Genomic DNA, 113831 nt, shown 5'->3' on the forward strand with positions numbered 1-113831 from the left:
TCAAACCTGTTACTGTTTTTCGGGCTCTTTCGAACCCGGTCGCTCACTCAACGTACTGACGAATGATCATCCTGCCGCCGTGTTTCCACCCCAGCAGGAAAACCTTCCTTTAATACTAGTGTGAGACTTGATACTTTCGCTTTTGCAGCAGGCCCCGAAGGACCCACCGCCGCGTCGCGCATCAAGCGCCCACACTTATCGGCTGTTAATTTTTAAAGATCGATTTCGCATTCACTACCAAAAACCGCACCGCGTGTCGTCAACCTCACAACCACCCGGCACCGCTTCGTTCTGCGTCGCTGCATCTGCAGCAGAGAAACGAGATTATGAAGAACTTTCGCTACGCCGTCAACAGGTTTTTCCAACTTTCTCAACCCGCCCACTTCGCGCAAAGCCTTGCCACTGCTGGCTCTCCCGTCTCCCGCGCCCCGTTGTCCGGAGCACGAAAGAGCGAGATTCTAGCGAGCCCAACCACGCCTTGCAAGCAGTATCTGGAATTTATTTCAAGGCGCCTTTTCTATCCGGCCCGGATCATCATCAACCGGCGCTTGCACGGCGGGGGCCGAAGCGCGCGCCGCCGGGGCACCAATCGTCCAGTCGTGTAGCACGGTATAGGCAACCGCCAGCAAAGTCGGACCGATGAAAACACCAAGGAAGCCGAAAGCAAACGCGCCGCCCAGGATACCCAGCATCACAAGGATTAGCGGCATGTCACTACTTTTGCCGATCAGGATCGGCTTGATGACATTGTCGGACATGCCGACGACCAACACGCCCCACACGACCAGAAAGATTGCCCAACCAGTTGCACCGCCGTGATACAGCCAGATCGCCGCGGGCAACCAGACGACAACTGGACCGCCCGGTATCACCGACAGGAAGAATGTCGCCAACCCAAGCAACGCCGGTGCCGGGACGCCTGCAATCCAGCAACCGAAGCCAGCGAGAATGCCTTGCACAAGCGCCGTGCCGAGAATCCCGTAGACCACGCCCTTTACCGTGCTGCCCGCCAGCGCCAGCAAATAATCGGCGCGTTCACCGGCGATGCGCCGCATGCCCGCCCTCAGCCAGGCCGCTGCGCCCTCCCCTCCGGTATAAAAGAAGAACGCGAGCACGATGCTCAGCGCCAACAAACCCAAACCATGCGTAACGGCAATCGCAGCAGCCAGAATCCACTTGCCTGCCGGTGCCGCAAGTGCACGCATTTGTGCAATCAACTCAGAGTTGCTGCTCGTTACACTCGCCCAAAACGTCTCGATGTTCGAGCCAACTAACGGGATTCGCCCAACCCACGGCGGCAAATCCGGCAAGCCAGCCTCAAAGAGCCTTTGTACCAACGCGACGATGTCATGAACGTGCGCACCGAAAGCAAAGCCCGCGTAGACGAACGGACCAAGCACCACAACCAGAATGATGAACACGATCAACGTCGCAGCCAGCTTCCGCCGCCCCCCGACTGCCGTAGTGAGCCGCCGGTACAAGCCCCACGAGCTATAACTGAGAATGGCGCCCCATAACAGCGCGGTCGTAAAAGGCGCAAGCACCAGCAGAGAGCCGCCCACCAATATGATCAACGCGAACACGGCGGCGAGACGCTCAATCAGTTGGTCCGATTTCACTATGAATCTCCTGTTGTGCCAGACCACAGCGACGAATAGACATACGCTTGCGAAGCACCCACTGAAGGCAGTCAGTATAGAAGCGAGTCACGCCTCCGGGCCTGTCTTATATCATCTGGCCAGGACGCCGCGCAATGCATCTGGCAGCACCGGCAACAGGTGTTATTTTGAATGCCGAAACGTCCCAATCCATCCGGCATAGTCAGCCAAATAATATGGCGGCATAGAAAAGACTAGAATATAAGGTTCTGTGCCCCCAAATTCCTGGATTTATGCGCTCGCGAATCGCCAAACGTCTCCCCCCCGATGCCGACAAGCTCGTCGGTCTCTCGCTCGCGCTTTTCGCGTCGGGCAGCCGCACCGAAGACCGCTTCTGGGAAGCAAAGCTCGATGCGCTGCTGGCCAAGATCGTCCGCAACGCCAACCAGACTACGCTGGACGCCGCGCTCGATCATCTGCAGCAGAATCATCCTGATGCTTACGGCGCGCTCGCCGACATGGCGGAAACGCATAGCGAGTCGTTCATCATCGAACATGAAGGCGTTCCTTATGAAGCGCTGCTGATTGCCGCACCTGTGCTGGCCTGGACTCGCTACATGATTCCTTCCGGCCCGCTCAAACCGGACGCAGCCGACGCGCTGCGCGCGCACCTGCAGGCGCATGTGCTCGCGGCCAATACGCGTGTCGCCATGGTGCCGTTCCTGTACAGCATCGATCAACTGCCGCGTCACCACGTCGAAACCTGGCGCATTGCCCAGCAACTCGCTCAAGCAGCGATGGCTGGCGCCAACGCCAAACTCAATTTTGGCGAACTGCCGGAAACCTCGCCAATCCTGGCCGACCCACGCTTTCTGCTGGCTGTGGTCGCGGCGCCGGTGGGCGAGCCGGCGTTTCGCTGGCAGGAAGAAGAAAATGGCACTCGGATCGAGCGTGGCCAATGCCTCGAGCAATGGGCAACGCAAGGCGGCGCCAATCTGTCGCTGGCACTGCCCGGATGTGAATTCGAGTGTCTGTTGCCGGATGCCTATTATTCGGCCTGCCGCGACGCCGACGAACGCGTGCGCCCTCACACGGTACGTACCGCCGTGCGCTATCTGTTCGACACAATCGGCGCGGCGCCCCAGGAGTTGCGCGCGGTTGTCGCGGGCTTCGGCGAGCGCCGTATCGACGAATACCGGGTCGGCTTTACGCGCCGGGGCAGCAATGACGTGATCTACGGCGTCGTGTGGCCACTTTATGGCCGCGAGAACGGCGAACCCGGCATCGATGAAGAACCGCAAGAAACCGCTGCGTCAGACGACCCGCTCGAAGAAATCGTCGCATTGCTCAAGGAAACCGGTGTGACAGACGTGCGCCGCCACTCAGGCCGCTTCGAGCCGGAATATTGCGATGACTGCGGTGTTCCGCTCTATGCGGACCCGCTCGGCGAAATCGTCCACGCCGAAATGCCGGAAGACGCGGAGCCCGCGCAACCGCATTTCCACTGACCCACCGGCGCGGTGTCATTGCGCCGCACCGTCCGACATCAGGAAACCCCCGCCGAGCGCGGGGGTTTTTTTATGTCATTCCTCCTATGCCTTTTGGACAGGCCGTCAAAACGGAAGGAATTTGTCATGATAGTGCCAGTGGTGCATCGTAATGCGCCCGGCACCTTCGCCGGCACGCATGCATCGCGCCACCACGCCCGATTTATCTGGAGACATGGCATGCGATTCTCAATACTAAAACGGGAACGCCACCACGTACCACCACGCGCCACCCGCAAAGCCTTGTAAACGCTGGGTTTTACCTTTCAAGCCACCACGTGCCACCACCGACCACCACCGGGAATCGTGGCAAATTCGTGGCAAAAACGGGCGTAAAATCAGGCAAGGAGTGCCAGCATGAAAACCGACAAGGGCAACAAACAGCTCACTGACGCGCTGGTGGCGGGCTTCAAACCCGGACCCAAGCCGCGCAAGTACGGCGACTACAACCGTCTGTATATCCACGTCAGCACGGCAGGTAGCAAGGTCTGGAAATGGGCGTACACGTTCGACGGCAAGGAGCGCGTGTACAACGATATCGGGGCCTTCCCTGCCGTGACCGTCGAACAGGCACGTACACGTCGTCAGGAACTGGAAAAGCTGCTGGCCGATGGTGTTGATCCTATCGAGTATGACCGCGCCAAGGCCGCTGCCGCACAACAGAAGCTGCTCGAACAGCAGGAAGGACACGGAACCCTCTGGCCGGTCGTACAGGAATGGCTCGTTCTCACGGCCAAAAAGAAAAAATGGAGCGACTACTACCGCTTGCAGGCTGAACGGTTTCTGACCAAGTACGTGCGGGACGGCCTAGGCTCAATGCCAGTGCATGAGATTGAAGTCGATCACGTGTACAAACTGCTCACCTCCGTAGCCAGTCGCGATGGTGCCAATGAGGACATTGGCGAGGTGAAGGCCGATGGTGCGCCGCATATCGCCATCCGGCTTCGCGGTCATCTGGCGGGTGTGTTTCAGCATGCGGTGCTGACCAAGCAGGCGAAATTCAACCCGGTCACGGCGTTCAAGAGCGGTGCGGCAATCACACGCCCGCCGACCCGTAACAACGTGGCACTCGATCCCCCCGATCTGGCGGTGCTGCTGCGTCGCATCGATGCGGGTGGCGGCTCGCGCATGACCCGTATCGGGTTGCTGCTGATCCTGTTGACGTTCGTTCGCACCGTCGAACTACGCAAGGCCACGTGGTCTGAATTCGACTTCGATAACGCCGTCTGGCATATCCCGGCTGGCAGGATGAAGATGCGCAAGCCCCACACCGTGCCACTCAGCCAGCAGGCGATTGCGCTGCTGCGAGAACTGCGCGGTATCTGCCCGCCGACCAAATCAGGCTGGCTGTTCCCGAACACCAAGGGCGACAAGGCGAAGGCAGTCGTAAAGAGCGGTGGCAAGATTGCGGACACCTGTATGGATGCCAACACGTTTAACAGGGCGCTGGCGCGGCTGGGGTTCGCCGGGAAAGACAGCTTGGGCTTTACCTGTCACGGCGCACGCGGAACCGCTAACTCGTTGCTCAGTGAAATGGGCTTCTCCGACAAGGCTATCGACCGTCAACTCGCCCATCAAGAGCGCAATGCCGTGCGTCGGGCGTATGACCGATCCAAGCATCTGCGCGACCGGACGGACATGATGCAGCGCTGGGCCGACGCGCTAGACGAACTACGGGAAAACACCTAGACACCACCATATTGCACCACAAAGCGCATAGGCGTACGCTATCGATAGCAGTAAATCACTAACCACCGAATGGAGTCGGGCCTTAGTAAAGGACGCTCCATGTCTGTGCAGTTCGTAGCCCCTGTAGACGCCCCCAGCGCGTCCGTTGCCTCTGCCGATTCGAAGCCAAAGAGAGAACCCCGCCACCACCACGGCGGGGCGAAGCCATTGCCAGTTGGCCTGATCGACTTGGACAAGAAAGGTATCTTGCGCGTCGGCCATATGTTGACGCTGCTCTCCCTCAACAGCACCAAGTTTTACAGCAGGCTCAACGCCGGGTTGATCCCGCCGCCGTGCGGAAACGATGGTAGACCGTTCTGGACTACGCGGGTCGTGAGCGACTACCTCGACACCCTCGCCGGGGGTGGGCAATGAACGCCTTACAGTTGATCGCGCTGTGGTGCGCGCTGTTGCCGCTGTCGTACGCGGTGGTGTGCTGGCTGGCGCGGGCGCGGGTGCGTCTTACTGGTAGTCGAAGCATCAACCGTTGATCATGCTTTCCAGTACCTGATGTGCAAGTTGCGCCCGCTCGGAGATGGAAGCGCCGCTTTCCAGCCACAAGCCCGCCAGACCAATGCCGTAGCTCGTGGCCTCGTCGTGATGAGAAGTTGCGCTTTTACTCATCATCTTGGCCTGTTCAAACACGTTCTTTCCTACGGCGGTCTGCTGCTCTGCGTTCCATTGCGGGCGCTGCTCCAACATTTGAGCGCGCCGGGCCAGAAAGACGGCAAAGACCGCTTCCCGCATATCCTGCGAACCCGCAGACAGGTTATTCATGATCGTCTGTATCTCGTCGGCCACCCGGTCACCCCGCGCTGTCGCCGTGCCGGTGGTGATTGCCGAACGCATATTCTTTAACAGGCCCATTTTGTAGTTCTCTCAGAGTTGGCCGGTCTTGCGCCGGTCATGTTGGTCACGCTGAGATTTTACTTACGAGAAGTCCAGCTTGCGCAATTGATTGCGTGGCCCTGCGGTGCGTGGCCCTGCGCCCGCACGCTAACCGATTACGTTCAGTACGCGCTTGCGCGCCCGGTACAGCGAGTCTAACGACCGCTGCATTGATTCGAGAACACGCTGGTTGTTGGCATTTCGCGGGTCACCCTGCACGTACCGACTGACGTACTCAGCCTGCCGGGTCATCGCCAATTCAGCCTGCACGATGCCCTGCTCCAACCGCGTGAGAAATTCAGCGTTAGCAGCGGTGTTCATACATGCCCTTGAGCGTCGGAATGGCCTACCCGCATGCTACTCCGGTCAGACCGCCTGCTCCCGCTATTCGGCGTCAGCGGGCGCGGTGGCGTCGCGTACCCGCATGATGACTTGTCGGCTGGTGTGCAGTGCCTTGGCTACCGCGCTCATCGCTAAAGCCAACTACAGAACGCATCAGGAGAACGCCAGCATTAAACGCGTTCGGTGCGGTCGAGCGAACGCGCCAGCATGCTCAGAAAACTCAGATATTCAATCGCACGTTCAGGGTGATCGTGTGTGATTCCGTGGGCGCGCGGGTTGCGAAGCGCCAGCATCGCCCCTTCAAACAAGTGCATCATGCCTTCCTGCTCACTTTTCTCTGATTCGGTCTGTTGATCATTGAACTTGAGAATCGGGGCCTTGGGGCTGAACACCGAGCGCATTAACGGCGTGCCGGTCGAATCGTTCTTCAGGCTTCGCCGCTGCACCAGCATATCCAGTACCTTGCAGGCAGTCTCAACCGCCTGTGAATAGTGGCCGTCTTCAAAAAGCTTGGTGCATTCCTGCGCGATATCAGGATGTAAGTCGAGGTCGCCAAATGCGCGGCGGGCACGATCTGCTGGGTCGTCCTGCACATGGGCAAGCTTTTCCTCAAACAATTCGATGATCGTCGTTAGATTGCTTCGCTCACGATACACGCCGTTATGAAGCTCATCATGTAGCTTGGTACTCGAAAGACGCTCCCGACCTAATACCATCACAGCAGGCAAGAGAGCACGCGGCCTGAATCTTTCCCAATCGTTGCCGCTCATGCCAAAGATTTCGGCAAGCGTATCTTGCAACTTCGCTTCTAGCGCCGTGATACGCGGGTCAGTGACGTTGTAGATACTTGCGGCGGGGAAGTTTGCCAAGTCTTCGAGCCTGAGCTTAAGACGCGATATTGCTGTGCGCATCTGGGCGGGAGTAAGCATTCCCGTTTTTGTCATGGTCTACCTCTAGTATTTATTCCCGCCATCATAACGGCAGACGGTCAGGTCTTTCCACGAGTGGAGTCTGCGCAATTGTGTGAACGCGGCCAGCGTTGAGCGTTCAGGCGTCAGCAGTGGTCGCGTTGTCACGTACGCGCCGGATGCTGCGGCGGTCCACGTCGAATTCCTGAGCCAGCCCGTACACCGTCGCACCCTCGGCCAGCTTGCGCAGTACTTCGGCCTGCTGTTCGTCGGACAGTGCTGATGGACGGCCCAGCTTGCGGCCCTCGGCCTTCACGCGGGCTAACCCGCTGTTGGTGCGCTCAATGAGCAAGTCGCGTTCGAACTCGGCTACCGCGCACAGTACCTGCATGGTCATCTTGCCCGCGCTGCTCGTCAGGTCCACGCCCCCCAGTGCCAGACAGTGCACACGCACGCCCGCGCCTGCTAGCGCCTCTACGGTGGTCCGCACGTCCATCGCATTACGGCCCAGCCGGTCGAGCTTGGTCACCACCAGTACGTCCTGCGCTTCGATCTTTTGCAGCAACAGCGCGAACTGCGGACGCTCACGTGCGGGTGTGCTGCCGCTGATATGTTCGGTGACCACGCGCGAGGGCTTGATATCGAACCCAGCGGCCTTGATTTCCTGTACTTGGTTCTCCGGGTGCTGGTCGGCGGTGCTAACCCGGCAATAGGCGAATACGCGGCTCATGATGGACTCCGGTCAATGCAATTGATTGCGTGGCGGCTCAGGGTGTGGAGGGCGTGTCTGCCGCTGGCTGTGCTACTGGGCTAATACGAGTACATAGTATAGCCCATGGGCGAAATTGTTCAAGGCTATTTTTCGCCCTCATTTTTCGGGCCTTTCAGCGTGAGGGCTTATAGATTCGTTTTCGCCCACCTAGTCGGAACTGGCTCGCATACGAATTGGTGCTAGGATGATCGCCGCCCCTGAGGCGGGCGTGTTTCCGGCGACCTAGGTTGGTCGAACTACCAGAAGGACATACCCTCTACCGCTTGGGTTTGATTAAGAGGTGAACGAGAATGGAGACAATCCATCAGTTCGTTAAGGCAGTCGGCGATTACGCCGGGGTTGTCAGCACGGTTTGTATGCTGATCAACCTAGCACTGTCCTTTCTGACGAAGTAAGTACAGGCCCGCTTCGGCGGGCTTTTTTTATTTTGCGGTGGACCCGCTGAAAATTTCCCGGCTCGGCCACGCGTGGGTGGTCGTGTTATCCGGCAATATCGTACGCGCTCATGCGCGTGAACTACGCTGTCCATATGAGGCAGACAGCAGGTATTGAGCGGTATCTGCTGGCGAAATGCCATGGATGGATTGCAGACGGACAGGCTTTCTGTATTTGCACCGTCCTGCTGTCTGGACTGTGTTTGCACCGCATTAAGCGCTCTTTAGCTGCCTGTACTTCGAACTTCAAAACCCGCTTCGCGCCCGCAAATTTTTTACTGATTTACTGGAAAAAATGGGCTGTTTTGGCGCTATGTGAGAACGTGCTATCTGTGTAACTTCAACCCAAAGTCAAAATCCAATGCCCCCGCCGCCGCCAAAAAGTTGTGCAATTGATTGCGCAATTGCGCGGGGGCTGCGTTCGCGGGCGCTGGCGCTGTGGGCGTTGATGCTCATCCCGGTTGTCGGCGCGTGGTTGCTTCTCAACACGCTATTGATCTGACTGTGGGTCATGACCTTGCTGTGTGATCGGCCTTTCTCCGGCTTGCGCTGCTGTTCGGGCGTGCTGAATTCATAACCGGCCATGCGCCGCCCCCAATCAAGAATATGCAACCTCTGCGGCTCTGCCGCTGGCGCTGCTGATGCAATCAATTGCATTGGCGCTGGCGCTGGTGCTGTGCGCTCGTCCGACATGCTGCCTTTGATACGTTTTGCCGTTGTGATTGACACACCAGTGTTACGTCCCGCTATATTTGGGTTCCAGCGGAGGTGTTTATCTCGGTATCAAATAGGATGAAGTTTGGAACTTAACCCTGAACATCATGAGATGAGACGGACGTAAAGAAGGCCAGTACTGCTCTGTTATCGTGGGAAGTTACGAAGCCCCACACGAACAACAAAGTAGACCGGCCTATGCATCGAATTGTATTCGCGTTTCCTGTTCTTGAACAACATCTCAATGCGGTCGATCGCACGCCGCAAGTGTATCGACCTGTCGCTTGCGTACATTGCGGCTGCTCGGGTGTGTGGTGTCACGGTCGTTACCATCGCAAGGCCGACCGCAGCGCCGCTGGCGCTCTCAATCCGATTCCCGTTTTGCGCTTTCGCTGTCGAACCTGCAGCCGCACGTGTTCGCGCCTGCCGCTGTGCATAGCTCCCCACCGTTGGTACAACTGGGCGGACCAACAGCGTGTCTTACTCCTTCTGTTGGCCGGCTGCTCGCAGCGCCGCGCCAGTGCGATCTTCGCGCTCGGCAGACATACGGTACGGCGCTGGTGGCAGCGGCTTGGCGAGCGTAGCCTCTCGTTCGAATTTCATTTGCGAAGCCGTTTCGCCGAACTCGGGCGATCAGTCGATATCACTGAATTCTGGCTGCGCTGCCTGCAGCGCATGCCGTTGTGCGAAGCCATGGCCTGGCTCGACGGCGACGGCGTTTGCGTCCCGTGATCCGTTTATCCTGATTGGGTACGCGACGACGTAATTTTCGTCATTCCGGGCTCTCCACACACTTTGCCCACTCGCGCCGAATTCGGTTCGCGGTTCTCATGGCACTCCCTTTTTAACCATAGGAGTGAGCATGAAGGACATCGACCCGAAGGCCCTGTTTCGCCTGTCCGTACTCGGACCACTTGTCAGTCGCGAACGGCTTGATCGCGGCGACTTGCAGCAGATCATCCGCCAACTGGCTCAGCAGGAGTACGCAATTCCCGGTTCTCGTCGTCGCCATATCGGCGAGAAGACGCTTCAGTCCTGGTATTACGCCTGGAAACAGCACGGGCTGGAGGGCCTGTGCAGCAAGCCCCGTATGGATCGCGGGCAATCGAAGCTGCCATCGGCCGTGCAAGCTGCGATCCTTGCAGCTAAGCGCGAGAATCCGCGACGCTCGATCCGCCAGATCCGTTTGCTGCTCGAATCTGCGGGTATCGTGGCGCACGACACACTCTCGCGCTGCGCCGTTCATCGGCTGCTGCAAGCCCACGGGCTCTCGCGCATCGTTGGCTCGGCCAGCTTGCCCGAGGAGAAACGCAGCTTCGTGGCCGAACACGCCGGCTCCATCTGGTACGGCGATGTCCTGCATGGCCCGCACTTGTCGCTTGGCCGGGGGCGCCGCAAGACCTACCTGGTCTCGTTGATGGACGACGCCTCGCGGCTCATCGCCCATAGCGCGTTCTGCTTCTCGGAGAGCGCGATCGACATCGAGGGCGTACTCAAGCAGGCCTTGCTCAAACGCGGTGTGCCCAAGATGTTGATCGTCGATAACGGCGCCGCTTATCGGGCGGCGACATTGCAGGGCATTTGTGCACGGCTGTCGATCAGGCTGGTTTATTGTAGACCGTATGCTCCCGAGGGCAAGGGCAAGTTGGAGCGCTGGCATCGCAGCTTACGGGCTCAATTCCTGAGCGAGCTCGACACCACGCACATCCATGATCTGGCGGACCTCAACGCGCGCCTGTGGGCTTGGGTCGAACAGATTTACCATCGCACCGAACACAGCGGCCTGTGTAACCAGACGCCGCTCGCTCGCTATCAGCAGGACCTACCCCGTATCGGCACACTCGGCGCACGCGCCGCACAACTGGACGAACTGTTCCTGCACCGTATCGAGCGCTACGTGCGCCGCGACGGCACCGTGTCATTTCAGGGCAAGCGCTTCGAAGTGCCATACGAGCTGGTCGGCAAGACCGTGTTGCTCGTGGTGGATCCCCATACGGGAACCGTCAAGGGCGTAGAAAGTGAGGCGGGCGAGCCCTTGGGCGCCGCAACCCTGCTCGACGCTGTCGGCAATCGCACACGCAAGCGGCGCAAATCTCAGCCTGAGACCGTCGAGCCGGCCGTGACAGGACACGACGCGCCGATCGAGAACGCGGCGCACGGTCCCAATCTTATCGAGCTTGCCTATCAACGTCACTACGCCCGGGAGCTGTGACATGTATCGACAACACTTCGGTCTACGTTGCGCGCCGCTTTCCAAAGAACATAGTGAGTTGTGGGACGACGGCGCCTTGGCGCAATTCAACGAGCGCTTCCAGTGGCTACTGCATAGTCCCGGTATTGGCTTGCTCACGGGCGAGCCCGGTGTGGGCAAGACTGCCGCGTTACGCCACGCAGCACTGGCCTTGAATCCCCATCGCTACCAGGTCATCTATCTGGCTGAAACCGAGTTCGGGCGCATCGATCTGTACCGCAGCCTAGCTCGGGCGCTGGGTCTGGAGCCCGCCTATCGGCGTGCCGACCTGTGGCGGGATCTGAAGCTGCGCATCCTGGAGCTCGTCGAGAGCAAACAGTTGTTGCCCGTGTGGATTATCGACGAAGCGCAGAACCTGCCCCTCGAATTCTTCCGCGACTTCCCGGCCTTCCTGAACTTCGCCTTCGATTCGCGCGACCTGCTCACTGTCTGGCTCGCAGGCCATCCGAGTCTGGGCCAAACGCTCGAGCGTGCGCCGTACGCAGCTTTATATGGACGTATCCAGGCACGCGTTCAACTCAAACCCGTGATCGAACGCGAGCGCTTCGCCCTGTTCATCCAACACGCATTGAAGAGCGCCGGCTGCAGTCATACGTTGCTGGCCGAATCTGGCCTGGAGTTACTTCGCCAGGCCTCTCGCGGCTTGCCCCGGCAAGCGGGGCGGATTCTGCGCACCGCTATGCAGATGGCCGTGCCCAAAGGACTGAACCATCTACCCGACGAACTGCTACAACAGGCGATCGAGGAGTTGAAATGACGCCCGAGTTTGACACGCTATTCCCCGACGGTATCCCTGATTCTTGTGCTCGTGCTCTGACCGACTTCCTCTACCGCCTCGCCCTTGTATGCGAACAACGATACGAGCACGAACTGCGTCGCGACTCCGACAAACGCTATCGCGAGACAATGGATCCCGATCAACCTTGGCGCCGTAAAACCGACCCTCCAATCTAGCGCCGCCGTCGCGCACTAAACGAGGCCCATTCCATTCCTCATTTAGTGCGCGACGCCCCTCGCAATCTCACGCCACATAGCTCGCGACGACAACCCTAATTTAGGCCGGGACGTAACACACCAGCACGACGACCGATCTCCGTCAGAGACAACCCCTCGGCCACCAGCAAACGGATAGCTGCTTTCGCTTCGTCGGTCAACGTCCGGCCATTGGAGGCGCGACCCTCACCGGGCTGGCGCTCAGGCTTCTGCGGTCTGCTGGTCAGTGTCGGCGGCGGGAGTGATTCATGACTCGCATAAAACGTATGTGCACGGCCCTCATACACGGTACGGGCTTGCCGCTGCCGCTGATCGAGTAGGCCGTATCGTGGGGCTTCCATGCCTAGGCCTTGCGGGCTGACCGTGCGGCCTGTAGGGCCTGCCTGAAGTCGTATTCAGACGACTCCTTCCGGTTGACTGTCCAACATAGGTCAAGTGCGTGTTTGCTGGCTGTCGAGACTTCCACGACCAGACCCGGTGCATGAAAGTACGCGCGGCCATCCCGGCGAGCCAGCGTCACCAACGCCCACGCCGTGTCATCAACAGATAGCAAGGCCGGTGCTACGTCGTGATCAAACGGACCTAGCAGGCGTGGTTGTACGCGGTCGCGGTGGCGGATTTCATCTTGACGCACTGCACGTTGTTCGTGCTGCTGATGCTGGCGCTGCTCATCCCGTCGATTCCAGAACTCATCCCGGCTTTCTTCCCGCACGCGCGGGCGCGGGTGCTGGGTCATCTGATGTTCATAGCTATTCATTTTGCAGGCTCTCCAGAATCCAGCTAACGCGGCTGGCTGGGCACGGGAAGTCGTCCACGTGCCATTGAAACGTGTCTGTGGGCACGTGGTAGGTGCAACGTAGTCGCGTGTTCTGCTGTCCCAGCACGACGACCACCGAACCGGTACGGCGTGCCGCAGTCGCCAGACTAAGAATTGATTCTTTGGCTCTACGCATTCGCGCCTCCTGCCGTCTGCATGTCAAGGCGTGCGTACTCGGCCATAAAGCGCTCGGCTACGTCGAATAGCGCGGCCTCTGCGGCGTCTGCCCTTTCGGCCAGCATCTGCGGTGGCAAGACCCCGCCTCCACGGTCAAGCATGCCGACAATCCGCTCGTATCCCTCGGGACCGGTGTACAGCGTCAACCATGCTTCATTTAACCGGCAAATGGTTTCGTACCGCTCGCGCCCCTCGGTCTGCACGTGCGCGCTGATGACCGGCATTTGTGCTGCTCGATACCGGTCGAATTTTTTGAGCGCTTCGCACGTACTGATTTCCTTGGGGCGCGGCGGCGGTCTGCCCTCATCCAGAAACGTCCCTGCCTGCTGCTCGGTCACGAACTGCCCGCTGACGATCCATAAGAATGAATCCGTCGGGCTGTCGTACAGACAGGTGACCGGCACGGACTCCACCACCACGGCCACGCCGCGCACACGCTGCGTGGCCTCCATTGCATCGCACAACACCGTGCAGGTATAACGCCGGGCTTTCTGCTTCAGCCCTTCCAGTGAATGAAGTTTCATCCTGCCCCCCCTACTTCACGGCGCTGCGTTCATCGGCCTTACCGGGCGTGCCATTCCCCACCGCGCCATTGGGATGCCGGTTGGTGACAGGGGCACTGCGCTCTGCCTTGGGTGCCCGGTGATGCTGCTCGGCGGCGGTGCCCGTGTGGTGCTTCGCTGAATCGGAACCGCTGTTGAGGTCGTCGCGACCAGATGCTTTATCACTCATTTCACTCTCCATGTAGCACTACTAAACGATCGAATCAAAAAAGTAAGGGCGATTCGCCTTCAAAGCAAATCAGCACAGAATAGGTAAAACAGTCCGCGAGGTCGTCCGCGCGCTTGTACGCCAGTTTGTCACCAATGGCGAATGACGTTACCTGACTGACCAAGTGATTTCTGGTGATGCCCTTGTAATCGCTTACCTTGTCGTACGCGAATGCAGACAGCTTCAAACGTCCCTGATGAACCGGACCACTCGCCATGCTCGCGCGCCCGCTTTTGCCTGCCGCAGTGAGCGCACCGTCGATAGCACATGTCGGCCAGCCTGAACGCTCACCGTGTTGCAGCAACATGCTGCCGCTCTGCTTGTCTTCAATGAACGTACCCAGCACGCCGTATCGCGCGCGGCACTGCCTCGCCAGCACTTCGAGTCGCTGAAAGATGGACGGCAACCAGCCTATTTGAAGGTCCGACGTGATCTGTTGAATATCCCAATCGAGAATCACACACGGCGCACCGAAGTGCTTACTGACGGCAACAAAAATTACACCCGTTCCATCATTGGTTTGGCCGTCCTTCACTGCGGTGTCCACCACGGCATACACACCATCGCAAATCGTCGGATAGGGCACGCCGTGGCCGTCCTGCAACAGCGAAGGGAGTTTGAATAACGACTCACCACTCCATGACACAAAATTCGCCATGTACTCCTGTTCGAAGACCAGCGGCGGGTACTGGCTCTTAAGCGCCGCGACGGCTTGCGCATTGAGCATCGGATTCGCGGCGGTCGGCAAGTGATACTCTTTCCACACCACCGGCCATTTCGGACTTGCCTGCTTGATCGTGCAGGCTTTGTAGAAAAAAGCGGTGTCGTCAGCGCCCAGCGGCGTGCCCGCGATGTACGCATGGCCGTTGCGATCCAGCAAGGTCGGCGCGATGCTCAGATTGAAAATGCTTTCGAGGTCGGCGACTAACGATGCTTCGTCAATCAGTACCCGGTGATACCAACGGGACCGGCCCGCGTTTTCATCCTGCAACGTCCAGAATTCGATTAGGCCGCCACCGCGCAGCGTAATCAGCATTTCGGTTTTTGACGCGCTGATGATCGCCGGTTTAAGCGTGCTGGCGATGCTCTGAAACATCGGGAGCAACCGGGTGTAATCGGGGCTAAAAATCCCGATGCGCTCGCCCTTCAAGGCGCAGATTTCAGCGATGATTTCGAGTGCCATGCTCTTGCCCCAGCGCCTGCCGCACCGTAATACAGTGCGTGGTGCCAGCCCGGCCACTACCGCACGTTGTGAAGCATGCAGAGGCGATAGCACGATATCAGCCATCGCTGCCGCCAATGATCTTTAACAACGGCGTGGGCACAATCGCTGCTGGTGCGTCAGCAGGCTGATTCACGGACGGGATATCGGGGGCGTTCGTGATGTTGAGAACTACCGTGCCGCCCTCACCATCGCCTGCGTACTCATTCAACAGGCGTTGTGCAAGCCACTTGACGTTATCGCTCTTGAGTTTCGCCGCCTGCAACTTCTCGGCGCGGGTCGGTTCGCCCTTACCCTCAAGTGCTTTATCAGCCAAATCCGGCAGGTCGTCAGTCAGCGCATGAATCTTGATGCGCAACGCCTTGAGGTACTGATCGTTTAACAGGTCGTCCGTTTGAAACCTGCGACGCGCCGTCCAGACTGTCGGCATGCCGGGTGCCGAGCACGCTTCGGCCAGCGTCGCACCGTTGGCAATGGCCTGAAACAGCCGCTCGAACGTCTTGGCCGCGTAACCGCGCTTGGTCGGATTGCGTTTCCTGACCGCCTGAGGCTTGGCTTTAGCCGGTTCTGCTTTCTTCGGCTTTACTGCAAGCGTCTTTCCATTCAATTTCACAGCCACGGCACACCCCTACATTTTGGTGCCCTCCATGGCTGAATTGATAGATATGCTGCTGCGTGTTAGTCCTTATGGCTCCGACAGCGCGTCTAGGTCCGCCGCTGTTGCTCTAAGCCAGCCTGCCGCACAACTGATGTTTGAGTCAGAATCACCCGCACGTGCGCGCTCAATGAGTTTGATACATCCAACGAGCGTCCCCTCAACAGTTCGCAAATTCTCATCGCGTGTTCTTTCGCGCCCTTCAAAAGTTACATCATGAATCTTGTTCATTGTGGAAGACCTCCAGTTGTAACCACGGTGCTGTTCCGTTACATACCAAGATAGATTTCAGCGGGCAGGTCATTTACTGCAATTGCATGTTCGCCCTTGAACGGGCGCTTACGACCATCCACATAATCAGCAGGCCGTTTGTATCGCCGTGCATGATTCGCTACTACTTTTTCGGGGTTAGCCGCTGCCCATGCACGACTAGCTTCGTTGCAGCATGCTTTACAGCGGGGACAGTAGCCGCTTTTTCTTGAACGGTCGCTCGGGAAGTCTTCCACCGGCTTGGTGTTGCAGCACGTCGAACATTGTTTGTAGGTCGCCATGGCTGTCTCTCAATGCTTCGTTGCGGTTGCGGCTTCTGCGACCAGTGCCGCTTGCCGAATCCGGTCTAGGCGTCGCGCCACCACCGCGCTGGCGGCAAAGGTTTTCTTCAATAGCGGTGCAAAGAAGTCCCGGTCAGCCGTGCCGACCACCAGCAAATCGGCCTTCAGCAACAGCGCTTCGGATTGGTGAAGTAAATCCAGCATCGCGGCGCATGCAACCGCGTCATCCGGGGATGAACGGTCAGCCAATAGACCTACCGCACTATCGACAATGGTCAGCCGGTCGAGTACTTCAGCTAGTTCGTTCATTTGTTGCTCCGCTTTTTCGTCCCTTGCGCTTCAAGCTCAATTGCCCGCTGCGGATTGATTCGATACAACGTTGTTTGCTCAAGTGGTGGATCAACACGACGTTGCCGCACTCGCCCACATGGAATACTGACAGGCCAACGGGTGCGCGTGGTCATGACGAACTCCCTTGCCTTGCGGCCTTGCGTCTGGCGTACTGCTCGGCGTTGCGCTTGCTGATGACTTTCCTGAATTCCGGGTCTGTCGCATACCTTGCACGCTTTCTATCTGTATCTGCCATGCGCACCAAGTGTGCATTTTCCTGCTTCCACTTTTCGATTCGTTGGGTCCGTTCGTCGCGGTGCTTCTCGTACCACTCGCGATTCATCTCGTTACGACATGCCGCGCAATACACTGATAGCCCGTCCGCCGTGCTGGCGTCCCGGTGGAACTCAGACGAATCCGTTTTGCAGCGGGGGCAGTGTTTAAGAGCGCTCATGGTCGTTACACCCGTTGCGGCTGTCCGTTGATGTAGATCGTACCCAGCATCGTCGGACCTTCGAAATGCTGCATCCAAGATTTCTTGCTGCCAACAAACTCGCGTACTTCGCGTCCGCTGCGGTCAACGATCACGATCTCGGCAAGTCGGCCTTCACGTCGAGGTGAATCGAGTGCATCGCCAACAATCTTCTGTGTGTACTCCGCCAACGAGCGATCTGGAATGCTCCACGTGGCGAGGCGCTTGTGTTGCTCGGTGTGCTTCGCCAGCACGCCCAGCACGGCCTTTGTATAGGCTTCTGGTGACTTGTGCCCAATTTGCGGCTGGTAGACGTTCTCACCGGTTGCCTGTAGTGCGCGGTCAACGTGACCACGGATAGCTTCGAACCGCTGGCGCTCACCGGGTCCGTATGATTCGCGCGGGCTGGGTCCGGGACTGTCGGCGGCGATGCCCTTCAGCACTACCGGCATGACCTTGAAGTCAGAGTAATCGGCGTCGCTCATTTCACGCCCCATTCAGTAAGACGCTGGGCGTGGATGTAACGATTCCACGCCGGGTCATGCGACATGACCGTCATGAGGTGACGCGGTGCCTTGTAGGCGTCCATCCAGATAGATTTGTCGCCGGTCCACGTTCTGATTTCGCGGCCCGCATCATCGTGTTCGGTGTGTCGCACCAGCTTGCCCGGTTGGTTGCTGTGGGAAGCTTGTCCGTCATTGAATAGCCGGTCGAGGTCTTGCGCGCGTTCATCGTTGTTCATGGTCGCTGCTCCTTCAAACGTGATCGAGATTACGACGGCGTGCGATGCTCTGCTGTAGCGCCACGGTGTAACGTGCTGATAGCTGCGGGTCGGATGTACACCACCGCCACCAGCTTGCACGCGATGGATAACCCGGCGTCGCACAAATAGCCGTTAGCGCCTCACCCTTGGCCGTCCGCTCGATCACTGCATCAATGACGGTGTTCGGGTAGAAAGCACTAGTCGTGTTGTCGGGGTCGCGCACTTCGTCTCTCCTAAGTCCATGGTTTCAAGTTTACGCTTGGGGCTTCTAACGAGGAACACCAACAGGCTGCCGGTGTTGGGTAGCTCGCAAATCTTTTTTGCCCGCATCCGCCGTCGCCGTTCAATGCAATTGATTGCATAGAAATTCGCAGTCCTTAAAACGACCGCTGGCGCCGCTGCCACCCTCTCCCGCCACAACCACACCGACCACTGCCCGCCATCGCCACCACGCGGCCAGATTCAAGCCGCTGCGGCCTGCGCGTGCTTGGTCTTGGCTGCTATCTTGTCTTGAACCAACTTTTGAAAAGTCGACAACTCAACTGGCTTCACTGGTGCAGGCGGTGCCTTGATTGCAGGGGGCGGCGGTTGCCAGCCAATCATGCTCAGGCCTTCTCCCAGTTCCCACTGCCGATACTGCGCGTACAGCGCTTCATGCCTACGTAGGAAAAAATCCACATGGGGAACGTGCGTTGCCGGATTGTGCCTATCCGACTTATCAACCTTGGTTCCGTCCAGTACGGCCTGACGGTACTTCCCCCAATCTGCGTAATGTCCAAGGACATGGGTATTCAGCAATGCCTTCAGGAAGGGCGCAAAGGGCTTCCCTGCCCGTTCGTATCGGTCGCCCATGGCAACCAGCCGGCCCCGCTCATGGGCGGTCACTGCGGCCCCTGTGGCGCTGAACATCTCCACCCAGTCATTGGGTGTGTACGTGCTGGGCAAAATTTCGAAAATTTTCTTCTCAACAGCATTCGGGGTAGGTGTTGAAGGTGAATCTGTTTTTGAATTTTCTTCTCCTGTCGCCTTTGCCTGATCGCATTGATTTGCATCAAGGGTTTCAGGCAAGGCCTGAGAATCTGAATTTAAAGCTTTTGACTTTAAAGGTTCTTCTAAAGGTGTATATGTTTTAATCTCCCACTTTTCGGAAATAGCTGTGTCCTGATTTTCGGAAATAGCTAAGGACTCTGTAAGGCACTCGGCAAAGGTCGGCCAGCCGTTCAGGAATGCACTGCCCTGCGCAATGTTCAACCGGAATAGCGAGTGTTTGACGCCCTTAACCTTGGCCCCGTTCTTCCGGGTTAGCACGATGCCCCACTCAACCAGTTTACTGATTGCGTAGTCAATCTGTTTAGGATTCAGGTCAGCTTCGTCGGCTAGGTCATCGCGTTTGAATGCCCACCAGTGAAGCCAGTCACGTACTAGCAACTTGTCTGATTCATGGCCTGACAGATAGCGCGTAACCAGTTTCCCCAGCACGCGGGCAATCCGTTCATTTTTATGGCAGACACGCCGATAGGGTTCTTTCCAGTGGTGATTGGGTAATACAGGAACAACCCAGATTCGTTCAGGCAGTGGTCTAACGGGCGGGAGTACGTACATCCAGCCGGTTTGCAGTCTGGCGCAATCAGCCGCTTCGTCAAAGGTCGTGCAATTGTTTGCATCGACTACAGCTTGGGTTTCAGCTTTCGAGTTATTCATTTCAGACTCCTGTTCACGGGTTTGTAAAGTGCGTGAACAGGGTCTATAATCAGGATTCCTGTTCACCCTGTGTTGACGCACAGGACAAATTCAGCCCGGACCCTGAAATGGAATCCGGGCTTTTCTTTGCCGCCAGTTTTGCCGTGTCTGTATTCAGCGCCCTTTTCGGGCTGCTCTTTAAATCTGCCGTGTTGCTACTATTTGCCGCCCCAATCGAGTGGGGTCGTGCTGCTGCTTTTACGCTGCTTCCGTCTCGGCTTTCTGTTGCTGATGGGCCGTCAGTTCTTGTTCAGGGTTGCTGTTGCCCTGTTTCGATAGGAACTCATCCAAAGCCATGCGGATAGTTGAGGTAACGCTCATGCCCGTCCGTTCGTGATACTCGGCAAACGCGGTCTGCTGCTCGTCCGTCAACCCAAAGCGTTTTCCGACACTCTTGGCCTTGGCCCCGTACTTTCTGGCATAGGCCACTGAATAGGCTGTCGCACACTGTCTGCACTTGTATGAAAAACCACTGGGATTGCGAGCGTTCGGATAGAACTGGTCGCGTGGTTTCACTTCCTTGCAGGCGCTGCAAAGCAGTCCTGAAGGAATAGCTGGTTCCGGTTTTGTGAACATGATGGTCACGATGGCTCCCTCCTATGAGTACGTCATCCATCGTAATCAATATTTCAAGGTCCGTTTTTCGAGCAAATCCGCAGAATCACGAATTCGGCCAAAAAGTGACCTTTTTCGAAAAGCTCTTAGGAATACGAAGTTGTAACAGTTCGTTACCTCCACTCGATATGCCTACGTGCCCAACACGTGATTCCGCAATTCCACAATTCCAAAGGCACACACGGACAGGTGTGGGAATCACGGAATTACGGAACTCCGACACTCATTCGACCAGCCGGTAATACCGTTCGAACGCCGCGCCTGCACTTCCCAAACGCTTCACGTCCACAATCGCCACCACACCAATACCAACAAGATACGTAATAGCCGATTCCAGTTCGGCGCTAGATAGGCGACTGGCTTTCAATAGCGCGGCCCGTCCGGTCAAACGGCTGTCAGCGGCGATATCGTTGTAACGGTCGTGCGCGGCGGTCTTGAATGGTCGCCGCCCCGCCACGGCTTCCCGGATGATCTGCTCCACCTTGTGGGCGTTGCGAACCACGGGTGAGTCGGTCATGTCGTCCACGAATCGCAGAAGGCACGACTGGCAGAAGGCAACAAAGTGTGCCGCCCACTCCATGTGTTCGGGCGTCACGACCTGTATGTCGTTCCACACCGCGAGCACCAGCGCCACACGCTTGATGTGTTCAATGGTACGCATCGCCAGCGTGCGCCGTACGCCGTCCGCAAGTCGTGCCTGCTGATCAAGTTCGTGGCTCAACTGGCGTTCGCACTCCCTCGCCCCCTCGGTCATCGGAACGATGCCGCCGCTGTGTGCCACAGCATGGGCCAAGGGTCCGATGGTCTGCTCAAGATCGCCGCGCAGACTGCCGTGCAGCGCATCAACGAGCGAGGGCAGGTCAAGGCCCGCCACCACCAGACACCGGCCCATCAATCCGTTATCAACGAGACCCGGACTCACGCGGCCCATGCTGGCAAAGGTCGTCGTACCGAACAGCGTAAGGTGCGGATTCGGGATACGCATCGGTGGACGTTTCGCCAGCGCGCGCGTGGTTATGAACGAACTGCCCGCGCTGTAGCCTTCAAGTAGCATCTTCTCAGCATAGTTCGTATGCGCCGCTGCGCCCTTGCCGAACCCGGCTATCAGGTGCCCCACTTCATCCACCACCAGCGACGCCCGCGCGTGCGTACTCCGCAGTAGCGAATCCTCCATGCCCTGCCCGGAACCGACATTGGATATCACGTCGCCGCTGACGCCCGCCACGTCCAGCACGTTCTTCACCAGCTTGAGCGGGCCGTCCTTTCCCGCGCCGGTTTCGGCCAGTCCAACTATATACAGGTTGCCGCGAAGCTCGTCTGAAAGCGCCCACTGTCCGTTCATGCATGCGCTCATTGCCGCGAGTGCAGCGGCCACCGTCAATTCAGGTTGGCGGCGGTTCTGATACCGCAGCGATAGACCGACCATCTGCGCCATGGGGCCGCGAAAGGGCTCAGGGCATCCGTGCGGCGCGTCTGTGTGTCGGTATTCAGGATGCCCCGCTTCGTCGGCCTCGGCGCGGTGGCCTGATTCGGCGTCGTCCGCCGATACGATATTGCTCATCATCACTCCGTTGATTCTGCGGCGTCGCCGCGTTGGTCGGTCGGAGTGCATGAGGCGCAAAAGCAAATGGAGTTGCACGACCTGTCCCAGTGGGAAGGCCCTCATGCAACTCCATTTGCAGTATGAAATGACGAACGGCATCTGTTTCTGCCGCTCCGAAATCCATTATAGGACAGACTATAGGTTTGTCAAATACGATAGGTCCACGCCCCGACTGGGTTATAGCGGGACAATCGGCTGAAAATATTAAAGTGAACGCTCACTCACATTAAATCGTGGCAAATTTCGTGGCAAATTACACCTACAGTTAAACTATAATTACCTTAAACCCAGCGTTTACGGGCGTTGTTCATATTACGTGCTAGTTCCAATACTCAACTCAGACGCGGAACGACGCGATGGACTCAAAGCACTGCTGCGGCAAATCGACCGGCTAGCGCGCTTTAACGAAGCACAGGATTGGCGTCAGGTTGAACGTACGCTCAAGCGCCTGCCGCCCGACCTGCTTGTGATTGATTGGCAGGACTGGATGTCGGTTGACGATACCCGTCGCCTGCTCAGCCATTACCCGGACTTGCGCATTGCAGTGCTGACCGACGAAGTCTCGCCGACTGCGGTGCGGGACCTCATGGACGAGGGCGTGCTCGGCGTGGTCCCCCGCGAAACCGATCCGTGCCTGATCGTGCGCGCTTTCGAGATGGTCCTGCTCGGTGGTCACTATGTGCCGGCCGGCGCGCTGGCGCTCAATCCTCCGCTACCGCCGGATGCCGCCATCCGGCCGTTCGATGAAAAGAGCCCGCCGCCACGTCGGACCAAACTTTCTAACGGCCTGTCGCCCCGCCAGGAGCAGATCATGCGCTGCGTTCACATGGGCAGCACTAACAAGATGATCGCGCGCACGCTCGGCATCAGTGAAGGCACGGTCAAGATCCATCTGACGAGCATATTCCAGCAACTCGGAGCGCCCAACCGTGCCGCCGCGGTCGCGCTCTACAACGGCTGGCTGTCGGCTCATTTGCAAGTACTGCGCAACGATGGCGAACAACCGGTTCGTCCGGTAATGGGACAAGCCGGCGTGGTGCCGTTGCGGCACCGCACGCTGCGGCGCTTCCAGTATCCGTTGCCCGCGAACGACACGGCCGACACGCTGCCCATGGCAGCCGAACCGAGCACGCCTTACGGCGATGCGCCCGCCGGGCCAGCGACGGAGCAGGTCACGCAAGGTTCGGCATAACGTCAGCCGGCGCTCTCGCCAGAATCGGAACGCGCATTTTCTGGCGGCGCTCGCGCCGGCTGGCATGGAATCCGCTCACACCTTTTCTCGTCCAACGAGTAATATGAGATACATGGGTTTCCTCTACACACCGCTTCCGTTCTGGGTCGCTGTCGGTGGCTGGATCGCCACTGCGATAGTGGTCGCGCTCGCGCTGTGGAAAAATCCTTTCAAACGACTTCAGGACGGCACACTCCAGCATGTCTGGCTCGCGATTATTGTCGCGGTGTCGGTCCTGTGGGCGAGCAACGCATGGCTCGACGACGGCACTGTCATGCATCTGCTCGGCGCCACGCTAGTCGTCACATTATTCGATTGGGCGCTGGCGCTGATCGCCATGGCGATAGTCACCGGTCTCGCCGCTGTCGTCTTCGACGCCCCCTGGCAGGGCATTGCGCTGACGTTCATCGTGTTCGGCGCGCTGCCTGTCGGCATCTCTACCTTGATCCAGCGTGCCAGCATCGCCTGGTTGCCACGCAATCTCTTTATGTTTATCCTGGGCCAGGGTTTTGTCTCACCCGCCATTGCGGTGTCGCTCACGGCGGCTGCAGCGCTCGGCGTTCACATTACGCTCGCCGACGGTTCCATGACCGTGGTGCCGGTCGGCTACGCGTTCAGCGTGCTTCTGCTAGCCACCGGCGAGGCCTGGTTCACGGGCATGTCAACGGCATTGATCGCGGTCTACCGCCCGGCGTGGGTCACGACTTATGATGTGCGTCGATACCGATTGGGCGGGCCACGTACCTGACACGGGCTCGGCATCGAGCACGCATCTACGGCTATCTGCTGTCTCGCATACAAAGCGCCCGAGTGCACGCACCACGACAGGACAAAATATTTGTGTCAGGATTGAACTCCTCCCTCCCGCCGTGCATCTTACGTGCCTCACGTCTCATTAGCGTCTAACGAACTAGATGGATAGCACCAACGTACCGCGCCGATTGCTGCGGTTGGTCGGCCGGTTAGCAACATTTGCAGCGGGTCTCTCGCTCATATGCACTGCTCCCGCATACGCCGATCAACTCGAACAGCACAACGATCTCGTCAACAAATTTGTCAATGACATGCACGCAGACCCGCTGGTCGCGGACTGTGCTGCTCACGGCAACTTTGTTGCAAGCACATCAACCGCCTTCGACCATGTCGAATTTCCACCCAGCTCTTTCGACAGCGCGCATGCGTCGGTCACCCCCTGGAACGATTCGTTCGACGACGGCAAGCAGCGCGTCAAGGTGGACAACATCGTTACCGTCGAGGGGCTCGGAATCCGCCAGAGCGGCGGCGGAGATCCAGCCGATCTCAAGTTCCGCTGCGGCTATGTGGGCGCCCAGATGCTGGCGTTCAGCTGGAACGATCCGGTGCCGCCAGCCCGTGCGCATAGTTCCGGATCTACTGGATCACGAGCGTCTTCGGGCAAGCATAAGAGTGTGAAGGGCAAGCACTCCGCTAGCGGTAAAACCACGAAGAAAGCGACGGGCAAGTCCTCAAAGGCAAGTTCGGGGAAATCTTCGCGAACGACTTCCAGCAAGTCTTCGGGCAAATCGACCGCGAAAAAATCCCCGGCGAAAAAGACTCAATAACGGGCAAGACCCGCGGCCGTTTTCACTCACCCGCGCCGCAAGTCATGTCGGCACTAAAAAACGGGGCGCACACTTCTAAAGTGTGCGCCCCGTTTTTTATACAGCGTCCGGTCAGGCGAACGTCTCCACGTGCCGCAAAATCGCCTGCAGCATGGCGGCGCCCAGCGATGCGCTACGTTCGCCGTTCCAACCCACCCGCTCGTCCGGCAGATTGGCGTTGTCCTTGAACGGCATCTCCAGCGTCAACGACAGACAGCCGAATTCGTTGCCGATGTACTTCGAAGCCAGCTTGAGCGCGTCCTCGCGATACTTGCTCGCGGCATAGCCGTACTTGTCCTGGAAGTCCGGGCTCGCATGCTTGAAGGCTTCGATGAATGCCTTCTGTTCCTCTCCCTGCCGCTCGGTGAAACCCGGCAGCATTTCGGAGCCGGCTACGAACACGTACGGCAGCGCCTCGTCACCGTGGATATCGAAAAAGAGGTCGCAGCCAGTCGCGTGAATTGCGTCGCGCACCACCAGCACCTCAGGACTGCGCGCGGCGTCCGGCTCCATCCATTCGCGGTTCAGGTTCGCGCCCGTCGCGTTAGTACGCAGATTGCCATGCACACTGCCGTCCGGATTCATGTTCGGCACGATGTAGAACACCGCGTGATCGTAGAGCTTGCGCGCCACCGGATCGCCCGCCCAATCGCCCCAACCCGCGAGACGCTTTACGAGACCTTCGATAAACCATTCGGCCATCGTCTCGCCAGGATGCTGGCGCGCGATCAGCCAGATCTTTTTCCTGGGCGTGTCACCGGTTTGCGGCGTGCCCAGCGTCAGCAGCGACATCGGCCGGCCTTCGACCGTCTTGCCCAACTCAGTGAGCGTGGCCTGCGGCATCTGCTGGACCGCACCGAGAAACTCCGAGTGACGTTCCTCGCTATACGGTTCGAAATACGCGTAGTAAATGCGGTCGAAATCCGGCGTGTGGTGGATCGTCAGTACGCGGCCGTCATAGGTAGTCGGCACACGGAACCAGTTCACCCGGTCATAGCTTGCCACTGCCTGATAGTCGCGCCAGCCTTCGGCGAAAGCGCATGCCGCGGCGTTTTCGAAGGTCATCACACAGCGCTCGCCGGCCGCGCCGGACAACCTGAAATAGAACCACTGCGCGAACTCGGCGTGGCTGTCGGGCCGCACGCGCAGACGGATGTTGCCGGCGTCTTCGCAGGCCAGCACTTCGATCGCGCCTGCGTCGAAGTTGCTCGTAATCGATAACGTCATAATAATCTTCCCTGCCTGTGTGCGCGGCAATCGCTTAGTCGGCGATACGGCGGCGGAATACGTAAGTGGAATCGTTCGAGGCTTCAGCGTCGAATGCGTAGCCTTCAGCGTCGAAGTCTCTCAACTGCTCGGGCTTGTCGAGACGGTTTTCGACCGCGTAGCGCGCCATCAAACCGCGCGCGCGTTTGGCGTGGAAACTGATGATCTTGTAGCGGCCGCCCTTCCAGTCTTCGAACACCGGGGTGACGATCGGCGCGTCGAGCAGCTTGGGCTTGACCGATTTGAAGTACTCACCCGAAGCGCAGTTGACCAGCACGCGCGAGGCGGTAGCGCGCTTCTTCAATTGCGCGTTCAAAGCCTGCGTGATCCGTTCGCCCCAGAACGCGTACAGATCCTTGCCGCGCGTATTGGCAAAGCGCGTACCCATTTCGAGCCGGTACGGTTGCAGCAGATCGAGCGGGCGCAGCAATCCGTACAGGCCGGAAAGCACGCGCACGTGATTCTGCGCGTAATCCAGATCGGCCGACGACAACGTCCGGGCGCTGAAACCCTCATACACGTCGCCGTTGAACGCGAGTACCGCCTGCTTGGCGTTGTGCGTGCCGAAGCTGGGTGACCATTCCGCGTAACGCTGAAAGTTGAGATGCGCAAGCTGATCGGAAATACTCATCAGCGAGCCGATCTGCTGCGGCGACAAAAGGCGCAATCCGCCGATCAATTCGGCCGCATCGTCGACGAAATCGGGGATCGTGTGCTTTTTGACGTGCGGGGGGGTTTCGTAGTCAAGCGATTTCGCCGGCGACAGAACGATTATCATAGAGGCTTGCAGGCACGCCGTGCCTGACGGTCAAAGACGAAAGCCAGATTGTAACGAATGCCCGGTTCCCATGCCTCACACGGCGCTTTGCGCGTCGTCCTCGATTCCAATGTGTGGATCGATATTCTCGTGTTCGACGATCCGCACACGCGGCCGATCCGCGCCGCGCTCGAAAGTGGCGCGCTCGCCGCGCTGATCGACGCGCGTTGCCTCGCTGAACTCACCTACGTACTCGACTATCCGCAATTCGTGCATCGCAATGTCGACAAGGCGGCGGCGCTTGCCGTCGTCGCACGCCTGGCGCAGTTGGTCGAACCCGCAGTACCCGCGGAAGATGCCAGACCGTTGCCCAAATGCAAAGACCGCGACGACCAGAAATTCCTCGAGCTCGCGCACGCCGCGCAGGCCGACTGGCTGGTGTCGAAAGATCGCGCAGTGTTGAAACTCGCCAAACGGATTGCGCGTGATTTCGGTTTCCAGATTGCACAGCCAGCTCCGTTCGTCAGCGCCTGCATGACAATCGCGAACGAACCCGCACCAGTATGAACCCTGGCCGGATGGCCAACGTCGGGTCGACTGCGCGCACACAGCGCGGCGATTCCCTACAATCGGGCTTCGTCCTTTTCGAACGACGCCCCCTGTCAATTTCGCCAATTCACTCGACCACGCTCCGGACAGCGCCATGAATGCACCGCACGACACGCCTATGAGTCCCTCGTTTCCGTCCCGCCTGCCGGACGTCGGCACGACGATTTTCACTGTAATGAGTGCGCTCGCCGCCGAAAAAGGCGCGGTGAACCTCGGCCAGGGCTTTCCCGACTTCGGCTGCGATCCCCGCATTGTCGACGCGGTCGCGAACGCCATGCGCGACGGCCACAATCAATACCCGCCGATGGCCGGCGCTGCGCCGCTGCGCCAGGCAATCTCAGACAAGATCGCGAACCTGTACGGCCGCCGCTACGACGCCACCAGCGAGATCACGGTGACGGCGGGCGCCACGCAGGCGCTGCTGACCGCGATTCTCTGCACTGTGCATCCGGGCGACGAAGTGATCGTGGTCGAACCGACCTACGACAGCTATCTGCCGTCGATCGAGCTGGCCGGCGGCAAGCCGGTATTCGTCACGCTCGAGGCACCCGACTACACCATCCCGTTCGACAAGCTCGCTGCTGCGATCACGCCGAAAACGCGGCTTCTGCTGATCAACACACCGCACAATCCGACCGGTACGGTCTGGCGCGCGGAAGACATGCGTAAGCTCGAAGAAATCGTGCGCGGTACCAATGTGCTGATTCTGTCGGACGAAGTCTATGAACACATGGTGTACGACGGAGCGCCGCACGAAAGCGTTGCGCGTTATCCGGAGCTGGCGCAGCGCAGTTTCGTGGTGTCGAGCTTCGGCAAGACCTATCACGTCACAGGCTGGAAGATCGGGTACGTAGCCGCACCCGCGGCACTCACGGCTGAATTCCGTAAAGTGCACCAGTTCAACGTGTTCACGGTCAATACGCCGATGCAAGTGGGTCTCGCGGACTACATGAAGGATCCAGCACCATATCTGGATCTCCCCGCGTTTTATCAGAAGAAACGCGACTTCTTCCGTGCCGGCCTCGCGAATTCACGCTTCAAGCTCCTGCCTTGCACGGGCACATACTTTCAGTGCGTCGACTATTCGGCGATCAGCGACCTGCCCGAAGCCGAATTTGCCCAATGGCTGACCGGCGAGATCGGCGTCGCGGCGATTCCGGTGTCGGCGTTCTATCACGAAGCCCATGAATCAGGCGTGGTGCGCTTCTGCTTCGCCAAGCAGGAGACCACCCTCGCCACCGCGCTCGACCGGCTGGCGCGGCTCTAGGACGCCCCGCGCGATGCTGCGAACGAACCCACGTTCCTCGCCATCGCGCGCAGCCGCCCATGCGTGCGTTGCACGCCCGAGTTCATTTCACTTGCAAACCTGCCGCACGTCAGGCCGGCCGCGAGGCCGCGATATGCGCCTTACGATCTTCGGTCACGCGTTGCGCGGCCGGCCGGGCGTTGATTGTCTTCACATAGCTTTTCCAGTCCACGCCGGCGTCGAGCAGGAAATCGCGGCCGTAGATGGTCTGCGTCGTCATGCCCACCAGCGGCAAGCTCACATAACCTGCTGTGTCGGCGACACTGAAACGCTCGCCGCTCAAATACGGTCCGAACTTCGCGATCCGCTTGAAGCCAGCAATGTGATGCGCAAGCAGCTTCTCGACGCGCCCCTTGGTCGCGTCAGTCACGGTGCCGCCGAAGAACGCTTCCTTGTAGAGATTGCGGGCGGTCAGTTCGAGATGCACGTCCACGAACGTGATCAACTCACGCTCCTTGGCTGCTTCCCACGGGTCGGCGGAAAAAATCGCCTTGTCGGGAAATCGCGCGGCCAGATACTCGACGATGCTTTGCGATTCGCACAGATCGCCGTGTTCGGTCTGGATATAGGGCACCTTGCCGAGCGGAGAATGCTCGAGCATGGTTTCTTCCTGGCTCGGCATCACGAGCACTTCCTCGAACGGAATGCCGTGTTCGAGAAGCACAAACTTCACCTTGTTGTAATAGTTAGAGAGCGCGAAACCGCACAGCTTGATCATCGGGTGTCTCCTTTCTTCGGGTTGTTTGAGACCGCTCGTCAAAATCAAAGCAGCGGTCTTCGATCAATCATCCATTAAATTGCACGATCGTGCTATTCTAAAATAACCATGGAGTCGAGCATCACAATGATCTCTCGCAATTTCAGCATCGAGACTATCGGCATTGTCGGAACCGGTGCAATGGGCCGTGGCATCGCCCAGATTGCCGCGCTGGCGGGCCTCACCGTGCGTCTCTACGACACGAATCCCGCCGCGATCGGCGCCGCGCGCGACTACCTTGCCGAGACTTTCGCCAAATTGACCGCCAAAGGCAAGCTCGACCAGACCCGCTCGCTCGCCGCGCTGGCGAATGTGAGCGGCGCGCAGGTCATCGGCGATCTGGCCGATTGTGATCTGGTCCTTGAAGCGATCGTCGAAAAGCTCGATGTGAAGCAAGCGCTCTTTCGCGAACTCGAAACGGTGGTAAGCGGCCGTTGCGTACTGGCGTCGAACACGTCGTCGTTGTCGATTACGGCGATTGCAGCGGGCTGCACGAATCCGTCGCGAGTGGCCGGTTATCACTTCTTCAACCCGGTTCCGTTGATGAAGGTCGTCGAAGTGATCGACGGCCTGCGCAGCGATCCCGCCATCGGCGACGCGCTGATGGAACTCGCGCGCCGCATGGGCCACACGCCGGTGCGTGCGAAAGACATGCCCGGCTTCATTGTCAATCATGCCGGCCGCGGCATGAATACAGAAGGCCTGCGTGTAGCCGGCGAAGGCGTTGCCAGCTTCGCCGACATCGACCGCATCATGCGCGAGCAGGCGGGCTTTCGCCTAGGGCCGTTCGAACTGCTCGATCTAACGGCGCTCGACGTATCGCATCCGGTGATGGAGTCGATCTATCACCAATTCTACGAAGAACCGCGCTTCACGCCGTCGCCGATCACGGGCACGCGGCTCGCGGGCGGATTGATCGGCCGCAAAACCGGCGAAGGTTTTTATCGCTACGAAGACGGCAAGCAGCAGGTGCCCGCAGAAGCGCCCGCGCCGACTGAACTGCCCAAAGGCGTATGGGTCAGCAAGCGCTATCCGCAAGCGCATGAAGCCGTCGTGCAACTCATCGCCAAGGCCGGTGTAAAACTCGACGAAGGCGCCACGCCCGCAGCGGACTCGCTGATCGTCGTGACACCGTTTGGTCATGACGCGACCACCGCCGCCGTCGACGAAGCACTCGATGCGACTCGCGTTGTCGCTATCGATACCCTGTTCCCGCTGGCCGTCGTGCCGCGTCGCACACTGATGACGACACCCGCCACCAGCCGCGCCGCCCGCGAGACCGCGCACGCACTATTTGCCGCTGACGGCGTTCCCGTCACGGTGATCCGCGACTCGACCGGCTTCGTCGCACAACGCGTCGTGGCGACCATCGTCAACATTGGCTGCGACATCGCGCAAAAGCAGATCGCGACGCCAGACGATATCGACCTCGCCGTGACGCTAGGCCTCGGCTACCCACGCGGGCCGCTCGCACTCGGCGATGCGCTCGGCGCGAAAACGATCCTCACCATCTTGCGCAATATCTTCAGCGTGCTCGGCGATCCGCGCTACCGTCCGTCACCCTGGCTTGCAAGGCGAGCGCAACTTGGTCTGTCGCTGACACAACGCGACGCTGCCGACATTCAAACGGAGACGCAACAATGAGCGCCGAACTGCTGACCTCGCGCCCGACCGAAAGCGAATCGACGCTGGTCCTCACGCTGTCGAACCCCGGCGCACGCAATGCGCTGCATCCGGACATGTATGCCGCGGGCATCGAAGCGCTCGAATCGATAGAGCGCGATCCTTCCATACGCGCCGTCGTGATTACCGGCGCGGACAACTTCTTTTGTGCCGGCGGCAATCTGAATCGCCTGCTGGAGAATCGCGCGAAAGATTCGTCAGTGCAAGCAGAGAGCATCGATCTGCTTGGCGAATGGATTTCGGCGCTGCGTCTGTCGTCGAAGCCGGTGATCGCCGCCGTTGACGGTGCCGCCGCCGGCGCGGGGTTTTCGCTCGCGCTCGCGTGCGATCTGATCGTCGCCGCGGAAGACGCCAAGTTCGTGATGTCGTATGCGCGTGTTGGCCTCACGCCCGACGGCGGCGGTTCGTGGTTTCTCGCGCAAGCCTTGCCACGTCAGTTGGCGACCGAAGTACTGATCGAGGGTAAACCGATCGGCGCCACGCGTCTGCACGATCTCGGTGTCGTCAACAAACTGGCGAAAACCGGCACAGTGCGCGACACCGCTGTCGCCTGGGCCGACGAGCTCGGCAAGATTTCGCCGAACTCGGTCGCACGCATCAAAGGGCTCATCAGCGCGGCCGGCACACAGCCGCTCGCTGAGCATCTGGTTGCCGAACGCGACGGTTTCGTCGCATCCCTGCATCATCGCGACGGCCTCGAAGGGATTTCCGCGTTCCTCGAAAAACGCGCGCCAATCTACAAGTGAACATAAGCGAACCAAGGGACGATGCCTGAATATCAACTCCCCAAGCGCCGCCGCATCTTCCTGATGCGTCACGGCGACGTAACCTACTTCGACGATAGCGGCCGCGCGATCGATCCCGAAACCGTGCCGCTGAACACCAATGGCCGCGAGCAGGCAAGCGCAGCAGGCCGCGTGTTCGCCGAACAGCAAGTCCGGTTCGATCGGGTGATCGTGAGCGGTTTGCCGCGCACGGTCGAAACCGCGCAACGCGTATTGGCCGAGACCGGTCAGCAGATCACGCTCGAAATCGAGCCCGCCTGGCAGGAAATTCGCGGCGGCAAACTCAGCAACATTCCGCTGCAGGATATCGAAGCGGCATTTCTCGGCGTATTCGACGGCATCGTGCCGGAAAGCATGCGCTTTCTCGACGGCGAAACCATCGGCGCGTTGTTCGACCGCGTGTTGCCCGCAGTGGCGGCATTACGCGAGGACACGTCGTGGGACACCGTACTGCTGGTGCTGCACGGCGGCGTGAATCGCGCGATTCTGTCGCACGCGCTTACCGCCGGCGGCCGCACTTTCTTCGGCCACCTAGCGCAGGCCACCGGTTGCATCAACGCGCTCGACGTCGGCGCCGAGCCGCGCGACTGGGTGCTGCGCACGATCAACTATTCACCGCCGTCGCCGCTACATCGCGACGTTCGCAATACCACGATGGAAATGCTCTACGCACAATTTATTCAATACAAGCGTAGCTGACCCCGAACTGGAGGACACATGGTGCAAGCCACACAGACCGGCGAACCAGAACACAAACCGGATTATTCGGCCTTTGAGGGCACACGTCCGGTCAACGAGCGGCAACGCTTCGACAGTGACGCGCTCGCCGCGTGGCTAGCCCAGCATGTCGACGGATTTTCCGGACCGCTCACGTTGGAGCAATTCGCTGGCGGCCAGTCCAATCCCACCTTCAAACTGGTCACACCGTCGCGCTCGTATGTGATGCGAGCGAAGCCCGGACCGGCTGCGAAGCTGCTGCCCTCGGCGCATGCTGTCGAACGCGAATACCGCGTGATGCATGCGCTGGCTGACACCGACGTGCCGGTCGCGAACATGCTCGCCTTGTGCGAAGACGAGAGTGTGATCGGCCGGGCGTTCTACGTGATGGAGTTCGTCGAAGGCCGCGTGCTGTGGGACCAGTCTTTGCCTGGCATGGCGCCCGTGCAGCGCACGGCGATTTACGACGAAATGAATCGCGTGATCGCCGCGCTGCATAGCGTCGATGTCACATCAATCGGTCTTGCCGACTACGGCAAACCGGGCAACTATTTTGCACGCCAGATCGGCCGCTGGAGCAAGCAGTACATCGCGTCCGAAACCGAACCGATCGACGCGATGCAGCGCCTGATTGAATGGCTGCCGCATCATATGCCGGCGGAAACGAGCGAGCGCGCCTCGGTCGTGCATGGCGACTACCGGCTCGACAATCTGATCTTCCATCCCACCGAGCCGCGCGTACTTGCCGTACTCGACTGGGAGTTGTCCACGCTCGGCGATCCGCTCGCCGACTTCGCCTATCACTGCATGGCGTGGCACGTCGATCCGGCGCAATTCCGTGGCATTGCGGGTCTGGACTGGGCGGCCCTCGGCATTCCGGACGAGGCGCAATACGTCGAGCGCTATTGCAAGCGCACCGGCTTCGAGATCCACGGCGACTGGAATTTCTATCTGGCGTACAACATGTTCCGCATCGCCGCGATCCTGCAAGGGATCATGAAACGCGTGGTCGACGGCACCGCGGCCAGCGCTCAGGCGCTCGACGCCGGCCGTCGTGCGAAGCCGATGGCTGAACTCGCCTGGCGCTACGCGCAGAAGGTGCGCTAAGCGAATCGACGCACCAGGTTGCGCTCCAGAATAAACGTCATCCGTCATCCGCGAGGTCATACATGAATTTCGATTACACCCCGAAGGTTCAGGCGCTGCGCGAGAAACTGCTCGCCTTCTTCGACGAGCACATCTATCCGAACGAGCAGGCGTTCTATGCCGAGATCGCGCGCAATCGCCAGAACGGCAACGCGTGGCTCCCGACCGAACTGATCGAACAACTGAAACAGAAAGCGCGCGACGCGGGCTTGTGGAACCTGTTCCTGCCTGAATCGGTACGCGGCGCCGGTCTGACGAATCTTGAATACGCGCCGCTGTGCGAAATCATGGGCCGCGTGCCCTGGGCTCCGGAAGTGTTCAACTGCAACGCGCCTGACACTGGCAATATGGAAACGATCGAGCGCTACGGCAGCGACGACAACAAACGTGAATGGCTCGAACCGCTGCTGCAAGGGCACATCCGTTCGGCGTTTCTGATGACCGAGCCGGAAGTGGCGTCGTCGGACGCGACCAATATTCAGACGAGCATCGTGCGCGATGGCGACTACTACGTGATCAACGGCCACAAGTGGTGGTCGTCCGGTGCGGGGGACCCGCGCTGCAAGGTCTACATCGTGATGGGCAAGACCGATCCTGAGGCGCCACGTCATGCACAGCAGTCGATGATTCTGATCCCCGCCGATGCCACCGGCATCACCGTGCACCGCCCTCTCACCGTATTCGGCTACGACGACGCACCGCACGGCCACATGGAAATCACGCTCGAAAACGTACGTGTACCGGCCGCCAACATGCTGCTCGGCGAGGGACGCGGCTTCGAAATCGCCCAAGGCCGCCTCGGACCGGGACGCATCCATCACTGCATGCGTTTGATCGGCCTCGCCGAGCGTGCGCTCGAACTCATGGCTAAACGCTCCATGCAACGCGTCGCTTTCGGTAAGCCAGTCGCCGCGCAAGGCGTCACACAGGAGCGCATGGCCGAAGCGCGTTGCATGATCGAACAGGCGCGTCTGCTGACGCTGAAGACCGCCTACATGATGGACACGGTCGGCAACAAGGGCGCACGCGGCGAGATCGCCATGATCAAGGTGGTTGCGCCGAATATGGCATGCCAGGTGATCGACTGGGCGATCCAGGCGCACGGCGGCGGCGGCGTCAGTGACGATTTCCCGCTGGCGTATGCGTATGCATCCGCACGGACCTTGCGCTTCGCCGATGGCCCCGACGAAGTGCACCGCAACGCGATCGCCAAGCTCGAACTGGCGCGCTATATGGATGCGGGTGCCGCCGCTCGCGTGGAGACGCCGATTACACGGGTTTGAGCGTTTGATCGTCTGAACGCGTGGTCCAGGTTAGCTTTCGCGGCGGTGGATTGCGCCGCGAAGTCGAAACCGGTTCATGGTGGCACGGCCAGCAGCATCGTCCGATCTGTGCTCTAATTTTCGTCAACTGCGGCGTCCTTTGTGGCGCCGCTTTCACGAAATGAAGGAGCCAGGATGATCGACGTCTATAGCTGGGCAACCCCGAACGGCCATAAGGTTCACATCATGCTCGAGGAGACGGGCCTCGCGTACACCGCGCATGCCGTGGATATCGGCGCGGGGGACCAGTTCAAACCCGAATTCCTCGCTATCAGCCCGAACAACAAGATTCCGGCGATCGTCGATTCCGAGGGCCTCAAGGGCGCCGACGGCACGCCGTTTGCGCTGTTCGAATCGGGTGCGATTCTGATTTATCTCGCCGAGAAAACCGGCAAGTTCCTGCCGACCGATCCGGCAGCACGTTACGCCACACTGCAGTGGCTCATGTTCCAGATGGGTGGCTTGGGGCCGATGCTCGGGCAAACGCATCACTTTCGCATCTACGCGCCGGAGCCGATCGAATACGCGATCAATCGCTACACGAACGAAACACGGCGCCTCTATGGCGTGATGGATACCCAGCTCGGCAAGACACAGTATCTGGCCGGCAACGACTACACGATCGCTGACATCGCCGCGTTTCCGTGGACCCGTTCGTGGCAAAACCAGGGGATCGAACTCGACGCGCTTCCAAATGTGAAGCGCTGGCATGAGGAGATTGCCGCACGTCCGGCGGTGGTGCGCGGTGTCGACGTGCTGGCGTCAGCCCGCAAACCACTCATGGACGACAAGGCTAAGGAAATGCTGTTCGGCGCGACACAGTACGCGAAGCGCTAATATCGGCGCTATGTCGTTGTTCACGTTGTTCGCGTTGATCGTGGCGATGACATCGCGTTCGCAAAAACGTCTACATAAAAAAGCGCGAGCCGGCCGTAGTGCCGCTCGCGCTTTTTTGCCAACATGCATGCACTGAAACGCTAGAAGTAGTGCCGCGTGATGAACTCCGCGACACATACCGGCCGCTCGCTGCCCAGCCGCTCCAGCGTCACATTCCACTCAACCTGCACGCCGGCGTTGTCAACGTCGGTGACGGATTTCACCGCAAACCGGGCACGCAACTGTGAGCCGACCAACACCGGCGAAGTGAACCGCACGCGATTCAATCCGTAATTGACGCCCATGCGCTGCTCGATCGCCACCGTCTTGCCGAGCAGCGCCGGAATCAACGACAGCGTCATAAACCCATGCGCGACCGGACCACCGAACGGCGACTCACGCCGCGCCCGTTCAGGGTCGACGTGAATCCATTGATGATCACCGGTAGCTTCGGCAAAACGATCGACGCTCGCCTGATCGATCGTCAGCCATTCGCTAACGAGCGGTTCAGCGCCAACCAGCGCACGCAACGCCGTTGCATCGCCAAAGCTTGCGGCAGACACCGCGCTGCTGCCCGTCATGACGCGCCCCCCGGATTGCGCAGTCCGAACAACCCTTTGGAGCGCACCGTGATCACTGTTTCGCCGTGCTGGTTGATGCCTTCCCATTGCGTCGAAACGATGCCGCGGTCCGGTTTACTCTCCGAAACGCGTTTGTCGAGTACGGCGTTCATCATCGTGATCGTGTCACCAACGCGCACCGGCTTCAACCAGCGGATCTCGTCGATACCAGGCGAGCCCATCGAAGTGGAACCCGCGATCGTGTTGCGCACCAGCATGCCCATCATGACCGAACAGGTGTGCCAGCCACTCGCGACCAGTCCGCGAAACGGCGACTCGGCCGCTGCAGCCTCGTCCAGGTGGAACGGCTGCGGATCGAACTTCTGCGCGAACTCGACAATCTCTTCACGCGTGAAAGTATGCTTACCGACTTCAGTAGCCGTGCCGACTACCATGTCCTCGAAACTCAGACCCATCGTCACACCTCTTTCTTATCCGATTCGACCGGCTGATCAAGCTTCGGCAGAGACAAAACCGGGCAGCGCGGCGAACCGCGCGAGATGGTGATCGACATCGCCCAATGTGGTTTCGATGATAGCAAGACGTTTGAAAAGATGCGCCGCCGCGACTTCGTTCGTGACACCCATGCCGCCGTGCAATTGGACCGCCTGCTGACCAACGAAACGCGCGGCCTGACCGACCCGCACCTTCGCCGCCGAGACCGCGCGGCGACGTTCGTCAGCGTCCACGCTGGCGTAACGCATGGCCGCCAGATAAGTGACCGAACGCGCCTGCTCGGCATGAATCAACATTTCGACCATGCGATGCTGTAACGCCTGAAAACGCGCGATCGGCTGGCCGAACTGCTGGCGCGTTTTCGTGTACTCGACCGTGGCGTGGTTCAGTGCGTCAAGCGCGCCGACCGCTTCCGCACACAGCAATACCGTGCCGTAGTCTGCGATGTGCTCGAGCGCTGCCGCGCCGGCGTGTTTGCCGGCGAGCTGACGTGCCGGCGTGCTATCGAACTTGAGTGTCGCGGCGCGCTGGCCGTCGATTGTGCGGTAGTCAGTGACCTTGACGCCGGCCGCATCGCGGGCGACGATAAAGAGCGCGATCTCGCCATTCAACCGTGCCGGCACGATCCAGTAATCCGCTTGCGCGCCGTGCAGCACCACCGACTTCGTGCCGCTCAATGTCTGCTGTTCGCGCTGCCCGCTCGCAGCTGTCTCGACCTCGAACAGATCGTAGCGTGCGTGCGGTTCGTGAAATGCCACTGCGAGCCTGATTTCGCCCTGAGCCGCGCGTTCAAGCAGCGACGCGTCTTCGCCCTGCCCCTTGCCCGCAAGCCGTAGCGCTTCGATACCCACCGCGGTCGCCCAATACGGCTCGACCACCAAAGCACGGCCAAGCTCCTGCATGACCACCAGCATGTCGATCGGGCTGCCGTTGAAGCCACCCTGCGCTTCGGGCACCGGTAAGGCGGTCAGACCCAGTTCGGTGAAGGCTGCCCAGTGCACATCCGACACACCGGATTCCGTTTGCACGATCGCCTGGCGCGCTTCAAACCCGTAGCTCTTGTCCAGATAGCGGCGCAGTGCGTCAGCGAATTGCTGTTGTTCGTCGTTGAAAGTGAAGTCCATGCGCCGCTCCTCAGAGTCCGAGAATCATCTGCGCGATGATGTTCTTTTGAATTTCGTTCGAGCCGCCGTAAATCGACGTCTTGCGGAAGTTGAAGTAGTACGCGGCCAGCGGCGCGGCGTCATCGTCACCGGCGAGACTATGTTCGCGTTCGCCTTCAAGGAATGGCACGTCGAACGGTGCGGCGAGCGGTCCGATTGCCTCGAACATCAGTTCGGTCAGCGCTTGCTGCACTTCCGTGCCCTTGATCTTGAGCATCGAGGCTTCCGGCCCCGGCCCACGTCCGCCCGTTTCATTGGCGACCACGCGTTGCACGGTGACTTCGAGTGCCATCAATTCGATCTCAAGGCTCGCGACTTTCGCGGCGAACACCGGATCTTGCAGCAATGGTTTGCCGTTCTTGCGCTGATCCAGCGCGAGGCGCTTCAGAAATACGAGTTCGCGCTTCGATTGCCCGACACGCGCGATGCCGGTGCGCTCGTGCCCGAGCAGGTACTTTGCATAGGTCCAGCCACGATTCTCTTCGCCGACCAGATTTTCGACCGGCACATTCACGTCCTCGAAGAACACTTCGTTGACTTCGTGGTCTTCGTCGAGCGTGATGATCGGACGCACAGTGATACCTGGCGTTTTCATATCGATCAGCAGGAACGAGATGCCCTCCTGCTTTTTCGCGCCGCTGTCGGTACGCACGAGGCAGAACATCATGTCGGCGTACTGGCCAAGCGTGGTCCAGGTTTTCTGACCGTTGACCACATAGTGATCGCCAGCGCGCTCGGCACGCGTGCGCAGCGAGGCCAGGTCGGAACCGGAGCCAGGTTCGGAATAGCCCTGACACCACCAGTCTGTACCGTCGAGAATGCGCGGCAGATAGTGGTGCTTCTGCGCCTCATTGCCGTACTTCATCAACACAGGCGCCACCATCGCGACGCCGAACGGCAACACGGACGGCGCACCGATACGGGCGCACTCTTCGTCCCAGATATGCCGTTGGGTCGCGTCCCAGCCAGGGCCACCGTATTCTTTCGGCCACGCGATGACAGACCAGCCGCGCGTGCCGAGCAGCTTGTGCCAGCCCGCGAAGTCTTCGCGGTTCAGACGCTTGTGGTTGAGTACTTTTTCGCTCAGCTCGCGAGGCAGATTTGCTTCGAGCCAGGCGCGGATGTCGGCGCGGAACGCGTCGTCAGCGGGGGAATAGTCCAGATTCATGCGTCGTGTCTCCTGGCCGCAGCCGCCCGCTGCCAGTGAGCCACTGCGCTATTGCAGCGGTTCCTTCAAGGCAGCCGGGACCGGCAGCGGCATCACTTCGATGCCTTCTTCGACCAAGGCTTGCGCGTCTTCTGGTGTCGTGACACCGCGAATATTGCGTGCAGGCGCTTCGTTGTAGTGAATGCGCCGTGCCTCCTCAGCGAAGCGGTCGCCCACGTTCTCGGTCTTTTCCAGTACCTCGCGCAATGCGCGCATCACACGCGCCTGCATGTCCCCCATGCTTGCAGGGACTTTCGTAGCAGTCACGCCCGACAGATTCAGTCGGGGCGCCGACGGCAAACGGCTCACTTCGTTCGCACCGCAGATCGGACATTCGACGAGCTTGCGGGACTGCTGCGACTCGAATTCATCAGCCGAAGCGAACCAGCCTTCGAACCGATGGCCATGCGGGCACTGTAAATCGAGGACCTTCATGTGGAATCAGGGCTTGCGTGCCAGTTTAGCGCAAAATGGAAATTTGTGAACGGTCGTTCGTAAATTTTTACGGACGGCGCGTTGACACCAAGCGTTGCCGACAAATCGAACGCGGTGGGCGATTTTAACGCTTTGCGCAACGGACTGCCGAAGATAGCCCAACTAACAACGGCACACCGAATCCACAGATGAAAGGGTGCGCCGATTGGATGCAGTTCAAGGATTGACGCGCTTGCCGTCGCGCCCCTTTTATGCCACAAGGAATTCGAGTCGGCGGTTAAGCCGCGGCTCGAGTTTGAGCGCCTCTTTGGCAAGGTTGATCTGCTTGGCCGATTTCGCGACGTCGAATACGTCCGCCTTGATGTCATACCCGCCACGCTCAGTCAGCCAGTCAAGGATGTCCGACAGATGCCACACGGACGCACTACCCTCGTGAACCGGCGGCGGAAAGTCGATTGCGTGGCTCAGCATCAGCTTGCGCATGTTTTGCCGCGACACGCCCGCTACCTCTGCGACATCCGTGAGGCCGACGAAATCCGGCCCCGCCTCGACAAGACGCGCAGACGGCACGGCTTGCTTGATATCTTTGAGTGCGCTGACAAGCGCCTCGAACGCCGACGCTGCTTCGCGAGCAAAAACCAGCGCAATGCGCCCCGGCTGCCCCACACCGATCGTGGCATCGTCGCATCCGGCTTCGCCCAGGCGCTCGACAATCTCGTCAAGATCGCAATCTTCCGCAGCGAGGCGGTACTTCAGGGTGAACACATATTCCATAAGCTACTCCTACCTTCATTCAGCTCCGGCCTGTTTGCCCTTCAAACACTTTTACTGCCGGCGTGTCGTGCAGTTGTCGACGATGCGCCTCAGGTGCTTGGCGTGATTACCGGGATTCTTCGGCGTACTCCACACACTCGAGATGCAGAACTCGCCGCACCGACATTCCGTGTCGTTGTAAGGACAGTACATCTTTCCCCAAGCGTGGCCTTTACCGCCGGCCTGGACACGCCAGCCGTTTCTTTCCGCATAAGCCAGCGCGGCCTCGACCTCTTTCTTGGAATGGATTCCTCGAACCATCTATATCCTCCAATTTAGTACGAGCACGCGAGGTTGTCAAGTGACAACCTCGCGTGCTCGCAGCCGCAATCGAATTCATCTCATACCCTTCGTTATCCAAAATAAACGAGATAACAAAACTCTGCTGCCAGACGTCGATACTAGATCGGCAACAGCCATAGGGCGAGACTGTCAGATGGCATAGGACGGGAATCCATTTTCCAGACATCGGAGAGTCCATTGAATCGATATCGTGCCCGCAATGACAAAGCCCCCGCCGGTCGTCGACCAACAGGGACTTTTTGCAAACTTCCCAGCTCATGCGCGAGCCGCGCACACACTGCGTTCCGAACGAAGCGCGTTATTGCGGCTCAGCCATTGGCCAGGCACCCGACAACACTTTCTCCAGCCAGAACGTGCCGATAACGGTTTTCACGTCGGTGATCTTGCCGGTGCGCACCCACTCGGATACATCGGCAACAGACGCCGTGAACAGTTCGAGAAATTCGCCGTCGTCGAGCTTACGCTCGCCGGCAGTCAGCCCGCGCGCCAGGTAAATATCGATGAATTCTGTCGAATAGGAAATGATCGGATGAATGCGCGTCAGATAAACATATTCACGCGCCGTATAGCCGGTCTCTTCCTGCAGCTCACGTTTCGCGCAAGCCAGCGCGCCTTCGTTCGGATCGAGCTTGCCCGCCGGATACTCGACCATGACCTTGCCCATCGGATAGCGGTACTGGCTTTCCAGCAACACGCGGCCGTCGTCGAATAGCGGAATCACCATCACGGCGCCCGGATGCTGAACGTACTCGCGAGTGGCCTGCTTACCGTCGGGCAAGCGGACGGTATCGCACTTGAGCGTCAGGAACGGCCCTTGATGGATCGTTTTGCTCTCGAGACAGGTCTCGGTGAGCGCGGCATCGTGATCGGGAAGTTCAGCCATATGCGACCTCAGGACAGCGTGGTGCGCGACGGCGAGGCGCCGTCAGCGACGTTTGACGAGATACTGGAAGGTAAAGCCGGGGAATGAAAACACGATGAACAAGGCGAACGTGATCGCGTAAAACTGCCACCCTTGTTCGAAGCGGTTACCCGCGCGTGCTTCCAGCAGAAAACCGAACGCGCCGACCACAAAGTACAGCACGATCAATTCGGCTATCCGGATCCAGGCGCTCTTCTTCACCGCTTTCAACGGCACAGCGGCGAAGAGACGCTGATTCAGGAACGGCAGGTTGGCGCCGACCAGCGCCAACAACACGATAAACCAACCCGCAGCCGACATCAGAGCAGCAGCGTGTGCTGGATAGCCTGCAGGCAGGCCTTCAACAGCGGATCCGGCACGATACCGAGCACCAGCACGGCAACCCCATTGAGCGCGAGCAAGGCACGCGTGCTCGTGTCGGCGAGGATCGGCGACTTGTCTTGCGGTTCGTCGAAGTACATCAGCTTGACGATACGCAGGTAGTAGAACGCACCGAACAGCGACGTGATCACAGCCAGCACAGTCAGCCAGGTCAAACCGGCATTCATGGTTGCCTGCAGCACCGCGAGCTTGGCGTAGAAGCCGACCGCGGGCGGGATGCCGGCGAGCGAGAACATCATCACCATCATGACGAAGGCGAACACCGGGCTGCGTTGATTCAGGCCCTTGAAATCTTCGAGCGTATCAGCTTCAAAATCGCGGCGAGCCAACAGCATGATGACGCCGAAGGTGCCCATCGTTGTAATCAGGTAGACGATGCTGTAGTACATCGCCGAGCCGTACGCGTTGGCAGCTCCCGTGGTCTTGTGGTCGACCACGCCGGACAGCAGACCGAGCAGCACGAAGCCCATGTTCGAGATTGCCGAATATGCGAGCATCCGCTTGACGTTGCGTTGCACGATACCGGTGATGTTGCCGACAATCAGCGACAGCGCCGCCAGGATCACCAGCATTTCCTGCCATTCGACCGCCAGCGGCAGCAGACCCATCACGAGGAAACGCAGGCCCCACGCAAATGCCGCCACCTTCGGGCCGCCGCCGACCATCAGCGTCATGGCCGTCGGAGCGCCCTGATACACGTCAGGCACCCACATGTGGAACGGCACCGCGCCCATCTTGAACGCCACGCCTGCTACGATGAAGATCACGCCGAACAGCAACACGCTCGGATCGTAGTGGCTCGTGCCGATCGCCTTGAACACTTCGTTCAGGTCGAGCGAACCGGTTGCACCATACAGCATCGAAATGCCGTACAGCAGGAAGCCGGAAGCCAGCGCCCCAAGCACGTAGTACTTCATTGCCGCTTCATTCGACGGCGCTGCGTCACGACGCAGTGCGATCGCAGCGTACAACGACAGCGACATCAGTTCCAGACCGAGATACAGCGTCAGGAAGTTGTTGCCGGAGATCATCACGAGCTGACCGAGCAACGAGAACATGCCCAACAGGAAGAATTCACCGCGGAACAGCCCGCGATCCTCGAGGTACCGGCGCGAATAAACGATCGACACGGCATAGCCGAGCGTCACCACCGCTTTCATCACACTGGCGAACGAATCCACCACATACATGTGACCGAAGAAGTAGTGCACCTGAGGATCGAACGCGTTCACCGCGAACCAGATGCCGGCAATCAGCGTCGAGAAGAACGCGATGAAATACGTGGTACGGCGACCGGCCTGGCCGACGAACGTGTCGTTGAGCCACGCGAGCACAACGGCGAGCATCAGCAGTGCGTCGGGTAACAGAACAGTCATAGGGGCGTTTTGCATGATCTTTAAATTCCTCCGCTCTGCATTACTGTGGCAACGGCAGCTTGGACTGCGCGACGTGGGAGAGGAGGTTTTCCACGGATACGTGCATCACATCGGTAAAGGGCTTCGGATACAGGCCCATGAACAGCGTCAGTGCAGCGAGCACTGCCAGCATGAAAAACTCGCGACGGTTGATGTCCACGAGGCTCTTCACGTGATCGTTGGCGATCGCGCCGAAGTACACCCGCTTATACATCCACAGCGTGTAGGCCGCACCGAGAATCAGCGTGACTGCCGCGCCGCCTGCGATCCAGAAGTTGTACTGGACAGCAGCCAGAATCACCATGAACTCGCCGACAAAACCGGAAGTACCCGGCAAGCCGCAATTGGCCATCGAAAACAGCATCACGAACGCCGCGAACTTCGGCATCACGTTGACGACGCCACCGTAATCGGCGATCTGACGCGAGTGCATACGGTCATACAGTACGCCGATGCTCAGGAACATCGCGCCCGACACGAAGCCGTGCGAGATCATTTGCACGATCGCGCCTTCCATGCCGAGCTGGTTGAAGATGAAGAAGCCGAGGGTCACAAAACCCATGTGCGCGATCGACGAATACGCGACCAGCTTCTTCATGTCGGCCTGCACCATCGCAACCAGGCCGATGTAGATCACTGCGATCAGCGAGAGCGTGATGACAACAGGCGCCAGGAAATGGCTCGCGTCCGGCGCGATCGGCAGCGAGAAGCGCACGAAACCATAGGCGCCCAGCTTCAGCATGATCGCGGCCAGCACGACCGAGCCGCCGGTTGGCGCTTCCACGTGCGCGTCAGGCAACCACGTGTGAACCGGCCACATCGGTACCTTCACGGCGAAGGCCATGAAGAACGCTATAAATATCAATATCTGCGGCGTCATGCCAATCTGCGCGTTCTGCCATGTAGCCAGATCGAACGTGCCGGTCTGAATGTACAGGTAAAGCAGCGCGACCAGCATCAGCAGCGAGCCCATCAGCGTGTACAGGAAGAACTTGAACGCCGCATACACGCGGTTCGCCCCACCCCACACCCCGATGATGATGTACATCGGAATCAGCGTCGCTTCGAAGAACACGTAGAACAGCATGCCGTCCGCCGCGCTGAACACGCCGACCATGATGCCGGACAGGATCAGGAACGAAGCGAGGTACTGCGCCACGTTCTTCGTGATGACTTCCCACGCGGCGATCACGACGATCACCGTAATCAATGCGGTCAACACGACGAACCACATCGAGATACCGTCGACACCCAGGTGATACGTGATGTTGAAACGCTCGATCCAGTTCGCCTTTTCGACGAACTGCAGATCGGCGGTGCTCGAATCAAAACCAGTAATCAGCGGGATCGTCACGAGGAAGCTGACGACCGAGCCGATCAGCGCAATCCAGCGCGCCGGAGCCGGGTTCCGGTCGGAACCGATAGCGAGGACCAGGAGACCTACGAGGATCGGTAACCAGATCGCAATACTGAGAATCGGATAAGCGTGCATTAGTGTCCCTCGCCTTATTTGCCGCCGAGCGTTACAAACAGGGTCAGGAGCCCCAACATGCCGATAATCATGGCAAACGCGTAGTGGTAGATGTAACCGGATTGGAGGAAGCGGATCACGCCGGCAAACCAGCCGATAAAGCGCGCGCTACCGTTGACGATACCGTCGATGACCACGACGTCGCCTTCCTTCCAGAGACCACGGCCAATTGCCACGGCGCCCCGCGCGAACACGACTTCGTTGATCTTGTCCATGTAGTACTTGTTGTCGAGCAGCGTGTAGATCGGACCGAACGCGCGCTTGATGACAGCCGGCAGATCAGGACGAACCAGGTACAGGAACCACGCGACCACGACACCTGCGAGCGCCAGCCACACCGGCAGACCTGAGACCGAGTGCAGACCCATCGACGCCCAGCCGTGGAATTCTTCAGTCATCTCCTGCACCGCAGGATGGTTTGCGCCGATGAAGATCACCTTGTCGAACGCCACGCCATGCTGGAAGAAATCACCGAACAGCATCGGGCCGACACCGATCGCACCGATCACCACCGACGGGATCGCCAGCAGCACCAGCGGCAGCCACACCACCCACGGCGTTTCATGCGGCTCGTGTGCGTGGTCGTCGTGCCCGTGACCATGGCCGTGCGCGTCATGGCCGTGACCGTCATGCGCGTGCGCGGCCGCTTCGATGCCCATCGGCGATTCCGGATGCTTCGGATCGCGGAAACGTTCCTTGCCGTGGAACACCAGGAAGTACATACGGAACGAGTACAGCGCAGTGACGAACACGCTCGCCACCACCGCGAAGTACGCGAAACCCGAACCCGGCAGATGCGACAGCTTCACTGCGTCGATGATCGAGTCTTTCGAGTAAAAGCCGGAGAAGAACGGCGTACCGATCAACGCCAGCGAACCGACCAGCGACGTGATCCAGGTAATCGGCATGTACTTGCGCAGGCCGCCCATGTTGCGGATGTCCTGATCGTGGTGCATGCCGATAATCACGGAACCCGCGCCAAGGAACAGCAACGCCTTGAAGAACGCGTGCGTCATCAGGTGGAACACGGCGACCGAGTAGGCCGATGCACCGAGTGCGACCGTCATGTAACCGAGCTGCGACAGTGTCGAGTAAGCCACCACGCGCTTGATGTCGTTCTGGATAATCCCGAGGAAACCCATGAACAGCGCCGTGATCGCACCGATCACCATCACGAACGACAACGCCGTGTCCGACAGTTCGAACAGCGGCGACATGCGCGTCACCATGAAGATACCGGCCGTCACCATGGTTGCCGCGTGAATCAGTGCGGAGATCGGTGTCGGGCCTTCCATCGAATCCGGCAGCCAGACGTGGAGCGGGAACTGCGCCGACTTACCCATCGCGCCGATGAAGAGGCAAATACAGGCAACCGTCAGCAGACCCCAGTCCGTGCCCGGGAAGCTCAATGCGGCGAGTTCGGTGCGTTTCGCGAACACATCGCCGTAGTTCATCGATCCGGCGAACGCGAACAGCAGGCCGATACCGAGCAGGAAACCAAAGTCCCCGATGCGGTTCACGATAAACGCCTTCATGTTCGCGTAAATCGCCGTCGGACGCGTGAAATAGAAACCGATCAGCAGGTACGACACCAGGCCCACCGCTTCCCAACCGAAGAACAGTTGCAGGAAGTTGTTGCTCATCACGAGCATCAACATCGAGAACGTGAACAGCGAGATGTACGAGAAGAAGCGCTGGTAGCCGTCGTCGTCGGCCATATAGCCGATCGTGTAGATGTGCACCATGAGCGACACGAAGGTCACCACACACATCATCATCGCCGTCAGCGAGTCGACCAGGAAGCCGACCTCGAACTTCGTCTGGCCGATTTGCATCCAGTTATAAACAGTGGCGTTGAAGCTCGCACCGTCCATCACCTGGAAGAAGACGATGGCCGAGAGGATGAACGAGATCGCGACGCCGAGGATCGTAACCGAGTGCGCACCGGCTCGCCCTACCGCTTTTCCGAACAGCCCCGCAATCAGCGAGCCGGCCAGCGGTGCCAGCGGGATCGCCAGCAGCAGGTTTTCATTGAGTATCGTTGACATAACCGCTTTACCTGAAATTAACCTTTGAGCTGATCGAGGTCCTCGACATTGATCGTGTCGAGGCTACGGAACAGGGTCACCAGAATTGCGAGTCCGATCGCGGCTTCAGCTGCTGCAACCGTCAGCACGAAGAAGACGAAGATCTGACCGTGCACGTCGCCGAGGTAATGCGAGAACGCGACGAAATTGGTGTTCACCGCCAGCAGCATCAGTTCGATCGCCATCAGGATGATGATGACGTTGCGACGGTTCAGGAAAATGCCGACGATGCTGATCGCAAACAGGATCGCGCCGAGGACAAGGTAATGAGCAAGGGTCAACATGATTTCTATCTCCTGTCCGCTCAGCTGTTCTTGGCGGGTGCCGAGTCGGCCGCTGCCGCTGCTGCGGCTTCTTCCGCCGCGACAGTTGCCGCGGTCTTTTCAGATGCCATCTTCACGATACGCACGCGGTCCTGAGCACGCACCTTGACCTGGTCGCCGATGTTCTGGCGCTTGCTGTCTTTCTTGTGGCTCGTGGTCAGCGCAATCGCCGCGATGATCGCCACCAGCAGCACAAGGCCGGCGACTTCGAACGCGAAGATGTAGTCGGTGTAGATGACCTTGCCGATCAGGCGGGTGTTCGACCAGTCGGCCATACCGTTCGCGGCAGCCGTGGTGTCGCGCAGCGCCGTGGCAGTCGCGCCGTAGCCGTGCCACAGGATCAGCGCGGTCTCGATCACGATGATCGCGCCCACCAGCGTGGCCATTGGCACGAAGCGTTTGAAGTCTTTGCGCAGCACGTCGATGTTGATGTCCAGCATCATCACGACGAACAGGAACAGCACCATCACCGCGCCGACATACACCAGCACCAGCAGGATCGCGAGGAACTCGGCCTGCAGCAGCATCCAGATCGCGGCTGCGTTGAAGAACGCCAGCACCAGAAACAGTGCGGACGAAACCGGGTTGCGCGAGGTGATCACCTTCAGCCCTGAAACCACCAGGAGCAGTGCGAAGATGTAGAACAGTACGGTCGTGAATTCCATGATTACCGGTTCATCGTTAGGCCATCGTCAGGCATTGTTCTTTGGCACGTGCGTCTGGCAAAACGGCCAGAACAACTGCACAGGTGCGCCGTGCCGCGGCGGTCAGACCGCGGCGCTCGGCCCGACAACAGGCCGTGTTACTGCTTCATTTACTGCCGCATTTACTGCTTCAACAGAAGCGCTTCAACGATACGGTGCGTCGGCTGCCTTGCTCGCAGCGATCTCCGCTTCGTAGCGATCGCCCACGGCCAGCAGCATGTCCTTCGTGAAGTACAGGTCGCCGCGCTTTTCGCCGTGATATTCGAGAATATGCGTCTCGACGATCGAATCGACCGGGCAGCTTTCTTCGCAGAAACCGCAGAAGATGCACTTGGTCAGGTCGATGTCGTAACGCGTCGTGCGGCGCGTGTTGTCCGCACGGGTTTCCGATTCGATCGTGATGGCGAGCGCCGGGCACACCGCTTCGCACAGCTTGCAGGCGATGCAGCGTTCTTCGCCGTTTTCATAGCGTCGCAGCGCATGCAGGCCGCGGAAACGCGGCGAAATCGGAGTCTTCTCTTCCGGGAACTGCACCGTCACCTTGCGCTTGAACGTGTAACGTCCGGTCAACGCGAGGCCTTTGAGCAGCTCCGTCAGGAAGAAGGTCTTGAAAAAGTTTTGGATTGCGGTCATGGGTTCATCCGCCCTTTATTTCCAGATATTCAACGGCGACATGATCCAGAAACCGACCACGATGAGCCACACCACGCAAACCGGAATGAAAATCTTCCAGCCCAGACGCATGATCTGGTCATAGCGATAGCGCGGGAACGTAGCACGCGCCCAGATGAATACCGACAACAGGAAGAAAACCTTCAGCACCAGCCAGAAGATGCCCGGGATAAACGACAGGAAACCGAACGGTGCGCTCCAGCCGCCGAGGAACAATGTTGCAGCCAATGCCGAGATCACGATCATGTTGATGTACTCGGCGAGGAAGAACAGCGCGAACGCCATCCCCGAGTAATCAATCATGTGACCCGCGACGATTTCCGACTCCCCTTCCACCACGTCGAACGGGTGACGGTTCGTTTCGGCGATGCCCGAGATGAAGTACACGACGAACATGGGCAGCAGCGGTAGCCAGTTCCACGAGAGGAAGTTCAGGCCGTAACTGGCGAAAATACCGCGCTCCTGCGAACCGACGATGTCCGACAGATTCAGGCTGCCCGAGGTCATCAGCACGACGACGAGGGCGAAACCCATCGAAATTTCGTACGAGACCATTTGGGCGGCCGCGCGCATGGCGCCGAGGAACGCGTATTTCGAGTTCGACGCCCAGCCCGCCAGAATCACGCCGTACACACCGATGGACGAGATCGCCATCGCGTAAAGCAGACCGGCGTTAATGTCGCCGAGGACCGCGCCAGCCTGGAACGGAATCACCGCCCAGACCGCAAAGGCCGGCACCACCACCATGATCGGCGCGATCAGGTAGATCCAGCGGCTGGCCTGCGCCGGCTGAATCACTTCTTTCAGCAACAGCTTCAGCACGTCGGCGATTGGCTGCAGCAAACCTGCGGGGCCAACGCGATTAGGACCGAGACGCACGTGCATCCAGCCGATCAGCTTACGCTCCCACAGAATCAGGTAAGCCACGCACAGCAGGATCACGACGGCCACCACCAGGATGCGCACCAGTGCCCACACCGTGGGCCATGCCACACCGAGAAGCTGGGTGCCGCCCGAGTTGATCGTATCGAACAAGCTCATTTACGCCTTCTCCACCACCAGTTCACCGAACAGGCTGCCCAGCGCTGCACCGGCAGGCGTAGCCGCCGATACGCGGACGACCGTCTCCGCAAGATTTGCGTCGCGCACGGCCGGCAACTGCACCGATTGCTCGCCCTGGCGCACGCGCACTGCGTCGCCTTCCTTCAAATCCAGTTTGTCGAACAGTGCAGCCGGCAGACCGACCGAATTCGCTGCGCGCGCCGCTGCCGTCAGATGCAGAGATTCAGCACGACGCACCAGCGCGTCGGCGTGATAAATCGGCACGTTGGCGATACGCTCGAACTTGCCTTCCGCTGCCTTCACCGCCTTGCCGCGCGCAACCGCAACGCCCGTCCTGTTCGACAGACGCGAGACCAGATCGCCATCGCCAAGAGCCGCCGTGCGCACTTCTTCCGACGTGTCGAATTCGAAGCCAGGCACGCCCAGCAGGCTGCCCAATACACGCAAAACCTTCCATGCCGGACGTGTATCGCCAAGCGGACGCACGACGCCGTTGAATGTCTGCACGGTACCTTCGGCGTTGACAAACGTGCCAGCCGTTTCCGTGAACGGTGCGATCGGCAGCAGCACGTCTGCATAATCGGCGCCTGTCTGGAACGGCGACATCACAACAACCATTTCAGCCTGCTTCAGCGCGGCCAAAGCCTGCACCGGATTGGCCGTGTCGAACTCAGGTTCGACGTTCAGCAGCACATAACCCTTGCGCGGTTGCTCGAACACTTCGCGAGCATTCAAACCGCCCTCGCCCGGCAATGCGTTCACGAGATGCGCGCCGACCGTGTTGGCGGCTTCGGTGAGGAAGCCCAACGTTGCGCCCGTCGCGTCTGCGATCCATTGCGCCGTGGCGTGAATCGCAGCGAAGTCCGGATGACGGACCGCGCCGTTGCCGAGCAACACCACACGGCGTTCGCCGGTGGCAAGCGACTTCGCGACCTGTTTGTTGGCGTCCGTCGGTTGCGTGCCGGCGAAGGCTTCCGGCAGTGCCACACCGTTTGCTTCCGAGACCGCGCCAGCGATGCCGGCCAGTGCGTCGAGCCATGCCGACGGCGCGGCAACGACACGCTGCGCTTGCGGAATCAGCGCGTCGTCGTTTGTAGCTTGCACGAGCGTGAGCTTCGTACCGCTCTTGGCAGCTTGACGCAGACGCGCGGCGAAGAGCGGATGATCGCGACGCAGATCCGAACCGATTACCAGTGCGGCGTCGACGTTCGAGAGGTCGGCAATCGTGGTACCGAGCCACGGTGCACCGTTGACGGGTGCGGAGAAATCCGACTGACGCAGACGGAAGTCGACGTTCGGCGTACCGACCGCTTGCGCGAGCTGCTTCAGCAGGAATAGTTCTTCGACGGTGCTGTGGGCGCTGCCGAGCGCAGCCAGCGCGTTCGCGCCGTGGTCGCCCTTGATGCCCTTCAAACCCTTGACCACATATTCAAGCGCGGTTTGCCAGTCGGTCTCGACCCACTTGCCGCCCTGCTTGAGCATCGGCTGCGTGAGACGTTCCGGGCTGTTCAAACCTTCGTACGAGAAGCGATCCTTGTCCGAAATCCAGCATTCATTGATGGCTTCGTTTTCGAACGGCAGAACACGCATCACGCGGTTGTTCTTCACTTGCACCACGAGGTTCGCGCCGACGGAGTCGTGCGGACTCACCGACTTGCGGCGCGACAGTTCCCACGTGCGGGCGCTGTAACGGAACGGCTTGCTGGTCAATGCGCCGACCGGGCACAGATCGATCATGTTGCCCGACAGTTCGGAGTCGACCGTCTTGCCCACGAACGACGTGATTTCCGAATGTTCACCGCGGCCCAGCATGCCGAGTTCCATCACGCCGGCCACTTCCTGGCCGAAACGGACGCAACGCGTGCAATGGATGCAGCGCGACATTTCTTCCATCGAAATCAGCGGGCCGACGTTCTTGTGGAACACCACACGCTTTTCTTCGCTATAGCGCGATGCCGACTTGCCGTAGCCCACGGCCAGATCCTGCAACTGACACTCACCGCCCTGATCGCAGATCGGGCAATCCAGCGGGTGATTGATCAGCAGGAATTCCATCACGGCTTGCTGGCCCTTCACCGCCTTCTCGGACTTGGTGCGCACGATCATGCCCGCCGACACCGGCGTGGCGCATGCGGGCACGGCCTTCGGCATTTTTTCGACATCGACCAGACACATCCGGCAGTTGGCCGCAATCGACAGCTTCTTGTGATAGCAGAAGTGAGGAATGTACGTGTCGACCTTATGCGCAGCCTGGATCACCATGCTGCCTTCAGGCACCTCTACTTTCTTGCCGTCTATTTCAAGTTCAACCATGATGGTCAATCTTCCTTAACCTGTTACCGCTCAATCGTTCGCCGTTCTCATCGCCTGTTTCAGGCGATGAATCCCGCGGATGACGTGTTCTGGTGCGCTATCTGGCGTACTTAGGCAGCCACTGTTTCAGACGCCGCTGCCGCACCGGCGTGACCGCCGACGAGGCACTGCTTGTGGGCGACGTGATATTCGAATTCGTCCCAGTAATGCTTGAGCATGCCGCGAACCGGCATAGCCGCTGCATCGCCGAGCGCGCAAATCGTACGGCCCATGATGTTCTCAGCAACCGAGTTCAGCAGATCCAGATCTTCCGGACGGCCAAGCCCGTGTTCGATACGATGCACAACGCGATACAGCCAGCCGGTGCCTTCGCGGCACGGCGTGCACTGACCGCACGACTCTTCATAATAGAAATACGACAGACGCAGCAACGAGCGCACCATGCAACGCGTCTCGTCCATCACGATGACCGCGCCGGAACCGAGCATCGAACCCGCCTTGGCGATCGAGTCGTAGTCCATGTCCGTCTGCATCATCATTTCGCCCGGAATCACCGGTGCCGACGAGCCGCCAGGAATCACAGCCTTGATCTTCTTGCCGCCGCGCATGCCGCCGGCCAGTTCCATCAGCGTCGCGAACGGGGTACCGAGCGGAATTTCATAGTTGCCCGGACGTTCGACGTCGCCTGCGATCGAGAAAATCTTCGTGCCGCCGTTGTTCGGCTTGCCGATTTCGAGGTAATTCTGCGGACCGATTGCGAGCAGGAACGGCACCGCAGCGAACGTCTCGGTGTTGTTGATCGTGGTCGGCTTGCCATAGACGCCGAAGCTCGCCGGGAACGGCGGCTTGAAGCGTGGCTGGCCCTTCTTGCCTTCGAGCGATTCGAGCAGCGCGGTTTCTTCGCCGCAAATGTAGGCGCCGTAACCGTGGTGCGCATGCAGTTCGAACGAGAAGCCCGAACCCATGATGTTGTCGCCGAGGAACCCGGCGCGACGGGCTTCGTCCAACGCTTCTTCAAAGCGCTTGTAGACTTCCCAGATTTCGCCGTGAATATAGTTGTAACCGACCGTGATGCCCATTGCGTACGCGCCAATGGCCATGCCTTCAATCAGCGAATGCGGATTGAAACGCAGGATGTCGCGGTCTTTGAACGTGCCCGGTTCGCCTTCGTCCGAATTGCAGACGAGGTACTTCTGGCCCGGGAACTGACGTGGCATGAAGCTCCACTTCAGACCGGTCGGAAAACCTGCACCGCCACGGCCGCGCAGACCCGACGCCTTGACGTCGGCGATCACCTGCTCGGGCGGAATCTTTTCTTCCAGAATGCGGCGCAGTTGGGCGTAACCGCCGCGCGCCACATAGTCTTCGAGATGCCAGTTGTCGCCGTTCAGGCCGGCGAGAATCAGCGGTTTGATGTGACGATCGTGTAAAGACGTCATTTCGAAAGTTCCTCGAGCAGCTGGTCGATCTTCGCGCGGCTCATGAAGCTGCACATGCGATGGTTGTTCACCAGCATCACCGGCGCATCGCCGCACGAGCCCATGCATTCACCTTCTTTCAAGGTGAACTTGCCGTCAGCCGTGGTTTCGCCGAAGTCGATGCCGAGCTTCTGCTTCAGATATTCAGCGGCGCTGTCGGAGCCGCCGTCCGGGCCGAGCTGGCACGGCAGGTTCGTGCAGAGCGTGATCTTGTACTTGCCGACCGGCGAGGTCTCGTACATCGTGTAGAAGGTAGCCACCTCCTGCACGGCGACCGCCGGCATGCCGAGATAGTCCGCAACGAACTGCATGAGTTCGGGCGACAGCCAGCCATGCTCTTCCTGAGCAGTAGCCAGCGCCGACATCACGGCGGACTGTTTCTGATCGGCGGGATACTTCGCGATCGCACGATCGATTTCTTTCAGGCCTTCAGCTGAGATCATTTTCAGACACGACTCTTTCAATTCCTACCGAACGAAAACCCGTCGCTTGAACCATACTGCGACAGACCCGGCGTTCCTGTGCTTGACGCGTGCTTCGGTACAAGCTGAAGACGCGCGCCGATGAATACGTCCTAGCGATCCACTTCGCCGAACACGATGTCCTGCGTACCGATGATCGTCACGGCGTCAGCGATCATGTGACCACGCGCCATTTCATCGAGCGTGGACAGGTGCGCATAGCCCGGTGCGCGAATCTTCAGGCGATACGGCTTGTTCGCGCCGTCCGAGATCAGATAGATACCGAACTCGCCCTTCGGATGCTCGACCGCGGCGTATGCCTCGCCTTCCGGCACATGGAAGCCTTCTGTGAAGAGCTTGAAGTGGTGAATCAGCTCTTCCATGTTCGACTTCATGCCGACACGCGACGGCGGCGCGACCTTGTGATTGTCGACCATCACCGGACCCGGATTCTTACGCAACCAATCAATGCACTGTTTCACAATCCGCGTGGACTGGCGCATTTCTTCGACGCGAACCAGATATCGGTCATAACAATCGCCATTCACGCCGACCGGAATGTCGAAATCCATCTTGTCGTAGACTTCATACGGCTGCTTCTTGCGCAGATCCCACTCGATACCCGAGCCGCGCAGCATCGCGCCGGTCATACCGAGGTTCAGCGCGCGTTCCGGGGTGACCACACCGATGCCGACCAGACGTTGCTTCCAGATCCGGTTGTCGGTGAGCAGCGTTTCGTATTCGTCGACGCACTTCGGGAAACGCGTAAAGAAATCGTCGATAAAGTCGAGCAGCGAACCTTGACGGTTCTCGTTCATCCGCGACAAGGCCTTCGCATTGCGAATCTTCGATGCCTTGTATTGCGGCATTGCGTCAGGCAGATCGCGATAGACACCGCCCGGACGGTAGTAAGCCGCGTGCATCCGTGCGCCGGACACTGCTTCGTACACGTCCATCAGGTCTTCACGTTCGCGGAACGCATACAGGAACACCGCCATCGCGCCGACGTCGAGCGCGTGTGCGCCGATCCACATCAGGTGGTTCAGCACGCGCGTGACTTCGTCGAACATCACCCGGATGTACTGCGCGCGAATCGGCACTTCGATACCGAGCAGCTTTTCGATCGCCATCACGTAGCCGTGCTCGTTGACCATCATCGACACGTAGTCGAGGCGGTCCATATACGGCACGGACTGGATGAAAGTTTTGGTTTCCGCGAGCTTTTCGGTCGCGCGATGCAGCAGGCCGATGTGCGGATCGGCGCGCTGGATGACTTCGCCGTCGAGTTCGAGCACGAGGCGCAGCACACCGTGCGCTGCCGGATGCTGAGGGCCGAAGTTGAGCGTGTAGTTCTTGATCTCTGCCATGGCGTTCTCTTAGTGTTTCAGACCGCCATAGCGATCCTCGCGGATCACGCGCGGCGTGATTTCCCGCGGCTCGATCGTCACAGGCTGATAGACGACGCGCTTCTCTTCCGGGTCGTAACGCATTTCGACGTAGCCGGAGACAGGAAAATCTTTACGGAACGGGTGACCAATGAAACCGTAGTCGGTCAGGATGCGGCGCAGGTCCGGGTGACCCTCGAAGACGATGCCGTACAGGTCGAATGCTTCGCGCTCGTACCAATTGGCCGAACTCCAGATATCGACAACCGATGCGACGATCGGCACTTCGTCGTCCGGGGCGAACACGCGCAGGCGCAGACGCCAGTTGTTCTGCACGGACAGCAAATGCAGCACGGCCGCGAAACGCGGGCCGTCGTATGCGCCATCGGCGTAAGTCTGATAGTCGACGCCGCACAAATCCATCAACTGCTCGAAGCCGAGCGTGCGATCGTCGCGCAGACGCGTTGCAACGTTGATGTAATCGCTCGCTTTCACGACGATCGTCAACTCACCGATTGCTTCGGTGGTGCTCAACAGGAGGCCGCCAAAGGCCGCCTCGAGGTTCGCTTTCAGGGTCTCGAGTTTGCTTGCCATATTGTGGGGAAGGCCTTGCCTTATTGACGGGCGATTGTGTTGGTGCGGCGGATCTTGGCCTGCAACTGGATCACGCCATACACCAGCGCTTCCGCAGTAGGCGGGCAACCCGGCACGTAGACGTCGACCGGTACGATCCGATCGCAGCCGCGCACCACCGAATAGGAATAGTGGTAATAGCCGCCGCCGTTCGCGCACGAGCCCATCGAAATCACCCAGCGCGGCTCAGCCATCTGATCGTAGACCTTGCGCAGAGCTGGCGCCATCTTGTTGCACAGCGTGCCGGCGACGATCATCACGTCCGACTGACGCGGACTCGGACGAAACACCACGCCGAAACGGTCAAGGTCATAACGGGCAGCGCCCGCATGCATCATCTCGACCGCGCAGCACGCGAGACCGAACGTCATCGGCCACAACGAGCCGGTGCGCGTCCAGTTGATCAGTTTGTCTGCCGTAGTGGTGACAAACCCTTCCTTCAAGACCCCTTCGATACTCATTTGCTTTCCACTCCAGACGGGGCGGCAAGCCTTGGCCACCCACGCAAACCGGCGATTAATCCATCATTCCCAGTCGAGGCCGCCTTTCTTCCAGATATAGGCAAAGCCCAACAGGAATTCGAGCAGGAAAATCATCATTGCCATGAAGCCAGGCCAGCCAATGTCGCGCAGGGCCACTCCCCACGGGAACAGGAACGCGGTTTCAAGGTCGAAAATGATGAAGAGAATGGCGACGAGGTAGTAGCGCACGTCGAACTTCATGCGCGCATCTTCGAATGCTTCGAAGCCGCACTCGTATGGTGCGTTTTTCTCGGTATCGGGTTTATTGGGACCGAGGATCTTGCCAATGCTGACCAGTGCTACGCCTAAACCGGTGCCCACAATGAGGAACAACAAGACGGGGAAATAGGCTGCGAGGTTCAAGACTATCCTCTATCGGTTGGTTCTGAATGCCGCCAAGAGCATAGCACTCCTGACGCGAAATCACTTTGGCAACGCACATGCCGCAAGCTCAACGCAAGCCGCGCGTCAGAAGTGAAAATGCCAGCCGAAGCGAAGCAAGCGGCTGGCATTTAGATAACATTTGGTGCCGACGGCGAGACTCGAACTCGCACAGCTTTCGCCACTACCCCCTCAAGATAGCGTGTCTACCAATTTCACCACGTCGGCACTGTATGCAATCCGGGAAAACAACTTATAAAACCCGCGAATCGCTTCAAGACTAAGATTGTAACTGGTCTAAACAGTTTGTTCAACGCACAAAAGCACTTTGAACGAAAAATTTATTTCGGCACATCTGTCGCGGGGACAGATGCAGCGGATGCCGGCAATACAGCCGAACCACCCGCCGGAGCGGACGCAGCGGAAGCCGCAACCGGAGCAGTTACAGCCGCGCCCAGCAGGCCTGCGGACGGTTTTGCACGATACGCACCGAGGTAGGTGAGCGTCAACGTTGTTACAAAAAACACGGCTGCGAGCACGGCCGTGGTACGCGACAAAAAGTTTGCCGAACCGGTCGCGCCGAACAGGCTGCCCGATGCACCGCTACCAAAAGCAGCGCCCATATCGGCGCCTTTGCCGTGTTGCAACAACACAAGGCCGATGACCCCGAGTGCCGACAACAGCTGAACGACGATAATCAATGTTTTCAAATACAGCATCACACTCACCTGAGTCTTTATTTAACCGCGCCACACAAAGTGTGCCGCGCGGGATTGGGTCATCCTCGCCGAGGCGCCCTGCTTAACTGGCGACGCTGATCGCGCCGGCCGCCTTGCAGATCGCCAGGAAATCCTGGTCTTTCAACGACGCGCCGCCGATCAGGCCACCGTCGATATCCGGCTGGCGGAACAATTCTTCCGCGTTCTCCGGCTTCACGCTGCCGCCATACAACACCGGCACATCCGCTACCGCCGCGCCCTTTACCGCAAGACGCGAACGCAGGAACGCATGCACCGCTTGCGCCTGGTCCGACGTAGCACTCTTGCCCGTGCCGATCGCCCACACCGGCTCGTATGCGACAACGATACGCGCCGCCTCTTCCGCCGACAATTTCGCCAGCACTTCATCCAATTGTGCGCCGACCACCTGCTCGGTCGAGCCGGCCTCACGCTCTTCGAGCGTTTCGCCGACACATACGATCGGGGTCAAACCCGCTTCCAGCGCACGCTGCGTCTTCACCGCAACCAACTCTGCGCTTTCACGATGGTAGGCACGGCGCTCCGAGTGTCCAACGATCGCAAGCGTGGCGCCGAAATCCACCACCATCTGCGCGGCCACTTCGCCGGTATAGGCCCCATGCGTAAACGCGGAAACATCCTGCACGCCCCACACGACCTTGCTGCCTTCCAGCAACGATTGAGTCTGCGCGAGATAAGGGCACGGCACACAGACACCAACGCGTACATCGGCCGGCAATTCGCCCGCGCCTTGCGCCACCGCCCGCAACAGCGTTGCGTTCTCGGCAAGGCGCCCGTGCATCTTCCAGTTACCGACTACCAGCTTGGCTCGTTGTTTCGACATCGTCTCGTCTTGTCTTGGCGGCGGGCCTGGTTTGCGCCTAAAAGCCCGCCTTTCGGATTCATGCGGCGTGCGCAAAACGCGCAATTTTACTGCGTGGGGTGGATCGGGTCAAACCGACCGCGTCAAACCAAGCGTGTCAAGCGTCCTGACCCCAAGTCAGCACGATCTTGCCAACGTGCGTGCTGCTTTCCATCAGCGTGTGCGCTTCAGCGGCCTGCGCGGCCGGAAACACACCGTGCACCACCGGCTTGATGCGGCCATCTTCGAGGTGCGGCCACACGCGCTCTTTCAATTGCGCGGCGATCTTCGCCTTGAACTCGATCGGACGCGGGCGCAATGTCGAACCCGTCACCGTCAAACGGCGGCGCAGCACCTCGTTCAGATTGAGTTCCGCCTTCGCACCGCCCAGCAAGGCGATCAGCACGATGCGGCCGCCGTCGGCCAAGGCAGTCAGCTCACGTGGCACATAACTGCCCGCCACCATGTCGAGGATGACATCAACGCCGCGATCGTTCGTCAGCGACTTGATGACCTCGACGAAATCCTCAGTCTTGTAGTTGATCGCACGTTCGGCGCCCAGCGCTTCGCAGGCACGGCACTTTTCGTCCGACCCGGCCGTAGCGAACACGCGAAAACCCAGCGCGTGCGCGATCTGGATCGCCGTCACGCCGATACCGCTCGAACCGCCCTGCACCAGCAGGGTCTCGTTCGGCGCGCCTTCGCCCTTGCCGAGTTGCGCACGGTCGAACACGTTGCTCCACACCGTGAAGAATGTTTCCGGCAGCGAAGCCGCCTCGACGTCCGACAAACCACCAGGCACCGGCAGGCACTGCAACAGCGGCGCGGTCGCATATTCGGCGTAACCACCACCCGCGAGCAATGCACATACGCGGTCACCCACTTTCAGGCCGAACGGATTGTTCTTCTCGTCGATAGTGCCGCCGACGATCTCGCCCGCCACTTCCAGCCCCGGTAGATCCGACGCACCCGGCGGCGGCGCATAGCCGCCTTTGCGCTGGAACACGTCCGGACGGTTGATGCCGGATGCCGCCACCTTGATCAGCACCTCGCCCGCTTTCGGCTGCGGCGTGGGCCGCTCCGCCAGCTTGAGGACTTCAGGCGCACCGAATTCGGTGATTTCGATCGCTTTCATCTGCGTCAACTCCAAGATTGGATTGCGTTGCCTACTCGTACGAAGCGGCGAAAATCGTCTGAACTGCGACGAAGCGCTTCACGCAAACAGAGTACCCGCTTGTGCCGGTTTGCACCTGCGTTGCAACGCAATCCACCCTGCACCCCTCATGAAAAACGGCCGGCGCGCATTCGCGCTGCCGGCCGTCGCCCTGCTACCGCATTACTGCGGCGTCGGTTCGCCTTGCGGCGCACCGTTCGAGGCGTCGTTCAGCAACGCCTTGGCCGACAAACGCACGCGGCCCTTTTCGTCCGTCTGGATGACCTTGACCTTCACCTGCTGGCCGTCCTTCAGGTAGTCGTTGATGTCCTTGATACGCTCGTTGGCGATTTCGGAGATGTGCAACAGACCGTCCTTGCCCGGCAGAATGTTGACGATCGCGCCGAAGTCGAGCAACTTGAGCACGGTGCCTTCATACACCTGACCCACTTCGACTTCCAGCGTGATGTTCTCGATACGCTTCTTCGCTTCGGCCATCCCTTCGCTGCTGGTACTCGCGATGGTGACGACGCCGTCGTCCGAAATATCGATCGTCGTGCCGGTTTCTTCGGTCAGCGCGCGGATCACCGAACCACCCTTGCCGATCACGTCGCGGATCTTTTCCGGGTTGATCTTGATGGTGATCATGCGCGGTGCGTAGTCCGACAGCACCGTGTTCGCGCCCGACACCGCCGTGGTCATCTTGCCGAGGATGTGCATACGGCCTTCCTTCGCTTGCGCGAGGGCGACCTGCATGATTTCCTTGGTGATGCCCTGGATCTTGATGTCCATCTGCAACGCGGTCACGCCTTGTTCCGTACCGGCCACCTTGAAGTCCATGTCGCCGAGGTGATCTTCGTCGCCGAGGATGTCGGTCAGCACGGCAAACTTGTTGCCTTCGAGGATCAGGCCCATCGCGATGCCGGCGACGTGCGCCTTCATCGGCACGCCGGCGTCCATCAGCGCGAGGCAGCCGCCGCACACCGACGCCATCGACGACGAACCGTTCGATTCAGTGATTTCCGACACGACGCGGATCGAGTAGCCGAATTCGTCGGCGCTCGGCAGGCAAGCAGCCAGCGCGCGCTTGGCCAGACGGCCGTGACCGATTTCACGGCGCTTGGGCGAACCGACGCGGCCCGTTTCGCCGGTCGCGAACGGAGGCATGTTGTAGTGGAGCATGAAGCGTTCGCGGTACTCGCCTTCGAGCGCGTCGATGTTCTGCTCGTCGCCCTTCGTGCCCAGCGTTGCGACCACCATTGCCTGCGTTTCGCCACGCGTGAACAAGGCCGAACCGTGCGTACGCGGCAGCACGCCGGTACGGATTTCGATCGGGCGCACAGTGCGCGTGTCGCGGCCGTCGATACGCGGTTCGCCGTTCAGGATCTGCGTACGGACAATCTTTGCTTCGATGTCGAAAAGCACATTGCCGACGCTAGCCTTGTCTGCCGCAACCGTGCCGGCTGCCGCGGCTTCTTCTTCCAGCTTGGCCGACGTCGCTGCGTAGACTTCCTTCAGCTTGGCCGAACGCGCTTGCTTGTCACGGATCTGATAAGCGGCGAGCAGATCGGCTTGCGCCAGTTCCGACACGCGTGCGATCAGCGGCTCGTTCTTGGCGGCCGGCTTCCAGTCCCATTCCGGCTTGCCACCTTCGCGAACCAGTTCGTGGATCACGTCGATCGCGACCTGCATCTGGTCGTGGCCGAACACCACTGCGCCGAGCATCACTTCTTCGGTCAGTTGCTGTGCTTCCGATTCCACCATCAGCACCGCGCGTTCCGTACCGGCGACGATCAGGTCGAGTGCCGATTCCTTCATCTGCGGACGCGTCGGGTTCAACACGTATTCGTTGTTGATGTAGGCCACGCGTGCTGCGCCGACCGGGCCGTTGAACGGCAAACCGGAAATAGCGAGCGCCGCCGACGCGCCGATCAGCGCGGGGATGTCAGCGGGAATTTCGGGGTTCAGTGACAGGACGTGAATCACGACCTGGACTTCGTTGTAGAAGCCTTCCGGGAACAGCGGACGCAGCGGACGGTCGATCAGGCGCGAGGTCAGCGTTTCACCTTCCGACGGACGGCCTTCACGGCGAAAGAAACCACCGGGGATCTTGCCTGCAGCGTAGGTCTTTTCGAGGTAATCGACGGTCAGCGGGAAGAAGTCCTGACCCGGCTTGGCGGTCTTGGCGCCGACCACAGTAGCCAGCACGACGGTGTCTTCGATGTCGACGATCACCGCGCCGCCTGCCTGACGAGCGACTTCGCCCGTTTCGAGGCGAACCTTATGTTGGCCCCACTGAAATTCTTTGACGATCTTATTGAACATAGTCATTGCTTTTCCTCTTCGTAATGCCGCGCGGACCAGAAGCGGCGCGGCAACGCCAGGACCGGCGCCGCATGGGGAGAGTAGTGTTATGCCATTCCAGAGAACCACGCTCTACGCGCGCGAACCGCTGGAATGACACAAAGCTCTGCCCTGAAGCCCGGCCGTATTTCTGCTTTTTTGCTGCTTTTTTTGCTGCTGTTTTCCTGCTAGTCGCCGCATGAATCGTCACGCTACCGCGGCCAACAGGCAGTGCGCATCACATGAGGCGCACCGTGCAAAAACAAAATGCCTGTATCAGTGGAACTGACACAGGCATCTTGTTGAACGACTGGCCGATTACTTACGCAGACCCAGCTTCTCGATCAGTGCGCGGTAACGATCCGCGTCCTTACCCTTCAGGTAGTCGAGCAGCTTGCGACGGCGGCTCACCATGCGCAGCAGACCGCGGCGGCTGTGGTGATCTTTCGTGTGGGCCTTGAAGTGAACGGTCAGTTCGTTGATGCGGGTCGTGAGCAACGCGACCTGAACTTCGGGGGAGCCGGTGTCGTTAGCTGCGCGTGCGAATTGCGCAACGACTTCGGACTTCTTGCTTGTTTCAACTGCGGACATGTCGATTTCCTTGAGAACTAGACAGGCGGTCACGGAAGAAAGGCCGTGCCGTGAATTACCCCGTATGTGCATTCGCATTACAAATTACAACCATGCGACAGGCTTCACAACGGGACGCGTATTGTAGCACAGCCCAATCCGGCCGCGAACCCCGCTGTGCCGGGCGGGATCGTGGGCGGGTTGGGTTTGCTCAGGGGTCCCTTTACGGCCGTTTCATCTTGCACACGGTCGGCGGCACAGTCCGCTCGGGCGGCAAAGCCAGCACCGTGCGGAAACCGTAGCCGGAACCTTCGTTGTCGAACTTGACACCCGGCGTGCCTGCCTTATCCATTTCCATCACGTAAAGGGGCTGGATCAATTGATGATCCTCGGCACGCATCCACGAGGCATGAAAGCCGTTGTCGAACCTGATCCCCTCCAGAGCCCGGGCGACGGCCGTCGGGTCGGCACTGCCGGCGCGGTTCATCGCCGCGGCGAGGGTTTCGATCATCAACGGCATGCGGAGCACCGGGTAGTCGTCCTGGGCAGCCGGGAAACGGGCGCGAAATGCTGCATACCACGCGTCGGAAGCCGCACCGCCGGCGTTCGGGTGCCAGTCGGCTATCGCGATCACGTGTTTGACGCCGGCGTCACCTAACGCGGCAGGCGCGCCAAGACTGTTGCCATAGAACGTGTAAAACCGGGTGTCCAGGCCCTGTTCTCGCGCAGCCTTGACCAAAAGCGTCAGGTCGTTGCCCCAGTTGCCAGTGATGACCGCGTCCGCGCCGCTCGCGCGGATCTTCGCGATGTACGGCGCGAAGTCCTTCACACGGCCGATCGGATGAAATTCGTCGCCGACGACCGCAATATCCGGGCGCTTTGTCGCCAGCGTCGAACGCGCGAGACTGCTGACGTCGTGGCCGAAGCTGTAGTCCTGGTTCAGCAGATAAACCTTCTTCACCGCTTTGTCGCGCTGGATCACGTCAGCCAGCGCATCCATGCGCATGCCCGCGTGCGCGTCGAAGCGGAAGTGCCAGAAGCTGCAATTGGCGTTGGTCAGGGCGGGATCGTCGGCGGAATAATTGAGAAACAGTTCGCGATTCGCAGGCTCGCGGCTGTTCTGTTTCTCGATCGCGCCGAGCAGCGCGGCCGCCACTGCCGAACTGTTGCCCTGCATGATGTAACCGATGTGCCGGTCCGCGGCGGCGCGCAGTTGCACCAATGCCTCTTCAGTACTGCCCTTGCTGTCGAGCACGACCAGTTCGAGCGGATGCGCGCCGTCGGCGAGCTTCACGCCGCCTTGCGCATTCACCTGTTCGATACCGAAACGCAGATTGCGCTCCACCGCCGCGCCTGCGTTCGCGAACGGACCAGACATGCCTTCGATCAGCGCCAACTCGATCGGCGTACCCGAGGGCTTATTCACCGGTTTGCTCGCCGGACCAGACGCCGTTTCTCCCACGGCGTAAGCCGCCGCGGCCGTCGAAATCGCCGCCAGCGCCATAACTGCCGCTGCTGCCGTCCGTTGCCACTTCGCCATCGTCATTGCCCCGCTTGATTGGTCGAAGCGCGGATCATAGGGCGTTCCAGACGGAATAAGCAAGCCGGCGAATCCGTTACTGTGCTTCCGGAGACGCCCCGCACAAAGCGCAAATCTTTTGCTGCCGCCCGTGTCAAAATAATGCGTCTCGATGATAAAAACCGCTACTCAAATGCCATCGGAGGAATTTATGTTCAACCGCCATCCATCCACGGCGGCCTCGATCGCAGCGCCGCCCGCAGTACGCCTGCGCCGCGCCGCGTTCATCTGCCTGAGCGCGCTCACCCTCACAGTGACACTCGCCGGCTGCGTGCAGCCATGGCAGCAATACAGCCAGGGCGCGGACGAATCGACCATCGTCGCCCGCCTCGGTGCACCGCGTGAAAGCTACGATCTGCCCAACGGCGGCAAGCGGTTGATGTGGCCGACCCAGCCGATGGGCGAGACGACCACTGCCGCCGACATCGACGCATCCGGCAAGATCGTCACCGTGCGCCAGGTGCTTCAGCCCAACGAGTTCTACCGGGCGGAAATCGGCAAGTGGACAAAGAGCGACGTGCTGGTGAACTTCGGCCGCCCAGTCGAAACATCGTACTTCCCGTTGATGAAGCGCGAGGTCTGGACGTATCGCTATATGGAAGACAACGTCTGGTACATGATGTACAGCTTTTATTTCGACGATCAGGGCATTGTGCGGCTCACGCAGAAAACCCCTGATCCGCTGCACGATCCGGATCGCCGCGGCCTGTTCTGAGCGCCCGCTCGAACCCATCGCGCATGGATCTGCCAAGCCGCCCCTTCAGGCGGCTTTTTTTATTTATGGCGCATAGAGGCGGATTTTATTTCGCGCACAGCGGATTTATTTTTTGATAGAAAGGTTTTCGTAAGCATTGATTCGCGTTACCCGTACCCACTGCGCTGTTCGCGCGCAGCCGGGATTCGGCTACGAGTCGGTGCACCCCACTTACGGAGCTGCTATCGATGAACCGTCCCAAACGCCTGCTGGTCGCCAACGTTGCATGGGCGCACGAAACCGCCGCGCGCAACCCCGAATTTTTTCGTGATCTGGTGCGAGGCCAGAATCCGCACGTGCTGTGGGTCGGCTGCTCGGATAGCCGTGTGCCCGCGGAAACCATCACGCATTGCGAGCCTGGTGATCTGTTCGTTCACCGCAACATCGCCAACCTCTTTCATCCCGACGACGACAACTCCGCAAGCGTCCTCGAATACGCCGTGCGGGTGCTGAAGGTGGGGCACGTGATCGTCTGCGGTCACTATGGCTGCGGCGGCGTGCGCGCTGCCCTGCTGCCGCCGGAACCGACGCTGCCACACGTGAATCGCCGGATCGCACCATTGTGCGCGCTAGCAAAAGCGCATGGCGACGAGCTCGGGAGCCATGCGAGCGAGCGTGAGCGCATCGACCGTCTCGCGGAATTGAACGTGCTCGAACAGGTCCGCCAGTTACGCGCGAGTCCAATCGTGCGGGACGCTGACCCAGCACCGCTCGTTCACGGCTGGATTTTCGCGCTCGAGGACGGGCGCATCAAGGTGCTCACGTCCGGCTACGAAGCCGACGACGCGATGACCTGCGCGACGGCCGCCCATAGCGCCGCGTAGTGCATCGCCTCTATCGAACCGGCTTCGGCATGGCCTTCGCCGCACATGCAACTCCAAACACTACCGCACGGACCCCATGAACCTTCGAGCTTTCCTTTCCACGTTTCAGCGCGATCTGTTTGCAGGCACGGTCGTTTTTCTGGTGGCGCTGCCGCTCTGTCTGGGCATCGCTAACGCGTCGGGTGTCGAGCCATTTGCCGGGCTTGTGTCGGGCATCGTCGGCGGCCTGGTGGTCGCCGTGCTAAGCGGCTCGCGGTTGAGCGTAAGCGGGCCGGCGGCGGGCCTCGTCGTGATCGTCGTCGACGGGATTGCGCAACTCGGCAGCTTCTCCGCGTTCCTGCTGGCCGTGTTGCTGTCCGGTGCAATTCAGTTCGGCTTCGGCATGCTGAAGGCCGGCAGATTTGCCGCCTATGTGCCGTCGCCGGTGATCAAAGGCATGCTTGCAGCGATCGGCGTGCTCCTGATCGTCAAACAATTCCCGCTTGCGCTCGGGCTGTTCGGCTCGAACGCATCGGATGGGTCGCAAGCTGCTGCCCAGATGGCCGGCAGCGTAACGACGCCGTTCGGCACGATTTCGCTCGCGGCCTGCGTGATCACGTTGCTGTCGCTGGCGATTCTGGTAGGTTGGGAAACGCGCGCGCTGCGTCGCTTTGCGCTGGTGCGGCTCGTGCCGGCACCACTCGCCGTGGTTCTGCTGGGAATCGGCGCGACGCTATTGCTCAGTCTGCTCGGCCCGTCGTTCACGCCGCCTGCCGAGCATCGCGTCGCGCTGCCTTCGCTCGAATCGTTCGCCGCATTGCAGCTCGCCCTCGCATGGGCCGACTTCGGACCGCACTTCACGCAACTGATCAATCCTGACGTCTGGCGCGTGGCCATCACACTGGCGATCGTCGCAAGCCTCGAAACGCTATTGAGCCTGGAAGCGGTCGAGCAGATCGACCCCGCCCGACGCACCGCGCCGCCCGATCGCGAATTGAAGGCGCAGGGTGTGGGCAATCTGATCGCTGGCGCGATCGGTGGCCTGCCGATCACCTCGGTCATTGTGCGTAGTTCCGCCAATGTGCATGCGGGCGCGCAGAGCCGGCTGTCCGCGGTTATTCATGGCGTGTTGTTGCTGGTCAGCGTGTTCGCGTTGACCAGCGTCATCAATCTGATTCCGCTTGCCTGTCTCGCGGCGATTCTGATTTTCACCGGCGTGAAGCTCGCCAAGCCGTCGTTGTTCGTCGCCGTCGCCAAGCAAGGCTTCGCGCCGTTTGCACCGTTCATCGTCACGCTGGTCGGCGTGCTCGCCACCGACCTGCTGATCGGAATCGTGCTCGGCATTCTGTGCAGCGTGTTGCTCGCCTTGTATGCCAACCTACGCAGCCCGATCGTCCTCGCACAGCACGGCGACCACTATCTGCTGTCGTTTCGCAAAGACGTATCGTTTCTTGGCAAGGTGCCGCTCAAGCACTATCTGCAGCAGATCCCCGACGGCGCGACCTTGATCGTCGACGCAACGCGTGCCGACTTCGTCGATCACGATGTGCGCGAACTACTCGACGCGTTTGTCGCCGATGCGCCACGCCGCGAGATCTCGGTTGAAGTGCGGCATCAGGTGCAGGCACAGGCACGCGCGGCACGCGGATGGTCGATGCGGCGCGCGGCGACGGAATAGCTTGAGCGTACGAAAGGAAGGCACTACAAAAACGCGAAGCCCCGTGCTTTTTAGGCACAGGGCTTCGAATAATTTCATCGGGTCAGGGCGCATACGGCGCCCTGACGCTCTGTCACTCCGAACGTTGCGGATTCAACTTATCGACGTTCGAATACAGCTTGTTGAGCGCCGAGATATACGCCTTCGCGGAAGCCGCGACGATATCCGGATCGGTGCCTACACCGTTCACGATGCGCCCGCTCTTTGACAGCCGTACCGTCACTTCACCCTGCGCCTGCGTACCGGTTGTGATGGCGTTCACCGAATACAGCAGCAGTTCCGAACCGCTACCCACTTCCGTTTCGATCGCATTGAGCGTGGCATCCACCGGACCGTTGCCGCGCGCTTCGCCAGTCACTTCCTTGCCTTCAACCGAGAACACGATCTTCGCGTGCGGCTGCTCGCCGGTTTCCGAATGCTGCGACAACGACAGGAACTTGTAGTGCTCCTTCTGCTGCGCTTCAGCCGATTCCTCAGTAACGATCGCAATGATGTCTTCGTCGAAAATTTCCGACTTGCGATCGGCCAGTTCCTTGAAGCGTGCGAACGCGGTATTCAACTCGCCTTCGCTATCGAGCGCGATACCCAATTCCTGCAGACGTTGCTTGAATGCATTGCGGCCCGACAACTTGCCAAGCACGATCTTGTTCGCGCTCCAGCCCACATCTTCGGCACGCATGATTTCGTACGTATCGCGCGCTTTCAGCACGCCGTCCTGGTGAATGCCGGATGCGTGCGCAAATGCGTTCGCGCCGACCACGGCCTTGTTCGGCTGCACGACGAAACCGGTGATCTGCGACACCAACTTCGAAGCCGGCACGATCTGCGTCGTATCGAGACCGACTTCGAGTCCGAAGTAGTCCTTGCGCGTCTTCACCGCCATCACGATTTCTTCGAGCGACGTATTACCTGCGCGCTCACCGAGACCGTTGATCGTGCACTCGACCTGACGCGCGCCGCCGATCTGCACACCGGCCAGCGAGTTCGCCACCGCCATGCCGAGGTCGTTATGGCAGTGCACCGAGAACACGGCCTTATGCGAGTTCGGAATACGCTCACGCAGCGTCTTCACGAGCTGGCCGTACAGTTCCGGCACGCCATAGCCGACTGTATCCGCGATGTTGATCGTGGTCGCACCCTCAGCAATCACCGCTTCCAGCACCCGGCACAGAAAATCCATATCCGAACGGCTGCCGTCTTCCGGCGAAAACTCAACGTCGTCCGTGAACTTGCGGGCGAAACGCACCGCCAGCTTTGCCTGTTCGAACACCTGATCCGGCGTCATGCGCAGCTTCTTTTCCATATGCAGCGGCGACGTTGCGATGAACGTGTGGATGCGGAAATGATCGGCCGGCTTGAGTGCGTCAGCAGCGCGTTGAATGTCTTTGTCGTTGGCACGGGCCAGCGAGCAGATCGTGCTGTCCTTGATCAGGCCCGCGATCGTATGGATCGAATCGAAGTCGCCGTTCGAGCTGGCCGCGAAGCCCGCCTCGATGATGTCGACCTTCATCCGTTCGAGCTGCTTCGCGATACGGATTTTTTCTTCTTTCGTCATCGACGCGCCGGGCGATTGCTCGCCGTCACGCAACGTGGTGTCGAATATGATCAGTTTGTCGGCCATGTCGGGTCTCCTGAGGAGTCGTTCAATTGTGGGGATCGGTATTGGAATTTGGGTGTTTGCGCCACCGCTGGCGACGCTATAAACCGCAGACGAGGCAGACGGAGGGCGGAAACGATCAGCGCGTTAGACGCGCCAGCACGAGTGCGCTTAGGCGCGCCCCGGCTTGTTGAGGCTCGCGTTGCAGCTCAAATGGGAACGTGAACGCATTCATCGAACGACTATAGCGGCATTCCCGCCATCGTGCAATTAGCGTCCAACCTGCCTGCCACGCGCCGTCAGACGGGTCCGGAAACGAAAAACGGCAGCCCAAAGGCTGCCGTTTTTTCGTGTCACTTCCATGCACAGGAAATGCGCAATTACCTGTCCCGCGCCACCGACCGAGCCGGATTCGCCCTGCCCCGCAGCGCCTGGTAGCCCCAGAACACATAGCCCGACAGACCATACAGCACGAACAGGCCGAACAGCATCAGCGGCGGATCGGACGACACCAGCACGAACGCCACCACCACCAGCAGAATCACGCCGAACGGCACGCGATGCCGCACGTCAAGCGCCTTGCCGCTGTAGAACGGTGCGTTCGATACCATCGTCACACCCGCGTAGATGGTCAGTACGAAAGCGACCCACGGCAGCCACACCAGCTTGAGCGGCACACGGTTATCGGTGGCAAGCCACACGAAACCGGCAATCAGCGCGGCAGCAGCCGGACTGGGCATACCCTGGAAGAAGCGCTTGTCGACCACGCCGATGTTCGCGTTGAAACGCGCGAGACGCAACGCCGCCCCCGAACAGTAGACGAACGCCGCGAGCCAGCCCCAACGGCCGAGATCCTTCAGAATCCACTCGTACATGACAAGCGCCGGTGCCACACCGAACGACACCATGTCCGAGAGACTATCGAACTGCTCGCCAAACGCGCTTTGCGTATGCGTCATACGCGCGACCCGGCCGTCCATACCGTCCAGCACCATCGCCACGAAGATCGCGATCGCCGCAATTTCGAAGCGCACGTTCATCGCCTGCACCACGGCGAAGAAGCCGCAAAAGAGCGCGGCGGTGGTAAACGCGTTCGGCAGCAGGTAAATGCCGCGTTTCCTCAGGAACTGCTGACGCTGGGCGCGCCGGCTTTCGACTACTGGCGACTCCGCCGCGACCGGCTTGTTACGGCGGAACGGACGCGGTAGCGGTCCGCTGTTGCGGGGTCGACGCGGTTTGAATGCGGCCATTCGGAAAACCTCCTTGGTGCCGCTTTATAGTTCAGCGAGGATCGTGGACGACGCGGAAACCTTCTCGCCGATCGATACACGCGGACGGCTGCCAACCGGCAGATACACGTCGACACGCGAGCCAAAACGGATAAATCCATAACGTTGACCACGCGTAAGCGGCTCACCGGCCCGTACGTAGCAAAGAATGCGCCGCGCGATCAGACCGGCGATCTGCACCGAGGTCACCGTCTGGCCGCCGGCCATTTCGATCACCACCGCATTGCGTTCATTTTCGGTCGAAGCCTTGTCTACGGCCGCATTCAGATACGCACCCGGGAAATATTCGACCTTGGAGATCGCGCCATCCACCGGCGAGCGTTGCGAGTGGACATTGAAAACGTTCATGAACACGCTGATCTTCAGCGCTTCACGGTTGGCATACGGATCATGCGCCGTTTCGACCGCGACGATGCGGCCGTCGGCCGGGCACAGCACGGCGTTGGCCTGAGTCGGAATCGGGCGTGCCGGATCGCGGAAGAACTGCACGACGAAGATCAGGATCAGCCAGAACAGCCATGCAAAGCCGAATCCCGCGAAGGCATGAACCAGTAATGCAACGACGGCAGCGATGGCGATAAACGGCCAGCCTTCTCGCGCGATGATCGGATGAGGGTAATTCATGGATGGCTTCTGTATTTTTGTAAAACCGTAGGATAGCAAAAGCCGCCCAGGGTTCAGCACCCTTGGACGGCTTTTTGCATTACCGGCTGCTGCGACGATGCACCGCGCCGGTCAGATGCGGTAAAGCTGGCTTCTTAGTTCTTCGACTGGTCGACCAGCTTGTTCGCAGCGATCCACGGCATCATCGAGCGCAGCTTGGCACCCACCGTTTCGATCTGATGCTCAGCCGTCAGACGGCGGCGCGATTGCAGCGTCGGTGCGCCAGCCTTGTTTTCGATGATGAAGCTCTTGGCGTACTCGCCGGTCTGGATGTCCGTCAGCACAGCCTTCATCGCCTTCTTCGTTTCAGCAGTCACGATACGCGGACCCGTCACGTACTCGCCGTATTCGGCGTTGTTCGAGATCGAGTAGTTCATGTTCGCGATGCCGCCTTCGTAGATCAGGTCGACGATCAGCTTCAGTTCGTGCAGGCACTCGAAGTACGCCATTTCCGGCGCGTAACCCGCTTCCACCAGCGTTTCGAAGCCGGCCTTGATCAGGTCGACCGTACCGCCGCACAGCACGGCTTGTTCGCCGAACAGGTCGGTTTCCGTTTCTTCGCGGAAGTTCGTTTCGATGATGCCGGCACGGCCGCCGCCGTTCGCTGCTGCGTACGACAGAGCGATGTCACGTGCTGCGCCCGACTTGTCTTGCGCGACAGCGATGAGGTGGGGCACGCCGCCACCTTGCGAGTACGTACCGCGAACCGTGTGGCCCGGCGCCTTCGGCGCGATCATGATCACGTCGAGGTCGGCACGCGGGATCACTTGACCGTAGTGGACGTTGAAGCCGTGCGCGAAGGCCAGCGCTGCGCCTTGCTTGGCGTTACCGTGCACTTCCTTTGCGTAAACTTCAGCGATCTGCTCGTCCGGCAGCAGCATCATGACGACGTCTGCGCCCTTCACGGCTTCCGCCACTTCCTTGACTTGCAGGCCGGCGTTCTCGGCCTTGCTCCACGATGCGCCGCCCTTGCGCAGACCGACCGTGATGTTCACGCCGCTTTCCTTCAGGTTCAGCGCGTGAGCATGGCCTTGCGAGCCATAGCCGATGATGGTGACTTGCTTGCCCTTGATGAGGGAGAGGTCGGCGTCCTTGTCGTAGAAAACTTTCATGTCGGTTCCTTGGCTAAATTCGGTGAAATCAGTGAAATACAAATACTGCGAATGTTGTGTTGCTTGACCGGGTTCTTAAAGGCACTACCCGGCTTCGATCGAGACGGCTAATAAACGCAACTTAGCACCGCAACCCAGCGCGCGCGTCAAACCTTCAGAATGCGCTCGCCGCGGCCGATGCCCGAACTGCCCGTACGGACGGTTTCGAGAATCGCAGTCGCGTCGATCCCTTCGATGAAGGCATCGAGCTTGTCGCTCGCGCCCGTCAGTTCGATCGTGTAGGTCTTTTCGGTGACGTCGATGATCCGGCCGCGGAAAATATCCGACATCCGTTTCATCTCCTCACGTTCCTTGCCGACCGCCCTCACCTTGATCAACATCAGCTCGCGCTCGATGTGGGCGCCCTCGGTAAGGTCGACCACTTTCACCACCTCGATCAGGCGGTTCAGATGCTTCGTGATCTGTTCGATCACGTCGTCCGAGCCAATGGAGACGATGGTCATGCGCGACAGCGAACGGTCTTCGGTCGGAGCCACCGTCAAGGTTTCAATGTTGTAGCCGCGTGCGGAGAACAGCCCCACCACGCGTGATAACGCGCCCGGTTCGTTTTCCAGCAGGACAGAAATAATGTGTCTCATGTTTCGCTTCTTCCAGATGTTTTGTCGATGTATGCGAGCAGGTTCGCGCCGCTTCGTCCGCATTCACCCTTTGTGGAGGCGCGCATGACGAAGCCGGCGGCAAAGCCGTCGTTATAGATCTTCCGAACCCATGAGCATCTCAGTGATGCCCTTGCCGGCCTGGACCATCGGCCAGACGTTTTCGGTCGGATCGGTCTGGAAATCGAGAAACACTGTGCGATCTTTCAGGCGCAGCGCTTCCTTCAGCGCCGGCTCGACATCGGCCGTGCGTTCGATACGCATGCCGACGTGGCCGTACGCTTCGGCGAGCTTTACGAAATCCGGCAGCGCATCCATGTACGAATGCGAATAGCGCTTGCTGTATTCGATCTGCTGCCACTGCCGCACCATGCCCAGATAGCGGTTGTTCAGCGAAATGATCTTGATGGGCGTCTCGTACTGCTTGCAGGTCGAGAGCTCCTGAATACACATCTGGATCGAGCCTTCGCCGGTGATACAGAGCACATCGTCGTCCGGGTGCGCCATCTTCACGCCCATCGCCGCCGGCAGGCCGAAGCCCATGGTGCCGAGGCCACCGGAGTTGATCCAGCGACGCGGCTTGTTGAAGCGATAGAACTGCGCCGCCCACATCTGGTGCTGGCCGACGTCCGAACACACGAAGGCATTGCCGTCGGTCAGTTCCCACGCCTTTTCCACCACGTACTGCGGCTTGATGATGTCGCTCTTGCGGTCGAACTTCAGGCAGTCTTTCGCGCGCCAGGCTTCGATGTCCTTCCACCAGTCGGCGAGTGCCGCGGTGTCGGGGCCATGTTCGGCTGTTTGCAACTGCTCGATCAACTCTTTCAGCACTTCCTTCACATCGCCGACGATCGGAATGTCGACCTTGACGCGCTTGGAGATGGAGGAGGGATCGATGTCGATATGGATGATCTTGCGCGGGCGCGACGCGAAGTGCGCCGGGTCGCCGATCACACGGTCGTCGAAACGTGCACCGATCGCGATCAGCACGTCGCAGTGCTGCATCGCCATGTTGGCTTCGTACGTGCCGTGCATGCCGAGCATGCCGAGGAATTTCTTGTCGCTCGCGCGGTAGCCGCCCAGACCCATCAACGTATTGGTGACGGGATAGCCAAGCAGGTCGGCGAACTGGTTCAGCTCACGCGATGCATCCGCGAGGATGATGCCGCCGCCGGTGTAGATATACGGACGCTTGGCCGACAGCAGCAAGGCCACAGCCTTGCGAATCTGGCCGGAGTGACCTTTCGTGACCGGGTTATACGAGCGCAGCGAAACGGTCTTGAGCGGTTCGTACTGGCACGGCGTCTTCGACACGTCTTTCGGAATATCGATCAGCACCGGGCCAGGACGACCGGTACGGGCGATGTAGAAAGCTTTCTTGACGGTAGCGGCGAGGTCGCGCACGTCCTTCACGAGGAAGTTGTGCTTCACGCAGGGACGCGTAATGCCGACCGTATCGCACTCCTGGAACGCATCCTGGCCGATCGCGGCGGTAGGTACCTGGCCGCTGATCACCACCAACGGAATCGAATCCATGTAGGCGGTGGCGATGCCGGTCACCGCATTGGTGACGCCGGGGCCGGAGGTCACGAGGCACACACCGACTTTGCCGGTGGAACGCGCATACGCGTCGGCGGCGTGGACCGCAGCCTGCTCGTGACGCACGAGGATATGCTGGAATTTGTCCTGCTTGTACAGCTCGTCGTAAATGTAGAGTACCGAGCCGCCGGGGTAGCCCCACACAAACTCGACGTCTTCGTCGGCCAAAGCGCGCATGAGCACGGTGGCGCCGATAGAGTCAGCTTCGGGATGGAGGGTCGTATCCGACGTGGAGAATTCCGCGCTGGGCATATTCATTTATTCACCTTTCGAATTTTCGGCAAAAAATTGATCGGGTGCTCTCTGCCGGGCTTGTGGCTCGGGTTCAAGCGGCGCGTCCAGTTGACAGGTGAGCTTCTTGGGCCACACCTCAATTGAGACAAGTCACTTATGTTGCGAACCAGCGACGATATCTGCAGATGTCCGCGCGGTCAAGCAAATATTGCCTTGGCGGCCTCCCTCAAATCCCAATATTGACCGAAACCTTGTTATAGAGATGCAAGGTAGGACGGGTTTCGCCCCAGCGGCGCGAAAGTTTGTTAGCATCCGCGAGTTTTACGACATTTTTCGACCGATTACGCGCACGCACGCTGCGCCGACCCCCAAACGGATGGCATCAGACAAGGAACTCGCCGATTTTCTGGCGGGCGTCGAAAGGCGCGCATTCAAGCAGACGGTCTACGCCGTGCGGGACGACGACGCCTCGCTCGATATCGTGCAGGACGCGATGATCAAGCTCGCCGAAAAATACGGCGACCGTCCTCCGGCCGAACTTCCGCTCCTGTTTCAGCGTATTCTCCAGAATGCGATGCACGACTATTTCCGTCGTGCCAAAGTGCGCAATACTTGGGTTAGCCTGTTTTCTTCGCTCGGCAACGCCGACGACGACGAATTCGACCCACTCGAAACATTCGAGGCGCAACAAGGTTCAGCGGGTTCAGAGAGCAACGAACAGAAACTCGAGCGCGAACAGGTCTTACAGTTAATCGACAACGAGATCCAAAAGTTACCGGCACGTCAACGGGAGGCGTTTCTCATGCGTTATTGGGAAGATATGGATGTCGCCGAGACTGCCGCCGCGATGGGCTGCTCCGAAGGCAGTGTGAAAACGCACTGCTCGCGGGCCACCCACACGCTGGCGCAAGCGCTCAAGGCTAAAGGAATCACGCTATGAGCTCCCTAGAAACCAAAGAACTCGAGTTCGCCCGCCAGGTGCGCCGCGCGCTCGACGAAACCGTCGCCAGCATACCGGCCGCTACCGTCGACCGGCTCGCCATGGCGCGCCGCGCCGCGCTTGCTCGCAAGAAGCCCGAAACCGTGAGCGCCCCGGTGTTCGTGCCCGCTTTCGCCGGTGCCGGCATGGCAGCGGGTATGCCGCAACTCGAGATGCCGCAGCGCCGCCGTTCGCCGCTGCGCCGCTTTGCGCTTGCCTGGCCGCTCGTCGCGCTGGTCATCAGCCTCGTGGGTATCGCCTACTGGGAAGACCAGCAGCGTACCGCCGAACTCGCCGATATCGATGCAGCCATGCTAAGCGACGACTTGCCGCTCAATGCCTATCTCGACCACGGTTTCAACGCGTACCTATCACGCGCCCACTGAGCGGGAGATTCTTCGGGTGAGTTACAAGCGCGGCTTGGCCGTTGTTTTCGGATGCGCGATCGCGGCTTTGGTGTCGTTTGCCGCGACGTATCCGCGCTTTTATCCGAGCCCGTCGACCACCAGTGCGCCCGCTGCTGGCGGCAACGCGACCGCAAAAGCGCCCGCGCCCACCCTCGCCGTCGATCTGCCCAGCCTGTCCAACAGCAATAGTCCGATGGCATGGGCGCGCCTGAGCGCGGCCGAGCACGTTGCGCTCGCGCCATTCGCCAGCCAATGGGATTCGTTTAGCGACGAACGCAAGCGGAAATGGATCAAAATCGCGTCGCGTTATCCGAAGTTATCGCCCGATGCACAAAAACGCCTGCATGACCGAATGACTGAATGGGTGCGTATGACCCCCGATCAGCGGCGCGTTGCGCGCGAAAACTACCAGGTATCGAAGGAGTTGCCGCGCGAAACCCGCCAGAATGCGTGGAAGGCTTATCAGCAATTGCCGGAAGAGCAGAAGGAGCGGCTCGCCGCGAGCGAGCGTAAGCGGCGGCCCAGCGTCGTCAGCGCGCCGCCCTCCGGCAGGACCGAGATCAAAGGCCTCGACCGTCTGGTCAATGCCCGCGAGCATGGCGCGAGCGGTGCCGCAGCGGTGAGTGCCGCGGCTGCCGCTCCGTTGCCGAGCCCCGCCGCCACGCCGGCGATTCCCGCTGCGGGCAGCTTCGTACCCGCCACGCCGCTGCCGGTTTCGCCGGCCGAGGCGCCGTCGATCTTCAACGGTTCCTGATCCAGATCCGACTGTGTCCCAACCGCTCGCCACCTCGACACTGCCCGCCGATTCATCCGGCATCGTGCCTACCGTTCGCCGGCGCCTCGCGGCGCTGCTCTACGAAGCCGTGATCCTGTTCGGCGTCGTGTTCATCGCGGGTTATCTGTTCAGCACGTTGACGCAGCAGCGCAACGGTCTTACCCATCACAACATGCTTGCAGCGTGGATCGGCCTCGTGGTCGGTCTGTATTTCGTCTGGTTCTGGACCCACAGCGGCCAGACACTGCCAATGAAAACGTGGCGCCTGCGCCTCGTCGCCGCTGACGGCGCACCGCTGTCCACCGGTCGCGCGATCGCACGTTACGCGCTGGCGTGGCTATGGTTTTTGCCGCCGCTCGCGCTGCATCCGTTGCTGGGCCTCGCCGTGCCGCAGACGCTGCTGATCGCCGCGATCTGGTTCGTGCTGTGGGCCGCCACCGGCCGCTTCGATCCGCAGCGTCAATTCCTGCACGACCGCCTCGCCGGCACGCGCGTCATCAGCGTCGCGAACTGAACAAACCGACCTCCCTGCATCTCACGCCGCCGCGCCCGCGGTTCGCGTTCGCTTGACGGCGGCTACCTCTCGCCGCAGCCCTTCTCCGCGCCCCGCCGTTCCCTTACCGCCGTCTCCCTCTCCCCACATAGTAATAAGAACTTCTCGTGACTGTCACGGCAGGGTCACGCGCGGCTGGCGCAATACGGGCACCGCAACTCGACGCGTGAGCCATGGACCCCAAAACGTCCGCGACTTCCCTGTTCCGCCAGACCGGCCCGAGCGTAGACCCTGTCGCGTTCCGCCCGGAACCCAACCCTAATCACGGACTGCCCTTGCCCGTGCCGTCGCTGCCACTCGACGCGCATGCCGGTCACCACGACGACGACCACGCCGAGCCGCACCGCTATCGCACCATCTGGCTGTCCGACATCCACCTCGGTTCGAGCGGTTGTCAGGCGCCGTATCTGCTCGACTTCCTGAGGCACAACGAGTCGGAATACCTGTACCTCGTGGGCGACATCATCGACGGCTGGCAGTTGAAAAAAGGCTGGTACTGGCCGCAGGCGCATAACGACGTCGTGCAGAAGGTGCTGCGCAAAGCGCGCAAAGGCACCCAGGTCATCTACGTCCCGGGCAATCACGACGAAGCCGCGCGCCAGTTCTGCGACCTCGCGTTCGGCGACATCCACGTGCGCGGCGAAGCCTTCCACACGACGCTCGCCGGCAAGCGCCTCTGGATCGTGCACGGTGATCTGTTCGACGGCGTGATCCAGCACGCCAAGTGGCTCGCGTATCTCGGCGACACGCTCTACACGATGATCCTGATCCTGAACCGCTGGTTCAACCGGATCCGCAGCCGCCTCGGCTTCCCCTACTGGTCGCTGTCGCAATACCTGAAGCATCAGGTGAAGAACGCGGTGAATTTCATCTCGTCGTTCGAGCGTGTGATGACCGACGAAGCACGCCGCCGCGGCTGCGACGGCGTGGTCTGCGGACACATCCACAAAGCCGAGATCCGCGAGATCGACGGCGTGCTGTATTGCAACGACGGCGATTGGGTCGAAAGCCTGTCGGCACTCGTCGAGACGTATGAAGGCGAACTCAAGGTGATCTACTGGACCGTGATGCGCGCACCGGAAGTCGGCGTGCAAAAGGCCCGGGCGACCGCGTAGTCCCTCTCCACTTCTATTGGGCCGAAACCGATGAAGATCATGATCGTCACCGACGCATGGGAACCGCAGGTCAATGGCGTCGTGCGCACGCTGAAAAACACCACGCGCGAACTCACCGCACTCGGCCACCACGTCGATCTGCTAACGCCGCTCGAATTCAAGACGATTCCGTGCCCGACCTACCCCGAGATTCGCCTGTCGCTGATGCCGCGCCGCAAGCTGCGTCAGCGTATTGACGAATTCGCGCCCGACGCACTGCACATCGCCACTGAAGGCCCGCTCGGCATGGCCGCGCGTTCCTATGCGATCCAGCATAAGCTGCCATTCACGACCGCCTATCACACGCGCTTTCCCGAATACGTACAGGCGCGTTTCGGCATTCCGATCGCGCTCACCTACAAGTTTCTGCACTGGTTCCACAAGGCGTCGCTGGCAGTGATGGCGCCCACACCCGTGGTCAAGACCGACCTCGAAAAATTCGGCTTCACCAACGTGGTGCTATGGACCCGCGGCGTCGACCTCGACATCTTTCACCAGATGGACTCGAAGGTCCTCAACACCGCACGGCCGATCTTTCTGTACGTGGGGCGTGTAGCGGTCGAAAAGAACGTCGAGGCGTTCCTGAAGCTCGATCTGCCCGGCTCGAAGTGGGTGGCGGGCGAAGGCCCGGCGCTGGCCGAACTGAAGTCGCGCTATCCGCAGGCCAATTACCTGGGCGTGCTGACGCAAGCCGAACTGGCCAAGGTCTATGCGGCCGCTGATGTATTCGTGTTCCCGAGCCGCACCGACACCTTCGGACTCGTGCTGCTCGAAGCGCTGGCCTGCGGCACGCCGGTCGCGGCGTATCCGGTGACCGGCCCGATCGACGTGCTGGGTGACGGCGGCGCGGGCGCCATGCACGAAGATTTGCGCGAGGCTTGCCTCGAAGCGCTGAAGATCGAACGCAGCCATGCCCGCGCGTGGGCCGAACGCTTCTCGTGGGCGGCGGCGTCCGAGCAGTTCGCGGCGCATCTGAAGCCGCTGCCGCGCACGTCGTATAGCGAGGAAAGCGCCGCCGCATGACGCGACGCGCAGAGCCGCTTATGCGAACCCGAAACTCCACCGCGGCACGCGCAGCGAACGGCGCGTTGCGCGCTGTCGATGCCGGCACCGACGCCGCCGGCATCGAACCGTTCGACGACATGTGTGAGCACGGCGCGCCAAATCATGCCGATCACGCGAATGGTTTCCACGACGTGAACAGCGCGAGGATCGAGAGCCCGGAGAGCGATCTCCACCACGAACCGCTCAGCCCCGACGATCCGCTCGCACCGTTACCCTTCAATCCGTACAAGGGCAATCGTGGGCTGACCCGCGCATGGCACGCGATGAAAAATTCGCTCGCCGGATTTCGCGTGGCGATCCGCGAGGAAAGCGCGTTTCGCCAGGAGCTCACGCTCGCCGCGATCCTGATTCCGTGCGGCGTGCTGGTGCCGGTCGATCCCGTGTCACGCGTGTTGCTGCTCGGCTCGGTGTTGCTGGTGCTGATCGTCGAGTTGCTGAATTCGAGTGTCGAGGCGGCCATCGACCGTATTTCGCTCGAACGCCACGAGTTGTCGCGCCGGGCCAAAGATCTCGGCAGCGCGGCGGTCATGGTTGCCCTCGGCATGTGTCTGATGACGTGGGGGCTGATCGTCGGGCCGCTCGTCGTGCGCTGGATCAAAGCGTGGCTATGAAACCCACCCTGCAGTACGGCCCCGCGCCTTATCCAGCGCTCCAATGAATGAAAACCCTGAGTATCTGCTTGGTATAAGAACGGTCGGTTTATAATCGACTGATAGTCTCACAGGAAAATGCTGGGCTGCCCCAAGTTTTCCTGCCCCCTCGGGGGGCCAGTCGCGCAGCGGCAGGTTTGGGGGCGCTCGACTATACCAACCGCGTCCGGATGGATCACGCAACAGCGGCATGCCGCCACGCGCCCAGCCCGGCGTAACCAGGGCCGGACTACATGGAAGCCAAACCTCCCCGCCGCACCCGCGAACGGATCCTCGAGCTCTCGTTGAAGCTGTTCAACGAGATCGGCGAACCGAACGTCACGACGACGACGATCGCCGAGGAAATGGAAATCAGTCCAGGCAATCTGTACTACCACTTCCGCAACAAAGACGACATCATCAACAGCATCTTCAGCCAGTTCGAGCAGGAGATCGAAAAGCGTCTGCGCTTTCCCGACGATCACCGCGCGACAATCGACGAGATGTGGTCGTACCTGCAGTACATGATCGATTTCACGTGGCGCTACCGTTTCCTGTATCGCGATCTGAACGATCTGCTGGCGCGCAACCGTACGCTCGAAACGCACTTCAAGCAGATCATCAGCCACAAGGTGCGTTTTGCGAGCCAGTTCTGCGAGCAACTCGTGACGGACGGCGAAATGGTCGCAACGCCCGAAGAGCTGAACGTGATCGCGACCAACATCGGCGTGATCGCGACGTACTGGCTGTCGTATCAGTTCGTGATGAATCCGCGCAAGTACAACGAGCAGGAAACGATTCGCGCCGAACTGCATCAGGTGAGCGTGCAGATCGTGTCGCTGATGGCGCCTTATCTGCGCGGCCGCTCGCGGCAGATTTTCGACGACCTCGTGTCGGGCAAGCTGCCCAAGCGCGAGTTCTACGACTACCTGCCGCCGAAAGAAGGCGCCGCGCCCCGTAACGAACCGAAGGACGTTTGAGTATGAAGTCGGTGTGTGTGTATTGCGGCTCCTCCGACGGAGCCAAACCGTTGTACGCCGAAGCCGCGCGCGCGTTCGGCCGTGCGCTGGTCGAGGCCGATCTCGCGCTGGTCTATGGCGGCGGCAAGGTGGGGCTGATGGGCGTGATCGCCGACACGGTGATGGCCGAAGGCGGCCGCGCAATCGGCGTGATTCCCGAGTTGCTGGTCAACAAGGAAGTCGGCCATAACGGTCTGACCGAGCTGCACGTGGTGCCCGACATGCATCATCGCAAGAAGATGATGGCCGATCTGTCCGACGCGTTCGTCGCGATGCCGGGCGGCGCGGGCACACTCGAAGAGCTGTTCGAGGTCTACACGTGGGCGCAACTCGGCTATCACCAGAAGCCGGTGGCACTGCTGAATATCGACGGCTTCTACGATCCGTTGATTGCGCTGCTCAAGCACACGGTCGACGAAGGCTTCATGCGACAGACCTACTTCGACATTCTGCAAAGAGATGCCGATCCCGTCGCGCTGATCGACAAGCTGCAGCGTTATCAACCGCCTGCCAGCGACAAATGGGCCGTCAAACGCGACGCCGTTTGAACGCCGCTTGCTGCGCTTCTCCGGCCTTCTGAACACCCGCCGTACTGTCCCTGCGGAACACACCCGAGCGATGAGGTTGCGATGACAAAAACCGTTCTGATCACCGGCGGCAGCCGCGGCATTGGTCGCGCAACCGCCCGTTTGCTGGGCGCACGCGGCTGGTCAGTCGGCGTCAATTACGCGCAGAACCTGGCGGCCGCGCAGGACACCGTTGCTGAAGTGGAACGCGCCGGCGGCCGTGCATTACCGATTGCCGGCGACGTCGCCAGCGAGACCGATGTGATCGCGATGTTCGACGCGCTCCAGCAAAAGTTCGGCCGGCTCGATGCGCTCGTCAACAATGCCGGGATTGTCGGGCCATCGAGCCAGCTCGCGGATATGGACCTCGCGCGGCTGAAGCGCATGTTCGACGTCAACGTGCTCGGCGCGTATCTGTGCGCACGCGAAGCTGCGCGCCGGATGTCGACAAGCCGCGGCGGTGCGGGGGGCGCGATCGTGAATATCTCGTCGGCGGCTGCGCGTTTGGGTTCGCCGAACGAATACGTCGACTATGCCGGCTCCAAAGGCGCCGTCGACACCATGACCATCGGCCTCGCCAAAGAACTCGGCCCGCAAGGCGTGCGCGTGAACGCGGTGCGGCCCGGGCTGATCGATACTGAAATCCACGCGAGCGGCGGCAAGCCCGAGCGCGCCGCCCAACTCGGTGCGACAACGCCGCTGGGCCGCCCCGGCAGGGCCGACGAAGTCGCCGAATCGATCGTCTGGTTGCTGAGTGACGCCGCCTCGTACGTGACGGGCGCACTGCTCGACGTCGCTGGCGGACGCTGAATAAACCCCTCTTCTGTTCACGCGGCCGACGGTTCCCGGCGGCCGACTTCTCCTTTCCCGACTCCCAATTTTCAATTCCCGTCGATTTGACGAGGAATCAGCACGATCCATCTGATTAACTGCGGTATTCCCCACATTATCTGTAATCCACAGTAATAAACTGGGACTACAATCGCAGCGTTCGCATGCAACCGCATGCGACGCACAGCCAGAGCATAAGTCCGCGGCCCACGTCGCCGCGTGCGGCGACCAGAGATTCTCATGTACGAAAATCGATCCGCGCCCTGGCGCGCGGGGAACGTCGCGGTTGCGACGCCAGCGCCGGCCGGCTCTGCCGACGGTGCGCCGGACACGCGCCTCGACTCGGCACACGCGGCCGAATCCGGCACGGCCTTGCCAGCCGGCCACACTGTGGCAGCCGAAGCCGCGGCGCCCGCAAGACCCACCGCTCCTGCCGGTCCCGCGGGGCCCGCCGCCGCGCCGACCGCTTCGCGTGGCGCCCAGCGCTTGCGCTCGCTCACGGCCGCCCGTCCGTTGAGGTGGCTGGTCGCGCTAGCGATCCTGTGCGCCTGGCTTTTACCGGGCATCCTGGGTCACGAGCCGTGGAAGCAGGACGAAACCTATACCTTCGGCATCATCCAGCACATGCTCGACACCGGCGATCTGGTCGTGCCGACCAACGCCGGCCAGCCGTTCGTCGAAAAGCCGCCTATTTACGACTGGGTCGCCGCCGGCCTCGCGTGGATGTTCGGCCGCTACCTGCCTTTGCATGACGCCGCGCGCCTCGCGAGCGCGCTCTTCGCCGGACTCACCGTCTACTACACGGCACGCGTCGCCCGCCGCGCGGTGGCCGCGTCGAGCTGGCTGGACGTCCGCGTAATCGGCACGCTTGCGTTATTCGCGAGCACGCTCGTCGTCATCAAGCACGTGCACGACATGATGACCGACGTCGCGCTGATGGCCGGCGCCGCGATCGGCTTCTGCGGACTATTCGAACTGGTGCTGGTGCACCTGCGCGACGAAGCGCGCCTGCTGCCGGTCGACGCACGCCGCCGGCGCCACGCGATTCTGAGCGGCGCGGCAATGTTCGGCGCGGGCGTGGGGGTGTCGTTGCTGGCGAAGGGCCTGTTCGTGCCGCTCGTGTTCGGCGCAACCACCGTCGCCGTGCTGGTGCTCTATCCCGCCTGCCGCACTCGCAGCTTTGCTGGCGCACTCGGCATCGCCGCGCTGGTCTGCGCGCCCTTCGCGCTGATCTGGCCGATCTGTTTCTATCTGCGCTCCGAAACGCTCTTCAAGGTATGGCTGTGGGACAACAATGTAGGCCGCTTCTTCGGCTTTTCGGTGGCGGAACTCGGCTCTGAAAACGAGAGCCGCCTGTTCGTGCTGCGCACCGTGCTGAGCGTCGGTTTTCCGGTCGTACCGCTGGCGCTGGCCGCACTCGCCGGCGGCAGCTGGCGCCGTTGGCGCGATCCGCGCGTGGCGCTACCGGTGATCTTCGCGGGGACGGGGTTCGCCGTGCTGCAAAGCTCGGCAACGGTGCGCGAACTGTACATCCTGCCATTCATCGCCCCACTCGCCCTGGTGGCGATGCAAGGCATCGAAAAACTGCCGCGGCGTGTGCACGCGAGCTGGGATATGACGAGCCGCGTCCTGTTTGGCAGCGCGTCCGCGCTCGCGTGGATCATCTGGTCGATCATGAGCGATCCGGCCAACACGCATGCGTCGCTGCACCGGCTCGGCCGCTGGTTGCCGCTCGATTGGGTGCTGCCGGTCAGGCCCGGGATGATCGCGGCCGCGCTGCTGATGACGCTCGGCTGGCTGTGGCTGCTGCCGGTCTTCAAATACACCGGTAAATGGCGCGGCGTGCTGAGCTGGTGCGCGGGCGCGATTCTCACATGGGGACTGGTAAGCACCCTGCTGCTGCCGTGGCTCGACTATGCGAAGAGTTACCGCTCCGTGTTCGAAAACCTTGGCGCCCGCATGAATATCGAATGGAACGATGGCGATTGCATGGCCAGCACAGGACTCGGCGAATCCGAAGCGCCGATGCTGTACTACTACACCGGCATCGAGCATCAACCGGCCGCGAACACGGCGACGACCGAGTGCACGTGGCTAATCGACGAGAGCCGCCGCGACAATGCACGCGCGCCGGCAGGCGATTGGCGACCGTTCTGGTCAGGCGCGCGTCCAGGCGACACCGACGAACTGCTGCGGGTGTTTGTGCGGACGCCGGCGACGCCCGGGCGCGGCGAGTAGAACGCCGCGCCAGACGGCATCTGCCCAGCGCGTGTGCGTTTTCCTTGCGCCTAGAACGACGAGCCGCGTTCTTTCAGGAAAGCGGTTTCTTCAGCCGTCGAGGGTCGCCCGAGTTGCGCATTGCGATGGGGAAAGCGTCCGAAACGCTCGATGATTCTGGCGTGCCTGACCGCGGAGGAGTAGTACGACGCGCCGCCCGGCTCGGCCTTCAGCTGCGTGAACAGGCGCAGCGATTCGTGCTGGCTGGCAAGCGTTTCGTCGTGTTCGAACGGCAGATACGCGAACGCACGGTGATGCGCGGTCGGCAATAGAAGGTCGGCACCGCTTGCGATCATCTGTTGCGCGATGTGCAGCGCTTTACGATCGGCAGCGAAAGCACGCGATGTATCGCGGTAGCAATTGCGAGAAAACTGGTCCAACACAATGACCAGCGCTAACGCGCCGGGCGGTGTTGCCGTCCAGCTGTCGAGGGAGCCTTCACGCGCGGCGTCGATGAGTGTCCCGAAGCGTTCCAGCAGCTTCGCATCGAAGACCTTGTCGCGGGAGAACCAGAGCTTGCGCGCCTGGCCGAAGGTGGGCGTATTCGGGGCGCCGAACCAGCACGCCAGGACCGCACGCGCTTCCGCCCCCTCTGCCCCTTCAGGTTCCACTCCCCCCTCAACCATTGCGATTGCGCATCCAATCCGCCGTCTCGAAGAACGACGCCAGCAAGCGCTCCCTCAACGGCTCGGCAAGTCCGACATCTTCCATGGCCCATGCCATGCACCGAAGCCACTGATCCCGCTCGCTGGAAGCGATCGGAAACGGCATGTGCCTCGCCCTCAACCTGGGATGGCCGAAGCGGCTGATGTAGTGATCAGGGCCGCCCATCCATCCGCACAAGAACCAGAAAAACTTATCGCGCGAGCCATCGAGCGACTCCGGATGCAAGGCCCGAATCCCGGCGAATTCCGCTTCGAGATCCATCAAATCATAAAACCGGTCGACCAGTTCGCGCACGCGCGCTTCACCGCCGACCAGTTCGAAGGCCGTCGGCTGTGCTGCGGACACTTCGTCGTTAAGTTCGCTCATACCCAATCACAAAAACAGGAAAGAAAATTCACGCGTCCCGCAGCGATTGCAACGCGGGCCGCGCCAGCACGTGTCGCAAGCTTAGCCAGCCACCCACGCCCGCACAGGCGATTCCGGCTGCGACGCCCGCCGGCAACAACCACGGATCGAACGTCAGATAAAACTCGAACACGCGCGTCGCCAGTTGCCAGCCGATCACCTGCGCACCTAGCGCCGCCATCAAGCCGGCGAGCGCGCCAACCGCCACGAACTCAGCGACCTGCACCGCCCGCACCTGACGATGCGAAGCTCCTAGCGCGCGCAGTAGCGCGGATTCTCGCATACGCTCATCGCGGGTGCCGGCCAGCGCCGCGTAGAGCACCAGCACGCCGGCCGCAAGCGTGAACGCGAACAGGAACTGCACCGCGCCGATCACCTGCTGCAATACGCGCTGCACCTGCGCCAGAATCGGACCGGTGTCGATTGCCGTGAGGTTCGGATAGGCGGCGATCAGCCCGTCGATGGTCGACTGTTTTTCCGACGGTAAATGGAAGCTCGTGATGAACGTCGCCGGGAAATCCTGCAATGCGGCCGGTGGCATCAACACGAAAAAGTTGACCTTGAACGAGCCCCAGTCGAGCTTGCGTACACTCGTCACCGGCGCGTCGATTTGCAGGCCCGTCACGTCGAAGCGCAGCGTATCGCCGGGCTTCACATTGATCAGCTTCGCGAGCCCCTGCTCGATCGAAATCTGCGGCGTCTTCGTGTCGCCATACCAAGTGCCGGCAGAGAGGCGGTTGTCGTCGGGCAGCGCCGTCGTGTACGACAGATTGAATTCGCGATCGACGAGCCGCTTCGCGTCGTCACCCTTGAACGAATCCGGATTGACCGGTTTGCCGTTGATGGCGATCAGCCGGCCGCGCACCATCGGCGAGAGCACCGTATCGGGCACGCCGTGCGTGCTCAGATAGTGCGTGACGGCTTCGCGCTGGTCGGGCTGGATGTCGATGATGAATTCGTTCGGCGCATCGGGCGGCGTCGATTTTCGCCAGCCGGCCACCAGATCATTGCGCGTCATCGCGATCAGCAACAGGCACATCAGGCCGATGCCGAGTGCGGTGATCTGCAACGCACTCGCACCGCTGCGCCGCTCCAGCGACGCCAGCGCGTAGCGCCAGCCGATGCCCGCATTCACACGTTCGCTGCGCACGAGACGCGAAGCGCCCCACAACGCCAGCCGCGCGATACACGCGAAGACCAGCAGTCCACCGGCGAAGCCGCCCGCCACGATGCCGCCCAGCTTCAACTCGCCCGCTGCGACGATCAGGAGCGCGGCGAACAGCACGATGCCGAGCGCATAGGCGGCCCAGGCGGTGCGCCCCGCTTCGCCCCATTCGCGACGCAGCACGCGCACCGGCGGCACGCGCGTCAGCGGCAATAGCGGAGGCAACGCGAAACCGAGCAACAGCACGAGACCGGCAGCAATCCCTTCGAGCGCGGGCCACGCGGTCGGGTAAGGCAATGCGACGTCGATCAGACTGCCGAGCCACGTCAGCAACGCCAGGTGCCCCAGGTAACCGAGCGCCACGCCGAGCGCGCCGCCGATCAAACCCAGCCCCACGAATTCGAGCGTGAACAACGTGCGCAGCGTGACCTGACTGACACCAAGACAGCGCATCGCCGCGCAGCCGTCCAGATGCCGGCGCATATACCGATGCGCGGCCATTGCGATCGCCACCGCCGCGAGCAATGCGGTCAGCAGCGAAACCAGCGTGAGGAAGTGACTCGCGCGATCGAGCGTCTGGCGCACTTGCGGCTGGCCGTCCTGTAAGGACTCGAGCGCGACGCCACGCATCTTGCCGCCGTCCACCTTGTCATGCGCGAATTGGGCGAAGCGCGCCACCGATGCATCCGCGCCCGCCACCAGCAAGCGGTATGTCACGCGGCTGCCGAAGGTGATGAGGCCGGTCGATTGGACATCGTCGGCGCGCAGCATCAAACGCGGCGAAAAATTGATGAACGAAAAACCGCGGTCGAGCTCGCGGGTAATGATCGCGCCGATCGTAAAGCTGCGATTGCCCACTTTCACCGTGTCGCCAACATGGAGCTTCAATGCATCGAGCAGTGCCTGGTCGACCCATACCGTGCCCGGCGCCGGAATCGATTGTGTGGGATGGTCCGCCGCGCCCGGCGCCGAAGCAATCCGCAGCTCACCGCGCAACGGATAACCCGGCGACACCGCCTTGATGGCAGCCAGCCGCGAGACCGGCTGCGCGCCGGTCGAGTTGATCATGCTGGGGAAAATCGCCGTGCTGGCGGTATGCAGACCGAGCGCCGTGGCTTGCTGCGCGAACTGCGGATCGACCGGATGATCGGCGCGCACGATGAAATCGGCGGCGATCATGCGCCGCGCATCACGCTCGAGCCCCTGATGCAAGCGGTCAGCCAGAAAGCCGACACTCGACAACGCCGCGACGGCCAGCACCAGCGCCAACAGCAGCATCGTCAGTTCGCCCGCGCGCCAGTCGCGCGCCGTCATGCGGATGGCCTGGCGCAACAGATCCATACCGCCCAACCGGCGCGCTGCATCGGCGCGCGCCGTCACACCTCGTCCCGTATCGCTCAATCGTGCCTGCTCCTGGCAAACCGCGACACCATGTGCGTCGCCATCCCGCGAAAACCGCCCTGCACCCCGCGCCACAGTCGCGGCAACGCCCAGCCGGCTAATATCAGGAAGCCCACCATCAACACCAGGAACAGGAGCGGGACAAACAGCGCAAGCAGCATGCCGCCGAACACGAGACCGTCTTCAGCAGTGGAGGTCACGACGTTCGACACGGGCTCCGGCGACAGATTGATCAGCGCGCGCGTGCCCGCTTTAGCCAGATGCGCAGTGCCCGCCAACGTGCCGCCCGCGAGTGCCGCGACCGTCAGCAGCGCAGGATCGGCATGGCCGAGCGCGCCGGCCGCCAGTACTGCGCCGGCCGGAATGCGGATAAAGGTATGGATCGCGTCCCATAAGGAATCGAACGCGGGGATTTTGTCGGCGAGAAATTCGGTGACCGTCAGCACGCCGGCTACGCCGATCACCCATGGCGAAGACAGTGCGGACAGCGTATCGGGGAGATGGATGAAGCCGAGGCGTGCAAACACGCCGGCCAGCAGGACTGTCAGATAGAGGCGCAGACCGCTGCCCCATGAGAGGCCCGCAGCGAGCGAAAGTGATTCAAGCATGGCCGCCTCCAGGCGCGCTGTGCGTGCCGGGCGCTTCGACGGGCAAAGGAAAGGGAACCGCCGCACCGAAGTCGTCAGACCCGCGCCAAGCCGGCCGCGCCAAATAGGACGCGGGCAATTTCAGGTTGGATTCAATCCCATTATAGCCACGTTAATTCGCAGAACGCAGAGCCGCTAACAAATGGCGGACTCTAACCGTGTGGAGTTCGTGCGCACGCGGACAGTTGGTCTGGGCCCGGCAGCAAGGGCTCAATGCCCCGACGACAGCTTCAAACCAATCAATCCGATCACAATCAGCGCCGCACTCGCCACCCGCGCGGCCGTCAAAGCCTCGCCCATCATGACGATGCCGAAGATAAACGCGCCCACCGCGCCGATCCCCGTCCACACGGCGTAGGCCGTGCCGAGCGGCAACTGGCGCATGGCCATTGCGAGCAGCACGAAGCTGCCGAGCGCGGTCACGATCGTGAACACGGATGGCCAGAGCCGGGTGAAACCTTCGGAGGTTTTGAGACCGGCCGCCCACGCGACTTCGAGCACACCGGCAATCAGCAGAAGAATCCAGGACATGAGACAGCTCCATGGTCAGATGGGGCCGTCCCCGTTTGTAACAGATGCGCAAGGTCGTCCTTACGAACTGTAATTATACCAAAATAGCGTCAAACGGCGCCAACCAGCCGGTATCCAACGCCCGTTTCCGTGACGATATGCTCCGGTTGCGCCGGATCGCGCTCCAGTTTGCCGCGCAGATGCGCCATATAGATACGCAGATAGTGATGGCTCTCGACATGCGACGGCCCCCACACATCACGCAGCAATTGCCGGTGCGTCAGCACGCGGCCGGCGTGGCGCACCAGCGTCGCGAGCAGACGGTATTCGATCGGTGTGAGATGGACGGCGGCGCCGTCACGGCTCACCTGACGCAGAGCCAGATCGACCGTCACCGCGCCGAAGCGCACCACCGGCGATTCATTCGCACCGCCCTGATTGCGGCGCCGCATATGCGCGCGGATCCGCGCCAGCAATTCGGATACGCCGAACGGCTTGGTGAGATAGTCGTCCGCGCCGGCATCGAGCGCAGCGACTTTCTCGGTTTCCTGGGTACGGGCCGACAGCACGATGACCGGCAATTCGCTCCAGCCACGCAGTTCGCGAATCACGTCGAGGCCGTCGGTGTCGGGCAAGCCAAGATCGACGATGACGAGATCGGGCTTGCGCGTCGCGGCTTCGACGAGACCTTGCTTGCCGGTCTCGGCGTCGTGCACGACGATGCCCTCGCCTTCCAGCGCGGTTCGCACGAAGCGGCGAATCTGCTTTTCGTCTTCAATCAGGACGACGGTGATGCTCGGGTCACTCATGGCTGGGCTTGAAAAGCGGGTTAGGAGTTGAATCGAGATCGGGCAAGGCGTCGGCGCCTTCGTCTTCCAGCGCATCCGGTGCTTCGGGCGGCGTTTCCACCGGCAGCGTGAACCAGAAGCGCGCGCCTTCGACGCGGCCATCCGCGGACACGCGATTGAGCGCGCCGATTGTACCCCCGTGTGCTTCCACGATTGCGCGGCAGATCGCGAGGCCGAGGCCGATGCCCGGTTTGGCCGACTCTTTCTCACCACGCGTGAATTTCTCGAACACACGCGCTTCCATGCCGGCCGGCAGACCGGGGCCGTTGTCGTCGACAGCAACGCGTACGAACGACTTACCGTCCGCGTCGAGACGTTGCGCGCCGATCGTCAAAGGCGTGTCCGGCGCGGTGTATTTGGCCGCGTTCTCGAACAGATTCGAAAAGAGCCGCTCCATCAGCACGGCATCGAGGTGCAGCAGCGGCAAATCCGCGGGCAGCTTCACCTGCACCGGATGATTCGCCAGCACGCGTTTGCATGCACGCAGCGCGGCGCCCACCGTTTCTTCGAGCAGCGTCCACTGCTGGTTCAGTTGCAGGCTGCCTGCCTGCAAGCGCGCCATGTCGAGCAGATTGGTGACGATGCCGGTCATGCGCAGCGCTTCTTCGTGGATCGCTTCGACGAGATCGTCGCCGGGTTGCTCACCGGGATGCGCCTCGCGCGATTGCGCCAGCATTGATGAAAAGCCGACGATCGTGGTCAACGGCGTACGCAGGTCGTGCGAGATCGCCGACAGCAGCGAATTGCGCAAGCGCTCCGATTCCATGTTGACGAGGGCGTCACGCGCAATATCGACGTAGTGCACCCGCTCGAGAGCCAGCGCGATTTGCGCGGCGAACGCGTCGAGCATGCGTTGCTGCTCGGGCACGTCAAGCTCGCGCTCGTCGCGCATCACGACCGCGAGCACGCCGCGCGTGCGCATCGGCGCCTTCAGCGGCAGGTAGAGCGCGGCGGCGGCCGGCAGCGTATCGGTACCTTGTCCGGCAGGCTTCTGCTGATCGTAGACCCACTGACCGACGTCGATATCGAGCATCTCGCCTTCGAGCGTGATCGCCGCATCGGGGTCTTCTATTTTCTGCTTCACCTGATCGGCGCTGTCCGGCAACAGAATCGCGACGCGCGCGCCGAACACTTCGCTCACATGCCGGCTCCCGATGCCGACGATCTGCTCGGTGGTAAGCGCCGCCGCCAGCTCGCGCGCCATCGCGTACATCGCGCCGGTGCGTTGCTCGCGGCGCCGCGCCACGCTCGCCTCGCGCCGCAAGCTCGACGTGAGATGGCTGATAACGAGCGAAGTCAGCAGCATGCCGATGAAGGTCAGCAGATATTGCGTATCGGACACCGACAGCGACATGCGCGGCGGCACGAAGAAGAAATCGAACGCGGCCACGCTCATGAACGACAGCACGACACCTGGCCCGCGCCCCAGCTTCACGGCCGTGAAGATCACGCCGAGCAGGTACAGCATGACGAGGTTGGTCAGATCGATATGATCGATCAACTGGCTCGACAGCAGCGTAATAGCCGCGCAAATCGCCAGCGCGATGCCGTAGGCGCGCGGCGGTGAACGGCGTTCGCGCGCCGTGCTCAGCGCCTCGCGCCACGCATTCGCGGTGGTATTCAGCAAGCGGCGCTGCTCACCGCCATCACGTTCGGACGACGCGCGAATCAGCGTGAGATCGAGATCGCCCGCGCGTTCGGCGATGCGCTCGCCGAGCGGCCGGCGCAGCCAGCGCGCGACACCGGTGCGCGCCGACGCGCCGGCCACCAGCTTCGAGACGTTACGAGCCTGCGCATAACCGATCAGTGCGGCTACCGCATCAGTGCCCGCGAGCGTCGCGGTTTCAGCGCCGAGTTCGGCGGCGAGCTTCAGGGCATTCAGCGTGCGTTCGCGGCGCGCGTCAGGCAAGCGCTGCAACGCGGGTGTTTCCACATAGACGGCGATCCAGTCAGCTTTCAGGCTGGCGGCGAGACGTGCCGCCGCGCGCACTAGCATCGGCGCTTCCGGGCCCGGCCCGATGCACACCAGCAGGCGTTCGCGCGCCTGCCAGATCCGCTGGATCGAACGATCAGCGCGATATTCCCGCATCTGCGCGTCGACCCGGTCGGCGGTGCGGCGCAGCGCTAGCTCGCGCAGCGCGATCAGATTGCCCTTGCGAAAGAAGTTGCGCACCGCGCGCTCGGCCTGCTGTGGCAAATACACCTTGCCGTCGCGCATCCGGTCGAGCAGTTCTTCGGCGGGCAGATCGACCAGCGTGACTTCGTCGGCGCGATCGAACACGCGGTCGGGCACCGTCTCCCAGACGCGGATGCCGGTGATCTGACCGACCACGTCGTTCAGGCTTTCGAGGTGCTGGACATTGACCGTGGTGTAGACGTCGATGCCGGCATCAAGCAGTTCGTACACGTCCTGCCAGCGCTTCAGATGGCGTGCGCCCTGCACGTTCGAATGCGCGAGTTCGTCGACGAGAATCAGTTGCGGTTTGCGGGCGAGCGCGGCGTCGAGATCGAACTCGCCGAGCTTGCGGCCGCGATACTCGATATGCGCGAGCGGCAGCACGTCGAGGCCTTCGAGCAGCGCAGCAGTTTCGCTGCGGCCATGCGTTTCGGCGATGCCGACCACCACGTCCGCACCTTCGTCGGCACGGCGCCGCGCGGCCTGCAACATCGCATAGGTCTTGCCGACTCCCGCCGACGCGCCGAAAAAAACCTTCAGCCTGCCCCGCTGACGTTTCTCTTCGTCGCGTTGCAGCTTGTCGAGCAGTTCGTCAGGATCGGGGCGGTTCATGCTCAATGGTTTTCATAGTAAGGCGAGCGATAGTGCATGCATGGTGGCACGACAGCGGCCGCGCCGCAAATGGCAGTGGCCGTCACACGCTCGCCAATCGCACGACGCAGCCTGGTGCACCGGGCAGCCCGCCGCAATAACGGCCGCGAACAAATGGCGAAAGCGGCGGCGCATGGGCGCCGCCTCTTCAAACCACGGTGCTCAACTGCGCTGAGCGACGCTTACCGGCGTCGAGCTACGCTCAACCGTGTTTCATCTCATCCAGCGCCAGATTCAGTTGCAGCACGTTCACGCGCGGCTCACCGAGAATGCCGAACTGGCGGCCGCTCGTATAACGATCGACCAGTGCCTGCACATCGTTCGCGGCGAGCTTACGCGCCTTGGCAACCCGTTCGATCTGATACGCGGCGGCCGCCGGGCTGATCTCGGGATCGAGACCGCTGCCCGAGGACGTCACCAGATCGACCGGCACCGGCTGCGACATATCCGTGCCGGCAGCCTTCAACGCGTCGATACGGCCTTTGACCTCATCGAGCAGCGCCGGGTTGGTCGGCCCGAGGTTCGAACCGCCCGAGCTCTGCGGGTTGTACGGCATCGGGCTGGTGGCCGATAGACGGCCCCAGAAGTACTGTGGCGCATCGAACTGCTGGCCGATCAGCTTCGAGCCGACCACCTTGCCGTCCTGCTCGAGCATGCTGCCGTTGGCCTGGTTGTTGAAGGCCGCCTGACCGACCGCGGTCATCACAGCGGGATAAGCAAGTCCGGTGACGGCGGTCAGTACTGCAAAGATCACAATCAGCGGACGGAACAGATTTTTCATGATAAGTAACTCCTCTTAAGCTGCCGCTTCTCAAACCCAGCCGAACGCGGCCAGCACCATATCGATCAGCTTGATGCCAATGAACGGCACGATGATCCCGCCCAGACCGTAGACCAGCAGATTGCGGCGCAGCAGGATCGCCGCGCCCAGCGCCCGGTACTTCACGCCTTTGAGCGCCAGCGGAATCAGCAGCACGATGATCAGCGCATTGAAAATCACCGCCGACATGATGGCGGAGGCTGGCGTTGCCAGATGCATCACGTTCAGCGCGTTCAGTGCCGGATAAGTGGTCGCGAACGCAGCCGGGATGATCGCGAAGTACTTGGCGACGTCGTTTGCAATCGAGAACGTGGTGAGCGAGCCGCGCGTCATCAGCATCTGCTTGCCGATCTCGACAATTTCGATCAGCTTGGTCGGGTTCGAATCGAGGTCGACCATGTTGCCCGCTTCTTTCGCGGCCTGCGTGCCGGTGTTCATTGCCACCGCGACGTCGGCCTGCGCGAGCGCCGGGGCGTCGTTGGTACCGTCGCCGGTCATCGCGACGAGCCGGCCTTCGGCCTGGTGCGCGCGGATCGTAGCGAGTTTGGCTTCCGGCGTGGCTTCGGCGAGGAAGTCGTCGACACCTGCTTCTGCGGCAATTGCTGCTGCCGTCAGCCGGTTGTCACCCGTCACCATGATGGTCTTGATACCCATCTTGCGCAGTTCGGCGAAGCGCTCCTTGATGCCGCCCTTCACCACGTCCTTCAGCTCGATCACGCCGAGCACGCGTGCGCCCTGCTCGCCTTTCTCGGCGACTACCAGCGGCGTGCTGCCACGACGTGCGACTTCAGCGACCGCAGTACTGACTTCGTTCGGGAAACGGCCGCCGTTCGCTTCGACGTAGTTCTTCACCGCATCGGACGCGCCCTTGCGGATTTCGCGGCCCGGCAGATCGACACCGCTCATCCGCGTTTGCGCCGTGAAGGCGAGGAATTCCGCCTTCAGCGAGGCCATATCGCGTTGACGGATATTGAAGCGCTGCTTCGCCAGCACGACGATGCTGCGGCCTTCCGGCGTTTCGTCGGCGAGCGACGAAAGCTGGGCCGCGTCGGCGAGTGCTTCTTCGGTCAAGCCGGGCGCCGGCACGAACTGCGATGCCTGGCGGTTACCGAGCGTGATCGTGCCGGTCTTGTCGAGCAACAGCACGTCGACGTCACCGGCGGCTTCCACTGCGCGGCCCGACGTGGCAATCACGTTGGCCTGCATCATCCGGCTCATGCCGGCCACACCGATCGCCGACAACAACCCGCCGATGGTGGTCGGAATCAGACACACCAGCAGCGCGACCAGAGCGGTGATCGTCACGACGTGTCCGGCTTTTGCAGCTTCAACCGAAAACATCGAGAACGGCAGCAGCGTGGCAGTAGCCAGCAACATCACGATCGTCAACGCGACCAGCAGAATCGTCAGCGCGATTTCGTTCGGCGTCTTTTGACGCTTCGCGCCTTCGACCATCGCGATCATGCGGTCGAGAAACGCTTCGCCCGGATTGGCCGTGACGCGTACGACGATCCAGTCCGACAGCACGCGCGTGCCGCCGGTCACCGACGAGAAGTCGCCGCCCGATTCGCGGATCACCGGTGCGGATTCGCCCGTGATCGCCGATTCGTCGACCGACGCAACACCGTCGATCACTTCGCCGTCGGCCGGAATCACGTCGCCGGTTTCGACCAGCACGACATCGCCTTTACGCAGATCGGACGCCGTCAGAATACGGATCGGCGACTTCGGATGCGGCTCGTTGAGCTTCTTGGCCATCACGTCTTTCTTCGCACTGCGCAGCGACGCTGCCTGGGCCTTGGAACGGCCTTCGGCAAGCGCTTCCGCGAAGTTCGCGAACAGCACCGTGAACCACAGCCACAAGCTGACCGCGAGAATGAAGCCCGCGGGTGCCTCGGCCTGACCGCCGAGCGCGGCGATCCACAGAATCGTCGTCAGAATACTGCCGACGTACACGCAGAACATCACCGGATTACGGAACTGCGTGCGCGGCGTGAGCTTTTTGAAGGAGTCCACGATCGCCGGGCGCAGCAGCGCCGGGTCGAACATGGACCTGGTTGCATTATGTTCAGTCATTGAATCCTCGAATTTCCCGTTTGCGCCTGTTCACTCGTTGGTCGCTCGTGCCATCTCAACGGGCGGCCTCAATGGGCGCCCATCATCATCAGATGTTCGACACCCGGTCCGAGCGCGAGCGCGGGCACATAAGTCAGCGCGCCAACCAGCAACACCGTGCCGAGCAACAACACGACGAACAGCGGGCCGTGAGTCGGCAACGTGCCGCCGGTCACGCCGATGCGTTTCTTCGACGCCAGCGAACCAGCAATCGCCAGCACCGGAACGATCGTGCCGAAGCGGCCGAACCACATCGCAATCGCCGTGAGCCAGTTATAGAACGGCGTGCCCACAGTCAGCCCCGCAAACGCGCTGCCGTTGTTATTCGCGGCCGAGCTGAACGCGTAGAGGATTTCGGAGAAGCCGTGCGCACCAGGGTTGGCAATACCCGCTTTGCCTGCGTCGCTCAGCACCGCGATCGACGTGCCCACCAGCACCAGCAGCGGTGTAAGCAGCACCACGATCGACACCATCTTCATCTCGTATGCTTCGATCTTCTTGCCGACATATTCAGGCGTGCGGCCGATCATCAGGCCCGCCACGAACACAGCCAGCAGCGCGAACACGAGCATGCCGTACATACCGGAACCCACACCGCCGAAGATCACTTCGCCGAGTTGCATCAACAGCATCGGATAGAGGCCGCCAATCGGCGTCAGCGAGTCGTGCGTATTGGCGACTGCGCCGCACGAAGCTGCCGTGGTCGCGACCGTGAAGATGCCCGACTGCGCGATACCGAAGCGCGTTTCCTTACCTTCCGCGTTACCGCCCGACTGCAACGCATTCGCCGATTGATCGACGTGCAATGCGGTGAACGCGGGATTGCCGGATTGCTCAGCACTGATCTCGCCGAACACGCACACGCCAAATGCGATCGTCATAGCCGCGAGCACGGCCACGCCCTGCTTGCGGTCCATGATCATCCGGCCGAACACAAGTGCGAGAGCCGCAGGAATGACCAGGATCGAGAAGATCTGCAGGAAGTTCGAGAACGGTGTCGGGTTTTCGTACGGATGCGCCGAGTTACCGTTAAAGAAGCCGCCACCGTTGGTGCCGAGCATCTTGATCGCTTCCTGTGATGCAACCGGGCCCATGGCGAGAGTTTGCGTCTTCACCGGCGTATCGACCGTAACCGGATTACCCTTCGCGTCCTTCACCGGATTGCCTTGTGCATCGAGCTTCGGTGCGGCGTACGTGGTGGTTTGCAGCGTGGGCACATCCTGATACGACTTGAAGTTCTGGATCACGCCCTGGCTCATCAGGATCGCAGCGATGATCGCTGACATCGGCAGCAACACGTAAAGCGTCACACGCGTGAGGTCGACCCAGAAGTTGCCAATGGTTTGCGCGGTGTGACGCGCGAAGCCGCGAATCAGCGCAATCACCACCACGATGCCGGTGGCAGCCGAGAAGAAGTTCTGGACAGTGAAGCCGAGCATCTGCGCCAGATAGCCAACGGTCTGCTCAGGCGTGTAGTCCTGCCAGTTCGTGTTGGTCACGAAGCTGACCGCCGTATTGAACGCGCCGTCGACCGTCATCGGGCCGAACTGCTGCGGGTTGCCCGGCAGCCAGCCTTGCACGCGCAACAGCACGTAAAGGAACAGCGCGCCGAGCGCGTTAAACGCGATCGTGGCGATGGCGTAGTGTTTCCAGCCCATTTCCGTCGACGGATCGACGCCCGCGATGCGATACAGCAAACGCTCGATCGGGCCGCCGAAGCGAACCACGCGCGAGGAGCCGTCCATCACGCTGCTCAGGTAGCGGGACATCGGCACCGCGGCTGCCAGCAGCACGACGATGAAGAGGCCCGCCTGCAGGACATTGTTCGAGTTCATTCAATGTCCTCCGCGCGCAACAGCGCATAGACCAGGTACATAAACAGCAGCGCGGTAGCCGCGCCCGACAACCAGAGGATCCAGTTCATGAGCGAGCTCCCCTGGCCACGCCGGAACTGCATCAACTTCTCGCAGCCGGCAATCAACGCAAAGGTCAGCGCGAAAAACAGCACCATCCCCCCGACATACAGCACATCCATTTTTATTCCCCATTCACGGACTTTGGATAGGTGCAACGGTATGCCGATCCGCGTAAAGGGCAGGTCAAAGATTTGAGATGGGGTGTAAAAATCGCGTAAACGTTGGCAACGGCCAGACGCACGGCGGTTAAACCGATTAAACCGGTACGACACGCGCTCCGTTAGAAAGAGAAACCATAAACGACTGGCCATTTAATTCTGGCCAGAACACGAAACCATCGCTCATAATGGCGCGCGATATCCATCTGAATGGCCGTGATTATTCAATGCGCTTAAACACGCACCGGATTTAACAAAATAGCCCATTCAACCTTCCGATAGCGCTCTTAATATGCCAATTGATTCAGAAAACGGAACTGCAGCCGAACTCATGAACGACGATCGAGTGACGGTACTCGCAGTTCTGTCCGTCGCCCATTACATCGCCGACGATCGCTGTGACGAGGCACGCCAGCGCTTGCTGGACAACCCGGATATCCAGTTCGAGCCGTGCACCGCGAGACAGTTGCTGGATTGGCTAATCGCTGAAAAATATATGGATCGGGACGACGAAGAAAATGCCACACTGCAGAATCTTCAATGGTCGGAAGACAAGGCCGTTCCACTCGATCAGCGCATTGCGTTGATGCTTTATATCAGCAACGTCGATCCTCGATTGAATGCGCGCTTGCAGGCCTTACTCGAGCTTCGTCGAAAAAAAGCGAAAACGTCCTTCCTGCTCCAGGTTGGCGGCGTGCTGGTGGTATTGATCGGCTTCGGCATTTATATGCTGATGCCCGATTCAACGCCAATGTGCGGCGCGTCATCGACCACCACGGCGCTCAATTCGCTCATCTACGACGGCGAAATGAAAAGCATGACCGGCTTGCAGATGGTGCAGAAAAATGGCCTGCCGAACACGCGGAACCATCGCGAAATCGGCTATGACAGCAAGGATCATTCGCGCGGCTGTGTCGCCGATCTGACCATCGGCGAGGACAAGACGCAGATCGGCTACGCCGTGCTGCGCACCGCGGACGACAAGAACAAGTTCGCCGTCCAGGCTTTCCCGCCCGAATACATCACGTCGCGCTACGACGCGGCCACGCTGAATAACACGCTCGGCGCGCCGGTCGGGCGGGACAACATGGAAGCGGCCATGAAGGCGGCACTGACCCATCTCGATGCGCAGATCCATGGTCCGGCCGCACTATCCTCGAAGCCCGCGACTGACGACGACCAACCAGCATCCCTCGCGGACAGCGTACTGAACGTTATCCCGAGCGCGAACTGCCGGCAGCTTGCCGATGGGCGCCAGTCGTGCCCGGTGACCATCGACTATCGGGACGATCTGCTGTCGGCAATCGGCGCGTCGCCGGTCATTCAACTGCATAGCGATTTCGTATTCGTGAAGAGCGGCACCAGTTGGACAATGGCCGACGACTTCCCGAAAGCGTTCATGACCGCAATCGTCGCGGGGCGCATGGCCAAGCTGAAGCCGACGCCGCCCGTAGCGGCCAGCGAAGCGTCGAATTAAGGGATCGGTACGCCCTCGCCGCCGAGGCTTTCAAAGCACGACGGCGGCGCGGGGCGAGCCGATGCGAGCCAACAGCCCGCGTGCCTTACGGCAGCAGAATCGTCGAGCCCGTGGTGCGACGCCCTTCGAGATCCGCGTGCGCCTTGCCGACATCAGCCAGCGCGTAGCGTTGATTGATGCTCGCCTTCACCTTGCCCGACACCAGCACGTCGAACAGTTCGGTGGACATCGCCTCGTAGTCGCTGCGTTTGGCGATGTAGGTGAAGAGCGTGGGGCGCGTAAAGAACAGCGAACCGCGTCCGGCGAATTCCGATGAATCGATCGGCGGCAGCGCTCCCGACGCATTGCCGAAGCTCACGAACATGCCGAGCGGCGCGAGGCAGTCGAGCGAACCCGTAAACGTGTCTTTACCGATCGAGTCGTACACCACCGGCACACCCGCGCCATTGGTGATCTCGCGCACGCGCCTGGTAAAGTTTTCGCGCGTATAGACGATGGCGTGATCACAGCCGTGCGCCTTGGCGATCTCCGCTTTCTCGTCGGAACCGACCGTGCCGATCACCGTCGCGCCCAACGCTTTCGCCCATTGACAAACCAGCAGGCCGACGCCGCCGGCCGCGGCCTGAATGAGGATCGTGTCGCCGGCCTTCACCGGATAGGTACGGCGCAGCAGGTATTGCGCGGTCAAGCCTTGCAGCATGACGGAGGCCGCCTGCTCGTCGCTCACCGCGTCCGGCACCTTGACGGCTTGCGCCGCCGGCAACACACGCTCCTGGGTGTATGCGCCTGGCGGACGCGCCACGTATGCCACGCGATCACCGGCTTTGAGACCGGTCACGCCTGCGCCGACCGCGGTGACTTCACCCGCCGCTTCCATTCCGAGGCCACCCGGCAACGGCAGCGGATACAAGCCCGTGCGGAAATACACGTCGATATAGTTCAGGCCCACCGCGGTCTGCCTGATGCGAATCTCGCCCGCACCCGGCTCGCCCACTTCGACGTCCACCCATTTCATCACCTCAGGGCCGCCGGTTTTATCGAATCGGATTGCTTTGACCATCATGTCTCCTTGGTTTGTGATGTCGATCGGTCGCGCAGCATGCGCGCGTTCAAACCTGCTGCGTGAGGCGCAAGGTCAGCACGTCGAGAATCATTCGCGCGGTCGAAATATTGGTGGCGCAGGGAATGTTGTGAACGTCGCAGGCACGCACCAGCGCGTTGATATCGGGTTCATGCGGCTGCGGCGTCATCGGGTCGCGCAGGAAAATCACCATGTCCACCCGCCCTTCCGCGAGTTGCGCGCCGATCTGCAAGTCGCCGCCATGCGGGCCGGACAACATACGTTCGACCGTGAGGCCGTGCGCATCGCCAATGCGCGTGCCGGTCGTGCCGGTCGCGACGATCTCGCAGCGCCTGAGCGTATCGACGTATTCGCCGGCCAGTTTGACGATGTCGTCTTTCTTGTGATCGTGCGCGATCAGCGCAATGCGGGTGGTCATGACGTAAGACTCCTGAAACCGTTGTGAATGTCGTTGTTGTAGTGATGGTGATGACGGTGCTTCAATAGCTGGGCGGTCAGAATGTACCGGGGTAAGCGCCGCCGTCGATCAGCCAGTTCTGGCCGGTGATGTAGCCGGCATGCACACTGCACAGGAACGCACAGGCGCGACCGAATTCATCGCGACTGCCGAAACGGCCGGCGGGGATTGTCTTCATGCGCTGCTTGCGCGCGTCGTCGACGGAAATGTTTTGCGCCTTGGCTTGCGCCGCGAAGGTGGTTGCGATGCGATCGGTGTCGAACAGGCCCGGCAGCAGGTTGTTGATCGTCACGCCCGCGGAAGCCACCTTGCTGCGCGCCAAGCCCGCCACGAAGCCGGTCAATCCCGAACGCGCCCCGTTAGACAGGCCGAGCACGTCAATCGGCGCCTTGACCGCCGAACTCGTGATATTGACGATGCGACCGTAGCCGCGCTCGCTCATCCCGTCGATGGTCGCGCGGATCAGCTCGATCGGCGTGAGCATGTTGCTCTCCAGCGCACGGATCCAGTCTTCGTGTGTGAAGTTCCGAAAGTCGCCCGGCGGCGGGCCGCCCGCGTTATTGACCAGAATGTCCGGCTGCGGACAGGCGGCGAGCGCCGCGGCACGCCCTTCGGGCGTGGTGATGTCGCACGCCACCGTCTTCACGTCCACACCGCTCTGCTTGCGAATCTCGGCGGCGGTCGCCTCCAGCGTCTCGGCCGTGCGCGCGACGATGGTCAGGTTGACGCCTTCGGCGGCGAGCGCTTCCGCGCAGCCGCGCCCCAGACCCTTGCTAGCCGCGCAAACCAGCGCGGTGCGTCCTGCGATTCCCATGTCCATGTGTGTATCCTCTGGCGTAGTCGTGGCGCGGGGGGCCCCCGCGGTTGCCCAATCGTTGCAAAGTTTCCCCCGATTCTAGAAGAATCGGTGCCGGACTGCGCCGGGCTACTGCAATCTCCGGTATCTTCCGGCGCCACTCTTTCGGTAAACTTGCGCCGTGGCGTGTCCGCCCGCCGGTTTCAGGCCATGCGGACCGCCAAACCGATCCCTCTAGCCGCCGCTTGCGCCCCCGCCATGACCCAGGACAGCCGTTTTCCTAATCTTTTCATCCTCGATCACCCGCTGATCCAGCACAAGCTGTCGCATATGCGCGACCGGGATACCTCGACCCGCACGTTTCGCGAACTGCTGCGCGAGATCACGCTGCTGATGGGCTACGAAATCACCCGCAATCTGCCGATGACCACGCGCCGCCTCACCACGCCGCTGGTCGAAATCGACGCGCCGGTGATCGCCGGCAAGAAACTGGCGATCGTGCCGGTGCTGCGTGCCGGCATCGGCATGTCGGACGGCCTGCTGGAGCTCGTGCCGTCGGCGCGCGTGGGCCACATCGGCGTGTATCGCGCCGAGGACCATCGCCCGGTCGAATATCTGGTGCGCCTGCCGGATCTGGAAGACCGTGTGTTCATTCTGTGCGATCCGATGGTGGCGACCGGTTATTCCGCCGTGCACGCGGTGGACGTGCTCAAGCGCCGCAACGTGAGCGGCGAGAACATCATGTTTCTCGCGCTGGTGGCGGCCCCGGAAGGCGTGCAGGTGTTCCAGGACGCGCATCCGGACGTCAAGCTGTACGTGGCGTCGCTCGATTCGCACCTGAACGAGCACGCGTACATCGTGCCGGGTCTCGGCGACGCCGGCGACCGCCTGTTCGGCACGAAAAACTGATAGCGGGCTGAAAAAAACGGTGGCGGCTCGCGCAAAACGCCGCCACTGCTTAATTTCCACGCAGTTTCCGGCGACGCTCTGCTCTGCCGCACCCTCGCGGCGTGATAAAATTCGAATCCGCTCAAAGAGCCGCTCAACTTGCACTGCCGCCGGCGCATCGCGCCTTTACGCGGGGTTTGCCGGAACCGGTGCGGTTTGGGGCGCCACTGCGCCGCCCGCTGACCTCACTGCCTAGCCCCGCGCTGGCGACTTTCGATCCCCAGCAGGGCCTCGCTGGGCGCGATCAAGCTGAGGAAGGTCTGACATCAGGCGGTCTGAGCGCTTTGACATCGGGCGCAAGGTCGCAATCAGCAGCGCCGAGCGCCCGACATCGCAACGACAATTGCACTATGCGTGCGCCCCACTGGCGCGCGCGACGGAGAAATGTATGGCGGGTCATTCGAAATGGGCCAACATCAAGCATAAGAAAGCAGCGGCCGACGCCAAGCGCGGCAAGGTCTGGACGCGGCTCATCAAGGAAATTCAGGTGGCGGCCCGCATGGGCGGCGGCGACATCGACTCGAATCCGCGTCTGCGGCTCGCCGTCGAAAAGTCGTACGACGCCAACATGCCGAAAGATAACGTCAACCGCGCGATCCAGCGTGGCGTGGGCGGCGTCGACGGCGCAAGCTACGAAGAAATCCGCTACGAAGGCTACGGCATCGGCGGCGCAGCGGTGATCGTGGACACGATGACCGACAACCGCACCCGTACGGTGGCGGACGTGCGTCACGCGTTCTCGAAGAACGGCGGCAACATGGGCACGGACGGCTCGGTGTCGTTCATGTTCGATCACGTCGGCCAGTTCCTGTTCGCGCCCGGCACGCCGGAAGACAAGCTGATGGAAGCCGCGCTCGAAGCCGGCGCCGACGACGTCGTCACGAACGAAGACGGCAGTATTGAAGTGCTGTGCCCGGCGAACGACTTCCCGAAGGTGAAAACCGCACTGGAAGCCGCGGGCTTCAAGGCTGAACTGGCCGAGGTGACGATGAAACCTCAGACGGAAGTCGAATTCACGGGCGACGACGCCGTGAAAATGCAGAAGCTGCTCGATGCGCTGGAAAATCTGGACGACGTGCAGGAAGTCTATACAAACGCCGCGATCGCCGACGAATGAGCGTGCCCCGGCGGCGCCTCGCGCGTGGAGTTATCGAACCACGCCCGCGCCGCCGGTTGGCCCTCGCGTTGCTGTTGAGCGGGCGTTGGTTGGTGCCCTTCCACACGAACTCCACTCGGGTTCGCTATGTGCCCTGCGCCGCTAGCTGGCTGCGGGCCCTTTGCAAACCTCACTGTTATTCCACGGCTGAGCGCCATGCTTCAGCCGTTTATGGTTTTTAAGTCTCGGGGATTCACATGAAGTTACTCGTCGTCGGTTCCGGCGGTCGCGAACATGCGCTCGCATGGAAGCTCGCGCAATCGCCACGGGTCCAGCTCGTCTACGTTGCTCCCGGCAATGGCGGCACCGCCCAGGACGAGCGTCTGCGCAACATCGACATCACCGATCCGGCTGAGCTCGCCGATTTCGTCGAGAAAGAACAGATCGCCTTCACGCTGGTCGGCCCGGAAGGGCCGCTCGCCGCGGGTATCGTCAACCTGTTCCGCTCGCGTGGCCTGAAGATTTTCGGGCCGAGCAAGGAAGCCGCGCAGCTCGAAAGCTCGAAAGATTTTGCCAAGGCGTTCATGAAGCGCCACGCGATCCCGACCGCCGAATACGAAACCTTCGCCGACGTCGTCGCCGCGCACGCCTATCTCGACGCCAAGGGCGCGCCGATCGTAATCAAGGCTGATGGCCTCGCCGCCGGCAAGGGCGTCGTCGTTGCGCAAACGCTGGAAGAAGCGCACGCCGCAGTCGACATGATGCTGTCGGACAACAAGCTGGGCGATGCCGGTGCGCGCGTCGTGATCGAAGAATTCCTCGCCGGCGAAGAAGCCAGCTTCATCGTCATGGTGGACGGCAAGCATGTGCTGGCGCTCGCCTCGAGTCAGGACCACAAGCGTCTGCTCGACGCCGACCAGGGTCCGAACACCGGCGGCATGGGCGCCTACTCGCCCGCGCCGATCGTGACGCCGCAACTGCACGCACGGGTGATGCGCGAAATCATCCAGCCGACCGTGCGTGGCATGGAGAAAGAAGGCATCCGCTTCACGGGCTTTTTGTACGCCGGCCTGATGATCGACGCGCAAGGCAACCCGAAGACGCTCGAATTCAACTGCCGGATGGGCGACCCGGAGACGCAACCGATCATGGCGCGTCTGAAGGGTGACTTTTCGAAGGTGGTTGAGCAGGCAATCGCCGGCACGCTCAATACGATCGAACTCGAATGGGACCGCCGTACCGCGCTTGGCGTCGTGCTCGCCGCGCACAACTACCCAGACACGCCGCGCAAGGGTGATCGGATCAGCGATATCCCGGCTGAAACTGTGGATTCGGTCACGTTCCACGCGGGTACTACGCTGTCGGACGGCAAGCTGACCACCTCGGGCGGCCGCGTATTGTGCGTGGTCGGGCTGGCGGATTCGGTACGCAGCGCGCAATCGGTCGCGTACGAAACGATCAACCAGATCTCATTCGACGGCATGCAATATCGCCGCGACATCGGCTACCGTGCATTGAACCGCAAGCACGACGCCAGGAGCGAAGGCAAGCAGTAAGCCGTACCCCTACTTGTCCGCGTGCGGCGCCAACGGCGCTACACTGCGGGTTTTCGCGGCCGTTGCGGCGCCCACTGCACCATGTGGGCTTGCCCCGGTTGATTGGTATTTCACCCGGCGCGAATGACTGTAGCGCCGCGCCTTCCCAGGAACACCCTGAAGAAGGCCCGGCCCTCGCCCTTCACGAAGAACCCGCGGCACGACGAGCGTGCCGCCCTCAGCATCTGCACTCATGACCGATTCGAGCTACGACGCACAGGCCGTGCGCAGCTGGCTGCAAGGCCTGCAAACGCATATCGCGGACACGCTCGGCGCGTTCGACGGTAAGCCGTTCGCGACCGACGCATGGCAGCGCGCCCCCGGCGAAAAGCTGCGCGGCGGCGGCTGCACGCGGATTCTGGAAGGCGGCAACTTCTTCGAACGGGCCGGCATCGGCTTCTCGGACGTAGCGGGCGACGCGTTACCCGGTTCGGCGAGCGCCGCGCGCCCGCAACTGGCCGGCCGTGGCTTCGAAGCTATGGGCGTCTCGCTCGTGCTGCACCCGCACAATCCGCACTGCCCGACCGTGCATATGAATGTGCGTCTGCTGATCGCGACCAAGCCCGGCGAAGAACCGGTGTTCTGGTTCGGCGGCGGCATGGATCTGACGCCGTATTATGGCTATGAGGAAGACGCGCAGCATTTCCATCGTGTCTGCCGCGACGCGCTGCAGCCTTATGGCGCAGACCTCTACCCGAGTTTCAAGCACTGGTGCGACGAGTATTTCTTCCTCAAGCACCGCAATGAACCACGTGGCATCGGCGGGATTTTCTTCGACGATTTCTCGGCGCCGGGCTTCGATCAGTCTTTTGCGATGTTAAAAAGTGTCGGTGAGGGATTCCTCAAAGCGTATATGCCGATCATCGAAAAGCGCCGCAACATTCCGTACGGCGAAGCCGAGCGGGAGTTCCAGGCATACCGGCGCGGCCGCTACGTCGAGTTCAATCTGGTCTTCGACCGTGGCACACTATTTGGGCTGCAGAGCGGCGGACGCACCGAATCGATTCTGATGTCGATGCCGCCTGTGGTGAACTGGCGCTACAACTGGCAGCCCGAACCGGGCACGCCTGAAGCGCGTCTTTACAGCGATTTTCTCGTGCCGCGCGAGTGGGTGTGAGGCTTTAGGCCCACACCGCACTGCATGTGACCACGACAAAGGATCCTCACCTGAAGCCGAACGCACATCCTGTCGCCCTGCCTCGCCGGATCGGACTGCTCGGCGGCACTTTCGATCCGATCCACGACGGCCATCTCGCGCTTGCGCGGCGTTTCGCCGAGGTGCTGAACCTGACCGAACTGGTGCTGCTGCCGGCCGGCCAGCCGTGGCAGAAAACCGACGTGTCGGCCGCCAAACACCGGCTGGCCATGACCCGGGCCGCCGCCGGCGCATTGGTGCTGCCGGGCGTGACGGTGCGGGTTGCGACCGACGAAATTGAACACGATGGTCCGACGTACACCATCAACACGCTGCAATTGTGGCGTGAACGCGAAGGTCAGGATGCGTCGATTGCGCTTCTGATCGGCGCGGATCAACTGGTGCATCTCGACACATGGCGCGACTGGCGGCGCCTGTTCGACTTCGCTCATATTTGCGCGGCCACGCGCCCCGGTTTCGACCTTACGTCGATTCCGTCCGTGGTCGCCCGAGAAATCGACGCGCGCCGTGCCCGCGCCGACGTTCTGCAAGCCACGCCCTGCGGCCACTTGCTGATCGATACGACGCTTGCGTTCAACGTCTCGGCCACCGACATTCGCACGTATCTGCGCGAACAGGTAAGCCAGCGACTCGCCCACGTGGGCGAGGAACAGCAAGACCAGGCCGCGAGCCATGTCCCCACTGCGGTGTGGGACTATATTCTTCAACATCATCTGTACCACCGGTAACCCCATGGATATTCGCAAACTGCAACGCGTGATCGTCGACGCTCTCGAAGACGTCAAAGCGCAAGACATCAAGGTGTTCAACACCAGCCACCTGACCGCCCTGTTCGATCGCGTGATCGTCGCCTCCGGCACCTCGAACCGCCAGACCAAGGCGCTCGCTTCGAGCGTGCGCGAGAGCGTCAAGGAAAACGGCGGCGATGTGATCAGCACCGAAGGCGAGGACGTCGGCGAATGGGTGCTGGTCGATTGCGGCGACGCGATCGTGCACATCCTGCAACCCGCGCTGCGCCAGTACTACAACCTCGAAGAAATCTGGGGCGACAAGCCCGTGCGCATCAAACTGTCCACGCCGAATCCGTTCGGTGGCGCCAGCGCGAGCGAACCGGACGACGAGGAAGAAGAGGACGAAGCGCCGGCTACCAAGAAGCCGGCACGCAAGACGCCGGCACGCCGCAAGTAAGCAACGGGCTGGCAAACCGCTTACGTCTGCGAACGCGTAGTCTGCGCTTGCGTCCGCGATTGCAGCGATTGCCTCCTCGATTACGCCACTCATGAAACTGCACATCCTCGCCGTCGGCCACAAGATGCCGGACTGGATCGCCACCGGCTTCGATGAATACGCGAAACGCATGCCGCCGGAGCTGCGCATCGAGCTGCGCGAGATCAAGCCCGAGCAGCGTTCGTCGGGGCGGCCGGCCGAAAGCGTGATGGCAGCCGAGCGGCAGAAAATCGAAGCCGCATTGCCGAAGAACGCGCGCATTGTCGCGCTCGATGAACGCGGCAAGGATTGGACCACGATGCAGCTCGCCGGCGCTCTGCCCGACTGGCAACAGGACGGCCGCGACGTGGCGTTTCTGATCGGCGGCGCAGACGGGCTCGACCCCGATCTGAAAGCACGCGCCGATATGCTGCTGCGTGTCTCCAGCCTGACGTTGCCGCACGCCATGGTGCGCGTGCTGCTCGCCGAACAGCTTTACCGCGCGTGGACCATCACGCAAAATCACCCCTATCACCGCGCGTGAGCAAACGAGGCGGCTGACGGATCGCGCGTTTCTGGTCTCGTTGCCTGCGCTGATTGATGCGCCTACAGGTGCGTTTATAGGCGCGTTTTCGATACGCTTCTCGACGCGCTTATCCTCGTGTTCTTTGCCACGCCGATCGACGCCCGACTGACAAGCTCATCGCGCGCTCGTCACGCATAGACGCAATCCGCCTCATCGAGACCTGTTCATGCCAACGCCCGCCGCTTCGCGCCATCCATTCGTCTATCTCGCTTCCCAGAGTCCACGCCGTCAGGAGCTGTTACAACAGCTCGGCGTGCGTTTCGAATTGCTGCTGCCGCGTCCCGATGAAGATGCCGAAGCGCTCGAAGTCGAGCTACCCGGCGAGCGCGCTCGCGACTACGTGCAGCGCGTGTGCATCGCCAAGGCGCACGCTGCCCGCGCGCGTCTCGTAGCAGGCGGACACGTCGCACGGCCCATCCTGGTTGCCGACACAACCGTCACGATCGACGACGCGATCCTCGGCAAACCCATCGACGCCAACGATGCCGTCGCGATGCTCACGCGCCTCGCGGGCCGCGATCACGAAGTGCTGACAGCCGTCGCGGTGGTCGATGCAGAAGGCGCGTTGCTGCCTGCAGCGCTATCGGTATCGAAGGTGCGTTTTGCTGCACTGCACGCGGACGCCGTGCGCCGCTACGCCGCAAGCGGCGAGCCGCTCGGCAAGGCGGGCGCGTATGGTGTGCAGGGACGCGCCGCCGAGTTTGTCGAACATATCGACGGGTCCTATTCAGGTATCATGGGTTTGCCGCTTTTTGAAACCGCTGCCCTCCTGCGTGCAGCGAGCATCGACTTCTAAAATAACACCATGAATGAAGAAATCCTGATCAATGTCACGCCGCAGGAAACGCGAGTCGCGCTAGTCCAGCAAGGCGCCGTCCAGGAACTTCACGTCGAACGAACGCTGTCGCGAGGACGCGTCGGCAATGTCTATCTCGGCAAAGTCGTCCGCGTGTTGCCGGGCATGCAATCCGCCTTCATCGATATCGGTCTGGAGCGCGCCGCGTTCCTGCACGTCGCGGATATCTGGCATCCGCGCATTGCGGGCGAGCCGCAGCATCAGACGCCGCATCAGCCGATTGAAAAGATCGTCTTCGAAGGTCAGACGCTGATGGTTCAGGTCGTGAAGGATCCGATCGGCACCAAGGGTGCCAGGCTGTCCACGCAAGTGAGTATCGCCGGGCGCACGCTCGTGTATCTGCCGCAGGAGCCGCACATCGGCATCTCGCAGAAGATCGAGAGCGAAGCCGAGCGCGAGGCCGTGCGCGCGCGCTTGACCGCCGTGCTGCCTGCCGACGAAAAAGGCGGCTACATCGTACGCACGATCGCTGAAGATGCGAGCAGCGAAGAGTTGGCCGGAGACGTCGCGTACCTGCGCAAGACGTGGGCGACGATTATCTCGCAAGGTCAGCGCATGCCGCCGACCAGCCTGCTGTATCAGGATCTGAATCTCGCGCAACGCGTGCTGCGCGATTTCGTCAATGACGAGACCTCGCGTATCCAAGTCGACTCACGCGAGACCTATCAAATGCTTGCCGACTTCGCGGCGGAGTTCACGCCGGCGGTGTCGTCGAAGCTGCATCACTACATGGGCGAACGGCCGCTCTTCGATCTGTACAACATCGAGGCGGAAATCCAGCGCGCATTGTCACGCCGGGTCGATCTGAAGTCGGGCGGCTATCTGGTGATCGACCAGACCGAAGCGATGACCACGATCGACGTGAACACCGGCGGTTACGTCGGCGCGCGCAACTTCGACGATACGATCTTCAAGACCAACCTCGAGGCCGCGCACACTATCGCGCGGCAATTGCGGCTGCGCAATCTGGGCGGTGTGATCATCATCGACTTCATCGATATGGAAAACGTCGAGCATCGCGATCAGGTGCTCGGCGAGTTGAAGAAGGCGTTGTCGCGCGATCGCACGCGCGTGACGGTGAATGGGTTCTCGCAGTTGGGCCTAGTGGAGATGACGCGCAAGCGCACGCGCGAGTCGTTGGCGCATGTGCTGTGCGAGCCCTGCCCGGTTTGCCAGGGCAAGGGGCAGGTCAAGACGTCGCGCACCGTGTGCTACGACGTGCTGCGCGAGATTCTGCGCGAGTCGCGGCAATTCAATCCGCGAGAGTTCCGCGTGGTGGCGTCGCAGCAGGTGATCGATCTGTTTCTTGAAGAAGAGTCGCAGCATCTGGCGATGCTGATCGATTTCATCGGCAAGCCGGTGTCGTTGCAGGTGGAGTCGAATTTGAGTCAGGAGCAGTACGATATTGTGCTGATGTAACCGGCAGAATCCTCACCCTCTTCCGCGTGCCAAATCCGGTTTATCCAGCAACGGCAAGAGCGTCAGGTGGTCTCGCGTTCGACGATATGAAACCCGACGTCGGTTACCCTGGTCTTGTCGACGCCCGCCAACCGGTCTAGCAGACATCGTGCGGCAGTGAGTCCGATGCGCGTGCCGTCGACTCGCACGGTGGTCAATTGCGGCGTGGTTTCAGTCGCGAATTCGAGGTCGCCGAAACCGCAAATAGAAAGTTGCGACGGCACGTTCATACTCATGCATTTGGCCGCGCCGAGCACACCGATAGCGAGCAGATCCGAGCCGCAGAACACTGCGTCGAGGTTCGGCGCCTGTTCGATTAGCGCCGGCAATGCAGCCTTGCCGGCGGCAACCGAGCTCGGGGGCGACACCAGCACCTCGGCGATCCCGCTGATACCCGCTTGCGCAAGACGCTCGCGAAAACCGTCCCGGCGCGCGAGTGCGCGGTCGTCGTTCGCTGAGACCAGGCCCGGCGCCCGCACGTTACGCGCCAGAAAATGCTCAGCCACCGCCACGCCGACCTGATAGTGCGAAAAACCCACCAGCATGTCGATCGGCGTCTCGGTCATGTCCCACGTTTCGACGATCGGCATGCCCACGTTGAGCAAGCGCTCGCGCAATGAATCGGCGTGCGCAACGCCGGTCAGCAGCACGCCTTCTGGACGCCGGCTCAGCACCGCGTCCAGCAACGCCTCCTCGCTCGAATCGCTGTAGCCGCTCAGAGCCAGCAGCACCTGATAACCGGCACGCGACATCGTCTCGCTAAACACCTGGATCGTTTCGGAAAACAGTGAGTGCGCGATGGTGGGCACGATCGCGGCGATCAGGCGCGAGCGTGACGACGACAAGCCGCCCGCGAGACGATTGGGCACATAGCCGAGCTTTTGCACCACCTGCCGCACCCGTTCGAGCGTTTCAGGCGCGACCGTCTCGGGACTATTAAAGACCCGCGACACCGTAATCGGCGCGACGCCCGCCTGCGCGGCGACGTCCGTGATGCGCAGGCCCTTGAGGCCGCCTCGCAAGCGTTTCGCTGGCGCCGTCGCCACTTCCGGTAGGTCAGGGCCGGCAGCGGCGGTCGGCTTGTGATTCGGCATGGCTCGGTGACTGGAGTGATGTATCGCGTCTATTGTAGACTGCGGCCCGCGGCCCGCCGCGGGTGGACGACCCGTGATTCAAGCGGCTGGAATCCATCGCAGGAAAGAGGCAATTCACTCGGCCACGGGTACATGGTTTTGCACGATGTGAGCGTTTCGATTGCGGCGCAGGATCAGCAACGTGACGACGGCAAATACCAGCAGGCAGGTCGCCGGAATCAGCATCGGCGCCTTCACGCTGCCCGTGGTCTGACGTACCCACGGCACCAGATTCTGCGCAATGAAGCCGCCGATATTACCGAGCGAATTGATCGCCGCAATCCCGGCTGCGGCGCGCGCGCCGAACAGGAACTTCGGCGGCAGCGTCCAGAAACACGGGATCAGCAAATACATGCAGGGAGCGCCGAAACAAAGCGCGGCAAACCGCAGCGTGTTGGTCGGCAGAAACACGGCGCTCAGGAAGCACGCGACACCGAGCAGCGCGGCTACCAGCATCGCGACGATTGCGCGATTGCCGCCGCGCAGCTTCGATGGCAGCCATGCGAGCACGATCGTCGCCATCAACCACGGAATGATGTTCAGCAGGCCGTTGGTCGTATTGCTGACGCCGAAGCCCTTCACCAGCGTTGGCAACCAGTAGCTCACACCGTAGACGGATATCGACAACATCATGTAGTACAGCGCCATGCCGATCACGCGCGGTTCCGTCAGCACGCTCAGCAGCGAGGAACGACCGGTGTAATTTCTTTTCATCTGCTCGCGTTCCGCGTCGAGCGTGTCGGTGAGCCATTGTTTTTCGTCGGCGCAGAGAAACTTTGCTTGCGCCGGTGACGCCGGCAACAGGAACAGCACGACAAAGGTCAACAGAATCGACGGCAAGCCGGTGACGATGAACACGAGCTGCCAGCCGTGTAATCCCGCGACACCGCCCTTGTCGAGCAACCAGCCGCAGATCGGCGCACCCACCATGTTGCCCAGACTGCTGCCGACGGTGAAGTAGCCGAGCATCCGCACGCGATGCCGTGACGGAAACCACAAAGTCAGGTAGTAGATCACGCCCGGATACAAGCCCGCTTCCGAAGCGCCGAGCAGAAAACGCAGCGCGTAAAACATCGTTGCATTCTGAGTGAACGCGAGAAGTATCGTGACGACGCCCCAGGTGAACATGATGCGCGCCATCCAGCGTGGTGCGCCGTACTTGTGCAGCAACACGTTGCTCGGCACTTCGAACAACAGATAGCCGATAAAGAACAACGACGCACCGAGTCCGTACGCGACCTCAGAAAGCCCAAGGCTGCCGAGCATCTGCAGCTTGGCAAAACTGATATTGGAGCGATCGATGTAGGCAACAAGATAGAGCAAGCCGAGCAGCGGCATCAAACGGAATGCCAGG

Annotated in this window: 113 protein-coding genes, 1 tRNA gene, 1 rRNA gene and 1 pseudogene (2 of these 116 only partly in view); 40 read left to right on the forward strand and 76 right to left on the reverse strand. The window is 60.9% G+C overall.

Annotation, left to right across the window (positions count from 1 at the left end):
- Nucleotides 1-2: ribosomal RNA gene (locus ACUN0E_RS35225) — 16S ribosomal RNA — on the reverse strand (it extends 1529 nt beyond the left edge of the window).
- 501 nt (nt 3-503) lie between these two features.
- Nucleotides 504-1619, reverse strand: coding sequence for an AI-2E family transporter (locus tag ACUN0E_RS35230; protein WP_445569503.1), 1116 nt, complete (start codon nt 1617-1619; stop codon nt 504-506).
- 272 nt (nt 1620-1891) lie between these two features.
- On the opposite strand from ACUN0E_RS35230, the gene ACUN0E_RS35235 reads away from it, so the two are divergent.
- Entirely contained in the window at nt 1892-3106 is a 1215-nt protein-coding gene (locus ACUN0E_RS35235) for a DUF2863 family protein (protein WP_408234852.1), read from the forward strand.
- A gap of 396 nt (nt 3107-3502) precedes the next feature.
- Nucleotides 3503-4834 carry a tyrosine-type recombinase/integrase gene (locus ACUN0E_RS35240; protein WP_445569504.1) on the forward strand — a complete coding sequence of 444 codons (1332 nt, stop codon included), beginning with the start codon at nt 3503-3505 and terminating at the stop codon, nt 4832-4834.
- Nucleotides 4835-5353: 519 nt separating this feature from the next.
- Here ACUN0E_RS35240 and ACUN0E_RS35245 read toward each other — a convergent pair.
- The 5 genes from ACUN0E_RS35245 to ACUN0E_RS35265 all read right to left on the reverse strand — a co-directional run bounded on the left by ACUN0E_RS35245 (nt 5354) and on the right by ACUN0E_RS35265 (nt 8874).
- Complete coding sequence (locus tag ACUN0E_RS35245; RefSeq protein ID WP_445569505.1) at nt 5354-5740, reverse strand: hypothetical protein; 387 nt, start codon at nt 5738-5740, stop codon at nt 5354-5356.
- A 129-nt stretch (nt 5741-5869) separates the two neighbouring features.
- Entirely contained in the window at nt 5870-6082 is a 213-nt protein-coding gene (locus tag ACUN0E_RS35250; protein WP_445569506.1) for a hypothetical protein, read from the reverse strand.
- A 191-nt stretch (nt 6083-6273) separates the two neighbouring features.
- Nucleotides 6274-7047, reverse strand: coding sequence for a TIGR02391 family protein (locus tag ACUN0E_RS35255; protein ID WP_445569507.1), 774 nt, complete (start codon nt 7045-7047; stop codon nt 6274-6276).
- A gap of 103 nt (nt 7048-7150) precedes the next feature.
- Nucleotides 7151-7741, reverse strand: coding sequence for a recombinase family protein (locus ACUN0E_RS35260; RefSeq protein WP_445569508.1), 591 nt, complete (start codon nt 7739-7741; stop codon nt 7151-7153).
- Between the two features lie 827 nt (nt 7742-8568).
- Nucleotides 8569-8874: a hypothetical protein gene (locus ACUN0E_RS35265; protein WP_445569509.1), complete on the reverse strand. Its 306-nt coding sequence runs from the start codon at nt 8872-8874 to the stop codon at nt 8569-8571.
- Between the two features lie 366 nt (nt 8875-9240).
- On the opposite strand from ACUN0E_RS35265, the gene ACUN0E_RS35270 reads away from it, so the two are divergent.
- From ACUN0E_RS35270 to ACUN0E_RS35280, 3 genes are all read left to right on the forward strand, one after another.
- Nucleotides 9241-9663: a DUF6431 domain-containing protein gene (locus tag ACUN0E_RS35270; protein WP_445567355.1), complete on the forward strand. Its 423-nt coding sequence runs from the start codon at nt 9241-9243 to the stop codon at nt 9661-9663.
- A gap of 130 nt (nt 9664-9793) precedes the next feature.
- Entirely contained in the window at nt 9794-11143 is a 1350-nt protein-coding gene (locus ACUN0E_RS35275; protein ID WP_445567356.1) for a DDE-type integrase/transposase/recombinase, read from the forward strand.
- Between the two features lies 1 nt (nt 11144).
- Nucleotides 11145-11939 (forward strand): ExeA family protein, encoded by a 795-nt coding sequence (locus tag ACUN0E_RS35280; RefSeq protein ID WP_200568535.1) that lies wholly within the window; start codon nt 11145-11147, stop codon nt 11937-11939.
- Between the two features lie 579 nt (nt 11940-12518).
- Here ACUN0E_RS35280 and ACUN0E_RS35285 read toward each other — a convergent pair.
- From ACUN0E_RS35285 to ACUN0E_RS35345, 13 genes are all read right to left on the reverse strand, one after another.
- Nucleotides 12519-12932 (reverse strand): hypothetical protein, encoded by a 414-nt coding sequence (locus ACUN0E_RS35285; protein ID WP_445569510.1) that lies wholly within the window; start codon nt 12930-12932, stop codon nt 12519-12521.
- Between the two features lie 188 nt (nt 12933-13120).
- Nucleotides 13121-13693, reverse strand: coding sequence for a hypothetical protein (locus ACUN0E_RS35290; RefSeq protein WP_445569511.1), 573 nt, complete (start codon nt 13691-13693; stop codon nt 13121-13123).
- A gap of 10 nt (nt 13694-13703) precedes the next feature.
- Nucleotides 13704-13901: a hypothetical protein gene (locus ACUN0E_RS35295; protein WP_445569512.1), complete on the reverse strand. Its 198-nt coding sequence runs from the start codon at nt 13899-13901 to the stop codon at nt 13704-13706.
- A gap of 34 nt (nt 13902-13935) precedes the next feature.
- On the reverse strand, nt 13936-15123 hold the full coding sequence (locus ACUN0E_RS35300) for a hypothetical protein (RefSeq protein WP_445569513.1): 1188 nt from the start codon (nt 15121-15123) through the stop codon (nt 13936-13938).
- 97 nt (nt 15124-15220) lie between these two features.
- Entirely contained in the window at nt 15221-15781 is a 561-nt protein-coding gene (locus tag ACUN0E_RS35305) for a terminase small subunit-like protein (RefSeq protein WP_445569514.1), read from the reverse strand.
- Nucleotides 15782-16086: 305 nt separating this feature from the next.
- A complete protein-coding gene (locus ACUN0E_RS35310) occupies nt 16087-16368 on the reverse strand; it encodes a hypothetical protein (protein ID WP_445569515.1) in 282 nt (93 codons plus the stop codon).
- A gap of 9 nt (nt 16369-16377) precedes the next feature.
- Entirely contained in the window at nt 16378-16677 is a 300-nt protein-coding gene (locus tag ACUN0E_RS35315) for a hypothetical protein (RefSeq protein WP_445569516.1), read from the reverse strand.
- A gap of 480 nt (nt 16678-17157) precedes the next feature.
- A complete protein-coding gene (locus ACUN0E_RS35320; protein ID WP_445569517.1) occupies nt 17158-17655 on the reverse strand; it encodes a hypothetical protein in 498 nt (165 codons plus the stop codon).
- Nucleotides 17652-17912, reverse strand: a complete 261-nt coding sequence (locus ACUN0E_RS35325; RefSeq protein WP_445569518.1) for a hypothetical protein — start codon at nt 17910-17912, stop codon at nt 17652-17654. The genes ACUN0E_RS35320 and ACUN0E_RS35325 overlap by 4 nt, the downstream gene beginning before the upstream one ends.
- Nucleotides 17913-17925: 13 nt before the next feature.
- On the reverse strand, nt 17926-18156 hold the full coding sequence (locus tag ACUN0E_RS35330) for a terminase small subunit-like protein (protein WP_445569519.1): 231 nt from the start codon (nt 18154-18156) through the stop codon (nt 17926-17928).
- Between the two features lie 239 nt (nt 18157-18395).
- Complete coding sequence (locus tag ACUN0E_RS35335; protein WP_445569520.1) at nt 18396-19634, reverse strand: hypothetical protein; 1239 nt, start codon at nt 19632-19634, stop codon at nt 18396-18398.
- Nucleotides 19635-19871: 237 nt separating this feature from the next.
- Entirely contained in the window at nt 19872-20258 is a 387-nt protein-coding gene (locus ACUN0E_RS35340) for a hypothetical protein (protein ID WP_445569521.1), read from the reverse strand.
- A 253-nt stretch (nt 20259-20511) separates the two neighbouring features.
- On the reverse strand, nt 20512-21927 hold the full coding sequence (locus ACUN0E_RS35345) for a DUF3987 domain-containing protein (protein ID WP_445569522.1): 1416 nt from the start codon (nt 21925-21927) through the stop codon (nt 20512-20514).
- Nucleotides 21928-22207: 280 nt separating this feature from the next.
- Here ACUN0E_RS35345 and ACUN0E_RS35350 point away from each other — a divergent pair, with 280 nt between their 5' ends.
- The 3 genes from ACUN0E_RS35350 (at nt 22208) to ACUN0E_RS35360 (ending at nt 24702) form a co-directional block, all read left to right on the forward strand.
- The gene (locus ACUN0E_RS35350) at nt 22208-23083 is read left to right on the forward strand and encodes a LuxR C-terminal-related transcriptional regulator (protein ID WP_445569523.1); all 876 of its coding nucleotides are present in this window, start codon (nt 22208-22210) and stop codon (nt 23081-23083) included.
- Nucleotides 23084-23195: 112 nt separating this feature from the next.
- A complete protein-coding gene (locus ACUN0E_RS35355; protein ID WP_408234846.1) occupies nt 23196-23870 on the forward strand; it encodes an energy-coupling factor ABC transporter permease in 675 nt (224 codons plus the stop codon).
- A gap of 166 nt (nt 23871-24036) precedes the next feature.
- Nucleotides 24037-24702 (forward strand): BspC domain-containing protein, encoded by a 666-nt coding sequence (locus ACUN0E_RS35360; protein ID WP_408234843.1) that lies wholly within the window; start codon nt 24037-24039, stop codon nt 24700-24702.
- Between the two features lie 111 nt (nt 24703-24813).
- Here ACUN0E_RS35360 and ACUN0E_RS35365 read toward each other — a convergent pair whose 3' ends face one another.
- Together ACUN0E_RS35365 and yaaA are read right to left on the reverse strand one after the other, a co-directional pair.
- Entirely contained in the window at nt 24814-25968 is a 1155-nt protein-coding gene (locus tag ACUN0E_RS35365) for a M14 family metallopeptidase (protein ID WP_445569524.1), read from the reverse strand.
- A gap of 34 nt (nt 25969-26002) precedes the next feature.
- Nucleotides 26003-26785: a peroxide stress protein YaaA gene (gene yaaA / locus ACUN0E_RS35370; RefSeq protein WP_408390107.1), complete on the reverse strand. Its 783-nt coding sequence runs from the start codon at nt 26783-26785 to the stop codon at nt 26003-26005.
- Nucleotides 26786-26842: 57 nt separating this feature from the next.
- Here yaaA and ACUN0E_RS35375 point away from each other — a divergent pair, with 57 nt between their 5' ends.
- Together ACUN0E_RS35375 and ACUN0E_RS35380 are read left to right on the forward strand one after the other, a co-directional pair.
- Entirely contained in the window at nt 26843-27331 is a 489-nt protein-coding gene (locus ACUN0E_RS35375) for a putative toxin-antitoxin system toxin component, PIN family (RefSeq protein ID WP_408234834.1), read from the forward strand.
- A 136-nt stretch (nt 27332-27467) separates the two neighbouring features.
- Nucleotides 27468-28640: a pyridoxal phosphate-dependent aminotransferase gene (locus tag ACUN0E_RS35380; protein ID WP_408234831.1), complete on the forward strand. Its 1173-nt coding sequence runs from the start codon at nt 27468-27470 to the stop codon at nt 28638-28640.
- Nucleotides 28641-28749: 109 nt separating this feature from the next.
- On the opposite strand, the gene ACUN0E_RS35385 is transcribed toward ACUN0E_RS35380, so the two are convergent.
- A complete protein-coding gene (locus ACUN0E_RS35385) occupies nt 28750-29397 on the reverse strand; it encodes a glutathione S-transferase family protein (RefSeq protein WP_408234828.1) in 648 nt (215 codons plus the stop codon).
- Nucleotides 29398-29523: 126 nt separating this feature from the next.
- Here ACUN0E_RS35385 and ACUN0E_RS35390 point away from each other — a divergent pair, with 126 nt between their 5' ends.
- From ACUN0E_RS35390 to ACUN0E_RS35415, 6 genes are all read left to right on the forward strand, one after another.
- A complete protein-coding gene (locus tag ACUN0E_RS35390) occupies nt 29524-31080 on the forward strand; it encodes a 3-hydroxyacyl-CoA dehydrogenase (protein ID WP_445569525.1) in 1557 nt (518 codons plus the stop codon).
- A complete protein-coding gene (locus tag ACUN0E_RS35395; protein WP_445569526.1) occupies nt 31077-31865 on the forward strand; it encodes an oxepin-CoA hydrolase, alternative type in 789 nt (262 codons plus the stop codon). The genes ACUN0E_RS35390 and ACUN0E_RS35395 overlap by 4 nt, the downstream gene beginning before the upstream one ends.
- Before the next feature lie 21 nt (nt 31866-31886).
- Nucleotides 31887-32603: a histidine phosphatase family protein gene (locus ACUN0E_RS35400; protein WP_445569527.1), complete on the forward strand. Its 717-nt coding sequence runs from the start codon at nt 31887-31889 to the stop codon at nt 32601-32603.
- An 18-nt stretch (nt 32604-32621) separates the two neighbouring features.
- Nucleotides 32622-33728, forward strand: a complete 1107-nt coding sequence (locus ACUN0E_RS35405) for a phosphotransferase (protein WP_445569528.1) — start codon at nt 32622-32624, stop codon at nt 33726-33728.
- A 62-nt stretch (nt 33729-33790) separates the two neighbouring features.
- Entirely contained in the window at nt 33791-35050 is a 1260-nt protein-coding gene (locus ACUN0E_RS35410; protein WP_445569529.1) for an acyl-CoA dehydrogenase family protein, read from the forward strand.
- 174 nt (nt 35051-35224) lie between these two features.
- Entirely contained in the window at nt 35225-35926 is a 702-nt protein-coding gene (locus tag ACUN0E_RS35415; protein ID WP_445569530.1) for a glutathione binding-like protein, read from the forward strand.
- A 140-nt stretch (nt 35927-36066) separates the two neighbouring features.
- Here ACUN0E_RS35415 and ACUN0E_RS35420 read toward each other — a convergent pair whose 3' ends face one another.
- The 30 genes from ACUN0E_RS35420 to ACUN0E_RS35565 all read right to left on the reverse strand — a co-directional run bounded on the left by ACUN0E_RS35420 (nt 36067) and on the right by ACUN0E_RS35565 (nt 64442).
- Nucleotides 36067-36546, reverse strand: coding sequence for a MaoC family dehydratase (locus ACUN0E_RS35420; protein ID WP_408390093.1), 480 nt, complete (start codon nt 36544-36546; stop codon nt 36067-36069).
- Nucleotides 36543-37001, reverse strand: coding sequence for a MaoC family dehydratase (locus ACUN0E_RS35425; RefSeq protein ID WP_445569531.1), 459 nt, complete (start codon nt 36999-37001; stop codon nt 36543-36545). Before ACUN0E_RS35425 ends, ACUN0E_RS35420 begins: the two co-directional genes overlap by 4 nt.
- Before the next feature lie 36 nt (nt 37002-37037).
- Nucleotides 37038-38165, reverse strand: a complete 1128-nt coding sequence (locus tag ACUN0E_RS35430; protein ID WP_445569532.1) for an acyl-CoA dehydrogenase family protein — start codon at nt 38163-38165, stop codon at nt 37038-37040.
- 10 nt (nt 38166-38175) lie between these two features.
- Nucleotides 38176-39372: an acyl-CoA dehydrogenase family protein gene (locus tag ACUN0E_RS35435; protein WP_445569533.1), complete on the reverse strand. Its 1197-nt coding sequence runs from the start codon at nt 39370-39372 to the stop codon at nt 38176-38178.
- Nucleotides 39373-39420: 48 nt separating this feature from the next.
- Nucleotides 39421-39846, reverse strand: a complete 426-nt coding sequence (locus tag ACUN0E_RS35440) for a DUF1178 family protein (RefSeq protein ID WP_445569534.1) — start codon at nt 39844-39846, stop codon at nt 39421-39423.
- Nucleotides 39847-40095: 249 nt separating this feature from the next.
- A complete protein-coding gene (locus ACUN0E_RS35445; RefSeq protein ID WP_408234793.1) occupies nt 40096-40620 on the reverse strand; it encodes a helix-turn-helix transcriptional regulator in 525 nt (174 codons plus the stop codon).
- A gap of 51 nt (nt 40621-40671) precedes the next feature.
- Nucleotides 40672-40920 (reverse strand): hypothetical protein, encoded by a 249-nt coding sequence (locus ACUN0E_RS35450; RefSeq protein ID WP_408234790.1) that lies wholly within the window; start codon nt 40918-40920, stop codon nt 40672-40674.
- A gap of 340 nt (nt 40921-41260) precedes the next feature.
- Entirely contained in the window at nt 41261-41845 is a 585-nt protein-coding gene (locus ACUN0E_RS35455; RefSeq protein ID WP_445569535.1) for an NUDIX domain-containing protein, read from the reverse strand.
- Nucleotides 41846-41887: 42 nt separating this feature from the next.
- A complete protein-coding gene (locus ACUN0E_RS35460; RefSeq protein WP_408390085.1) occupies nt 41888-42184 on the reverse strand; it encodes a DUF2818 family protein in 297 nt (98 codons plus the stop codon).
- Nucleotides 42184-43656, reverse strand: coding sequence for an NADH-quinone oxidoreductase subunit NuoN (gene nuoN / locus ACUN0E_RS35465; RefSeq protein WP_445569536.1), 1473 nt, complete (start codon nt 43654-43656; stop codon nt 42184-42186). The genes ACUN0E_RS35460 and nuoN overlap by 1 nt, the downstream gene beginning before the upstream one ends.
- A gap of 25 nt (nt 43657-43681) precedes the next feature.
- Nucleotides 43682-45172, reverse strand: a complete 1491-nt coding sequence (locus ACUN0E_RS35470; protein ID WP_445569537.1) for an NADH-quinone oxidoreductase subunit M — start codon at nt 45170-45172, stop codon at nt 43682-43684.
- A gap of 14 nt (nt 45173-45186) precedes the next feature.
- The gene (nuoL, locus tag ACUN0E_RS35475; RefSeq protein WP_408234775.1) at nt 45187-47259 is read right to left on the reverse strand and encodes an NADH-quinone oxidoreductase subunit L; all 2073 of its coding nucleotides are present in this window, start codon (nt 47257-47259) and stop codon (nt 45187-45189) included.
- Between the two features lie 17 nt (nt 47260-47276).
- On the reverse strand, nt 47277-47582 hold the full coding sequence (nuoK, locus tag ACUN0E_RS35480; RefSeq protein ID WP_006052894.1) for an NADH-quinone oxidoreductase subunit NuoK: 306 nt from the start codon (nt 47580-47582) through the stop codon (nt 47277-47279).
- 20 nt (nt 47583-47602) lie between these two features.
- Nucleotides 47603-48286 (reverse strand): NADH-quinone oxidoreductase subunit J, encoded by a 684-nt coding sequence (locus ACUN0E_RS35485; RefSeq protein WP_408234773.1) that lies wholly within the window; start codon nt 48284-48286, stop codon nt 47603-47605.
- 183 nt (nt 48287-48469) lie between these two features.
- Nucleotides 48470-48958, reverse strand: coding sequence for an NADH-quinone oxidoreductase subunit NuoI (gene nuoI, locus ACUN0E_RS35490; RefSeq protein WP_408213499.1), 489 nt, complete (start codon nt 48956-48958; stop codon nt 48470-48472).
- 15 nt (nt 48959-48973) lie between these two features.
- Entirely contained in the window at nt 48974-50038 is a 1065-nt protein-coding gene (gene nuoH / locus ACUN0E_RS35495; RefSeq protein ID WP_408234770.1) for an NADH-quinone oxidoreductase subunit NuoH, read from the reverse strand.
- The gene (gene nuoG / locus ACUN0E_RS35500) at nt 50039-52372 is read right to left on the reverse strand and encodes an NADH-quinone oxidoreductase subunit NuoG (RefSeq protein WP_445569538.1); all 2334 of its coding nucleotides are present in this window, start codon (nt 52370-52372) and stop codon (nt 50039-50041) included.
- Nucleotides 52373-52482: 110 nt separating this feature from the next.
- Complete coding sequence (gene nuoF, locus ACUN0E_RS35505) at nt 52483-53811, reverse strand: NADH-quinone oxidoreductase subunit NuoF (protein ID WP_408390076.1); 1329 nt, start codon at nt 53809-53811, stop codon at nt 52483-52485.
- A complete protein-coding gene (nuoE, locus tag ACUN0E_RS35510; RefSeq protein ID WP_054034960.1) occupies nt 53808-54293 on the reverse strand; it encodes an NADH-quinone oxidoreductase subunit NuoE in 486 nt (161 codons plus the stop codon). The genes nuoF and nuoE overlap by 4 nt, the downstream gene beginning before the upstream one ends.
- A gap of 131 nt (nt 54294-54424) precedes the next feature.
- On the reverse strand, nt 54425-55678 hold the full coding sequence (locus tag ACUN0E_RS35515) for an NADH-quinone oxidoreductase subunit D (RefSeq protein ID WP_445569539.1): 1254 nt from the start codon (nt 55676-55678) through the stop codon (nt 54425-54427).
- Nucleotides 55679-55687: 9 nt separating this feature from the next.
- Nucleotides 55688-56290: an NADH-quinone oxidoreductase subunit C gene (locus tag ACUN0E_RS35520; protein WP_408234758.1), complete on the reverse strand. Its 603-nt coding sequence runs from the start codon at nt 56288-56290 to the stop codon at nt 55688-55690.
- Between the two features lie 20 nt (nt 56291-56310).
- The gene (locus tag ACUN0E_RS35525; RefSeq protein WP_006052903.1) at nt 56311-56790 is read right to left on the reverse strand and encodes a NuoB/complex I 20 kDa subunit family protein; all 480 of its coding nucleotides are present in this window, start codon (nt 56788-56790) and stop codon (nt 56311-56313) included.
- Nucleotides 56791-56853: 63 nt separating this feature from the next.
- Entirely contained in the window at nt 56854-57213 is a 360-nt protein-coding gene (locus ACUN0E_RS35530; RefSeq protein WP_007175615.1) for an NADH-quinone oxidoreductase subunit A, read from the reverse strand.
- Nucleotides 57214-57374: 161 nt separating this feature from the next.
- A tRNA-Leu gene (locus ACUN0E_RS35535) sits at nt 57375-57459 on the reverse strand.
- Nucleotides 57460-57572: 113 nt separating this feature from the next.
- Nucleotides 57573-57950: a preprotein translocase subunit SecG gene (gene secG, locus ACUN0E_RS35540; RefSeq protein ID WP_091795823.1), complete on the reverse strand. Its 378-nt coding sequence runs from the start codon at nt 57948-57950 to the stop codon at nt 57573-57575.
- An 82-nt stretch (nt 57951-58032) separates the two neighbouring features.
- A complete protein-coding gene (gene tpiA, locus ACUN0E_RS35545; protein WP_408234755.1) occupies nt 58033-58812 on the reverse strand; it encodes a triose-phosphate isomerase in 780 nt (259 codons plus the stop codon).
- Between the two features lie 136 nt (nt 58813-58948).
- Nucleotides 58949-59965, reverse strand: coding sequence for an NAD(P)H-quinone oxidoreductase (locus ACUN0E_RS35550; protein ID WP_445569540.1), 1017 nt, complete (start codon nt 59963-59965; stop codon nt 58949-58951).
- Between the two features lie 201 nt (nt 59966-60166).
- Nucleotides 60167-62314, reverse strand: a complete 2148-nt coding sequence (gene pnp, locus ACUN0E_RS35555) for a polyribonucleotide nucleotidyltransferase (protein WP_445569541.1) — start codon at nt 62312-62314, stop codon at nt 60167-60169.
- 330 nt (nt 62315-62644) lie between these two features.
- Nucleotides 62645-62917, reverse strand: coding sequence for a 30S ribosomal protein S15 (gene rpsO, locus ACUN0E_RS35560; protein WP_011487489.1), 273 nt, complete (start codon nt 62915-62917; stop codon nt 62645-62647).
- A 202-nt stretch (nt 62918-63119) separates the two neighbouring features.
- Nucleotides 63120-64442: a branched-chain amino acid ABC transporter substrate-binding protein gene (locus tag ACUN0E_RS35565; protein ID WP_445569542.1), complete on the reverse strand. Its 1323-nt coding sequence runs from the start codon at nt 64440-64442 to the stop codon at nt 63120-63122.
- Nucleotides 64443-64626: 184 nt separating this feature from the next.
- On the opposite strand from ACUN0E_RS35565, the gene ACUN0E_RS35570 reads away from it, so the two are divergent.
- From ACUN0E_RS35570 to ACUN0E_RS35580, 3 genes are all read left to right on the forward strand, one after another.
- On the forward strand, nt 64627-65190 hold the full coding sequence (locus ACUN0E_RS35570) for a hypothetical protein (RefSeq protein ID WP_445569543.1): 564 nt from the start codon (nt 64627-64629) through the stop codon (nt 65188-65190).
- Nucleotides 65191-65417: 227 nt separating this feature from the next.
- Nucleotides 65418-66053 carry a carbonic anhydrase gene (locus ACUN0E_RS35575; RefSeq protein WP_408234743.1) on the forward strand — a complete coding sequence of 212 codons (636 nt, stop codon included), beginning with the start codon at nt 65418-65420 and terminating at the stop codon, nt 66051-66053.
- A gap of 76 nt (nt 66054-66129) precedes the next feature.
- Nucleotides 66130-67710 carry a SulP family inorganic anion transporter gene (locus ACUN0E_RS35580; protein ID WP_445569544.1) on the forward strand — a complete coding sequence of 527 codons (1581 nt, stop codon included), beginning with the start codon at nt 66130-66132 and terminating at the stop codon, nt 67708-67710.
- A 112-nt stretch (nt 67711-67822) separates the two neighbouring features.
- On the opposite strand, the gene ACUN0E_RS35585 is transcribed toward ACUN0E_RS35580, so the two are convergent.
- The 6 genes from ACUN0E_RS35585 to ACUN0E_RS35610 all read right to left on the reverse strand — a co-directional run bounded on the left by ACUN0E_RS35585 (nt 67823) and on the right by ACUN0E_RS35610 (nt 74923).
- Entirely contained in the window at nt 67823-69370 is a 1548-nt protein-coding gene (locus ACUN0E_RS35585) for a 2-isopropylmalate synthase (RefSeq protein ID WP_408234737.1), read from the reverse strand.
- Between the two features lie 356 nt (nt 69371-69726).
- The gene (gene pssA, locus ACUN0E_RS35590; protein ID WP_408234734.1) at nt 69727-70596 is read right to left on the reverse strand and encodes a CDP-diacylglycerol--serine O-phosphatidyltransferase; all 870 of its coding nucleotides are present in this window, start codon (nt 70594-70596) and stop codon (nt 69727-69729) included.
- Nucleotides 70597-70620: 24 nt separating this feature from the next.
- Nucleotides 70621-71259: a phosphatidylserine decarboxylase gene (locus ACUN0E_RS35595; RefSeq protein ID WP_325043831.1), complete on the reverse strand. Its 639-nt coding sequence runs from the start codon at nt 71257-71259 to the stop codon at nt 70621-70623.
- A gap of 134 nt (nt 71260-71393) precedes the next feature.
- On the reverse strand, nt 71394-72410 hold the full coding sequence (ilvC, locus tag ACUN0E_RS35600) for a ketol-acid reductoisomerase (protein WP_035551801.1): 1017 nt from the start codon (nt 72408-72410) through the stop codon (nt 71394-71396).
- Nucleotides 72411-72556: 146 nt separating this feature from the next.
- Nucleotides 72557-73048: an acetolactate synthase small subunit gene (gene ilvN / locus ACUN0E_RS35605; RefSeq protein WP_011487482.1), complete on the reverse strand. Its 492-nt coding sequence runs from the start codon at nt 73046-73048 to the stop codon at nt 72557-72559.
- A gap of 111 nt (nt 73049-73159) precedes the next feature.
- Nucleotides 73160-74923 (reverse strand): acetolactate synthase 3 catalytic subunit, encoded by a 1764-nt coding sequence (locus ACUN0E_RS35610; RefSeq protein WP_408234728.1) that lies wholly within the window; start codon nt 74921-74923, stop codon nt 73160-73162.
- A gap of 352 nt (nt 74924-75275) precedes the next feature.
- On the opposite strand from ACUN0E_RS35610, the gene ACUN0E_RS35615 reads away from it, so the two are divergent.
- The 11 genes from ACUN0E_RS35615 (at nt 75276) to ACUN0E_RS35665 (ending at nt 85115) form a co-directional block, all read left to right on the forward strand.
- On the forward strand, nt 75276-75839 hold the full coding sequence (locus ACUN0E_RS35615; protein ID WP_179743599.1) for an RNA polymerase sigma factor: 564 nt from the start codon (nt 75276-75278) through the stop codon (nt 75837-75839).
- Entirely contained in the window at nt 75836-76264 is a 429-nt protein-coding gene (locus ACUN0E_RS35620; RefSeq protein WP_445569545.1) for a DUF3619 family protein, read from the forward strand. The genes ACUN0E_RS35615 and ACUN0E_RS35620 overlap by 4 nt, the downstream gene beginning before the upstream one ends.
- Before the next feature lie 16 nt (nt 76265-76280).
- Nucleotides 76281-77039 (forward strand): DUF3106 domain-containing protein, encoded by a 759-nt coding sequence (locus ACUN0E_RS35625; RefSeq protein ID WP_445570579.1) that lies wholly within the window; start codon nt 76281-76283, stop codon nt 77037-77039.
- 13 nt (nt 77040-77052) lie between these two features.
- Complete coding sequence (locus tag ACUN0E_RS35630) at nt 77053-77574, forward strand: RDD family protein (RefSeq protein ID WP_445569546.1); 522 nt, start codon at nt 77053-77055, stop codon at nt 77572-77574.
- A 212-nt stretch (nt 77575-77786) separates the two neighbouring features.
- On the forward strand, nt 77787-78728 hold the full coding sequence (locus ACUN0E_RS35635) for a UDP-2,3-diacylglucosamine diphosphatase (RefSeq protein WP_408234719.1): 942 nt from the start codon (nt 77787-77789) through the stop codon (nt 78726-78728).
- A gap of 30 nt (nt 78729-78758) precedes the next feature.
- Nucleotides 78759-79790, forward strand: a complete 1032-nt coding sequence (locus ACUN0E_RS35640; RefSeq protein ID WP_445569547.1) for a glycosyltransferase family 4 protein — start codon at nt 78759-78761, stop codon at nt 79788-79790.
- A 20-nt stretch (nt 79791-79810) separates the two neighbouring features.
- Nucleotides 79811-80443, forward strand: a complete 633-nt coding sequence (locus ACUN0E_RS35645; protein WP_445569548.1) for a diacylglycerol kinase — start codon at nt 79811-79813, stop codon at nt 80441-80443.
- 272 nt (nt 80444-80715) lie between these two features.
- Nucleotides 80716-81441 (forward strand): TetR/AcrR family transcriptional regulator, encoded by a 726-nt coding sequence (locus ACUN0E_RS35650; RefSeq protein ID WP_408234711.1) that lies wholly within the window; start codon nt 80716-80718, stop codon nt 81439-81441.
- Between the two features lie 2 nt (nt 81442-81443).
- Complete coding sequence (locus tag ACUN0E_RS35655; protein WP_408234708.1) at nt 81444-82028, forward strand: LOG family protein; 585 nt, start codon at nt 81444-81446, stop codon at nt 82026-82028.
- Nucleotides 82029-82109: 81 nt separating this feature from the next.
- A complete protein-coding gene (locus ACUN0E_RS35660) occupies nt 82110-82856 on the forward strand; it encodes an SDR family oxidoreductase (RefSeq protein ID WP_408390060.1) in 747 nt (248 codons plus the stop codon).
- A 261-nt stretch (nt 82857-83117) separates the two neighbouring features.
- Nucleotides 83118-85115 carry an ArnT family glycosyltransferase gene (locus ACUN0E_RS35665; RefSeq protein ID WP_445569549.1) on the forward strand — a complete coding sequence of 666 codons (1998 nt, stop codon included), beginning with the start codon at nt 83118-83120 and terminating at the stop codon, nt 85113-85115.
- A gap of 50 nt (nt 85116-85165) precedes the next feature.
- On the opposite strand, the gene ACUN0E_RS35670 is transcribed toward ACUN0E_RS35665, so the two are convergent.
- The 12 genes and pseudogenes from ACUN0E_RS35670 to ACUN0E_RS35725 form a co-directional block, all read right to left on the reverse strand.
- The gene (locus ACUN0E_RS35670) at nt 85166-85765 is read right to left on the reverse strand and encodes a DUF924 family protein (RefSeq protein WP_445569550.1); all 600 of its coding nucleotides are present in this window, start codon (nt 85763-85765) and stop codon (nt 85166-85168) included.
- Nucleotides 85766-85772: 7 nt separating this feature from the next.
- Nucleotides 85773-86186, reverse strand: a complete 414-nt coding sequence (locus ACUN0E_RS35675; RefSeq protein WP_325043844.1) for a group II truncated hemoglobin — start codon at nt 86184-86186, stop codon at nt 85773-85775.
- A gap of 28 nt (nt 86187-86214) precedes the next feature.
- Nucleotides 86215-88731, reverse strand: coding sequence for an ABC transporter permease (locus tag ACUN0E_RS35680; RefSeq protein ID WP_445570580.1), 2517 nt, complete (start codon nt 88729-88731; stop codon nt 86215-86217).
- 56 nt (nt 88732-88787) lie between these two features.
- Nucleotides 88788-89399 (reverse strand): DUF4126 domain-containing protein, encoded by a 612-nt coding sequence (locus ACUN0E_RS35685; RefSeq protein ID WP_408234696.1) that lies wholly within the window; start codon nt 89397-89399, stop codon nt 88788-88790.
- A gap of 249 nt (nt 89400-89648) precedes the next feature.
- Nucleotides 89649-89969: a quaternary ammonium compound efflux SMR transporter SugE gene (sugE, locus tag ACUN0E_RS35690; RefSeq protein ID WP_445569551.1), complete on the reverse strand. Its 321-nt coding sequence runs from the start codon at nt 89967-89969 to the stop codon at nt 89649-89651.
- Between the two features lie 89 nt (nt 89970-90058).
- Nucleotides 90059-90757: a two-component system response regulator KdpE gene (kdpE, locus tag ACUN0E_RS35695; protein WP_074284939.1), complete on the reverse strand. Its 699-nt coding sequence runs from the start codon at nt 90755-90757 to the stop codon at nt 90059-90061.
- Nucleotides 90750-93584, reverse strand: a complete 2835-nt coding sequence (locus ACUN0E_RS35700) for a DUF4118 domain-containing protein (protein ID WP_445569552.1) — start codon at nt 93582-93584, stop codon at nt 90750-90752. Before ACUN0E_RS35700 ends, kdpE begins: the two co-directional genes overlap by 8 nt.
- A 241-nt stretch (nt 93585-93825) precedes the next feature.
- Complete coding sequence (gene kdpC, locus ACUN0E_RS35705; RefSeq protein ID WP_408234684.1) at nt 93826-94404, reverse strand: potassium-transporting ATPase subunit KdpC; 579 nt, start codon at nt 94402-94404, stop codon at nt 93826-93828.
- Between the two features lie 30 nt (nt 94405-94434).
- The gene (kdpB, locus tag ACUN0E_RS35710) at nt 94435-96519 is read right to left on the reverse strand and encodes a potassium-transporting ATPase subunit KdpB (protein ID WP_408234681.1); all 2085 of its coding nucleotides are present in this window, start codon (nt 96517-96519) and stop codon (nt 94435-94437) included.
- Between the two features lie 68 nt (nt 96520-96587).
- Complete coding sequence (gene kdpA, locus ACUN0E_RS35715; RefSeq protein ID WP_408234678.1) at nt 96588-98393, reverse strand: potassium-transporting ATPase subunit KdpA; 1806 nt, start codon at nt 98391-98393, stop codon at nt 96588-96590.
- Nucleotides 98390-98482: a K(+)-transporting ATPase subunit F gene (gene kdpF / locus ACUN0E_RS35720; protein WP_200564436.1), complete on the reverse strand. Its 93-nt coding sequence runs from the start codon at nt 98480-98482 to the stop codon at nt 98390-98392. Before kdpF ends, kdpA begins: the two co-directional genes overlap by 4 nt.
- A gap of 6 nt (nt 98483-98488) precedes the next feature.
- Nucleotides 98489-98593, reverse strand: a pseudogene (locus ACUN0E_RS35725) (potassium ABC transporter ATPase); the annotation flags it as partial.
- A gap of 370 nt (nt 98594-98963) precedes the next feature.
- Between ACUN0E_RS35725 and ACUN0E_RS35730 the strand changes: the two are divergent.
- Entirely contained in the window at nt 98964-100109 is a 1146-nt protein-coding gene (locus tag ACUN0E_RS35730; RefSeq protein WP_445569553.1) for a hypothetical protein, read from the forward strand.
- A gap of 85 nt (nt 100110-100194) precedes the next feature.
- Here the strand turns inward: ACUN0E_RS35730 and ACUN0E_RS35735 are convergent, their stop codons facing one another.
- From ACUN0E_RS35735 to ACUN0E_RS35745, 3 genes are all read right to left on the reverse strand, one after another.
- Nucleotides 100195-101169 (reverse strand): quinone oxidoreductase family protein, encoded by a 975-nt coding sequence (locus tag ACUN0E_RS35735; RefSeq protein ID WP_408390121.1) that lies wholly within the window; start codon nt 101167-101169, stop codon nt 100195-100197.
- 49 nt (nt 101170-101218) lie between these two features.
- Nucleotides 101219-101608 (reverse strand): methylglyoxal synthase, encoded by a 390-nt coding sequence (locus tag ACUN0E_RS35740; protein ID WP_325044252.1) that lies wholly within the window; start codon nt 101606-101608, stop codon nt 101219-101221.
- Between the two features lie 76 nt (nt 101609-101684).
- On the reverse strand, nt 101685-102467 hold the full coding sequence (locus tag ACUN0E_RS35745) for an SDR family oxidoreductase (protein WP_445569554.1): 783 nt from the start codon (nt 102465-102467) through the stop codon (nt 101685-101687).
- 234 nt (nt 102468-102701) lie between these two features.
- Between ACUN0E_RS35745 and upp the strand changes: the two genes are divergently transcribed.
- The 9 genes from upp to rng all read left to right on the forward strand — a co-directional run bounded on the left by upp (nt 102702) and on the right by rng (nt 111305).
- A complete protein-coding gene (gene upp, locus ACUN0E_RS35750; RefSeq protein WP_175052835.1) occupies nt 102702-103352 on the forward strand; it encodes a uracil phosphoribosyltransferase in 651 nt (216 codons plus the stop codon).
- 427 nt (nt 103353-103779) lie between these two features.
- A complete protein-coding gene (locus ACUN0E_RS35755) occupies nt 103780-104508 on the forward strand; it encodes a YebC/PmpR family DNA-binding transcriptional regulator (protein WP_408234668.1) in 729 nt (242 codons plus the stop codon).
- Nucleotides 104509-104744: 236 nt separating this feature from the next.
- Nucleotides 104745-106043 carry a phosphoribosylamine--glycine ligase gene (purD, locus tag ACUN0E_RS35760; RefSeq protein ID WP_408234665.1) on the forward strand — a complete coding sequence of 433 codons (1299 nt, stop codon included), beginning with the start codon at nt 104745-104747 and terminating at the stop codon, nt 106041-106043.
- A gap of 232 nt (nt 106044-106275) precedes the next feature.
- Entirely contained in the window at nt 106276-107199 is a 924-nt protein-coding gene (gene hemF, locus ACUN0E_RS35765) for an oxygen-dependent coproporphyrinogen oxidase (protein ID WP_408234662.1), read from the forward strand.
- Nucleotides 107200-107225: 26 nt separating this feature from the next.
- Nucleotides 107226-107966 (forward strand): nicotinate-nucleotide adenylyltransferase, encoded by a 741-nt coding sequence (locus tag ACUN0E_RS35770; RefSeq protein ID WP_408390041.1) that lies wholly within the window; start codon nt 107226-107228, stop codon nt 107964-107966.
- 4 nt (nt 107967-107970) lie between these two features.
- Nucleotides 107971-108426, forward strand: a complete 456-nt coding sequence (gene rsfS / locus ACUN0E_RS35775; RefSeq protein WP_445569555.1) for a ribosome silencing factor — start codon at nt 107971-107973, stop codon at nt 108424-108426.
- Between the two features lie 91 nt (nt 108427-108517).
- Nucleotides 108518-108988 carry a 23S rRNA (pseudouridine(1915)-N(3))-methyltransferase RlmH gene (gene rlmH / locus ACUN0E_RS35780; protein ID WP_408234656.1) on the forward strand — a complete coding sequence of 157 codons (471 nt, stop codon included), beginning with the start codon at nt 108518-108520 and terminating at the stop codon, nt 108986-108988.
- 208 nt (nt 108989-109196) lie between these two features.
- The gene (locus ACUN0E_RS35785) at nt 109197-109826 is read left to right on the forward strand and encodes a Maf family protein (RefSeq protein ID WP_408234653.1); all 630 of its coding nucleotides are present in this window, start codon (nt 109197-109199) and stop codon (nt 109824-109826) included.
- Between the two features lie 9 nt (nt 109827-109835).
- Nucleotides 109836-111305, forward strand: a complete 1470-nt coding sequence (gene rng, locus ACUN0E_RS35790) for a ribonuclease G (RefSeq protein ID WP_445569556.1) — start codon at nt 109836-109838, stop codon at nt 111303-111305.
- Between the two features lie 62 nt (nt 111306-111367).
- Here rng and ACUN0E_RS35795 read toward each other — a convergent pair whose 3' ends face one another.
- Entirely contained in the window at nt 111368-112438 is a 1071-nt protein-coding gene (locus tag ACUN0E_RS35795; protein WP_445569557.1) for a LacI family DNA-binding transcriptional regulator, read from the reverse strand.
- Nucleotides 112439-112552: 114 nt separating this feature from the next.
- Nucleotides 112553-113831 carry the 3' portion of an MFS transporter gene (locus ACUN0E_RS35800; RefSeq protein WP_445569558.1) on the reverse strand. The gene runs 47 nt beyond the window's last position, so only the last 1279 of its 1326 coding nucleotides appear in the window; its start codon lies beyond the right edge, outside the window; its stop codon occupies nt 112553-112555.

The organism is Paraburkholderia sp. D1E, from assembly GCF_052682275.1.

Bases quoted from the DNA above. Each gene is read 5' to 3' on its own strand.
- ACUN0E_RS35380 (WP_408234831.1), top strand. From the start codon at position 27,468: ATGAATGCACCGCACGACACGCCTATGAGTCCCTCGTTTCCGTCCCGC.
- purD (WP_408234665.1), top strand. From the start codon at position 104,745: ATGAAGTTACTCGTCGTCGGTTCCGGCGGTCGCGAACATGCGCTCGCA.
- rsfS (WP_445569555.1), top strand. From the start codon at position 107,971: ATGGATATTCGCAAACTGCAACGCGTGATCGTCGACGCTCTCGAAGAC.
- yaaA (WP_408390107.1), bottom strand. From the start codon at position 26,785: ATGATAATCGTTCTGTCGCCGGCGAAATCGCTTGACTACGAAACCCCC.
- ACUN0E_RS35280 (WP_200568535.1), top strand. From the start codon at position 11,145: ATGTATCGACAACACTTCGGTCTACGTTGCGCGCCGCTTTCCAAAGAA.
- ACUN0E_RS35445 (WP_408234793.1), bottom strand. From the start codon at position 40,620: ATGGAATATGTGTTCACCCTGAAGTACCGCCTCGCTGCGGAAGATTGC.
- nuoN (WP_445569536.1), bottom strand. From the start codon at position 43,656: ATGCAAAACGCCCCTATGACTGTTCTGTTACCCGACGCACTGCTGATG.
- nuoI (WP_408213499.1), bottom strand. From the start codon at position 48,958: ATGACCGCAATCCAAAACTTTTTCAAGACCTTCTTCCTGACGGAGCTG.
- ACUN0E_RS35400 (WP_445569527.1), top strand. From the start codon at position 31,887: ATGCCTGAATATCAACTCCCCAAGCGCCGCCGCATCTTCCTGATGCGT.
- ACUN0E_RS35395 (WP_445569526.1), top strand. From the start codon at position 31,077: ATGAGCGCCGAACTGCTGACCTCGCGCCCGACCGAAAGCGAATCGACG.
- pnp (WP_445569541.1), bottom strand. From the start codon at position 62,314: ATGACTATGTTCAATAAGATCGTCAAAGAATTTCAGTGGGGCCAACAT.
- ACUN0E_RS35470 (WP_445569537.1), bottom strand. From the start codon at position 45,172: ATGCACGCTTATCCGATTCTCAGTATTGCGATCTGGTTACCGATCCTC.
- ilvN (WP_011487482.1), bottom strand. From the start codon at position 73,048: ATGAGACACATTATTTCTGTCCTGCTGGAAAACGAACCGGGCGCGTTA.
- ACUN0E_RS35310 (WP_445569515.1), bottom strand. From the start codon at position 16,368: ATGGCGACCTACAAACAATGTTCGACGTGCTGCAACACCAAGCCGGTG.
- ACUN0E_RS35355 (WP_408234846.1), top strand. From the start codon at position 23,196: ATGGGTTTCCTCTACACACCGCTTCCGTTCTGGGTCGCTGTCGGTGGC.
- ACUN0E_RS35795 (WP_445569557.1), bottom strand. From the start codon at position 112,438: ATGCCGAATCACAAGCCGACCGCCGCTGCCGGCCCTGACCTACCGGAA.
- ACUN0E_RS35415 (WP_445569530.1), top strand. From the start codon at position 35,225: ATGATCGACGTCTATAGCTGGGCAACCCCGAACGGCCATAAGGTTCAC.
- kdpF (WP_200564436.1), bottom strand. From the start codon at position 98,482: ATGAACTGGATCCTCTGGTTGTCGGGCGCGGCTACCGCGCTGCTGTTT.
- ACUN0E_RS35620 (WP_445569545.1), top strand. From the start codon at position 75,836: ATGAGCTCCCTAGAAACCAAAGAACTCGAGTTCGCCCGCCAGGTGCGC.
- upp (WP_175052835.1), top strand. From the start codon at position 102,702: ATGACCCAGGACAGCCGTTTTCCTAATCTTTTCATCCTCGATCACCCG.
- ACUN0E_RS35585 (WP_408234737.1), bottom strand. From the start codon at position 69,370: ATGGCCGACAAACTGATCATATTCGACACCACGTTGCGTGACGGCGAG.
- ACUN0E_RS35485 (WP_408234773.1), bottom strand. From the start codon at position 48,286: ATGGAATTCACGACCGTACTGTTCTACATCTTCGCACTGCTCCTGGTG.
- ACUN0E_RS35570 (WP_445569543.1), top strand. From the start codon at position 64,627: ATGTTCAACCGCCATCCATCCACGGCGGCCTCGATCGCAGCGCCGCCC.
- ACUN0E_RS35675 (WP_325043844.1), bottom strand. From the start codon at position 86,186: ATGAGCGAACTTAACGACGAAGTGTCCGCAGCACAGCCGACGGCCTTC.
- sugE (WP_445569551.1), bottom strand. From the start codon at position 89,969: ATGTCCTGGATTCTTCTGCTGATTGCCGGTGTGCTCGAAGTCGCGTGG.
- ACUN0E_RS35245 (WP_445569505.1), bottom strand. From the start codon at position 5,740: ATGGGCCTGTTAAAGAATATGCGTTCGGCAATCACCACCGGCACGGCG.
- nuoH (WP_408234770.1), bottom strand. From the start codon at position 50,038: ATGAGCTTGTTCGATACGATCAACTCGGGCGGCACCCAGCTTCTCGGT.
- ACUN0E_RS35595 (WP_325043831.1), bottom strand. From the start codon at position 71,259: ATGAATTACCCTCATCCGATCATCGCGCGAGAAGGCTGGCCGTTTATC.
- ACUN0E_RS35255 (WP_445569507.1), bottom strand. From the start codon at position 7,047: ATGACAAAAACGGGAATGCTTACTCCCGCCCAGATGCGCACAGCAATA.
- nuoG (WP_445569538.1), bottom strand. From the start codon at position 52,372: ATGGTTGAACTTGAAATAGACGGCAAGAAAGTAGAGGTGCCTGAAGGC.
- ACUN0E_RS35285 (WP_445569510.1), bottom strand. From the start codon at position 12,932: ATGAATAGCTATGAACATCAGATGACCCAGCACCCGCGCCCGCGCGTG.
- ACUN0E_RS35425 (WP_445569531.1), bottom strand. From the start codon at position 37,001: ATGGGTCTGAGTTTCGAGGACATGGTAGTCGGCACGGCTACTGAAGTC.
- ACUN0E_RS35575 (WP_408234743.1), top strand. From the start codon at position 65,418: ATGAACCGTCCCAAACGCCTGCTGGTCGCCAACGTTGCATGGGCGCAC.
- ACUN0E_RS35730 (WP_445569553.1), top strand. From the start codon at position 98,964: ATGAACGACGATCGAGTGACGGTACTCGCAGTTCTGTCCGTCGCCCAT.
- ACUN0E_RS35405 (WP_445569528.1), top strand. From the start codon at position 32,622: ATGGTGCAAGCCACACAGACCGGCGAACCAGAACACAAACCGGATTAT.
- ACUN0E_RS35325 (WP_445569518.1), bottom strand. From the start codon at position 17,912: ATGAACAACGATGAACGCGCGCAAGACCTCGACCGGCTATTCAATGAC.
- ACUN0E_RS35275 (WP_445567356.1), top strand. From the start codon at position 9,794: ATGAAGGACATCGACCCGAAGGCCCTGTTTCGCCTGTCCGTACTCGGA.
- pssA (WP_408234734.1), bottom strand. From the start codon at position 70,596: ATGGCCGCATTCAAACCGCGTCGACCCCGCAACAGCGGACCGCTACCG.
- ACUN0E_RS35375 (WP_408234834.1), top strand. From the start codon at position 26,843: ATGCCCGGTTCCCATGCCTCACACGGCGCTTTGCGCGTCGTCCTCGAT.
- nuoK (WP_006052894.1), bottom strand. From the start codon at position 47,582: ATGTTGACCCTTGCTCATTACCTTGTCCTCGGCGCGATCCTGTTTGCG.
- ACUN0E_RS35235 (WP_408234852.1), top strand. From the start codon at position 1,892: ATGCGCTCGCGAATCGCCAAACGTCTCCCCCCCGATGCCGACAAGCTC.
- nuoF (WP_408390076.1), bottom strand. From the start codon at position 53,811: ATGACGTCTTTACACGATCGTCACATCAAACCGCTGATTCTCGCCGGC.
- rpsO (WP_011487489.1), bottom strand. From the start codon at position 62,917: ATGTCCGCAGTTGAAACAAGCAAGAAGTCCGAAGTCGTTGCGCAATTC.
- ACUN0E_RS35290 (WP_445569511.1), bottom strand. From the start codon at position 13,693: ATGAAACTTCATTCACTGGAAGGGCTGAAGCAGAAAGCCCGGCGTTAT.
- ACUN0E_RS35640 (WP_445569547.1), top strand. From the start codon at position 78,759: ATGAAGATCATGATCGTCACCGACGCATGGGAACCGCAGGTCAATGGC.
- ACUN0E_RS35335 (WP_445569520.1), bottom strand. From the start codon at position 19,634: ATGAATAACTCGAAAGCTGAAACCCAAGCTGTAGTCGATGCAAACAAT.
- rlmH (WP_408234656.1), top strand. From the start codon at position 108,518: ATGAAACTGCACATCCTCGCCGTCGGCCACAAGATGCCGGACTGGATC.
- ACUN0E_RS35565 (WP_445569542.1), bottom strand. From the start codon at position 64,442: ATGACGATGGCGAAGTGGCAACGGACGGCAGCAGCGGCAGTTATGGCG.
- ACUN0E_RS35785 (WP_408234653.1), top strand. From the start codon at position 109,197: ATGCCAACGCCCGCCGCTTCGCGCCATCCATTCGTCTATCTCGCTTCC.
- ACUN0E_RS35700 (WP_445569552.1), bottom strand. From the start codon at position 93,584: ATGAACCGCCCCGATCCTGACGAACTGCTCGACAAGCTGCAACGCGAC.
- ACUN0E_RS35315 (WP_445569516.1), bottom strand. From the start codon at position 16,677: ATGAACGAACTAGCTGAAGTACTCGACCGGCTGACCATTGTCGATAGT.
- ACUN0E_RS35430 (WP_445569532.1), bottom strand. From the start codon at position 38,165: ATGGACTTCACTTTCAACGACGAACAACAGCAATTCGCTGACGCACTG.
- ACUN0E_RS35365 (WP_445569524.1), bottom strand. From the start codon at position 25,968: ATGACGTTATCGATTACGAGCAACTTCGACGCAGGCGCGATCGAAGTG.
- kdpB (WP_408234681.1), bottom strand. From the start codon at position 96,519: ATGACTGAACATAATGCAACCAGGTCCATGTTCGACCCGGCGCTGCTG.
- secG (WP_091795823.1), bottom strand. From the start codon at position 57,950: ATGCTGTATTTGAAAACATTGATTATCGTCGTTCAGCTGTTGTCGGCA.
- ACUN0E_RS35520 (WP_408234758.1), bottom strand. From the start codon at position 56,290: ATGGCAAGCAAACTCGAGACCCTGAAAGCGAACCTCGAGGCGGCCTTT.
- ACUN0E_RS35460 (WP_408390085.1), bottom strand. From the start codon at position 42,184: ATGTCGGCTGCGGGTTGGTTTATCGTGTTGTTGGCGCTGGTCGGCGCC.
- ACUN0E_RS35665 (WP_445569549.1), top strand. From the start codon at position 83,118: ATGTACGAAAATCGATCCGCGCCCTGGCGCGCGGGGAACGTCGCGGTT.
- ACUN0E_RS35385 (WP_408234828.1), bottom strand. From the start codon at position 29,397: ATGATCAAGCTGTGCGGTTTCGCGCTCTCTAACTATTACAACAAGGTG.
- ACUN0E_RS35260 (WP_445569508.1), bottom strand. From the start codon at position 7,741: ATGAGCCGCGTATTCGCCTATTGCCGGGTTAGCACCGCCGACCAGCAC.
- ACUN0E_RS35295 (WP_445569512.1), bottom strand. From the start codon at position 13,901: ATGAGTGATAAAGCATCTGGTCGCGACGACCTCAACAGCGGTTCCGAT.
- ACUN0E_RS35635 (WP_408234719.1), top strand. From the start codon at position 77,787: ATGGACCCCAAAACGTCCGCGACTTCCCTGTTCCGCCAGACCGGCCCG.
- ACUN0E_RS35525 (WP_006052903.1), bottom strand. From the start codon at position 56,790: ATGAGTATCGAAGGGGTCTTGAAGGAAGGGTTTGTCACCACTACGGCA.
- ACUN0E_RS35650 (WP_408234711.1), top strand. From the start codon at position 80,716: ATGGAAGCCAAACCTCCCCGCCGCACCCGCGAACGGATCCTCGAGCTC.
- ACUN0E_RS35755 (WP_408234668.1), top strand. From the start codon at position 103,780: ATGGCGGGTCATTCGAAATGGGCCAACATCAAGCATAAGAAAGCAGCG.
- ACUN0E_RS35680 (WP_445570580.1), bottom strand. From the start codon at position 88,731: ATGGATCTGTTGCGCCAGGCCATCCGCATGACGGCGCGCGACTGGCGC.
- ACUN0E_RS35455 (WP_445569535.1), bottom strand. From the start codon at position 41,845: ATGGCTGAACTTCCCGATCACGATGCCGCGCTCACCGAGACCTGTCTC.
- ACUN0E_RS35580 (WP_445569544.1), top strand. From the start codon at position 66,130: ATGAACCTTCGAGCTTTCCTTTCCACGTTTCAGCGCGATCTGTTTGCA.
- ACUN0E_RS35440 (WP_445569534.1), bottom strand. From the start codon at position 39,846: ATGAAGGTCCTCGATTTACAGTGCCCGCATGGCCATCGGTTCGAAGGC.
- hemF (WP_408234662.1), top strand. From the start codon at position 106,276: ATGACCGATTCGAGCTACGACGCACAGGCCGTGCGCAGCTGGCTGCAA.
- nuoL (WP_408234775.1), bottom strand. From the start codon at position 47,259: ATGTCAACGATACTCAATGAAAACCTGCTGCTGGCGATCCCGCTGGCA.
- tpiA (WP_408234755.1), bottom strand. From the start codon at position 58,812: ATGTCGAAACAACGAGCCAAGCTGGTAGTCGGTAACTGGAAGATGCAC.
- ACUN0E_RS35435 (WP_445569533.1), bottom strand. From the start codon at position 39,372: ATGAATCTGGACTATTCCCCCGCTGACGACGCGTTCCGCGCCGACATC.
- ACUN0E_RS35420 (WP_408390093.1), bottom strand. From the start codon at position 36,546: ATGACGGGCAGCAGCGCGGTGTCTGCCGCAAGCTTTGGCGATGCAACG.
- ACUN0E_RS35450 (WP_408234790.1), bottom strand. From the start codon at position 40,920: ATGGTTCGAGGAATCCATTCCAAGAAAGAGGTCGAGGCCGCGCTGGCT.
- ACUN0E_RS35265 (WP_445569509.1), bottom strand. From the start codon at position 8,874: ATGCAATTGATTGCATCAGCAGCGCCAGCGGCAGAGCCGCAGAGGTTG.
- ACUN0E_RS35610 (WP_408234728.1), bottom strand. From the start codon at position 74,923: ATGAATATGCCCAGCGCGGAATTCTCCACGTCGGATACGACCCTCCAT.
- ACUN0E_RS35745 (WP_445569554.1), bottom strand. From the start codon at position 102,467: ATGGACATGGGAATCGCAGGACGCACCGCGCTGGTTTGCGCGGCTAGC.
- ACUN0E_RS35740 (WP_325044252.1), bottom strand. From the start codon at position 101,608: ATGACCACCCGCATTGCGCTGATCGCGCACGATCACAAGAAAGACGAC.
- ACUN0E_RS35615 (WP_179743599.1), top strand. From the start codon at position 75,276: ATGGCATCAGACAAGGAACTCGCCGATTTTCTGGCGGGCGTCGAAAGG.
- rng (WP_445569556.1), top strand. From the start codon at position 109,836: ATGAATGAAGAAATCCTGATCAATGTCACGCCGCAGGAAACGCGAGTC.
- kdpC (WP_408234684.1), bottom strand. From the start codon at position 94,404: ATGAAAAATCTGTTCCGTCCGCTGATTGTGATCTTTGCAGTACTGACC.
- ACUN0E_RS35410 (WP_445569529.1), top strand. From the start codon at position 33,791: ATGAATTTCGATTACACCCCGAAGGTTCAGGCGCTGCGCGAGAAACTG.
- ACUN0E_RS35660 (WP_408390060.1), top strand. From the start codon at position 82,110: ATGACAAAAACCGTTCTGATCACCGGCGGCAGCCGCGGCATTGGTCGC.
- nuoE (WP_054034960.1), bottom strand. From the start codon at position 54,293: ATGATCTCAGCTGAAGGCCTGAAAGAAATCGATCGTGCGATCGCGAAG.
- ACUN0E_RS35685 (WP_408234696.1), bottom strand. From the start codon at position 89,399: ATGCTTGAATCACTTTCGCTCGCTGCGGGCCTCTCATGGGGCAGCGGT.
- kdpA (WP_408234678.1), bottom strand. From the start codon at position 98,393: ATGAACTCGAACAATGTCCTGCAGGCGGGCCTCTTCATCGTCGTGCTG.
- ACUN0E_RS35645 (WP_445569548.1), top strand. From the start codon at position 79,811: ATGCGAACCCGAAACTCCACCGCGGCACGCGCAGCGAACGGCGCGTTG.
- kdpE (WP_074284939.1), bottom strand. From the start codon at position 90,757: ATGAGTGACCCGAGCATCACCGTCGTCCTGATTGAAGACGAAAAGCAG.
- ACUN0E_RS35390 (WP_445569525.1), top strand. From the start codon at position 29,524: ATGATCTCTCGCAATTTCAGCATCGAGACTATCGGCATTGTCGGAACC.
- ilvC (WP_035551801.1), bottom strand. From the start codon at position 72,410: ATGAAAGTTTTCTACGACAAGGACGCCGACCTCTCCCTCATCAAGGGC.
- ACUN0E_RS35360 (WP_408234843.1), top strand. From the start codon at position 24,037: ATGGATAGCACCAACGTACCGCGCCGATTGCTGCGGTTGGTCGGCCGG.
- ACUN0E_RS35320 (WP_445569517.1), bottom strand. From the start codon at position 17,655: ATGAGCGACGCCGATTACTCTGACTTCAAGGTCATGCCGGTAGTGCTG.
- ACUN0E_RS35550 (WP_445569540.1), bottom strand. From the start codon at position 59,965: ATGAAAGCGATCGAAATCACCGAATTCGGTGCGCCTGAAGTCCTCAAG.
- ACUN0E_RS35250 (WP_445569506.1), bottom strand. From the start codon at position 6,082: ATGAACACCGCTGCTAACGCTGAATTTCTCACGCGGTTGGAGCAGGGC.
- ACUN0E_RS35515 (WP_445569539.1), bottom strand. From the start codon at position 55,678: ATGGCAGAGATCAAGAACTACACGCTCAACTTCGGCCCTCAGCATCCG.
- ACUN0E_RS35300 (WP_445569513.1), bottom strand. From the start codon at position 15,123: ATGGCACTCGAAATCATCGCTGAAATCTGCGCCTTGAAGGGCGAGCGC.
- ACUN0E_RS35240 (WP_445569504.1), top strand. From the start codon at position 3,503: ATGAAAACCGACAAGGGCAACAAACAGCTCACTGACGCGCTGGTGGCG.
- ACUN0E_RS35735 (WP_408390121.1), bottom strand. From the start codon at position 101,169: ATGGTCAAAGCAATCCGATTCGATAAAACCGGCGGCCCTGAGGTGATG.
- ACUN0E_RS35655 (WP_408234708.1), top strand. From the start codon at position 81,444: ATGAAGTCGGTGTGTGTGTATTGCGGCTCCTCCGACGGAGCCAAACCG.